At 55.8% G+C, this 114,624-nt stretch carries 107 protein-coding genes and 1 pseudogene (1 of these 108 only partly in view); 54 read left to right on the top strand and 54 right to left on the bottom strand.

Features of this window, described 5'->3' with window-relative positions; translation table 11 throughout:
* The 4 genes from rstB to RT657_RS00525 form a co-directional block, all read left to right on the top strand.
* Window positions 1-645: the 3' end of a two-component system sensor histidine kinase RstB gene (rstB, locus tag RT657_RS00540; RefSeq protein ID WP_313651515.1), read on the top strand. The gene continues 657 nt to the left of window position 1, outside the view; 645 of the gene's 1,302 nt are visible here — the last part of the coding sequence; its start codon lies beyond the left edge, outside the window; the stop codon is at window positions 643-645.
* A 17-nt stretch (window positions 646-662) separates the two neighbouring features.
* Window positions 663-2,150: a carboxypeptidase M32 gene (locus RT657_RS00535; protein WP_313651513.1), complete on the top strand. Its 1,488-nt coding sequence runs from the start codon at window positions 663-665 to the stop codon at window positions 2,148-2,150.
* A 159-nt stretch (window positions 2,151-2,309) separates the two neighbouring features.
* Entirely contained in the window at window positions 2,310-2,822 is a 513-nt protein-coding gene (gene asr / locus RT657_RS00530) for an acid resistance repetitive basic protein Asr (RefSeq protein ID WP_313651510.1), read from the top strand.
* A gap of 275 nt (window positions 2,823-3,097) precedes the next feature.
* Window positions 3,098-3,907 (top strand): serine protease, encoded by an 810-nt coding sequence (locus RT657_RS00525; RefSeq protein WP_313651508.1) that lies wholly within the window; start codon window positions 3,098-3,100, stop codon window positions 3,905-3,907.
* A 54-nt stretch (window positions 3,908-3,961) separates the two neighbouring features.
* Here the strand turns inward: RT657_RS00525 and hrpA are convergent, their stop codons facing one another.
* Window positions 3,962-7,864 (bottom strand): ATP-dependent RNA helicase HrpA, encoded by a 3,903-nt coding sequence (gene hrpA / locus RT657_RS00520; RefSeq protein ID WP_313651506.1) that lies wholly within the window; start codon window positions 7,862-7,864, stop codon window positions 3,962-3,964.
* Between the two features lie 256 nt (window positions 7,865-8,120).
* Between hrpA and RT657_RS00515 the strand changes: the two genes are divergently transcribed.
* On the top strand, window positions 8,121-8,720 hold the full coding sequence (locus tag RT657_RS00515) for an FMN-dependent NADH-azoreductase (RefSeq protein ID WP_313651504.1): 600 nt from the start codon (window positions 8,121-8,123) through the stop codon (window positions 8,718-8,720).
* Window positions 8,721-8,767: 47 nt separating this feature from the next.
* Here the strand turns inward: RT657_RS00515 and RT657_RS00510 are convergent, their stop codons facing one another.
* From RT657_RS00510 to RT657_RS00500, 3 genes are read right to left on the bottom strand one after another with little or no spacing between them, the layout of a single operon-like run.
* The gene (locus RT657_RS00510; RefSeq protein ID WP_313651502.1) at window positions 8,768-9,112 is read right to left on the bottom strand and encodes a YdbL family protein; all 345 of its coding nucleotides are present in this window, start codon (window positions 9,110-9,112) and stop codon (window positions 8,768-8,770) included.
* A gap of 11 nt (window positions 9,113-9,123) precedes the next feature.
* Window positions 9,124-9,312, bottom strand: a complete 189-nt coding sequence (locus RT657_RS00505) for a YnbE family lipoprotein (RefSeq protein WP_128086880.1) — start codon at window positions 9,310-9,312, stop codon at window positions 9,124-9,126.
* Complete coding sequence (locus RT657_RS00500) at window positions 9,309-11,939, bottom strand: YdbH family protein (protein ID WP_313651499.1); 2,631 nt, start codon at window positions 11,937-11,939, stop codon at window positions 9,309-9,311. The genes RT657_RS00505 and RT657_RS00500 overlap by 4 nt, the downstream gene beginning before the upstream one ends.
* 145 nt (window positions 11,940-12,084) lie before the next feature.
* Here RT657_RS00500 and RT657_RS00495 point away from each other — a divergent pair, with 145 nt between their 5' ends.
* Window positions 12,085-13,077, top strand: coding sequence for a 2-hydroxyacid dehydrogenase (locus RT657_RS00495; RefSeq protein ID WP_313651496.1), 993 nt, complete (start codon window positions 12,085-12,087; stop codon window positions 13,075-13,077).
* A gap of 31 nt (window positions 13,078-13,108) precedes the next feature.
* Here the strand turns inward: RT657_RS00495 and RT657_RS00490 are convergent, their stop codons facing one another.
* A complete protein-coding gene (locus tag RT657_RS00490; protein WP_111139493.1) occupies window positions 13,109-13,384 on the bottom strand; it encodes a DUF333 domain-containing protein in 276 nt (91 codons plus the stop codon).
* Between the two features lie 183 nt (window positions 13,385-13,567).
* Between RT657_RS00490 and RT657_RS00485 the strand changes: the two genes are divergently transcribed.
* A complete protein-coding gene (locus RT657_RS00485; RefSeq protein ID WP_313651491.1) occupies window positions 13,568-14,224 on the top strand; it encodes an MgtC/SapB family protein in 657 nt (218 codons plus the stop codon).
* Between the two features lie 212 nt (window positions 14,225-14,436).
* Window positions 14,437-14,682: a hypothetical protein gene (locus RT657_RS00480; protein WP_313651489.1), complete on the top strand. Its 246-nt coding sequence runs from the start codon at window positions 14,437-14,439 to the stop codon at window positions 14,680-14,682.
* Between the two features lie 11 nt (window positions 14,683-14,693).
* Here the strand turns inward: RT657_RS00480 and RT657_RS00475 are convergent, their stop codons facing one another.
* On the bottom strand, window positions 14,694-14,849 hold the full coding sequence (locus tag RT657_RS00475) for a hypothetical protein (protein WP_313651487.1): 156 nt from the start codon (window positions 14,847-14,849) through the stop codon (window positions 14,694-14,696).
* Window positions 14,850-15,759: 910 nt separating this feature from the next.
* Here RT657_RS00475 and ttcA point away from each other — a divergent pair.
* Entirely contained in the window at window positions 15,760-16,695 is a 936-nt protein-coding gene (gene ttcA / locus RT657_RS00470) for a tRNA 2-thiocytidine(32) synthetase TtcA (protein ID WP_313651485.1), read from the top strand.
* A 42-nt stretch (window positions 16,696-16,737) separates the two neighbouring features.
* On the opposite strand, the gene RT657_RS00465 is transcribed toward ttcA, so the two are convergent.
* The 3 genes from RT657_RS00465 to RT657_RS00455 form a co-directional block, all read right to left on the bottom strand.
* A complete protein-coding gene (locus RT657_RS00465) occupies window positions 16,738-16,884 on the bottom strand; it encodes a hypothetical protein (protein WP_313651483.1) in 147 nt (48 codons plus the stop codon).
* Window positions 16,885-17,191: 307 nt separating this feature from the next.
* A complete protein-coding gene (gene zntB / locus RT657_RS00460) occupies window positions 17,192-18,175 on the bottom strand; it encodes a zinc transporter ZntB (protein WP_313651481.1) in 984 nt (327 codons plus the stop codon).
* A 118-nt stretch (window positions 18,176-18,293) separates the two neighbouring features.
* Window positions 18,294-19,913 (bottom strand): peptide ABC transporter substrate-binding protein, encoded by a 1,620-nt coding sequence (locus tag RT657_RS00455; RefSeq protein ID WP_313651479.1) that lies wholly within the window; start codon window positions 19,911-19,913, stop codon window positions 18,294-18,296.
* Between the two features lie 151 nt (window positions 19,914-20,064).
* Between RT657_RS00455 and mpaA the strand changes: the two genes are divergently transcribed.
* Window positions 20,065-20,772, top strand: a complete 708-nt coding sequence (gene mpaA, locus RT657_RS00450; protein ID WP_313651477.1) for a murein tripeptide amidase MpaA — start codon at window positions 20,065-20,067, stop codon at window positions 20,770-20,772.
* Here mpaA and ycjG read toward each other — a convergent pair.
* Window positions 20,747-21,730 carry an L-Ala-D/L-Glu epimerase gene (ycjG, locus tag RT657_RS00445; protein ID WP_313651475.1) on the bottom strand — a complete coding sequence of 328 codons (984 nt, stop codon included), beginning with the start codon at window positions 21,728-21,730 and terminating at the stop codon, window positions 20,747-20,749. The two genes, mpaA and ycjG, sit on opposite strands and share 26 nt — an antisense overlap.
* Window positions 21,731-21,875: 145 nt before the next feature.
* On the opposite strand from ycjG, the gene tpx reads away from it, so the two are divergent.
* Entirely contained in the window at window positions 21,876-22,379 is a 504-nt protein-coding gene (tpx, locus tag RT657_RS00440) for a thiol peroxidase (protein ID WP_313651473.1), read from the top strand.
* Between the two features lie 262 nt (window positions 22,380-22,641).
* Here the strand turns inward: tpx and tyrR are convergent, their stop codons facing one another.
* Complete coding sequence (gene tyrR / locus RT657_RS00435; protein WP_313651471.1) at window positions 22,642-24,207, bottom strand: transcriptional regulator TyrR; 1,566 nt, start codon at window positions 24,205-24,207, stop codon at window positions 22,642-22,644.
* A 228-nt stretch (window positions 24,208-24,435) separates the two neighbouring features.
* On the opposite strand from tyrR, the gene RT657_RS00430 reads away from it, so the two are divergent.
* The 3 genes from RT657_RS00430 to RT657_RS00420 are packed head-to-tail and all read left to right on the top strand — an operon-like array spanning window position 24,436 to window position 27,208.
* Window positions 24,436-24,792, top strand: coding sequence for a GtrA family protein (locus RT657_RS00430; RefSeq protein WP_313651469.1), 357 nt, complete (start codon window positions 24,436-24,438; stop codon window positions 24,790-24,792).
* Window positions 24,792-25,742, top strand: a complete 951-nt coding sequence (locus tag RT657_RS00425; RefSeq protein ID WP_313651467.1) for a glycosyltransferase family 2 protein — start codon at window positions 24,792-24,794, stop codon at window positions 25,740-25,742. The genes RT657_RS00430 and RT657_RS00425 overlap by 1 nt, the downstream gene beginning before the upstream one ends.
* Before the next feature lie 47 nt (window positions 25,743-25,789).
* Complete coding sequence (locus RT657_RS00420; RefSeq protein WP_313651464.1) at window positions 25,790-27,208, top strand: hypothetical protein; 1,419 nt, start codon at window positions 25,790-25,792, stop codon at window positions 27,206-27,208.
* A gap of 43 nt (window positions 27,209-27,251) precedes the next feature.
* Here RT657_RS00420 and RT657_RS00415 read toward each other — a convergent pair whose 3' ends face one another.
* Genes RT657_RS00415 through pspA form a run of 6 tightly spaced genes read right to left on the bottom strand, consistent with a single transcriptional unit; the run spans window position 27,252 to window position 31,267 of the window.
* The gene (locus RT657_RS00415) at window positions 27,252-28,313 is read right to left on the bottom strand and encodes a YcjF family protein (RefSeq protein ID WP_313651461.1); all 1,062 of its coding nucleotides are present in this window, start codon (window positions 28,311-28,313) and stop codon (window positions 27,252-27,254) included.
* Window positions 28,310-29,707: a YcjX family protein gene (locus tag RT657_RS00410; RefSeq protein ID WP_313651458.1), complete on the bottom strand. Its 1,398-nt coding sequence runs from the start codon at window positions 29,705-29,707 to the stop codon at window positions 28,310-28,312. Before RT657_RS00410 ends, RT657_RS00415 begins: the two co-directional genes overlap by 4 nt.
* Complete coding sequence (gene pspD, locus RT657_RS00405) at window positions 29,688-29,936, bottom strand: phage shock protein PspD (RefSeq protein WP_128086855.1); 249 nt, start codon at window positions 29,934-29,936, stop codon at window positions 29,688-29,690. The genes RT657_RS00410 and pspD overlap by 20 nt, the downstream gene beginning before the upstream one ends.
* 53 nt (window positions 29,937-29,989) lie before the next feature.
* Window positions 29,990-30,340, bottom strand: coding sequence for an envelope stress response membrane protein PspC (pspC, locus tag RT657_RS00400; protein WP_288478135.1), 351 nt, complete (start codon window positions 30,338-30,340; stop codon window positions 29,990-29,992).
* Entirely contained in the window at window positions 30,340-30,567 is a 228-nt protein-coding gene (gene pspB / locus RT657_RS00395; RefSeq protein WP_313651454.1) for an envelope stress response membrane protein PspB, read from the bottom strand. The genes pspC and pspB overlap by 1 nt, the downstream gene beginning before the upstream one ends.
* 34 nt (window positions 30,568-30,601) lie before the next feature.
* Entirely contained in the window at window positions 30,602-31,267 is a 666-nt protein-coding gene (gene pspA, locus RT657_RS00390) for a phage shock protein PspA (RefSeq protein ID WP_128086857.1), read from the bottom strand.
* Window positions 31,268-31,432: 165 nt separating this feature from the next.
* On the opposite strand from pspA, the gene pspF reads away from it, so the two are divergent.
* Window positions 31,433-32,434 (top strand): phage shock protein operon transcriptional activator, encoded by a 1,002-nt coding sequence (gene pspF / locus RT657_RS00385; RefSeq protein WP_313651450.1) that lies wholly within the window; start codon window positions 31,433-31,435, stop codon window positions 32,432-32,434.
* Between the two features lie 81 nt (window positions 32,435-32,515).
* On the opposite strand, the gene RT657_RS00380 is transcribed toward pspF, so the two are convergent.
* Window positions 32,516-32,665 carry a hypothetical protein gene (locus tag RT657_RS00380; RefSeq protein ID WP_313651448.1) on the bottom strand — a complete coding sequence of 50 codons (150 nt, stop codon included), beginning with the start codon at window positions 32,663-32,665 and terminating at the stop codon, window positions 32,516-32,518.
* A 171-nt stretch (window positions 32,666-32,836) separates the two neighbouring features.
* Here RT657_RS00380 and sapA point away from each other — a divergent pair, with 171 nt between their 5' ends.
* The 7 genes from sapA (at window position 32,837) to RT657_RS00345 (ending at window position 40,361) form a co-directional block, all read left to right on the top strand.
* A complete protein-coding gene (gene sapA, locus RT657_RS00375; protein WP_313651446.1) occupies window positions 32,837-34,459 on the top strand; it encodes an ABC transporter substrate-binding protein SapA in 1,623 nt (540 codons plus the stop codon).
* Window positions 34,460-35,425 (top strand): putrescine export ABC transporter permease SapB, encoded by a 966-nt coding sequence (gene sapB / locus RT657_RS00370; RefSeq protein ID WP_313651444.1) that lies wholly within the window; start codon window positions 34,460-34,462, stop codon window positions 35,423-35,425.
* Window positions 35,412-36,302 carry a putrescine export ABC transporter permease SapC gene (gene sapC, locus RT657_RS00365; protein WP_313651442.1) on the top strand — a complete coding sequence of 297 codons (891 nt, stop codon included), beginning with the start codon at window positions 35,412-35,414 and terminating at the stop codon, window positions 36,300-36,302. The genes sapB and sapC overlap by 14 nt, the downstream gene beginning before the upstream one ends.
* Complete coding sequence (sapD, locus tag RT657_RS00360) at window positions 36,303-37,298, top strand: putrescine export ABC transporter ATP-binding protein SapD (RefSeq protein ID WP_313651440.1); 996 nt, start codon at window positions 36,303-36,305, stop codon at window positions 37,296-37,298.
* Between the two features lies 1 nt (window position 37,299).
* Window positions 37,300-38,103, top strand: coding sequence for a putrescine export ABC transporter ATP-binding protein SapF (gene sapF, locus RT657_RS00355; RefSeq protein WP_313651438.1), 804 nt, complete (start codon window positions 37,300-37,302; stop codon window positions 38,101-38,103).
* A 141-nt stretch (window positions 38,104-38,244) separates the two neighbouring features.
* Window positions 38,245-39,033, top strand: coding sequence for an enoyl-ACP reductase FabI (gene fabI, locus RT657_RS00350; protein ID WP_313651436.1), 789 nt, complete (start codon window positions 38,245-38,247; stop codon window positions 39,031-39,033).
* Between the two features lie 215 nt (window positions 39,034-39,248).
* The gene (locus tag RT657_RS00345; protein WP_313651434.1) at window positions 39,249-40,361 is read left to right on the top strand and encodes an oxidoreductase; all 1,113 of its coding nucleotides are present in this window, start codon (window positions 39,249-39,251) and stop codon (window positions 40,359-40,361) included.
* A gap of 6 nt (window positions 40,362-40,367) precedes the next feature.
* Here the strand turns inward: RT657_RS00345 and RT657_RS00340 are convergent, their stop codons facing one another.
* Window positions 40,368-41,264: a LysR family transcriptional regulator gene (locus tag RT657_RS00340; RefSeq protein WP_313652671.1), complete on the bottom strand. Its 897-nt coding sequence runs from the start codon at window positions 41,262-41,264 to the stop codon at window positions 40,368-40,370.
* Window positions 41,265-41,953: 689 nt separating this feature from the next.
* On the opposite strand from RT657_RS00340, the gene RT657_RS00335 reads away from it, so the two are divergent.
* Window positions 41,954-42,160: a hypothetical protein gene (locus RT657_RS00335; protein ID WP_313651432.1), complete on the top strand. Its 207-nt coding sequence runs from the start codon at window positions 41,954-41,956 to the stop codon at window positions 42,158-42,160.
* A gap of 331 nt (window positions 42,161-42,491) precedes the next feature.
* Window positions 42,492-42,974: an anti-virulence regulator CigR family protein gene (locus RT657_RS00330; protein WP_313651430.1), complete on the top strand. Its 483-nt coding sequence runs from the start codon at window positions 42,492-42,494 to the stop codon at window positions 42,972-42,974.
* Between the two features lie 180 nt (window positions 42,975-43,154).
* Here RT657_RS00330 and RT657_RS00325 read toward each other — a convergent pair whose 3' ends face one another.
* The 3 genes from RT657_RS00325 to RT657_RS00315 all read right to left on the bottom strand — a co-directional run bounded on the left by RT657_RS00325 (window position 43,155) and on the right by RT657_RS00315 (window position 47,313).
* Window positions 43,155-43,877 (bottom strand): YoaK family protein, encoded by a 723-nt coding sequence (locus tag RT657_RS00325; RefSeq protein WP_313651428.1) that lies wholly within the window; start codon window positions 43,875-43,877, stop codon window positions 43,155-43,157.
* Between the two features lie 141 nt (window positions 43,878-44,018).
* The gene (locus tag RT657_RS00320; RefSeq protein ID WP_313651426.1) at window positions 44,019-45,563 is read right to left on the bottom strand and encodes a methyl-accepting chemotaxis protein; all 1,545 of its coding nucleotides are present in this window, start codon (window positions 45,561-45,563) and stop codon (window positions 44,019-44,021) included.
* A gap of 163 nt (window positions 45,564-45,726) precedes the next feature.
* Window positions 45,727-47,313, bottom strand: coding sequence for a PTS transporter subunit EIIC (locus RT657_RS00315; protein ID WP_313651424.1), 1,587 nt, complete (start codon window positions 47,311-47,313; stop codon window positions 45,727-45,729).
* A gap of 260 nt (window positions 47,314-47,573) precedes the next feature.
* On the opposite strand from RT657_RS00315, the gene RT657_RS00310 reads away from it, so the two are divergent.
* The 5 genes from RT657_RS00310 to pdeR all read left to right on the top strand — a co-directional run bounded on the left by RT657_RS00310 (window position 47,574) and on the right by pdeR (window position 56,621).
* On the top strand, window positions 47,574-49,877 hold the full coding sequence (locus RT657_RS00310) for an FdhF/YdeP family oxidoreductase (protein WP_313651422.1): 2,304 nt from the start codon (window positions 47,574-47,576) through the stop codon (window positions 49,875-49,877).
* 111 nt (window positions 49,878-49,988) lie between these two features.
* On the top strand, window positions 49,989-51,923 hold the full coding sequence (locus tag RT657_RS00305; protein WP_313651420.1) for an exoribonuclease II: 1,935 nt from the start codon (window positions 49,989-49,991) through the stop codon (window positions 51,921-51,923).
* Window positions 51,924-52,123: 200 nt separating this feature from the next.
* Window positions 52,124-54,193 (top strand): carbon starvation CstA family protein, encoded by a 2,070-nt coding sequence (locus RT657_RS00300; RefSeq protein WP_313651418.1) that lies wholly within the window; start codon window positions 52,124-52,126, stop codon window positions 54,191-54,193.
* Complete coding sequence (locus RT657_RS00295) at window positions 54,186-54,476, top strand: CstA-like transporter-associated (seleno)protein (RefSeq protein ID WP_313651416.1); 291 nt, start codon at window positions 54,186-54,188, stop codon at window positions 54,474-54,476. Before RT657_RS00300 ends, RT657_RS00295 begins: the two co-directional genes overlap by 8 nt.
* Before the next feature lie 159 nt (window positions 54,477-54,635).
* The gene (gene pdeR, locus RT657_RS00290) at window positions 54,636-56,621 is read left to right on the top strand and encodes a cyclic di-GMP phosphodiesterase (RefSeq protein WP_313651414.1); all 1,986 of its coding nucleotides are present in this window, start codon (window positions 54,636-54,638) and stop codon (window positions 56,619-56,621) included.
* A 12-nt stretch (window positions 56,622-56,633) separates the two neighbouring features.
* Here the strand turns inward: pdeR and RT657_RS00285 are convergent, their stop codons facing one another.
* Both RT657_RS00285 and araD read right to left on the bottom strand, forming a co-directional pair.
* Window positions 56,634-57,500 carry a crotonase/enoyl-CoA hydratase family protein gene (locus tag RT657_RS00285; protein ID WP_009089985.1) on the bottom strand — a complete coding sequence of 289 codons (867 nt, stop codon included), beginning with the start codon at window positions 57,498-57,500 and terminating at the stop codon, window positions 56,634-56,636.
* Between the two features lie 611 nt (window positions 57,501-58,111).
* Window positions 58,112-58,810, bottom strand: a complete 699-nt coding sequence (gene araD, locus RT657_RS00280) for an L-ribulose-5-phosphate 4-epimerase (RefSeq protein WP_313651412.1) — start codon at window positions 58,808-58,810, stop codon at window positions 58,112-58,114.
* Between the two features lie 347 nt (window positions 58,811-59,157).
* On the opposite strand from araD, the gene osmB reads away from it, so the two are divergent.
* Window positions 59,158-59,373 (top strand): osmotically-inducible lipoprotein OsmB, encoded by a 216-nt coding sequence (gene osmB, locus RT657_RS00275; protein ID WP_003853848.1) that lies wholly within the window; start codon window positions 59,158-59,160, stop codon window positions 59,371-59,373.
* 77 nt (window positions 59,374-59,450) lie between these two features.
* Here osmB and yciH read toward each other — a convergent pair whose 3' ends face one another.
* The 5 genes from yciH to pgpB form a co-directional block, all read right to left on the bottom strand.
* Window positions 59,451-59,774 carry a stress response translation initiation inhibitor YciH gene (gene yciH, locus RT657_RS00270; RefSeq protein WP_313651410.1) on the bottom strand — a complete coding sequence of 108 codons (324 nt, stop codon included), beginning with the start codon at window positions 59,772-59,774 and terminating at the stop codon, window positions 59,451-59,453.
* Entirely contained in the window at window positions 59,774-60,493 is a 720-nt protein-coding gene (gene pyrF, locus RT657_RS00265) for an orotidine-5'-phosphate decarboxylase (protein ID WP_313651408.1), read from the bottom strand. Before pyrF ends, yciH begins: the two co-directional genes overlap by 1 nt.
* A 195-nt stretch (window positions 60,494-60,688) precedes the next feature.
* Window positions 60,689-61,858, bottom strand: coding sequence for a lipopolysaccharide assembly protein LapB (gene lapB, locus RT657_RS00260; RefSeq protein WP_313651406.1), 1,170 nt, complete (start codon window positions 61,856-61,858; stop codon window positions 60,689-60,691).
* Between the two features lie 6 nt (window positions 61,859-61,864).
* Complete coding sequence (locus RT657_RS00255; RefSeq protein ID WP_313651404.1) at window positions 61,865-62,176, bottom strand: LapA family protein; 312 nt, start codon at window positions 62,174-62,176, stop codon at window positions 61,865-61,867.
* A gap of 133 nt (window positions 62,177-62,309) precedes the next feature.
* Entirely contained in the window at window positions 62,310-63,068 is a 759-nt protein-coding gene (pgpB, locus tag RT657_RS00250) for a phosphatidylglycerophosphatase B (RefSeq protein WP_313651402.1), read from the bottom strand.
* A 227-nt stretch (window positions 63,069-63,295) separates the two neighbouring features.
* Between pgpB and ribA the strand changes: the two genes are divergently transcribed.
* Entirely contained in the window at window positions 63,296-63,889 is a 594-nt protein-coding gene (ribA, locus tag RT657_RS00245) for a GTP cyclohydrolase II (protein ID WP_111140077.1), read from the top strand.
* Between the two features lie 32 nt (window positions 63,890-63,921).
* Here ribA and acnA read toward each other — a convergent pair whose 3' ends face one another.
* The 4 genes from acnA to topA form a co-directional block, all read right to left on the bottom strand.
* Window positions 63,922-66,603 (bottom strand): aconitate hydratase AcnA, encoded by a 2,682-nt coding sequence (acnA, locus tag RT657_RS00240; RefSeq protein WP_313651400.1) that lies wholly within the window; start codon window positions 66,601-66,603, stop codon window positions 63,922-63,924.
* 591 nt (window positions 66,604-67,194) lie between these two features.
* A complete protein-coding gene (locus RT657_RS00235; RefSeq protein WP_111140074.1) occupies window positions 67,195-67,353 on the bottom strand; it encodes a YmiA family putative membrane protein in 159 nt (52 codons plus the stop codon).
* Window positions 67,354-67,849: 496 nt separating this feature from the next.
* Window positions 67,850-68,824, bottom strand: a complete 975-nt coding sequence (cysB, locus tag RT657_RS00230; RefSeq protein ID WP_313651397.1) for an HTH-type transcriptional regulator CysB — start codon at window positions 68,822-68,824, stop codon at window positions 67,850-67,852.
* 183 nt (window positions 68,825-69,007) lie between these two features.
* Window positions 69,008-71,632, bottom strand: a complete 2,625-nt coding sequence (topA, locus tag RT657_RS00225; RefSeq protein WP_313651395.1) for a type I DNA topoisomerase — start codon at window positions 71,630-71,632, stop codon at window positions 69,008-69,010.
* Window positions 71,633-72,015: 383 nt separating this feature from the next.
* Here topA and RT657_RS00220 point away from each other — a divergent pair, with 383 nt between their 5' ends.
* Complete coding sequence (locus RT657_RS00220) at window positions 72,016-72,264, top strand: YciN family protein (RefSeq protein ID WP_313651393.1); 249 nt, start codon at window positions 72,016-72,018, stop codon at window positions 72,262-72,264.
* 27 nt (window positions 72,265-72,291) lie between these two features.
* Here RT657_RS00220 and sohB read toward each other — a convergent pair whose 3' ends face one another.
* The gene (sohB, locus tag RT657_RS00215; RefSeq protein ID WP_313651391.1) at window positions 72,292-73,338 is read right to left on the bottom strand and encodes a protease SohB; all 1,047 of its coding nucleotides are present in this window, start codon (window positions 73,336-73,338) and stop codon (window positions 72,292-72,294) included.
* 175 nt (window positions 73,339-73,513) lie between these two features.
* On the opposite strand from sohB, the gene RT657_RS00210 reads away from it, so the two are divergent.
* Window positions 73,514-74,275: a YciK family oxidoreductase gene (locus tag RT657_RS00210; RefSeq protein ID WP_313651389.1), complete on the top strand. Its 762-nt coding sequence runs from the start codon at window positions 73,514-73,516 to the stop codon at window positions 74,273-74,275.
* A complete protein-coding gene (gene cobO / locus RT657_RS00205; RefSeq protein ID WP_313651387.1) occupies window positions 74,275-74,865 on the top strand; it encodes a cob(I)yrinic acid a,c-diamide adenosyltransferase in 591 nt (196 codons plus the stop codon). Before RT657_RS00210 ends, cobO begins: the two co-directional genes overlap by 1 nt.
* Window positions 74,866-74,918: 53 nt before the next feature.
* On the opposite strand, the gene rluB is transcribed toward cobO, so the two are convergent.
* The gene (rluB, locus tag RT657_RS00200; protein ID WP_313651385.1) at window positions 74,919-75,809 is read right to left on the bottom strand and encodes a 23S rRNA pseudouridine(2605) synthase RluB; all 891 of its coding nucleotides are present in this window, start codon (window positions 75,807-75,809) and stop codon (window positions 74,919-74,921) included.
* A 780-nt stretch (window positions 75,810-76,589) separates the two neighbouring features.
* On the opposite strand from rluB, the gene RT657_RS00195 reads away from it, so the two are divergent.
* Window positions 76,590-77,237 carry a serine protease gene (locus RT657_RS00195; RefSeq protein WP_313651383.1) on the top strand — a complete coding sequence of 216 codons (648 nt, stop codon included), beginning with the start codon at window positions 76,590-76,592 and terminating at the stop codon, window positions 77,235-77,237.
* Between the two features lie 12 nt (window positions 77,238-77,249).
* Here RT657_RS00195 and RT657_RS00190 read toward each other — a convergent pair whose 3' ends face one another.
* A complete protein-coding gene (locus RT657_RS00190; RefSeq protein WP_313651381.1) occupies window positions 77,250-77,870 on the bottom strand; it encodes an L-threonylcarbamoyladenylate synthase in 621 nt (206 codons plus the stop codon).
* 12 nt (window positions 77,871-77,882) lie between these two features.
* Complete coding sequence (gene rnm / locus RT657_RS00185) at window positions 77,883-78,767, bottom strand: RNase RNM (protein WP_409520970.1); 885 nt, start codon at window positions 78,765-78,767, stop codon at window positions 77,883-77,885.
* A 278-nt stretch (window positions 78,768-79,045) separates the two neighbouring features.
* Between rnm and RT657_RS00180 the strand changes: the two genes are divergently transcribed.
* The 6 genes and pseudogenes from RT657_RS00180 to RT657_RS00155 all read left to right on the top strand — a co-directional run bounded on the left by RT657_RS00180 (window position 79,046) and on the right by RT657_RS00155 (window position 86,074).
* A complete protein-coding gene (locus RT657_RS00180; protein WP_313651377.1) occupies window positions 79,046-80,611 on the top strand; it encodes an anthranilate synthase component 1 in 1,566 nt (521 codons plus the stop codon).
* Window positions 80,611-82,205, top strand: a pseudogene (gene trpD / locus RT657_RS00175) (bifunctional anthranilate synthase glutamate amidotransferase component TrpG/anthranilate phosphoribosyltransferase TrpD). The gene RT657_RS00180 and the pseudogene trpD overlap by 1 nt, the downstream one beginning before the upstream one ends.
* A 2-nt stretch (window positions 82,206-82,207) precedes the next feature.
* Entirely contained in the window at window positions 82,208-83,572 is a 1,365-nt protein-coding gene (gene trpCF, locus RT657_RS00170; RefSeq protein WP_313651375.1) for a bifunctional indole-3-glycerol-phosphate synthase TrpC/phosphoribosylanthranilate isomerase TrpF, read from the top strand.
* A 45-nt stretch (window positions 83,573-83,617) separates the two neighbouring features.
* Window positions 83,618-84,808, top strand: coding sequence for a tryptophan synthase subunit beta (trpB, locus tag RT657_RS00165; RefSeq protein WP_128084041.1), 1,191 nt, complete (start codon window positions 83,618-83,620; stop codon window positions 84,806-84,808).
* Window positions 84,808-85,611: a tryptophan synthase subunit alpha gene (trpA, locus tag RT657_RS00160; RefSeq protein WP_313651372.1), complete on the top strand. Its 804-nt coding sequence runs from the start codon at window positions 84,808-84,810 to the stop codon at window positions 85,609-85,611. Before trpB ends, trpA begins: the two co-directional genes overlap by 1 nt.
* Before the next feature lie 148 nt (window positions 85,612-85,759).
* Window positions 85,760-86,074 carry a BON domain-containing protein gene (locus RT657_RS00155; RefSeq protein WP_111140057.1) on the top strand — a complete coding sequence of 105 codons (315 nt, stop codon included), beginning with the start codon at window positions 85,760-85,762 and terminating at the stop codon, window positions 86,072-86,074.
* A 46-nt stretch (window positions 86,075-86,120) separates the two neighbouring features.
* Here RT657_RS00155 and ompW read toward each other — a convergent pair whose 3' ends face one another.
* A complete protein-coding gene (gene ompW / locus RT657_RS00150) occupies window positions 86,121-86,753 on the bottom strand; it encodes an outer membrane protein OmpW (protein ID WP_313651369.1) in 633 nt (210 codons plus the stop codon).
* A gap of 253 nt (window positions 86,754-87,006) precedes the next feature.
* Here ompW and RT657_RS00145 point away from each other — a divergent pair, with 253 nt between their 5' ends.
* From RT657_RS00145 to yciA, 4 genes are read left to right on the top strand one after another with little or no spacing between them, the layout of a single operon-like run.
* Complete coding sequence (locus tag RT657_RS00145; protein ID WP_313651367.1) at window positions 87,007-87,423, top strand: YkgJ family cysteine cluster protein; 417 nt, start codon at window positions 87,007-87,009, stop codon at window positions 87,421-87,423.
* A gap of 27 nt (window positions 87,424-87,450) precedes the next feature.
* Window positions 87,451-88,185 carry a YciC family protein gene (locus RT657_RS00140; RefSeq protein WP_313651365.1) on the top strand — a complete coding sequence of 245 codons (735 nt, stop codon included), beginning with the start codon at window positions 87,451-87,453 and terminating at the stop codon, window positions 88,183-88,185.
* 51 nt (window positions 88,186-88,236) lie between these two features.
* The gene (locus RT657_RS00135) at window positions 88,237-88,776 is read left to right on the top strand and encodes a septation protein A (RefSeq protein ID WP_313651363.1); all 540 of its coding nucleotides are present in this window, start codon (window positions 88,237-88,239) and stop codon (window positions 88,774-88,776) included.
* A 59-nt stretch (window positions 88,777-88,835) separates the two neighbouring features.
* Complete coding sequence (gene yciA, locus RT657_RS00130; protein WP_313651362.1) at window positions 88,836-89,258, top strand: acyl-CoA thioester hydrolase YciA; 423 nt, start codon at window positions 88,836-88,838, stop codon at window positions 89,256-89,258.
* A gap of 34 nt (window positions 89,259-89,292) precedes the next feature.
* On the opposite strand, the gene tonB is transcribed toward yciA, so the two are convergent.
* Window positions 89,293-90,048 carry a TonB system transport protein TonB gene (gene tonB / locus RT657_RS00125; RefSeq protein ID WP_313651360.1) on the bottom strand — a complete coding sequence of 252 codons (756 nt, stop codon included), beginning with the start codon at window positions 90,046-90,048 and terminating at the stop codon, window positions 89,293-89,295.
* A gap of 196 nt (window positions 90,049-90,244) precedes the next feature.
* Between tonB and RT657_RS00120 the strand changes: the two genes are divergently transcribed.
* Window positions 90,245-90,541: a YciI family protein gene (locus RT657_RS00120; RefSeq protein ID WP_313651358.1), complete on the top strand. Its 297-nt coding sequence runs from the start codon at window positions 90,245-90,247 to the stop codon at window positions 90,539-90,541.
* Between the two features lie 75 nt (window positions 90,542-90,616).
* Complete coding sequence (locus RT657_RS00115; RefSeq protein ID WP_313651356.1) at window positions 90,617-90,802, top strand: hypothetical protein; 186 nt, start codon at window positions 90,617-90,619, stop codon at window positions 90,800-90,802.
* A 183-nt stretch (window positions 90,803-90,985) separates the two neighbouring features.
* Here RT657_RS00115 and ycgZ read toward each other — a convergent pair whose 3' ends face one another.
* Window positions 90,986-91,228 (bottom strand): regulatory protein YcgZ, encoded by a 243-nt coding sequence (gene ycgZ, locus RT657_RS00110; RefSeq protein ID WP_313651354.1) that lies wholly within the window; start codon window positions 91,226-91,228, stop codon window positions 90,986-90,988.
* A 336-nt stretch (window positions 91,229-91,564) separates the two neighbouring features.
* Here ycgZ and RT657_RS00105 point away from each other — a divergent pair, with 336 nt between their 5' ends.
* Window positions 91,565-91,882: a hypothetical protein gene (locus RT657_RS00105; protein ID WP_313651352.1), complete on the top strand. Its 318-nt coding sequence runs from the start codon at window positions 91,565-91,567 to the stop codon at window positions 91,880-91,882.
* Window positions 91,883-91,921: 39 nt separating this feature from the next.
* On the opposite strand, the gene RT657_RS00100 is transcribed toward RT657_RS00105, so the two are convergent.
* Window positions 91,922-92,095 (bottom strand): YciY family protein, encoded by a 174-nt coding sequence (locus tag RT657_RS00100; RefSeq protein ID WP_313651350.1) that lies wholly within the window; start codon window positions 92,093-92,095, stop codon window positions 91,922-91,924.
* A 157-nt stretch (window positions 92,096-92,252) separates the two neighbouring features.
* Here RT657_RS00100 and cls point away from each other — a divergent pair, with 157 nt between their 5' ends.
* Window positions 92,253-93,713 carry a cardiolipin synthase gene (gene cls, locus RT657_RS00095; protein ID WP_313651348.1) on the top strand — a complete coding sequence of 487 codons (1,461 nt, stop codon included), beginning with the start codon at window positions 92,253-92,255 and terminating at the stop codon, window positions 93,711-93,713.
* A gap of 45 nt (window positions 93,714-93,758) precedes the next feature.
* On the top strand, window positions 93,759-94,082 hold the full coding sequence (locus tag RT657_RS00090) for an HI1450 family dsDNA-mimic protein (protein ID WP_009089915.1): 324 nt from the start codon (window positions 93,759-93,761) through the stop codon (window positions 94,080-94,082).
* A gap of 43 nt (window positions 94,083-94,125) precedes the next feature.
* Here RT657_RS00090 and oppF read toward each other — a convergent pair whose 3' ends face one another.
* The 7 genes from oppF to RT657_RS00055 all read right to left on the bottom strand — a co-directional run bounded on the left by oppF (window position 94,126) and on the right by RT657_RS00055 (window position 102,730).
* Window positions 94,126-95,127 carry a murein tripeptide/oligopeptide ABC transporter ATP binding protein OppF gene (oppF, locus tag RT657_RS00085; RefSeq protein ID WP_313651346.1) on the bottom strand — a complete coding sequence of 334 codons (1,002 nt, stop codon included), beginning with the start codon at window positions 95,125-95,127 and terminating at the stop codon, window positions 94,126-94,128.
* A complete protein-coding gene (locus RT657_RS00080; RefSeq protein ID WP_313651344.1) occupies window positions 95,124-96,137 on the bottom strand; it encodes an ABC transporter ATP-binding protein in 1,014 nt (337 codons plus the stop codon). Before RT657_RS00080 ends, oppF begins: the two co-directional genes overlap by 4 nt.
* Before the next feature lie 11 nt (window positions 96,138-96,148).
* Window positions 96,149-97,057 (bottom strand): oligopeptide ABC transporter permease OppC, encoded by a 909-nt coding sequence (gene oppC, locus RT657_RS00075; RefSeq protein WP_313651342.1) that lies wholly within the window; start codon window positions 97,055-97,057, stop codon window positions 96,149-96,151.
* A gap of 14 nt (window positions 97,058-97,071) precedes the next feature.
* Window positions 97,072-97,992: an oligopeptide ABC transporter permease OppB gene (gene oppB / locus RT657_RS00070; RefSeq protein WP_313651340.1), complete on the bottom strand. Its 921-nt coding sequence runs from the start codon at window positions 97,990-97,992 to the stop codon at window positions 97,072-97,074.
* 89 nt (window positions 97,993-98,081) lie between these two features.
* Window positions 98,082-99,722 (bottom strand): oligopeptide ABC transporter substrate-binding protein OppA, encoded by a 1,641-nt coding sequence (gene oppA, locus RT657_RS00065; protein ID WP_313651338.1) that lies wholly within the window; start codon window positions 99,720-99,722, stop codon window positions 98,082-98,084.
* A 153-nt stretch (window positions 99,723-99,875) separates the two neighbouring features.
* On the bottom strand, window positions 99,876-101,510 hold the full coding sequence (locus RT657_RS00060; protein ID WP_313651336.1) for an ABC transporter substrate-binding protein: 1,635 nt from the start codon (window positions 101,508-101,510) through the stop codon (window positions 99,876-99,878).
* 572 nt (window positions 101,511-102,082) lie between these two features.
* Window positions 102,083-102,730, bottom strand: a complete 648-nt coding sequence (locus RT657_RS00055) for a YchE family NAAT transporter (protein WP_313651334.1) — start codon at window positions 102,728-102,730, stop codon at window positions 102,083-102,085.
* 462 nt (window positions 102,731-103,192) lie between these two features.
* On the opposite strand from RT657_RS00055, the gene adhE reads away from it, so the two are divergent.
* A complete protein-coding gene (adhE, locus tag RT657_RS00050) occupies window positions 103,193-105,880 on the top strand; it encodes a bifunctional acetaldehyde-CoA/alcohol dehydrogenase (protein ID WP_313651332.1) in 2,688 nt (895 codons plus the stop codon).
* A 54-nt stretch (window positions 105,881-105,934) separates the two neighbouring features.
* Here the strand turns inward: adhE and tdk are convergent, their stop codons facing one another.
* Entirely contained in the window at window positions 105,935-106,567 is a 633-nt protein-coding gene (gene tdk / locus RT657_RS00045; protein WP_313651330.1) for a thymidine kinase, read from the bottom strand.
* Window positions 106,568-106,970: 403 nt separating this feature from the next.
* On the opposite strand from tdk, the gene hns reads away from it, so the two are divergent.
* Window positions 106,971-107,381: a histone-like nucleoid-structuring protein H-NS gene (gene hns, locus RT657_RS00040; protein ID WP_313651328.1), complete on the top strand. Its 411-nt coding sequence runs from the start codon at window positions 106,971-106,973 to the stop codon at window positions 107,379-107,381.
* Window positions 107,382-107,460: 79 nt separating this feature from the next.
* Here the strand turns inward: hns and RT657_RS00035 are convergent, their stop codons facing one another.
* The 5 genes from RT657_RS00035 to rssA all read right to left on the bottom strand — a co-directional run bounded on the left by RT657_RS00035 (window position 107,461) and on the right by rssA (window position 112,969).
* On the bottom strand, window positions 107,461-108,468 hold the full coding sequence (locus tag RT657_RS00035) for an NAD-dependent epimerase (protein WP_313651326.1): 1,008 nt from the start codon (window positions 108,466-108,468) through the stop codon (window positions 107,461-107,463).
* Window positions 108,469-108,482: 14 nt separating this feature from the next.
* On the bottom strand, window positions 108,483-109,823 hold the full coding sequence (locus tag RT657_RS00030; RefSeq protein WP_313651324.1) for a UDP-glucose/GDP-mannose dehydrogenase family protein: 1,341 nt from the start codon (window positions 109,821-109,823) through the stop codon (window positions 108,483-108,485).
* Window positions 109,824-109,845: 22 nt separating this feature from the next.
* Window positions 109,846-110,754, bottom strand: coding sequence for a UTP--glucose-1-phosphate uridylyltransferase GalU (gene galU / locus RT657_RS00025; protein WP_313651322.1), 909 nt, complete (start codon window positions 110,752-110,754; stop codon window positions 109,846-109,848).
* A gap of 193 nt (window positions 110,755-110,947) precedes the next feature.
* Entirely contained in the window at window positions 110,948-111,964 is a 1,017-nt protein-coding gene (gene rssB / locus RT657_RS00020) for a two-component system response regulator RssB (RefSeq protein ID WP_313651320.1), read from the bottom strand.
* A 99-nt stretch (window positions 111,965-112,063) separates the two neighbouring features.
* Window positions 112,064-112,969, bottom strand: a complete 906-nt coding sequence (gene rssA / locus RT657_RS00015) for a patatin-like phospholipase RssA (RefSeq protein ID WP_313651318.1) — start codon at window positions 112,967-112,969, stop codon at window positions 112,064-112,066.
* Between the two features lie 96 nt (window positions 112,970-113,065).
* Here rssA and RT657_RS00010 point away from each other — a divergent pair, with 96 nt between their 5' ends.
* Window positions 113,066-113,521 carry a YchJ family protein gene (locus RT657_RS00010; protein ID WP_313651316.1) on the top strand — a complete coding sequence of 152 codons (456 nt, stop codon included), beginning with the start codon at window positions 113,066-113,068 and terminating at the stop codon, window positions 113,519-113,521.
* 55 nt (window positions 113,522-113,576) lie between these two features.
* Window positions 113,577-114,425, top strand: a complete 849-nt coding sequence (gene purU / locus RT657_RS00005; RefSeq protein WP_111140030.1) for a formyltetrahydrofolate deformylase — start codon at window positions 113,577-113,579, stop codon at window positions 114,423-114,425.
* Window positions 114,426-114,624: the final 199 nt, after the last annotated feature.

Genomic DNA, 114,624 nt, shown 5'->3' with positions numbered 1-114,624 from the left:
GCACATGAACTGCGTACCCCGCTGGTGCGCCTGCGTTACCGGCTGGAGATGAGCGACAACCTGACAGAGGGCGAACGGGTGGCACTGAATCGTGATATAGGCCAGCTGGAGAGTCTGATCGAAGAGCTTCTGACCTATGCGCGCCTTGACCGTCCACGCGTCGACCTCAATCTGACATCGCAGGATCTGGCCAGCTGGCTGCGTGAACGGCTGGATGACTTCCGCACCATCAATCCGGAAATGCGACTCGACCTCGACCTGCCGCAGCGCGAAAACATCGGCGTCTCCGATACCCGCCTGATGGAGCGGGTGCTGGATAACCTGGTCAACAACGCCCTGCGCTATGCCCGGCAGCGGCTGCGCGTCAGTTTATGGTTCGACGGCCCGACCGGCTGTCTGCAGGTAGAAGATGATGGGCCGGGCATTCCCCCTGAAGAGCGTGAACGGGTGTTTGAACCTTTTGTCCGGCTCGATCCCAGCCGCGACCGGGCCACTGGCGGCTGCGGCCTCGGTCTGGCGATCGTTCACTCTATCGCTCAGGCACTGGGCGGCAGCGTCATGATTGAAGCCAGCCCGCTGGGCGGCGCCAGCGTTCGCTTTTGCTGGCCGGTTGATTTAACCTTGCGAGACATTCCGCTGCGATAAAACACAAGGAGTCCTGCGTGACCTCAGCGTATCAGCACCTTACCGCAACTTTTCAGCGTCTCTCCCGTTTCAGCCACGTCACCGCCATTGCCGGTTGTGATATGCAGACCACCATGCCGCCGGGCGGCAGTCAGGCGCGGGGTGAAGCGCTGGCCGAAATGAGTGTCCTGCAGCATCAGATCCTGACTGCCCCGCAGGTAGGGGAATGGATTCGGGCTGCTGAACAGCAGTCTCTGAACGACGTCGAGCGCGCCAACCTCCATGAGATGCAGCGTGCTTATCAGCAGGCCACCCTGCTGCCAGATGAATTTGTTGAAGCGAAGTCGATCGCCGGATCGGTCTGCGAACACGCCTGGCGCACGCAGCGCCCGGCCAACGACTGGCAGGGCTTCGCCGCCAACCTTAAAGCGGTCGTGCGCCTGAGCCGTGAAGAGGCGCAGCGGCGCGCTGACGCCAGTGGCTGCTCGCGCTACGATGCGCTGCTGGATCTTTACGAGCCAGGGATGACCCGCGCCCGGCTGGATGAGACCTTTGGTGAACTGAAAACCTGGCTGCCCGCTCTCCTGCAAAAGGTGGTGGACAAACAGGCACAGCAGCCCGTGATCGTTCCGCAGGGGCCGTTCGCAGTGCCTGCCCAGCGCCAGCTCGGCCTGAGCATCATGGAAACACTGGGCTTCGATTTTAATCATGGCCGGCTGGACATCAGTGCGCACCCCTTCTGCGGTGGCGTGCCGGAAGATGTGCGCATCACCACCCGCTACAACGAAGCGGAGTTCCTCAGCGCCATGATGGGCGTGATTCATGAAACCGGCCATGCCCGCTACGAGCAGAATCTGCCGCAGCAGTGGCGCGGTCAGCCGGTGGCGCTGGCGCGATCCACCGCTATCCATGAATCCCAGAGCCTGTTTATGGAGATGCAGCTGGGCCGCAGCCGTGAATTTCTGCAGCGTATTCTGCCGCAGATAACGGCGACCTTCGGCGATCAGCCCGCCCTGCAGGCGGATAATTTCGTGCGTCTGACCCAGCGTGTGGAACCCGGACTGATCCGGGTTGACGCCGATGAGCTGAGCTATCCGGCCCACGTCATTCTGCGCTACGAAATCGAGCAGGCGCTGATTGAGGGCGACATTGAGGTTGAGGATATCCCGGCGCTGTGGGATGAGAAGATGATGCAGTCGCTGGGGCTGGACACCCGTGGTAATTATCGTGATGGCTGTATGCAGGATATTCACTGGACAGACGGCGCCTTTGGCTATTTCCCAACCTATACACTGGGCGCGATGTATGCCGCACAGCTCTTCCGGGCGGTAAAACAGGCCATTCCTCAGCTCAGTGAGCTGATTCAGCACGATGAACTGCAGCCGGTCTTTGACTGGCTGCAACAGAATATCTGGCAGCATGGCAGCCGCTTCTCCACCGATCAACTGCTGGTCAACGCGACCGGCGAAGCGCTGAATCCGGCGTTTTTCCGCCAGCACCTTGAGCAGCGTTACCTGAACAACTGAGTGTCAGGGCGACCTGCGGGTCGCCCCTTCCCCCCTTTGTACAATCGGTTACACGCCGATACCAAACACCCACGGACACCGCGCATTGCTTTCCCTATAGTCTCTTCACCGGCCCCGCAGTGGGCTACACATGAAAAAATAGTCTTCGAGGGATTTGCAATGAAAAAATTATTTGCACTGGTTGTCGCCGCTGCTATGGGTATGTCTTCTGTTGCTTTCGCTGCTGACACCACAGCTGCTCCAGCTGCTGCTGCGCCAGCCGCAACAACAACTACCACTACCGCTGCTGCACCGGCTAAAACTGTTCACAAAACTGCGCACAAGAAACACCATAAAGCCGCGCAAAAAGCGCAGGCGGCTAAGAAACATCATAAAAAAGCAATGAAGAAAGATGCCGCGCAGAAAGCGCAGGCTGCTAAGAAAGTTCACCACAGAAAAGCGGCTGCACAGAAAGCGCAGGCCGCTAAAAAAGTTCACCATAAGAAAGCGACTCAGCCAGCCGCACAGAAAGCTCAGGCTGCTAAAAAAGTTCACCACAAAAAAGTAGCTGCACAGAAAGCGCAGGCTGCTAAAAAAATGCACCACAAAAAAGCAGTAAAACCGGCTCAGAAAGCGCAGGCTGCTAAAAAGATGCACCACAAAAAAGCTGTGAAATCAGCGGCTAAAAACTAAGGTCGTCTTCAGCGCACGGCCACGCGATAATGATTAAAAACACCCGGTTCTGCCGGGTGTTTCTTTACTGAGGTGGAAAAAATGGTGCGTCGCTATCGCTTCGAAATTATTCTGCTGGTTATGATCCTGTGTGGCATTATTGCAGCAAGCTTTTTTATTTGATCGCCGTAGCGTACTGATTAACCAATAAAACTCCCTTTTTCAACGCTCACCGACTATAGTTACCGTATCTGCGGAATAACAATAACGTTACTTTTCTCGCCATTGAGATTTCTATGCGCCTGGCTACCCTGTTAATGGTTGGACTTTTCAGCTTTGCCACTACTGTTCATGCCGATGATAACGATGACTCACCGACGCCTGCTGAGATTAAAATGCTGTTCTTCGGCAAGGACCATCGTCAGGCTATCACCGATATTACCGCAGCACCCTGGGATGCGATTGGTCAGCTTGAAACCGAAAGCGGCAACCTCTGCACCGCGACGCTCATCTCTCCGCATCTGGCGCTGACGGCCGGACACTGCCTGCTCGCCCCGCCGGGTAAATTTGATAAGCCGGTGGCGCTGCGTTTTATGGCCAGTGATAAAGGCTGGCGCTACGAGCTGCATGATATCGACGCACGGGTTGAACCTTCGCTGGCGTCAAAATTAAAGGCGGATGGCGACGGCTGGATCGTGCCGAGCAGCGCAGCACCTTATGATTATGGCATCGTGATCCTGCGTAATCCGCCCTCGGCGATTACGCCGATCCCCCTGTTCGACGGTTCACGCAGCGATCTCACGGCCGCGCTGAAGCAGACGGGCCGCAAAGTGACCCAGGCAGGCTATCCTGCCGATCATCTCGATGCGCTTTACTCCCACAGTAACTGCCTGATCACCGGCTGGGCGCAGCGCGCCGTGCTCTCCCATCAGTGCGACACGCTGCCGGGCGACAGCGGTTCTCCGCTGCTGCTGAACAGCGACAATAGCTGGCAGTTAATTGCGGTTCAGAGTTCGGCACCGGCCGCGAAAGATCGCTATCTGGCGGACAACCGCGCGATTGCGGTCACCTCGTTTAAAGATAAGCTGGAATCGCTCGCGCAGTAATCCGGTCAGATCTTTTTATCCGGGGCGCGCCGTTTACTGTGCGCCCCGTCTCCCTCAGTTCGCGATCTGCTCCATTGTCTGCAGGATCCGTTTATCAGAAATGGGGTATGGCGTGCCCAGCTGCTGAGCAAAATAGCTGATGCGCAGCTCCTCAATCATCCAGCGGATATTCTGCACCTCTTCGTCATCCTGACGCTGCGGCGGCAATTTATTCCGCCACGCCTGATAAGCCTGCTCTACCGCCTGCACTTTTAGCATGCGTGCACGGTCGCTGTGCGGGTCGGCCGGCAGTTTCTCCAGACGGCGCTCGATTCCGTGCAGATAACGCAGCGTATCGGCCAGCCGCTGCCAGCCGTTTCCGGTGACAAAGCCGCGATAGACCAGACCACTCATCTGCGCCTTGATGTCGGAGAGCGCCAGCGCCATCGTCATATCGACCCGTCCTTTAAGACGTTTGTTGATGTTGAAGACGGCCGTCAGAATCTGCTCGACCTGACTGGCGATGGTGACCACGGTCTCGTTGAGTTCGCCGCGCACCCTGTCACGAAGCTGCTCAAAAGTGGCCTGATCCCAGGCCGGGCCCCCCGCATCCGCCATCAGCTTGTCGATGCCACAGGCGATGCAGTCGTCGATCAGCTCCAGAACTTTGCCGTAGGGGTTGAAGTAGAGGCCGAGCTTGGCTTTGTTAGGCAGCTTTTCGTGCAGATATTTCACCGGCGACGGCACATTAAGCAACAGCAGGCGACGCTGACCGCGCCACATCATCTTCTGCTGTTCCTGTTCGCTGTCAAACAGGCGGATCGCCACGCTCTCTTTCTCATCAACCAGTGCAGGCCAGGCTTTCACCTGATAACTGCCGCGCTTCTGCTCATAACTGCGCGGCAGCTCGCCAAAGCTCCAGATATGCAGCCCGCTCTGCTCCAGGCCATCATCGGCCACTTTTGACAGCGTTTCCTGCACTTTGCCTTTCAGCTGCGCCTTAAGCGCGGTGAGATCTTTGCCTTCCAGCAGTTTGCGATTGTGCTCGTCCACCACCCGGAAAGTCATTTTCAGATGATCGGGCACCTGTTCCCACTGCCACGCTTCGCGTTCCAGCGTGACACCGGTCATGCGGCGGAACTCGCGCGCCAGCGCATCGGCCAGCGGCATCTCCATCGCCGTGACCCTGCCCAGAAACGCCTCTGCGTAGTTCGGTGCCGGCACCAGATGACGGCGCAGCGGTTTGGGTAGCGACTTAATCAGCGCGATAATCAGCTCACGGCGGATGCCGGGGATCTGCCACTCAAATCCGGCGTCCTCCACCTGATTCAGCAGCGGCAGCGGAATATGCACCGTCACACCATCCGCATCCGCGCCCGGCTCGAACTGATAGCTCAGCTTCAGTTTCAGGTTGCCCTGATGCCAGAAGTTGGGATAGTCGAGCTGGCTGACGCTGTTCGCGCCCTCTTTCATCAGCATCTGCCTGTCGAAGTTCAGCAGCTCCGCATTTTCGCGGCTGGCCTGTTTCCACCAGCTGTCGAAATGTTTCGCCGACACCACCTCTTTGCCGATGCGCTGATCATAAAACGCAAACAGCGTTTCATCGTCGACCAGAATATCGCGACGGCGGGACTTGTGCTCCAGATCCTCGACTTCACTGCGCAGCTTCTGGTTGGCCCGGAAAAAGGCGTGACGGGTCTGCCAGTCACCCTCCACCAGCGCGTGACGGATAAACAGTTCGCGGCTCAGCACCGGATCGATACGGCCATAGTTCACCTTGCGCGCGGCTACAATCGGCAGCCCGTAGAGGGTGACCTTTTCGGAGGCCATCACCGCGCCCTGCGACTTCTCCCAGTGCGGCTCGCTGTAGCTACGTTTAGTCAGATGCTGCGCCAGCGGCTCGATCCACTCCGGCTCGATCCGTCCCGCGGTGCGGCCCCACAGGCGGCTGGTTTCCACCAGCTCCGCGACCATCGTCCACTTCGGCGGCTTCTTAAACAGCCCGGAGCCGGGGAAGATGGCGAAACGGGTATTGCGCGCGCCGGTATACTCCTGCTTGTCGCTGTCTTTCTGGCCGATGTGCGACAGCAGCCCGCTCAGCAGCGCGCAGTGGACAGGCTGCAGTTCCGCCGGTTCGCTGTTGACCGGGATCCCCAGCTCTCGCACCACCTTTCGCAACTGCGTGTAAATATCCTGCCACTCTCTGACGCGCAGGTAGTTAAGGAAGTCACTTTTGCACTGACGGCGAAAGAGATTGCCGGACAGCGCTTTCTGCTGCTCCGCCAGATAGTTCCAGAGGTTCACATAGGCCAGGAAGTCAGAATCTTTATCGGCAAAGCGGCGATGCTTCTCATCGGAAGCCTGCTTCTTCTCCGCCGGACGTTCGCGCGGATCCTGAATCGACAGGCCAGCAGTGATAATCATCACTTCGCGCACGCAGCCATATTTCTGTGCTTCCAGCACCATCCGTGCCAGTCGGGGATCGACTGGCAGCTGCGACAGCTGACGCCCGGAGCCGGTGAGCTTATAGTGGCCGGTCTCTTCGTTGAGCGTCAGGGCGCCCAGCTCTTCCAGCAGACGGACACCGTCCTGAATGTTGCGCTTATCGGGCGCTTCCACAAACGGGAAGGCCGCAATATCGCCCAGTCCCAGCGAGGTCATCTGCAGGATCACCGACGCCAGGTTGGTGCGCAGAATTTCAGGATCGGTAAACGCCGGACGACTCAGGAAATCATCTTCCGCGTAGAGACGGATACAGATGCCGTCTGAGACACGGCCACAGCGCCCTTTTCGCTGATTAGCTGAAGCCTGCGAGATCGGTTCAATAGGCAGGCGCTGCACCTTGGTACGGAAGCTGTAGCGGCTGATGCGCGCCGTGCCGGGGTCGATCACATATTTGATACCCGGCACCGTCAGCGAGGTTTCGGCGACGTTGGTTGCCAGCACGATACGACGGCCGCTGTGCGACTGGAACACCCGGTTCTGTTCAGCGTTCGACAGGCGTGCATAAAGCGGCAGCACTTCGGTGTGCGGCAGATCGCGCTTGTTCAGCGCGTCGGCGGTGTCGCGGATTTCGCGCTCACCGCTCATGAAGATCAGGATGTCGCCATGGCTTTCGCGTCCCAGTTCGTCCACCGCATCGAAAATCGCCTGCAGCTGGTCACGGTCGCCATCATCCGCCTCGTCGACCACGGGCCGGTAGCGCACCTCAACCGGATAGGTCCGCCCGGAAACTTCGATAACCGGTGCATGGTTAAAGTGACGCGAGAAACGCTGTGGGTCGATGGTCGCGGAGGTGATAATGACTTTCAGATCGGGACGGCGTGGCAGCAGCTCACGCAGATAGCCGAGCAGGAAATCGATGTTCAGGCTGCGCTCATGCGCCTCATCAATGATGATGGTGTCATATTGCATCAGCAGGCGATCCTGCTGGATCTCGGCCAGCAGGATACCGTCGGTCATCAGCTTAACCTGCGTCAGATCGCTGACCTGATCGTTGAAGCGCACCTTATAGCCGACACAGCCGCCCAGCGAGGTGCCCAGCTCATCGGCAATACGATTTGCCACGGTCCGCGCGGCCAGACGACGCGGCTGCGTGTGGCCAATCAGACCGGTGACGCCGCGTCCCAGTGCCAGACAGATTTTTGGCAGCTGGGTGGTTTTACCCGAACCGGTCTCACCGGCCACAATCACCACCTGGTGATCGCGAATCGCCTCGGCGATAGCCTGCTGCTTCTGGCTGACCGGCAGGTTGTCCGGAAACGTGATGGCTGGCGTAGCGGCCCGCCGCTGGGTCACCCGCTGAGCGGCGGTGATAAATTCCTGCTCCAGTTCCTGAGCAATGCTCTGCTGTGTCTCAGCATTTTTAATTTTACGGGCACCCTGCAGACGACGCTGCAGACGCTGACGATCGCGCAGCATCAGGCCGTCGAGTCGTGACCAGAGCGCCGCCAGTGGGGAGATTTCGGAAGATGACATAATAGTGACATACCTTACTCAGACAGAGCCGCGGCGTGAAACCGCGTCCTGCAAGCCGGGTTAACCAGCTGAATCGATAAAATAATTGCGCGAATCATAGCACATTCCGAATTGTTCCGGCGGCTGGGCACCGCTGTGCTTATTCAATAAATTCGAACATAGCTCTCGAAATATTGCGCTTTCACCGCGCCAGCGATAACCGTAGAGTGTAACCCATTGAGCGGAAACTCTTCCGCATAACAGACAGGAAACCACCATGAGCAAAGTTTTAGTTCTGAAATCAAGCATCCTTGCAGGTTATTCACAGTCAAGCCAGCTTGCTGACTTCTACGCTGAACAGGCGAAGGCGCAGGGCAAAGAGGTGACCGTACGCGATCTGGCCGCTAACCCGATTCCGGTGCTGGATGGTGAGTTAGTGGGTGCAATGCGTCCTTCCGAGTCGCCGCTTTCTGCCCGTCAGCAGGAGGCACTGAACCTCTCTGATGAACTGATTACAGAACTGCAGGCGCATGATGAAGTGGTGATTGCTGCGCCAATGTATAATTTCAACATTTCGACCCAGTTGAAAAACTACTTTGATCTGATTGCTCGTGCTGGCGTGACCTTCCGCTACACCGAAGCCGGCCCTGAAGGCCTGGTGACAGGCAAAAAGGCCGTTGTGATCTCCAGCCGTGGCGGCATCCATAAAGATACCCCGTCTGACCTGCTGACCCCTTACGTCAAGCTGTTCCTGGGCTTCATCGGCATTACCGACGTGGAGTTCGTATTCGCTGAAGGTATCGCTTACGGTCCTGAAGTAGCCAGCAAAGCCACCGCAGAAGCGAAAGACACTATCGCACAGATTGTTACTGCTTAACCTCTCAGGATGATGCAGTAAAGAACCGGGCCCCGTGCCCGGTTTTTTTATGGCGATATGTCGCTGTCGATCTCTTTTCTCAGCCACTGTCCATTAATGCCGCGGACATATTCGCCCGCTGCCGCACGGCTCACCAGCTTCTGCCCGGCGATCCCCGCCACATCGGCCACCGAAAGACGATGCTGATCCGCCAGCCGCTGATATTGCTGCTGACGCCCGGCATTGATGCGCTGTACCAGCGCCAGGGTTTCAGGATCCTGCGCCCGGGCGGCTAGATAGCCGGAGAGCGTTTCCCCCACCCGACCTGTTTGCCGTGCCTGATCCAGCGTCAGCGCCCAGGCAGGCTGCGCCATCGCCAGGGCGAGTAAAAGCGCCACGCTCATGCGTTTCATCGTTGCTCTCCTCAAAACAGACCGCTCTGGTTTTTCAGTAGTGCTTCGACATCCTTATCGACTTTGATATGAATCTCGTGCTCGATTCTGACGTTCATGTTGATGGTGATGGGATCTTTGGGTGCCGTGACTTCAATACGCGGCACGCAGCCGATGCTCAGCAGTCCGGCTGCCATAACCAGTAGTGCCTTCAGGCTCATGGTGAAGTGTCCTTGTTCGAGGGCAATGTCGCATGTTGCTCTAACCAGGATTGCAAATTATCGCCGAAGCGCAGGCTGCGCCAGAGCTGAAACAGATTTTCCTGGTGGTGATAATTAAGGTTGACCGTCTGACGACGGTTGCTGAAGCGACTGACGCCCTGCACCTGCGCCTCCATATTGAGTTCGCCCAGATTATCCAGATTAATCGTGGCCCAGCTGCGGGAGATCTCCATATAACGCAGCCAGTCCAGCGCGGCGCCCGTCGCGACATTATTACGGGTAATGGCATCCGCCATATCCTTGTCCAGCCGGAAGGTCAGCGGTCCGCTGTTGGCGATCCACCCTTTCTCCACCAGCCAGCGTGGGTTATTCAGCCACAGTGGCAGTTCGCCGTTGATGTTACCCGACATCGCAAACTGCTTCGGCTTCAGCGCCGTCACCAGCTTGCTCAGACTGATGTTGCGCAGAGACACCCGGGCTGGCTCATGTTGCGGCAGGCGCAGCGCGGGCAGCGTGATCTGGCCGCCCAGCAGATCCAGGCTGACATCCTGCAGCGTCAGCGGGGCATCGTCGGACCACGGCCAGTTACCCTGCAGATCAGCGCGAATATTCTGCATCGCGAACTGGTTTTTCACCTCGGCGATCCGCAGCGATACCGGGCCGTGCTGCCCGAACTGCCATTGTTCCGCCCTGAAGCGGAACGGCAGCGAGAAGTCGATGCCGTTAACCTGGCTGTCGGGCGTCCAGACGCTGCCCTGCCTGACCGTCCAGTGGCCTCCGGCCCGGAATCCCTGATCCGGCGCGGCGGAAAACGCCACCTGCGCCTGCAGCCTGCCGTCCTGTATCTGCATTTTCATGTCGGGGCTGAGCAGCGGCTGAAAGACCGTCAGCGATTGCGTCGGCCACCAGGCCTGACCGCGCAGCCGTTCGCCATCCCAGCGGCCATTGACGCGCAGGGGTCCCACCTGACCGGCCTTCAGCTCACCCCGCCAGAGAAAATAGCCGGGATCGCGACCTCTGGCCTCGAAATCGAGCGTCGATGCGGCCAGGCGGCCGCCATAGCTAAAGCGGGTTTCGCCCGCCTGTAACCGGAAATGCCCTTTAAAGGAGGGGTGCATCACATCGCGCTGCCAGTTGACCGGTTCCGTAAGCGTCAGGCGCGGTGTGGCGACGTTGACACTGCCATAGGCCAGCTGATTAAAACCGGTGGAGAGCGTGTCCAGATGGATCAGGGTATCGTGCCAGCCGCCGGTGCCTTTCACATCCCAGCGTGCCTGCAGCGGCAACATCTCGCCGCCGCCCCAGTAGCGCCAGTTCCATTCACCTTTGTCAGGCCAGAAGTCGGTGGCGCGGCCATCAAGATGAAGCCGGAAACGGCCAAAACTGGCATTGTGCGCGGTGAGGATCGCCTGCAGACGGCCATCAATACCCTGCGACGAGAGCCGCACGCCCGCCAGCGGCCAGCGTGCTTCATCCACCTCCAGCGTTGACAGGATCCGGCCTTTCAGGCGCAGCAATGATTTGGGCTGCAGCACCAGCTGAGGATCAAGCAGGGAGCCGCTGAGCCTGCCCGGCACAGAGCCGTAGAGTTGCAGATCGGCCAGTTTGCTTTCGCCAGTGATCTGAAACGGCAGACTGCTCTGCGTCAGGCTGAGGGTGCCGGGCCCGACACCGAGTACCACGTTGCCCTTGCCACCGCGTCCCTGAGTCAGCAAATTGATCCGGCCTGTGATCTGGCTGCCTTCCAGACCCGCCTGCCAGTTATCCAGCGTCAGGTTAACGAACCCGGACAGCGGCTGGGTTGCCAGCGGCCAGAAGTATTCGCCCTGCTGAATCTGTATCTGGTCGCGGCTTATCTGCCAGGGTAAGCGGAGCAGTGGTTTCTCCTGTTCCGCCATCGCCACACGCAGTTCTCCCTGCTGCTGCTGCCAGTTAAGCGTAACCTGCAGGGGATGCGGCAGCGCTGCCAGCGCGAACTGCCCTGCCACTTCGCCCTGTACCGGCAAGTCTGTCGCGAAGGCTGGCAGTTTCAGATCGCCCCTGAGGGTGATCGGTTCGGGCAATGCGGGATGTGTAAACATCAGGTGTGTGACGGCCAGCTGCTGGCCGGTCAGGGTCGCCGCCAGCTGCAGATTCTCGCCCTGATACATCAGCTGCTGGCGATCTTTTTCCAGCGTCAGATCCAGTGCGCCTGCATAGGTCTGCCACGGCGCAACAATCACTTTGCCCAGATGCACGTCGGCGCCGGGCAGCATCGCCTGCCATTCGGCCAGAGTTTTCGGGGCGGCTGCACCCGGATCACTGGCGGGCAGTTTTTGCAGACAGGCGCTGTCCAGCACCAGTTCCGCCGCATTCAGTTTCCAGCGCGACTGATGCCAGCCCAGCGACACCGCCCTGACGGTGGCCAGTGAGCAATCCTTTGCGAGATAGCGAACCTGCGGCAGCCACAGGCCACCGTCGCGCCAGCGCGGCGCACCGGAAAGCTCAATACGGGTATCCGCGGGCAGCCAGATACCGGCCAGCCGCGGCAGCCATTGGGTCACAGTCAGTATCAGGCCGAGCAGCAGCAGAATCAGCGCCAGAATCGCCGCCAGCCGTCGCCGGAAAATCCGTGGCATAAAAGCCATAATCCTTTTCCTTACAGTATCCTGACAGGGATGATGGCACGTAATCTGCCGGAGGTGAAGGTCTGCGCCAGAGGCGGAGCAGCTCTTTCAGCAAAGTCAGCCAGAAACCGTTATCCTTGGTCTATCACTCTGCAGGAGCATAACCATGAAGATTGCGGTTTACAGCACTAAGCATTACGACCAGAAATACCTTGAGCAGGTCAATCAGCAGTTCGGTTTTGAACTGCTCTTTTTTGACTTTTTACTCACTGAAAACACGGCCAAAACCGCAGTGGGTTGCGATGCCGTCTGCATTTTCGTGAATGACGATGGCAGTCGGCCGGTGCTGGAGGAGCTGGCCGGGCTGGGAGTGAAAGCTATCGCGCTGCGCTGTGCCGGTTTCAACAATGTCGATCTGGCTGCGGCTGAAGAGCTGGGACTGGAAGTGGTGCGGGTACCTGCTTACTCACCGGAAGCGGTGGCCGAACACACCATCGGCCTGATGATGACGCTGAATCGTCGCATTCACCGTGCCTATCAGCGTACCCGTGATGCGAACTTCTCCCTCGACGGTCTGACCGGATTCAACATGTATCAGAAAACGGCGGGCGTGATCGGCACCGGGAAGATCGGGCTGGCGACAATGCGAATTCTGAAAGGGTTTGGTATGCGACTGCTGGCCTTTGACCCCTACCCCAGCGAGGAGGCGCGGGCACTGGGTGCAGAGTATGTGGATCTGAAGACGCTGTTTGCAGAATCACACGTTATCACGCTGCACTGCCCGATGACGCCAGAAAATCATCATCTGCTCAACGCCGAGGCGTTTAAGCAGATGCGTGATGGCGTCATGATTATCAACACCAGCCGGGGCGGTCTGATTGATTCACAGGCGGCAATCGACGCGCTGAAACAGCAGAAAATTGGTGCGCTCGGCATGGATGTTTATGAGAATGAGCGGGATCTGTTCTTTGAAGATAAGTCGAATGATGTGATTCAGGACGATGTCTTCCGCCGTCTGTCGGCGTGCCATAACGTGTTATTTACCGGCCATCAGGCCTTTTTAACCGCAGAGGCGCTGACCGCCATTTCAGAAACCACACTGAATAATCTCAGCCAGCTCGACCGCGGCGAAGCGTGCCCGAACCGGCTCTCTGCCTGAGTGTGCAGGCCGGCGCAATCCGGCCTGCTTATCAGCGCGCGCAGTTTCCGCCAATCAGCGCCTGCTCATCACAGCGGCGACCATTCACTAACTGGCACATCCCTACCCGTGAACCATCCAGCTGATGCGAAAACGCCAGGGTTCCGCCTGCATTTGCACAGTTGCTTTCTGCCAGGGAAGACATCACAACCCGAGGCTGGATATGGGCGGCGGTGGCTTGCTGCGGTGGCTCGTTATCATCACTGTGGCTGCTGCAGGCAGAGAGTAATAATGCGGCACCGGCCAGCAAAAAGGTGGCTGCTTTCATCAGACGGACTCCGGGAATAGGGGTTAAAGGCTGGCTCAGGATATGCCAGGCAGCACAAGGGGTCGAGAGGAGAAACAGCTTTTTACAAAATTCTGCCGCGTCATTTGCAAGCAGAATTATCTTGTTTACCTGTTATGACTGAACTGTCACCTTTTTCAGCCCTGATTAATTCGGAGAAAAGCCATGTTAATGGATATGTTAATTCGCATTGCCCTGGCCGGGATTCTCGGCGGCCTGATTGGCCTTGAGCGACAGATGCGCGCCAAAGAGGCGGGCCTGCGTACTCACATTCTGGTCGGTATTGGCAGTGCGATGTTTATGCTGGTGTCAAAATATGGCTTCGCCGACATGCTGAACAGCGACCATGTTTCACTGGATCCCAGCCGTATTGCCGCTCAGGTCGTCAGCGGCATGGGTTTTTTGGGTGCAGGCACCATCATGATTCAGAAGCAGGTGGTAAAGGGGTTAACCACCGCGGCGGGCTTATGGGTCACTGCAGCCATCGGGCTGGTGATCGGGAGCGGCATGTATGAAATCGGGATTTATGGCACGGTGCTGGCGCTGCTGGTGCTGGAGGTCTTCCGCCGTCTGAGCCATCTGCTGATTGGCAAACACCATACCCTGCTGGTGTTCCTGAAACCCAAAAGTGTGCCGCTGGTGCTGCTGGTCATGCAGCGGGAAGGCATCCGTTACGGTAATGTCACGGTGATTAACCGCGATGCAGAGAGCGGTCTGTGCGAACTCAGCGTTCAGGTAACGCTTTCCCGCCGAGCCAATGATATACATCTGTATGATAAGGTCATGGAGATCAAAGGCGTTCAGTCGCTGGAGATGATGTGATCCCGGTTTTTTCCCCGCGCGTTACGACGTGATCGCTGAAGTTAACAGCGGGCGGTATCCCTCACCGCCTGCTGTTTCTCTGTGATTGCTGTTTTGCCATCCGAACGCCTATCGGCCTGATCTGAGACATAGAGACCGCTGGCAATGCATGCCATAATCCGTGATAATTTATGACCGTTATCATTTATCGGGGATTAATGGATTACCGCCCTATGCAATCTGACAAAACCCTGCCCGTTGCCACACGTAAACGCAGTCTGCCGCGGTTAAGCATGCTGTTCTTTGTTGTGATTACAGGTGTGGCAGCCATCATAATAGCGTCCGATTCTCACACTATTCTGGATCAGGTGATGGAAACCGGACAGTGTCTGACCGGTAAAGGTGCGAGAGGTTTTCTGGAAACGCTCAGGCATTTTTTGCATCAGGCCTGTCGCTGGATGGTTAACGTCTGCGGCTGAGTGCCTCGCGTTCAGTGCAGCAGAAAATGAAACAGGCCGTGTCGGTTGACCAGCAACACCACGGCACAATAGATCAGCGCAACATAGCAAAGTGCAAAGAGAGTCAGCAGCGCCATAAAGCGGATGCCGTACTTTCTCATTTTTTGAATATCAGAAAGATATTTCATAGCGCCTGACGTTTCGTTTGCCTCAATAGCCATTTATTTAACGGCTATAGCGCCCGGCTGTATTATTGAAATGTGCGATGTCCAAAGCGTGGGGCCGCCTACCGTCTGCATGGCTGCTTTCACATAATGCCAGCCTTGCCGTTTTTGCATGACACCGGTTAATCTGATGGGATCGGAATCCTGCTTTACACAATTGAAATACAATCAAAAATTTAATGGGCTGGTCTCATTGCAGAATGAGAGAAAATGCAAACACGTGCCTCCGGCAAAGCGAGTCTTATTCTATCCCTTGAGGTTTAACCTCTATTCAACAGCAGCCTGTTTTCAGATAAACCCCGGCGAAATAATCAGCGCTGTTTTTATTTCCGGTTTTGCTCTGGTTAATGACTCCAGCGAAAGTCAGGTTTTTAAACAGAAACCGGATGCCGTTTAAGCCGGATTGATTTACCCGGGCGCAGGCTTTTTTAATTTGTCGGGGCGCTGTAATGAAACGTCTGTTAATAGCTGCTGTTATTTTACTGTCACGGGCTGTGCCGCAAAGAACGATAGCGTGCGGGACTCTACCCCGCAGGCCTCGCCTCCCGCCTGTTCAACTCAGAATGAAGAAATTGATTGCCAGTGGCGGAGTGTGTCTGCCAGCTGATGCGTCGCGCAACGGTGCTCGTGCGCCCACTGCGCTGTCAACGCTGCCTGAAACGGCGAGGCTGGGCGTTCAGTCCGGCTGCTCTCGCAGCCTGACCTGCCGGCAGGCACAGGCCTTTTCCGCTGAATATTCACTCCGGTACTGGCATTCGCGGCAACAATCCGTACCATACGCTGCATATTCGTGACACCGCAGTGAAGTGTCTGGCTGGAGGCGCGCCATCATCTGCCCTTCAGCCGTGCTTTCTGGATTCAGAGATAGGTAAAAATGCAAGATAATCAGATGGTTGACAAGAAAGAACAGTACAACCTTAATAAACTGCAGAAACGACTGCGTCGTCATGTCGGCGAAGCGATCGCCGATTTTAACATGATTGAAGAAGGCGACCGTATCATGGTCTGCCTGTCAGGCGGCAAAGACAGCTATACCATGCTGGAAATTCTGCGCAGTCTGCAAAAGAGTGCGCCAGTCAGCTTCAGTCTGATTGCGGTTAACCTCGACCAGAAGCAGCCGGGTTTCCCGGAGCATATCCTGCCGCAGTATCTTGAGGCGCAGGGCGTTGAGTACCGGATTATCGAAGAAGATACCTACTCCATCGTCAAAGAGAAGATTCCGGAAGGCAAAACCACCTGTTCACTCTGCTCACGCCTGCGCCGTGGCATTCTCTACCGTGTGGCGACCGAGCTGGGCTGCACCAAGATCGCACTCGGCCATCATCGCGATGACATCCTGCAGACTCTGTTCCTGAACATGTTCTATGGCGGGAAGATGAAAGGCATGCCGCCAAAACTAATGAGCGATGACGGCAAGCAGATTGTGATCCGTCCGCTGGCCTACTGCCGCGAGAAAGATATTATCCGCTTCTCTGAAGCGCGTCAGTTCCCGATCATTCCCTGCAATCTCTGCGGTTCGCAGCCGAACCTGCAGCGTCAGGTCGTGGCCGATATGCTGCGCGACTGGGATAAACGTTATCCAGGCCGTATCGAAACCATGTTCAGCGCGATGCAGAACGTGGTGCCGTCGCATCTGGCGGATATCAGCCTGTTCGACTTTAAAGGCATTAAACACGGTGATGCAGTCGTGGATGGCGGTGATCTGGCGTTCGACCGCGAAACGCTGCCCTCTCAGCCCGCAGGCTGGCGCGAGGATGAAGAGGATGCGCCTGATATCAGTGCGCGTCTGGATGTGCTTCAGATAAAATAAGCACCTGACAGGTTAAGGGCGTGCTCAGAGCACGCCCTTTTTTTATATGTTGCGGTGTGGTGGCGGATCCATGATCGGTGGAAATTCCGGATCGGCTGGCGGATCGGGCTGCGGCTGCGGATGTGGAATCGGTTCTGGAATCGGGGTGGGATCCGTCGGGATCGGCTCGCTGTTAAAAATCGCGCTCATGCCGTACTCCTTTTCTTACGAATGGAGTTTAAGCTTAGGAAAGAAACAGCCTCACAGCCAGGCGGATAAAAAAAAAGCCGACGCACTGGTCGGCATGGTTCGAATTAATTGTGCTATGCAATAATTCTGAAAATAAAAAGTCAGACAATATGGAGCGCAACGCCCATCGCTTGACGTTGCATTCACCTGCGAAAGAGAGTGTGCGTCAGATGCGGTATCGGATTCTTGATATCGATCAGCTTTTACTTTTTTAAATCCGGTTTTCCGGCTGAATCGTGCAATTTTCAGCCGTCCTCTTTTTGTCAGATTAGAGCCAGCGGCGTTTACGCAGGTAACCTGCCACGCCCAGTGCTAACGCCACCAGCAGCAGACAGAAGAGTGGAAAACCATAGTGCCAGTCGCCGCCGGGGATCCCGCCCAGGTTAACGCCGAACAGCCCCGTCAGGAAGGTTGCAGGGAGAAAAATCATCGCCATCAGGGACATCGTATAGGTGCGGCGATTCATCGATTCCGCCATCGCGGAAGCGACCTCATCGGCCAGGATAGCAGTGCGCGCTACGCCCGCATCCAGGTCATCCAGGCCGCGACCCAGACGATCGGCGATCTCCTGCATGCGGCGGCGTTCGCTGTCATCCATCCAGCCAAGCTTTTCACTTGCCAGCCGGGCATAAACATCCCGCTGCGGCGCCATGTAGCGTCGCATCACGATCAGCTGTTTGCGCAGCAGGCCGAGTTCACCCCTGGCAGGCATCCGCTGATCCAGCAGCGCATCTTCCAGCTCAATGATTTTGTCATGCAGCTCTTCGATAAACTCGCTGGTGTGATCGGTCAGCGCATCGCAGACATCCACCAGCCAGCTGCCACAGTCAATCGGGCCGTTGCCGTTCTGCAGGTCCGTTAATACTTCATCGACCGCAGTGACTTTCCGCCGCCGTGTGGAAACGATGAGCTTGTCATTGATAAAGACCCGCATGACCACCAGCTGATCGCGACGCGCATCGCTGTTGTGATTGACGCTGCGCAGCACGATCATAAAACCGTCGCCCAGCCGGCTGACACGGGGACGCATGCTGTCGCCCGCCAGGGCATCGCGCACCGTATCCGGGATTTGCGGCGTGGACTGCAGCCACTCTGCGCTTTGGCGGTGAGTGTAGTTCAGATGCAGCCAGCAGGGCTGCTCACACTGAATCACCTCATCTTCCGCGATCGGGATCATCCCGCCCTTTCCATCCAGCTGGCAGGCAATTATGGCATCCGACACCTGCAACGCTTTTCCTTTAATTACGTCCACACCCTCGCCTCACTACTAAAATCAATACGATACAGTCTAGCGTGACGGCGTTGAGTTGCAATCGCCGGGCTGTATAGAAAGATGTCAGGCGGTGACCGGTCAGCCGGCCACCCGCCGCTTAGTGCTTCTCAATCCACAACTCGCGGCTGTAGGCGACATCTTCAGGGTTGGTGATGGGATAGCCTTTGACCCAGAGTTTGATCAGGCGGCCATTAGTGTACTGATAGATAGGGGCGATCGGTGCCTGGTCCGCCAGGATCTGTTCGGCTCGGTTGTAATCGCTGTTGCGTGCCTCATCGCTGGTCTCACGGCTGGCTTTAGCCAGCACGGCATCGTAATCCGCATTGCTGAAGCGCGAGATGTTACTGCTGTTACCCGCGGTCAGGAGGTTCAGGAAGGTCGAGGGTTCGTTGTAATCGCCGACCCAGGAGGCGCGGATAACATCGAAATTCCCGCTGTTGCGGCTGTCGATGTAGGTTTTCCACTCCTGATTCTCCAGCGTCACGTCCACGCCGAGGTTCTTTTTCCACATTGAGGCGACGGCAATCGCAATCTTCTGATGACTTTCAGAGGTGTTATACAGCAGCTTCAGCTTCAGCGGTTTGCCGGGGCCATAGCCTGCGGCAGCCAGCAATGCTCTGGCCTGCGCGTTCAGGCTGTTCTGGTCATGCTGTTGCAGGAAGGATGGCAGTGGCTTAAAGCCTGCCGTCACATCGGGAGTGAAGTGCCAGGCCGGTTTTTCACCGGTGCCCAGCACCTTCTCAGCGATAATCTTCCGATCGATAGACCAGGAGAGCGCCTTACGCACCCGCACATCTGCCGTCGGCCCCTTCTGCGTATTAAACGCATAGTAGTAGGTGCCGAGCTGGTCGGGTGTGTAGACCTCGCCAGGCAGGGTTTTCTTCAGCAACCCATACATCCCTTTGGGAAAGGATTCGGTGATATCAATATCATTGGATCGGTAGCGTTTGGTGGCGCTCGACTCCTCGTTGATCGGAACGAACGTGACCCTGGTCAGCACCGAGTGCGCATCGTCCCAGTAGTGAGGATTGCGCGTGAGGACAATCTTCTCGTTCACGACGCGCTCGCTAAGCTGATAAGCGCCGTTGCCGACCAGTTTGCCGGGCGCTGTCCAGCTGTCGCCCTGCTGCGCAATAACCTTCTCAGGAACGGGAAAGAGCGCGACGTTGGCCACCAGCGCCGGGAACCAGGGCACCGGCCGATCCAGCGTCACCTTCAGGCGGCTCTTATCCAGCGCCACCACGCCCAGCTTATCGGGCGTCATGGTGCCTTTGTTGATTGCCGCGGCGTTCTCAATCCCGCTTAATGCGGCAAACGAGGCAAAGGCCGAACTGTTTTCAGGATCGACCAGGCGCTGCCAGCTGTAAACGAAATCCCGGGCGGTCACCGGCTCGCCGTTTGACCAGCGTGCGTTATTCCTCAGCGTAAAGATCCAGGTCTTGTTATCGCTGCTGCTCCAGCTCTGCGCCACGCCCGGCACGATTTTGCCCTGCGCGTCCTGGTTAGTCAGTCCCTCAAACAGGTCGCGGATCACCTGGATTTCGGGCAGCCCTACGGCTTTGAGCGGATCGAGCGACGCCGGTTCATCTTTAATATGGCGGACAATCTGCTGCTGCTCAGCGAGAGGCGCGCCAGCGGGGGGATTCGCCGCCATGGCGGATGTGATGAGGCTGCTCAGGCTGATGGCTGCCAGCGTCATGCGGAAGGTCTTAACCATGATCACTCCTTTACCCAGAGAGGCGCTGCAGCAGTCTGATGCCGATGCAGCTTGTGCAGGGCACTGTAACGCATCTGGCTGATCGATAAATAGCTATTTTCCGCCCCCGGCTTTTCCGCTACTTTTAATAAAACCCTTTGAGGAAATCATTATGTCGCCACTTCATCCGCGCCCGCTGCGCGGCAAACTGGACGTTTCATATCAGCAGTATGGCCGTTCGGTTCTGGGCGCTCCGCTGCTGTGGTTTCCGGCCCCGCTGGCCGATGCCGACAGTGGTCTGATTCTGGCGGGTACCCACGGTGATGAGAATGCGGCAATTGCGACCCTCTCCGCCGCGTTGCGGACGCTGCCCGAGGGCATGCGACGGCACCATGTAGTGCTGGCAGTCAATCCGGATGGCTGTCAGCTCGGGCTACGCGCTAATGCCAACGGCGTCGATCTCAACCGCAACTTTCCGGCGGCGAACTGGCAGTCAGGCGACACGGTCTATCGCTGGAACAGTGCTGCCGATGCGCGCGACGTGGCGCTCTCCACCGGCACGCATCCGGCTTCCGAGCCGGAAACCCAGGCGCTCTGCGCCCTGATTCACCAGCTGAAACCGCGCTGGATTGTCTCCTGGCACGAACCGCTGGGCTGCATTGACGATCCGCATCAGGTGGAGATTGGTGGCTGGCTGGCCAGCCACACTGGCCTTCCCCGCGTCAGCAGCGTCGGCTATGACACCCCCGGCTCATTCGGTAGCTGGTGCAGCGATCTCAGCCTGCCCTGCGTGACCGCTGAAATGCCGGTGGTGTCGGTCGATGAAGCGACTGAAGTCTATCTGGAAGTGATGGTTAACCTGCTGCGCTGGCAGCAATAATCAGCTGCCCGTTGCGCACGTTTATCGCCGGTTCTGCATCCACTGCCAGCCAGGTCGGACCGTCGAGATCGGCGAAGCGCGTCTGCGGCACCAGCGGCAAAGCGGCGCGGATGGCCCGCGAGGTGCAGAGCATACAGCCAAGCATGATCGCAAATCCCTCCTGCTGCGCAACTTCAGCCAGCGCCAGCGCCTCAGTCAGGCCACCCGCTTTATCCAGCTTGATATTGATCATCTCATAGCGTCCCCGCAGCGCCGCCAGGCTGCTGCGGGTATGGCAGCTTTCATCAGCACAGATGGGCAGCGGATGGATGAAGTTCTCCAGCGCCGCCTCTTCACCCGCTGGCAGAGGTTGTTCCAGCATCGCCACATCGAGGTCCGCCAGTAGCTGACAGCGCGCGGCCAGCCCTTCCGCGTGCCAGGATTCATTGGCATCGACAATCAGCGTTGCGTCCGGCACGGCAGCGCGGATCGCCATCAGCCGCTCGGTGATAAAATGGTCGTCCAGCTTAATTTTCAGCAGCGTTGCGCCATGCTGCCACAGAGCCAGGGCGCTGCTGGCCATTGCTTCGGGCGTATCAATGCTGACGGTCTGCGCGGTCACCACATCCGCTGGTGGATTCATCCCGCTCAGCTGCCACAGGCTGCTGTTCTGCTGATGTACGGCAAGATCCCAGAGCGCGCTGTCAATCGCGTTTCGCGCCGCGCCAGCGGGCAGCGCCTGCTGCAGGGCCTCCCGGGTCATCCCCTGTTGCAGCGCAGGCAGGATTTCGGCAATCTGCGCCAGCACTGAAGTCTCACTTTCGCCATAGCGGGCGTAGGGTGTCGCTTCACCGACGCCTTTGACGCCATTTTCCTCAATTTCCACCACCACCACTTTCACTTCAGTCCGGGTTCCGCGGGCGATGACAAACGGCGTGTGTAACGGCCAGGCTTCGGGATAACTTTTTACCGTTCTCATTTCCACTCCACAATGTGTGACGCAGTGACAGCCCGTCACCTTAAATTCCACAATTGAACTCGTAAACCCTTAACATTTATGTCATAAACAACGGCTATCTTTCACCGTTTTGTGTCAGATCTTTTTTTCATCAAAAGGAATCACTATGTCTCAGACTGTTCATTTTCAGGGTAACGCGGTGCCGGTTGCAGGTCAGTTTCCTCAGGCAGGCGATAAAGCCAAAGCCTTCACGCTGGTCGCGAAGAATCTTGTAAACGTCGCGCTCTCTGAGTATGCAGGAAAACGCAAAATTCTGAACATTTTCCCAAGCGTGGATACCGGCGTCTGTGCTTCATCTGTCCGCAAATTCAACCAGGCCGCCAGCGAGCTGAATAACACTGTTGTGCTGTGCATCTCTGCGGATCTGCCGTTTGCTCAGTCACGTTTCTGTGGTGCAGAAAACCTGAGCAATGTGGTGACGCTGTCGACGCTGCGTGGTTCAGAGTTCAAATATGATTATGGCGTAGAAATTGCCGATGGTGCGCTGGAAGGTCTGACCGCACGTGCGGTGCTCGTGCTGGATGAGAACGATAAGGTGCTCTACAGCCAGCTGGTCGACGAAATTACTACCGAGCCGGATTACGACGCTGCGCTGGCCGCACTGAAGTAATGGGTGAATCCGGTTGTACGTTCCGGACGGCGGGTGGTTTCCTGATTGGGATTCTATCAGCCAGAAAACGTAACGTGCACGATGCCGGGCCTGAAGAGAAACCGTCACCCGGAGATCACGCCGGGGACGCTTTAACCCTGCCAGCCCGATAACACCCTCAGCAGGAGGGCGTTATCGGGATTTTTTTACTGCCGCCGGTTATCCGGGCGGGCCTGCCCTTAAAGTCAGGTAAGCCTGACGCGGCTGGAAACGCCTCTCCTTTTTATTCGCTGTCTGTGCGCTTCTGCCCCAGGCCATACTCGCGCAGCTTATTCGCAATGGCGGTGTGTGACACGCCAAGCCGTTTGGCCAGTTTTCGCGTGCTGGGATAGGAGAGATAGAGCCGCGTCAGAATCGAGCGCTCAAACCGGCTGGTGATTTGATCCAGCGTGCCTTCCAGCGCGTCATCGCCCAGCGCCACATCCAGCGCCTGTTCAGGCAGGACGATATCCTGCGGGCGCAGCTCATAACCTTCGAGCTGGGTCAGCGCACGATAAAGGGCGTTCTTTAACTGACGCACGTTGCCCGGCCAGGCGTACCGGGTCAGAAATGCATTGAGCTGCGGAGAGAGACGCGGGCGCGCCATGCCCTGCTCATCGGCGAAACGGGCAACGAACATTTCGGTCAGCGGCAGGATGTCCTGGGGACGATCGCGCAGAGGCGGCAGGTGCAGCGTCAGCACGTTGAGCCGGTAGAAGAGATCTTCGCGAAACTCTCCGCGCTGCACCAGCTCAATCAGGTTTTTCTGCGTAGCGCAGATGACACGCACGTTGACATGCACTTCATGCTCTTCGCCGACGCGCCGGAAGGTGCCATCATTCAGAAAGCGCAGCAGCTTAGTCTGCATTCTCGGCGACATCTCTCCAATCTCATCCAGCAGAACTGAGCCGCCATTGGCCTGCTCGAAGAAGCCCTTCTTCCCTTCCAGCGCGTTAGGATAGGCACCCGCAGCATGACCAAACAGTTCGCTTTCTGCAACGTCGTCGGGCAGCGAGGCGCAGTTCAGGGCCAGGAAGGGTTTTTTCCCTCGGGCGCTGCGCAGATGGCAGGCGCGCGCCAGCATATCTTTGCCGGTACCGGTATCGCCAACGATCAGCAAAGGCGCATCCAGCATCGCTAGTTTCCGCGCCTGGTCGACCACCTGACGCATCTTAGGCGTGACCGCAATAATATGGTCAAACTCCGAATCGTCCGTCACCACCAGATTCTGTAGCTGGCGCCCCATGCGGGCTGTTGACTTGAGCATCACCATTGCGCCGACCGGCCTGTCACTCTGGCCCTCTTCGCCGGGCAGATAGATCGGCCGGGCTTCCATCAGGAAATCGCGACCTTCGATGACGACATGCTGCGCCTGGGCTTCAACCCGGTCGCTCTCCAGCCAGCGCATAAAGTTAAACCCGTTGATCAGATGGCCTGCGCTGAAGTTGCGCATCTTCTCTTCATCGAGATTAAACAGGCTCTGTGCGGCCGGATTGGCCAGCTCAACCTTACTTTTCAGGTCAACCGAGAAGACCGGGTCAGGCATTGCCACCAGCAGCGCCGTAAGCGCCCGATGTTCGCGTTCAGAAGGCATGTACGTGACGGTGCGCACATCTGTTACGCCAGGTGTACGCCTGATTTCCGCCATCAGATTGCTGAAGGCGTCAAATTCCAGTGCGGCAAAATTGAGGTAGATGCGCCCCAGCGCCGTGATTTCAATTCCACGTAAATCGATGTTACGTGCCACCAGCAGATCGAGCAGTTCGCGCGTCAGACCGATACGGTCCTGACAGAACACTTCCAGACGCATTGCGTTCGCCTTATTCAGGTTCAGATAAGAGGATAATACGCTAACTCCCGCACCTGCAGAAAGGAATCTGTCAGGAAAAGTTGACAGTATGGGTGCGACTGACGCTCTTTTATACCGAACCGGAAAAAGGGCCGGCCGCAAGGGAGTGTCACTCTTTGTCAGCCTCAGCCTTTTGATTGCGCCCCGATTGCGGTATATTTTGTCCGACTCATTAAAACTGATTATAAAATGCTGACTTTCTTCGCAAAATATCTCACCGTGGGAGTAGCAAATACGCTGCTGCACTGGGTGACCTTTTTTATCTGCCTTGCATTTGGCCTGTTTCAGTCCACCGCCAACCTGATTGCTTTTTGCCTGGCCGTCACATTCTCATTCTTTGTGAATGCGCGCTGGACCTTTAATCAACAGGCGACCGCCTGGCGCTATATCTTCTATGTGCTGTTTATGGGCGCAATGGCATTCAGCGTGGGCTATCTGGCCGATCGGCTTGACCTCTATCCGCTTATTACGCTTATCGCTTCTTCCGGACTCAGCCTGGCCTGTGGCTTTCTTTTTTCCCGCTTTGTCATATTTAAAGGAGAATAATGAAAATCTCTTTAGTGGTGCCGGTTTTTAATGAAGAGGAGGCTATTCCCCTTTTTTATAAAGCGGTCAGACAATATGAGGCGCTGGCAGCGTGGCAGGTAGAGATTGTTTTTATTGATGACGGCAGCACGGACGCCACTTATGCGCTGATTAACCAGCTGAGCAGGCGCGATCCGTTGGTTCAGAGCCTGTCGTTTATTCGCAATTTTGGCAAAGAACCGGCGCTGTTTGCCGGACTCGAAGCGGCGACCGGCGACGCCATTATTCCGATAGATGTCGATCTGCAGGATCCGATTACCCTTATTCCCGACATGATGCGTAAATGGGAGGCCGGTGCCGACATTGTGCTGGCTAAGCGAATCGATCGACGTGCCGATGGTCATCTCAAACGCAAAACGGCCAGCTGGTTCTACAAACTGCACAACAGCATCAGTCATCCAAAGATTGAAGAGAACGTGGGTGATTTTCGCCTGATGTCGCGCGAGGTGGTAGAGAACATCCGGCTGCTTCCTGAAAAAAATCTCTTTATGAAGGGGATCCTGAGCTGGGTTGGCGGACAGACGGAGATTGTGGAGTATGTCCGGCATGAGCGGGTCGCCGGACGCAGTAAATTTGGCGGCTGGAAGTTATGGAATCTGGCGCTGGAGGGACTGACCTCGTTTTCCACCGTTCCACTGCGCATCTGGTCCTATCTCGGTTTCCTGGTCGCCTCGCTGGCCTTTCTGTATGGGCTCTGGATGATTATGGACAAGCTGCTGTTCGGAAACCCGGTGCCGGGGTATCCCTCAATCCTGGTGTCTGTACTGTTTCTGGGTGGTGTTCAGCTTATCGGTATTGGTGTGCTGGGCGAATATATCGGCCGTATCTATATGGAAACCAAAAACCGGCCTCGCTATATTCTGCGAAAAACGCGCGCTGAGAAAATTAACCGTCCCGGAAGCCACGAATAATTCGCCCGTTTCGCGGCAAAACATTACCCGGATTAAAAGGATAAAGGATGACCTCCAATGAACACGGCCTGACCCGCCGCCGCATTTTTTTGCTGTTTGCCGTCGTTATGCTGATTGCCTACAGCCCCGCTTATTTAACGCATTACGCCTATACCGATGACTGGACCAATCTCTACTGGGCGAACTTCGACAGGCTGAGTATTTTAAACTGGGATACGCTATCCGGCAGACCGGTCTATGGCCTTATTCAGTATGGTGCCTCTTTTCTGGTAGAGAGCATAGCCCGACTGGCGCTGTTGCGTTCAATTGCCATTCTTCTGCTGATCGCCACCGGGTATTATATTTATACGCTGTGCGAGAAATATGCTTTGTTTGAGAGTCAGGCCCAGCGAATTACCTTTTCGCTGCTGCTCTGCCTGCTGCCCTCATTTCAGGTGTATGTGGCCTGGGCCTCCTGCTTTCCCTATATTGCTGCCATTCTGCTGGCCGGTGCCAGCTACCGCCTCTCAACCCGGCCGGGCATCACCGGTCCGGCTGTCGCGATCGTTCTGCTGACGCTGGCTTTTTGTCTTTATCAGCCTGCGGCGATGAGCTTCACCTTCTTTGCGGCGCTCGACCTCTGTTTCTCTGCGCGCAGAATTGAGAAACGACGGGCGGCCATCGCGCTGCTGGTGCTGGGTGCCGGCATGTTGGCTGCGTTGATCGCCTCTAAAGTGCTTCCGGTTCAGCTTTATGGCCACACGCTGCCGCGCGCGGCTTTCAGCTACGATATCCCGGTTAAGCTGAAATGGTTTTTCACCGAGTACCTGAAAAACGTTATCTGCAATTTCGACCTTGGCGCGAAAACCGTATCGGTGATTATTTCATCACTCATTATTGGCGTGGGACTCAGAAAGATTAAGGCGGCGGGTAACGACAAATTTTACCTGATGTTTGTGCTGCTGCTGATCGCTGCACTGCCTAATCTGATTGTCAGTGAAAGCATGGCGGCATACCGCACCCTGATTGCCGGCGCGTTAATTACCACCAGCGCCTTTATTCTCGGCCTGTTTGAGATCGGCAAAAAGATGAAATGGCAGCGTCTGTTTTATGCGCTGCTGGTGATCGTCACCACCTCACTGTCCGTTAATCATCTGATTAACGGCTACTCTGTGCCGGCGCGTAAAGAGTTTGCCCTTCTGGAGCGGGCCATCACTCAGCAGGTTCCAAAAACGTTCAGCGGCGCGCTCTATTATCGTCTGACCGGTGAGTATCTGCCGAAAGTGGCAACCTTACGAAAATATGATGATTTTGGCGGGCTTGGCCTGAGCATGTCATGGACATTTGCCGGGATGGCACATTTTATCCGGGAGAAAAATGGCATGGCCTTTACGCTGCCAGCGGATCCGGTGATCACCGATGAAGCAGCCTGTCCCGGAGCATGTATTACTATTGATTCGCGGCAGGTGCTTCGTCAGCCACAATAATAAACAGAGGCGGCCAGGCCGCCTCTGTTCGTTCTGCCGGATATCAGGCTGACTTATTGCCGCCCTTCTGTAACGCCTCTTTCATCTGGCCCAGCAGCTCGCGGCGGAAATCGCCGAGCCGTGGTTTATCCTGCTCCAGCCAGGGCAGAGGACGGCAGAGTTCCATCGCTTTAATGCCCAGCCGCGCCGTCAGCAGTCCCGCGCCAATGCCCTGCGCGGCACGGGTTGAGAGCCGGGCGGCGATATCCTGCGACATCCAGTCCATCCCCACCTCTCTGACCAGCTCGGATGCACCGGCAAACGCCATATTGATCAGCACCAGCCGGAACAACCGGATGCGGCTGAAGTAGCCCAGCTCAATGCCATATATCGCCGCAATACGGTTTACCAGCCGCAGGTTACGCCAGGCGATAAACGCCATATCCACCAGCGCCAGCGGACTGACCGCAATCATCAGCGTGGCTTCCGCTGCATGACGGCTGATCTCGCGCCGCGCCTGGCGATCCAGCACCGGCTGGACCAGCTGCGCATACAACCGGACAATCTCACTGTCATTGTGCGTTTCATGTAAAGAGGCGTGCCAGCGCTGCAAGGCCGGATGCGCCTGATCCAGTTCCGCCTGCTGTGCCAGCTTTTCACAGAATGCGCGGCCTTTACCGATGCCGTGACTCTGCAGCAGTTCGCGCCCCACGTCCCGCTCTTCCGCGCGCTGACGCAGCTGATAGAGGCGACGCCACTCGGCGGTCAGTGCGCCGACGCCCGCCAGCACGATCAGGCCGCCCGCAACACCGCTGCCCAGTGAAAACCAGTCACGGGCGAGCCAGGCGTCATGCGTCCACTGAATACCCTGCGCGACAACGCTGACACCAAACAGCAGCGCGCCTGCGGTGACCATTTTGCGCCACACACTCCGGCGGGGTTTCAGCGCTGCTTCCACTGCCCGCTCACCCGCGCCCTCTTCTTCAACGGGCACCTCGTCATCCGGCACTGCCAGAAACGCCGCCTGCGCTTCCGGGTCAAAACTCTGTGCCGGACGCAGCGGTGTGTGCGTGCTCTCATCCAGCGGGCGGGCAAAGTCGATACGCGGCTTCAGCGGTTCACTCATCGTAATTTGTCTCCCAACAAAAATTCCAGCGCGGCATCCATGCGGATATGCGGCAGCGGACGATCGACATCGAGCTGCTGCGGCCGGAACTGTTCAAACTGAAAACCCTGCTGCTGCCAGAAAGCGTGCCCCGGCAGACGGGGCGGTACTTCGCCGGGATAGACGGTCAGCGGTTCTCCATCCGCCAGCCGGTGGCCGCGCAGGGCCGGGATCTTCTCGCCCCGGTGATCGACCAGCCCGCTTTGCGTCGCCTGCACCGACGCCAGGCCGATGCAATCCATGCTGATCCCTTCGAATGCGGCGTTCTGCCAGGCATCCTGCACCAGCTGCTGCAGCAGAGAAACCATGTTGCCGTGCTGGTCGCTGGTGATGTGGTCCGCCTTGGTGGCCGCAAACAGCAGTTTATCAATCACCGGGGAAAACAGACGGCGGAACAGCGTACGCTGCCCGTAATGAAAGCTCTGCATCAGCTGGGTCAGCGCCAGCCGCATATCATTGAATGCCTGGGGACCGCTGTTCAGCGGCTGCAGGCAGTCGACCAGCACGATCTGGCGATCGAACCGCAGGAAATGATTTTTATAAAAGCCTTTTACGACATGCTGGCAGTAGTAGCTAAATCGCTGCTGCAGCATGTAGAAGTTGCTGCCTTTATCAGCCTGTGACAGCTTCGCGAGCTGGGCCTCATCCAGTGCAGGCAGCGGGAAGAACTGCAGCGCAGGCGCACCCGCCATATCGCCAGGCAGCACAAAGCGGCCCGGCTGGATAAAGTGCAGACCTTCCGATTTACAGCGGTGCAGGTAGTCGGTCCAGGCCGCAGCGATCTCCGCCAGCAGCGTCTCGTCGGCGGGTGCCAGCGGGTCAAACTTTTCGCACAGTTCGCGCCAGGGCTTTGCCCACTCCGCGCGATCGCCCTGCAGCAGTCCATTCATCTGCCGCGACCAGGCAGTGTAATCCTGCGCCAGCATCGGCAGATCCAGTAGCCATTCGCCGGGATAATCGACGATCTCCAGATAGAGCGTCGCGGTCTCTTTCAGGTGGCGCAGCAGCGAATCACCCGGACGATAGCGCAGCGCCAGACGCATTTCACTGACGCCGCGGGTCGGTACAGGCCAGGCGGGCGGCTGGCCGTAAAGCTGCGCCAGCCCTTCGTCGTAGGTAAAGCGCGCGGTGCCCATATCCCGCTGTGGCACCCGTTTTACTCCTAACAGACGCTCATCCCGCACCACAGAAAACAGCGGCAAACGAGCGCCGCTGTGAACCGTTAAAAGCTGATTAACCAGTGAGGTGATAAACGCCGTTTTTCCGCTGCGGCTTAACCCGGTTACGGCTAAGCGCAGATGGCGGTCGACGCCACGGTTCATCAACGCCATCAATTCAGTTTGCAGTCTTTTCATCTTTCTCCCTGATGAAACGCGACGCCATGCGGTTCATGACGCGCTTCAGCAGTGGCTCCAGCGCCACCGCCAGCAGCAGCCGTAACGGGCGTCGCGCTACCGATTTTACTGCCCAGCCGGTCACGCCAGCCGGACCATAGGTCACCGCATTGATAATGATAAATTTCGCCGCCGACTTCAATGCAGGTGCCGCGCGGTGACGAAAAGCAGTGGATCGCGAATAAGACATCAACACCTCCATCGGATTAGCATGCGGGCCGGAAACGGCCCGGAAACAACGTATCAGATCTGGCGGAAACGGCTGCGCACGCTGAAGGTTTCAGAGGTGACATAGCGTTCCATATCACGCACGCTGCCTTCGTCGCGCTGCAGGGCGCGTTCCAGCTGATCCAGCAGTTCGCTGGCGCTGGGCTGGCGCGCCTCCTCTGTCACAGAGGCGGGTTTCTCATCCAGCACAAAACCCAGTACAAAATAGGCAATGACGGTAAAAAGAAACAGGCCAAAGAACAGGGATAGCACCACGATGACCCGCAGCAGACGCACCGGTATGTCCAGATACTCCGCCAGGCCTGCGCAGACCCCCATCAGTTTTCCTTCAGCGGGCTTGCGCCACAGCTTACGGCCTTTCATCATCATGGCTGCCTCCAGTTCGGATGTTCGGCGTCCAGAATGGCCTCCAGCGCATCGATCCGATCCCGCATCCGCTGCGCGTCCTGGGTGACGCGCTGCAGACGCTGGATTTCGCTTTGCGACAGCTCCGAACCGCCGTTACGCTTGTTGCTGTAATGCAGCCATAACCAGATCGGTGCGACAAACAGCACAAAGATCGTTAAGGGTATGGCGAGAAAAAGTGCGCTCATTGACTCTCCTTAATCACTTTCGCAATGTCGGCAATTACTCACTGCGGTTCATTCTGGCTTTCAGCGCGTTAAGCTGCTGGCTGATCTCGTCATCTGCTTTCAGGTCAGTGAACTGCTGGTCCAGCGTTTTGGGTTTACCAAAACCGTGGCTCTCTGCTTCCGCTTCCATGTGATCAATGCGACGCTCGAAAGACTCAAAGCGTGCCATCGCTTCATCAATTTTGCCGCTGTCCAGCTGACGGCGGACATCGCGGGATGAAGAGGCGGCCTGATGACGCAGGGTCAGCGCCTGCTGGCGGGCACGGGTTTCGCTGAGTTTTTTCTCCAGCTCGCCAATCTCGCCTTTCATCCGCTCCAGCGTCTCTTCAACCTGACTCACTTCCTGCTTCAGCGACGCGATCAGGTCGGTGAGTTTCTGTTTTTCAATGAGCGCAGACCGGGCCAGATCTTCTTTATCTTTGCGCAGCGCCAGCTCCGCTTTTTCCTGCCATTCAGCCTGCTGAATCTCGGCCTGCTCAATACGGCGTGACAGCTGTTTCTTTTCTGCCAGCGCCCGTGCTGAGGTGGAGCGCACTTCAACTAACGTGTCTTCCATCTCCTGAATCATCAGCCGGACCAGCTTCTGCGGATCTTCCGCGCGCTCCAGCAGGGAATTGATGTTGGCGTTCACGATATCGGCGAAACGAGAAAAAATACCCATAATGCTGTTCCTCTTTTGATGTTTTAAATATGTGTTGCCCGGTTTAGTTAATACAAGATGCGTGCCAGTTTTATAAGCCACTGATATTAAATGAATTTAATATTTTACAGCGCCCTCAGCTTGCCCTAAGATAGTCAAAATGATTAATGGGTGGCGAATTTCATCATGACAGGATCAAATGATAATCTGCTGGGCGAGTCGAACAATTTTCTGGAAGTGCTGGAACAGGTTTCTAAGCTGGCCCCGCTGGAGAAACCGGTGCTGGTGATTGGCGAGCGCGGAACGGGTAAAGAGCTTATCGCCAGCCGGCTACATTATCTCTCTGACCGCTGGCAGGGCCCGTTTATCTCACTGAACTGCGCGGCGCTGAATGAGAATCTGCTGGACTCCGAACTCTTCGGACATGAGGCAGGGGCCTTTACCGGCGCACAGAAGCGCCACCTGGGACGTTTTGAGCGTGCGGACGGCGGCACGCTGTTTCTGGATGAACTGGCCACTGCGCCGATGCTGGTGCAGGAAAAGCTGCTGAGGGTGATTGAGTATGGCCAGCTGGAGCGCGTTGGCGGCAATCACTCCCTGCAGGTGAACGTCCGGCTGGTCTGTGCCACGAATGAAGATCTGCCCGCGCTGGCGGCGGCGGGAAAATTCCGCGCCGACCTGCTGGATCGTCTGGCGTTTGATGTGGTGCAGTTACCGCCCCTGCGCGAACGTCGCAGCGATATTCTGGTGATGGCTGAACATTTTGCTATTCAGATGTGCCGCGAGCTTGGCCTGCTGCTTTTTCCTGGCTTTACGCCGCGGGCGCAGCAGGCGCTGCTCGACTATCACTGGCCGGGCAACGTTCGCGAGCTGAAAAACGTGGTGGAGCGTTCGGTTTATCGTCATAACAGCAGCGAGCAGCCGCTGGACAAGGTGATTATCAACCCATTTGCGACGCGCCAGGAGCCGGTCGCGCTTCTGCCTGCCAGTCAGGACGCTGAGAGCCGCGCCCTGCCCGCGCTGCCGCTGGATTTGCGGCAGTGGCAGAATCAGCAGGAGCGCGATCTGGTTGAGTCCAGTCTGCATCAGGCGCGTTATAACCAGCGCCGCGCGGCGGGATTACTCGGCGTCACCTATCATCAGCTGCGCGCGATGATGAAAAAGCACGACATTAAAGCGGAAAACTAATCGGCTGAATGACGGGCTGTTATCTGACGCAGCCGGCAGGTGCGGCGACGCGTGGCCCCGGATAGAAAGTGCGTAGTGTGGTTAACGCTCCGTTCGCGGGACATCAAGACCTGCTGAAGCGGGCAAAAAAAAGCCCGCCATCAGGCGGGCAACAATACTGGAAGCAATGTGAGCAATGTCGTGCTTTTCTCCGGCAGAGCCACCGTCGAATCGCAAAAGAATAATAATCATTCTCATTATCATCTGTAAAGCGTTTATTGAGAATATTTCTCATTACCATATCTTTTGTGTGTGCTATTTCGCGCAGCCATGATGAAAAAGAGGCTGGCAGTCGTCGCAGGTTTTGGGACTCCGCCCGCTTTGCGATACACTCTCACTAATGCCTCAAAACTGTTGAGTTCTATGTCAAAACTACTCTATTCGCTGTTGCTGAGCCTCAGTGCCTTAAGTGTACCTGCATGGTCGGCACCGGCAGGTGATATTCGCCAGACCGGCTTTGTCTATTGTGTCAGCGGCACCCTCAACACCTTTAACCCACAGATGGCCAGCAGCGGGCTGACGGTTGATACGCTGGCGGCGCAGCTGTACGATCGCCTGCTGGACGTTGATCCTTACACCTATCGCCTCAAGCCCGACCTGGCGTCGGGGTGGGAAGTGCGCGATAACGGCGCGACCTATCGCTTTCATCTGCGCAGCGGCGTGCAGTTTCAGCAGACCAATCAGTTCCATCCGACCCGCACGCTGAACGCCGATGATGTGGTTTTCAGCTTTGCCCGGATGTTCGACAGGCATCATCCCTGGCATAACGTCAATGGCGGTTACTATCCCTACTTTGACAGTCTGCAGTTCGCTGATTCCGTACAAAGCGTCAGAAAAATCGATAACAGAACGGTGGAGTTCAGGCTGAACAGCCCGGATGCCTCATTCCTCTGGCACATGGCGACCCACTACGCGCCCGTTCTGTCGAAAGAGTACGCCGATCAGCTCACCGCTCAGGGGCGCCAGGAAGAGCTGGACCGGCAACCGGTCGGCACCGGGCCCTATCAGCTCAGCGAATATCGCACCGGTCAGTACATCCGGCTGGCGCGCAATCCTCACTACTGGAAAGGTGTTCCGCGCCTGCAACAGGCGGTGATCGACCTCGGAACGGGCGGTACCGGACGGCTCTCTAAACTCTTAACCGGTGAATGCGATGTGCTGGCCTATCCCGCAGCCAGCCAGCTGACCATTCTGCGTGACGATCCCCGTCTGCGGATGACGCTGCGTCCCGGTATGAACGTCGCCTATCTGGCCTTTAATACCCGTAAACCGCCACTCGATCGACCCGAGGTGCGTCACGCCCTGTCGCTGGCCATCAACAACGAACGCCTGATGGAGTCCATCTATTACGGCACCGCTGAAACGGCGGCCTCTATCTTACCGCGTGCCTCCTGGGCCTATGATAATGATGCCCGTATCACCAGCTATGATCCCGCGAAGTCCCGCGCGGCGCTGGCGGCGCTGGGGATCAGCGATCTGCATCTGCGACTGGTCGTGCCGGTTGCCTCTCAGTCCTGGAATCCCAGCCCGCTAAAAACCGCAGAACTGCTGCAGGCGGATCTGGCGCAGGTAGGCGTCCAGCTGACAATAGTGCCGGTAGAAGGCCGTTTTCAGGAGGCGCAGCTGATGGCGATGAATCATGATCTGACGCTGGCGGGCTGGGCGACGGACAGTAATGACCCCGACAGCTTCTTCCGGCCTCTGCTCAGCTGTGCGGCAATTCGCTCCCAGACCAATTACGCTCACTGGTGCTCACCCGCTTTCGATGAAACGCTGCAGAATGCCCTGTTATCTCAGCAGCTTGCTGGCCGCATCGACAGTTATGACAAGGCACAGCAGATTCTGGCGCAGGAGCTGCCGGTGCTGCCGCTGGCCTCCTCACTGCGGTTGCAGGCGTTCCGTCATGATATTAAAGGGCTGGTGCTGAGTCCGTTCGGCAACGCGTCGTTTGCCGGGGTTTATCGTGAAAGCGATAAGGAAAAGTAAGTGATTATCTATATTCTTCGGCGTCTGCTGCTGCTGATTATTACCCTGTTTCTGCTGTCGCTGGTCAGCTTCAGCCTGAGCTACTTCACTCCCAACGCGCCGCTGGAAGGCGCCGCGCTCTCTGATGCCTGGTGGTTCTGGTTTAAAGGGATGCTGCAGTTCGATTTCGGCGTCTCCAGTACCAACGGGCAGGAGGTTGGCCTGCAGCTACGTGAAGTTTTCCCGGCGACCATGGAGTTGTGCATCCTGGCCTTCCTGTTTGCCCTGCTGGTGGGGATCTCGCTCGGGATCAGTGCTGGCGTCATGCGCAATAAATGGCAGGACAAAACCATCAGCGCGCTGGCGCTGGTCGGCTTCTCTGCGCCCATTTTCTGGCTCGCGCTGCTGCTGACGCTCTTCTTTTCCCTGACCCTGGGCTGGCTGCCGGTGTCGGGTCGTCACGATCTGCTCTATCCGGTGAAAAATATCTCGGGCTTTGCGCTGATTGACGCCTGGCTGAGCCCCTCACCGTGGCGACACGAGATGATCGTCAGTGCCCTCTCTCACCTGGTGCTGCCGGTGCTGGTACTGGCAATGGCCCCGACGACGGAAGTGATCCGCTTGCTGCGCAACAGCACCAGCGACGTGATGGATAAGAACTATGTCAAAGCAGCCGCCACGCGCGGGCTGTCGCGCTTTACGGTAATCCGCCGCCATGTGCTGCACAATGCGCTGCCGCCGGTGATCCCGCGTCTGGGCCTGCAATTTTCCAGCATGCTGACACTGGCGATGATCACCGAGATGGTTTTTAACTGGCCTGGCCTTGGCCGCTGGCTGATCAATGCCATTCGTCAGCAGGATTATGCGGCGATCTCCGCGGGTGTGATGGTGATCGGCGGGCTGGTGATACTGGTTAACGTGATTTCTGACGTCATTGGTGCGGCGCTGAATCCGCTGAAGCATAAGGAATGGTATGCCCGTCGATAATATCTACGCCGAAAAACGCCTGCCGAGCGCTTTTCGTCAGAGCTGGCAGCATTTCTATAGCAAGCCAATTTCCATGGTCGGATTGTATGGCTTCAGCGCACTGCTGCTGCTCTGTCTGTTCGGCGGCCTGCTCGCGCCCTATGGCATCGATCAGCAGTTTCTTGGCTATCAGTTACTGCCGCCCTCCTGGTCACGCTACGGTGACGTCTCCTTCTTTCTGGGAACGGATGATCTGGGCCGGGATGTTCTGAGCCGCCTGCTGAGCGGTGCGGGCCCGACGGTCGGCTCTGCGATTCTGGTCACGATTTTCGCGACCCTGGGTGCACTGGTGCTGGGCGTACTGGCCGGAATGACGCACGGTATCCGCTCGGCGGTGATGAACCATGTGCTGGATACCCTGCTCTCTATCCCGTCGCTGCTGCTGGCCATTATCGTGGTGGCGTTTCTCGGGCCACGACTGGAACACGCGTTGCTGGCAGTCTGGCTGGCACTGATGCCACGTCTGGTGCGTGAAATTTACAGCGCCGTGCATGATGAACTGGAAAAAGAGTATGTGGTGGCGGCGCGCCTTGACGGGGCCAGCGGGCGTAATATCCTGCGCTACGCCATTATGCCTAACATTTTACCGATGCTGATTACCGAGATCACCCGCGCGCTGTCGATGGCGATTCTCGACATCGCAGCGCTGGGATTTCTCGACCTGGGCGCACAGCTGCCCTCGCCGGAATGGGGTGCGATGCTGGGAGATTCGCTGGAGCTGATCTATGTCGCCCCCTGGACCGTGATGCTGCCCGGCGTGGCGCTGATGGTCAGCGTATTAATTATTAACCTGCTGGGTGACGGCATCCGTCGCGCCGTCGAAGCGGGAGTAGAATAAATGCCGTTACTCGATATCCGTAATCTGACCATTGAATTTATGACCGCTGACGGACCGGTCAAGGCGGTTGATCGCGTGAATCTGACGCTGGGCGAAGGCGAGACCCGCGGGCTGGTGGGCGAGTCCGGTTCCGGTAAAAGTCTGGTGGCCAAAGCTATCTGTGGCGTGACTAATGACAACTGGCGCGTTACCGCCGACCGTATGGTCTTTGATGATGTCGATCTGCTGCGCCTGACGCCGCGTGAACGCCGCCGCATCATCGGACAGAATGTGTCGATGATTTTTCAGGAACCGCAATCCTGTCTTGATCCCTCAGAGCGCATCGGTCGTCAGCTGATGCAGGCGATTCCGCGCTGGACCTACAAAGGCCCCTGGCTGAAACGCTTCTGGTTCTGGCGTAAAACCCGCGCCATCGAACTGCTTCATCGCGTCGGCATCAAAGATCACAAAGATATTATGCGCAGCTTTCCCTATGAGCTGACTGAAGGCGAGTGTCAGAAGGTGATGATTGCCATCGCGCTGGCAAACCAGCCGCGTCTGCTGATTGCCGATGAACCTACCAACGCCATGGAACCCACGACACAGGCGCAGATTTTCCGTCTGCTGAGCCGCCTGAATCAGAACAACAGCACCACGATTCTGCTGATCAGTCACGACCTGCGCACCATGAGCCAGTGGGCTGACCGCATTGACGTAATGTACTGCGGTCAGACGGTGGAAACGGCCCAGAGCGAAGATTTAATGAGTACGCCGCACCATCCCTATACCCAGGCGCTGATTCGGGCAATGCCCGACTTTGGTCGCGCCCTGCCGCACAAAAGCCGTCTCAATACTCTGTCAGGGGCGATTCCATCCCTGGAGAGTCTGCCGATTGGCTGTCGTCTGGGACCCCGTTGCCCTTATGCGCAGCGCAAATGTATTGAGACCCCCCGGCTGACCGGCAGTAAAACGCACCGCTATGCCTGTCATTTCCCGCTGAACATGGAGGGCCAATAACATGGAAACCCTGCTGGAAGTGCGCAATCTGAGTAAAACATTTCGCTACCGCACGGGCCTGTTTCACCGTCAGCACGTAGAGGCGGTGAAATCGGTCAGTTTTACCCTGCGTGAACGGCAGACGCTGGCGATCATCGGTGAAAACGGCTCCGGCAAATCCACGCTGGCGAAGATGCTCAGTGGCATGGTCGCGCCTACCGAAGGGGAGATTCTGATTGACGATCACCCGCTGAGCTTCGGCGATTATGGCTATCGCAGCCAGCGCATCCGCATGATTTTTCAGGACCCGTCCACGTCGCTTAACCCGCGCCAGCGTATCAGTCAGATTCTGGAGTTTCCGCTGCGGCTGAATACCGACCTCGATGCAGAGGCACGCGAGAAGCGCATCATTGCTACCCTGCGCCAGGTGGGATTGCTGCGCGATCACGCCGGATACTATCCGCACATGCTGGCGCCCGGTCAGAAGCAGCGTCTGGGCCTGGCGCGCGCGCTGATCCTGCAACCGAAAGTGATTGTGGCCGACGAAGCCCTGGCGTCGCTGGATATGACGATGCGTTCCCAGTTGGTGAATCTGATGCTGGAGCTGCAGGAAAAGCATGGCATCGCTTACATCTATGTGACCCAGCATCTGGGGATGATGAAGCACATCAGCGACAAAGTGCTGGTGATGCATCAGGGCGAAGTGGTAGAACGCGGCGGCACTGCAGATGTGCTGGCCTCTCCACTGCACGATCTGACCCGACGACTGATCAGCAGCCACTTTGGCGAGGCGTTAAGTGCCGAAGCCTGGCGGCGCGAGCGCTGATTTTTACCGCCTGTCGCGGAAATTGCGGGTCGATTTACCTGATTTATGAGAGACGTGCTAGAATCCGCACGTCGATTAACGTCGGTCGCTTACTTTTTAACCATGCGGCCGCCAACTACAATGACCATAAGGATTACAGCTATGGGTTTTCTTTCCGGTAAGCGCATTCTGATTACTGGCGTTGCCAGTAAACTTTCCATCGCCTACGGTATTGCACAGGCGATGCACAAACAGGGCGCAGAGCTGGCTTTCACCTACCAGAACGACAAGTTAAAAGGTCGTGTGGAAGAGTTTGCCAAAGAGTTGGGTTCAGACATCGTACTGCCATGTGACGTGGCCGAAGATGAGAGCATCAAATCTCTGTTCACTGAACTGGCAAAAACCTGGCCGAAATTTGACGGTTTCGTTCACTCTATCGGTTTCGCCCCAAGCGAGCAGCTGGTTGGCGACTATGTGAACGCCGTTACCCGCGAAGGCTTCAAAATCGCGCATGACATCAGTGCCTACAGTTTCGTGGCGATGGCAAAAGAGTGCCGCGAGATGCTGAACCCGCACTCTGCGCTGCTGACGCTCTCTTACCTGGGTGCTGAGCGCGCCATCCCGAACTACAACGTAATGGGTCTGGCGAAAGCCTCTCTGGAAGCCAACGTGCGTTACATGGCAAACGCTATGGGTCCGGAAGGCGTACGTGTTAACGCCGTATCTGCCGGTCCTATCCGTACCCTGGCCGCCTCAGGCATCAAAGATTTCCGTAAGATGCTGGCACACTGCGAAGCGGTCACCCCGATTCGCCGCACTGTGACCATTGAAGATGTCGGCAACTCAGCTGCGTTCCTCTGCTCTGATCTGGCTGGCGGCATCACCGGTGAAGTGGTCCACGTTGATGGCGGCTTCAGCATTGCCGCGATGAACGAACTGGAACTGAAATAAGTGCCGGAGGGCGAGCCTGGCTCGCCCTTTTCCTTCCCTCTGCCCCCCTAACCTGCCTGATTTTTCTGCCGTTATACCGTAACGCTATTATTTATCACCGATCATTCTTTTGCCCCGGACTGGCCATCAGCGACGATAAGCCTGCTCTTCGGTTTATGCACATTTTCAGATTCTGCCGCCTGCATACCGAACCCGAATCTGCAAAAGGATTGATCATGGAACAACGCCGCTATCCGGGCCATAACCACTGGTTTTACGAGAGCCAGACCCGTCCACGGACTTCTCAGGCCGCGCCGCTGGTACCCGAGGCCGCTCATATTGACGATCGTTTCCTGCTGGGCTGCCACGCTGATAATGCTGAAATGCAGGCGCTGCTGAAGGGACATCAGCCCGCCCTGCTGGCAGGCCGCGATCTGGCGCAGCGTCTTTTCCCCGATCGCGTGGTGACATCGCTCACTCACACGTTAACACTTTATGATCGCCTCAGCATCGCGCTGACGGTGGCACAGGTCGCGGGTGTGCAGCGGTTGTGTAATCACTACTCTGCGCGCCTGAATCCGCTGCCCGGACCGGACTCTTCACGCGAGAGCAATAATCGTCTGACCCAGATTACGCAGTATGCGCGCCAGCTGGCGATGCAGCCCGGGCTGATTAGCGCCAGCGCAATCGCAGCACTGGATACCGTTGGCCTGACGGAACCCGATATTGTGACACTGAACCAGGTGATCGGTTTTGTCAGTTATCAGGCCCGGGTAGTCGCGGGTCTGCAGGCGCTGCAGGCTCAGCCGGTTCGCTGGCTGCCCGGCAGTACCGCACCACCCGATGCAGACACCACCGGATTCGACCAGCCTGGCCGCTGGCAGCCCGCGCTGAAGCCGCTGGCGTTGCGCTATGCCAGTGCGGAGCAGCTTGCGGCCATTACACGCTGCCAGTCTCTTCCGGGAATGCAGGAGGCTGTATGGCTGCTGGCCCACGACCCCTCTGCTCTCTGCGGCTGGGCGCAACTCTGCCAGCATCTGCCGCAGCACCCTGCCCTGGCGGAGGCAACTGCGGCCCGCATTCTGGGCAGCCGCTGGGCATTCCGGCTGCTGCCGGGGAGTGAAATATTGATTGATGGGGTCGATGAGGCTGGCGCCACAGGCGAGCAGCAGCAGATTGTTGCGCTGGCAGCGCAGCTGACCCGCTCTCCCGAACGCGTCAGCGCAGCCCATCTGCAACCGCTGATTGCGGCAGGCTGGGAGGCGGATGCCGTGTTCGCACTAATCCAGCGTGTCGCCATTGGCAACTGGAACAGTCGGCTGTTCTATGCGCTTGGCGAAACACAGTAGCCGCGGTTAGCACGGCAGCCGCGCACGCGCTTCGTCGAAGAAGTGCTGCGCAAGCGGTGTGGCCCGGCCCGGTTCAGCGATGACCAGCGCCGCCTGACGTGCCATGGGCGGCAGCGTAATCGCGCGCTGCTGCAGTCCCTGGAGTGAAGCCGGCAGCAGATGTCCGACCGGCGACACCAGTAACCCAAGACCGACCTGCGCGCACTGCATCAGCTGCATCACTGAGGCGCTCTCCACAATAACTCTCGGCACCAGCGCCGCTTCGCGAAACGCCATATCGAGATAGCGACGGAAGTAGCGTGTTGGCTCTGCCAGGCAGAGAGGCTGTTGCGCCAGTTCAGCCAGCGTCAGCGGCGTTTCCCCTGCCAGCATGGGAAAATGGTCAGGATGAAACACGGCCTCCACCCCCTGATCTGCCAGCATCTCCGTCTGGAAATGCAGTTCCCTCAGCGTCGCCATCTCAAAAAAGCCGATACCGACGTCTACAGTGTGGCTGTTCAGCGCTTCCAGCAACTGGTCGGCGCTCAGTACGGCAATGCGGTAGTCGAGCTGAGGATAATGTGACTGCACCGCTTTCAGTAGCAGCGGTAAAGCCATACTGCACTGCGGCACCACGCCCACCCGCAGCGTGCCGTTCACCCCATGTTTCAGTGATTCAACTTCAAGCTTGAGCCCCTGATAGACTGAGACGATCTCCCGTGCCCAGGCCAGCACGCGATCCCCCTCCGGGGTAAAACCGGCGAAGTTATTGCTGCGGTTGATCAGTGGCAGGCCCAGCTCACGCTCCAGGTTTTTCAGGCGCATTGAGAGTGTAGGCTGTGTTACAAAACTGGCTTCAGCGGCCCGCCCGAAATGGCGTTCACGCTCCAGATTACACAAGTAAATCAATTGTTTGATGTCGATATTTTTTTACCATCAGTGACGTAAGGATTCATCTTTCAGCCAGCCATCTATTAGGGCCAACCGGGGTACTGAATACGTTAATACGTTTAACGACTATGATGACGTTCATAGTATGCCGAATATCACCCTGCTTCAAACCACCCCACTGCTGACCTGCCATTTCGCCAGCGTATAAAGCGCCTCCGCGACAGTCGCTGACGCTGCGGAACCCCCGTTGTGTTACCCGATCTTAAAGTGTCGGTTGCTCAGATGCGAAGCCGATAACGCATTTATGCGTCCTGGCCCGGTTTTCTGACACAGGGAATAGGCGGCGCTGGCTGCGTTGTGGGTAGCATCAGGCGGGTCAGGCCATGCAGAGAAGTGCAGGATCAAAAAAAGTCGTGCGCTTATCACCAGACCAGACGCAAGCATAAGGCTTAGTCATGAAGATGCAGGGCGACCCGTTAGCGGCTGCTCGTCACCGATAAACTGGCTGTTCAGGGACAGACCTCAGGTAGCGTCGGCGTCTTAAGCATCCTCTGTTCGCCAGATTGCGCTATCCTGTTACGCCGTACCTCACGATTTCCATTGCAGAGAGGCCCCCTCTGCTGATTCTTCTGCAGCTATCAGGCTATTCTGTCCTCTGACGGTTTTTTGCAGATAACAATTTATGTTTTAATAATTAAAATTTGAAGAGGTTATAGTTATTTATGGATGAGATAGATTTAGCTCAGGAGCGTGAAGAGGCGCATCTTGCGGCCTCCCTGGCAGCACGTAAGCCAAAAGTCGTGAGCCCCGACGGCATGTGCATCTGGTGCAAAGATGAATCTGTGGTGGCGGATACGGCTTTCTGTTCTGTTGAGTGCGATGAGGATTATCACAAGTATCGTCGGGAGCAGCGTCAGCGTATCAGCTGACGCACGGATCAATCGGCCCTGATGCCTCCAGCGTTGCGTTCTGTATGTTGCTCAGCGCCCGGCGCCCCCGCCGGATCCTTATCCGGCGCATAACCGGCTCTGACACGCCACCGGCAGCGAAAACCCCACCAGCGGGCTATTCCTGACCCTTCCGGCTGAGATAGGCTTTTGCCGGTCTCACCGCAGCACAACAGGCTATGCGTAACGCTGCCGATGCCTGTTATCCCACACAGCGCCGTTTTTATGCATCGCGCCTGGTCACATTTACCTTCGGCGTCATTCCAGTCCATACTCAATAAAAAAGATACGTTGATTCTGAGGAGTCAGACTTATGCAAAAGCATCGCCCTCTTGTTTCACTTCTGGCACTGGTTCTGGGGCTCGCCGTTTTTGCGTCGCCAGGCTCTGCAAATCCCGGCAATGGCAATGGCAATGGCAATGGCCATCATGGAAATAAGGGTGCTCACGGCAATCAGGGGCGTCATGACGATAAGCCGAAAAAGAGACATCAGGGACCTGAAAACAGGGGGCAGCCTGACCGCGTGGGATCGGATATCAATTTCTCACGGGCACGTACGCTGGCGGTTAATTATGGTCTGGTTAATTACCCCTCTTTGCCACCGGGCATCGCTAAACAGGTCGCGCGTGGCAAGCCTTTACCGCCGGGTATCGCTAAAAAAAGTCTGCCTGCTTCAATGATCAATGAACTGCCCTACTATCCCGGCTACGAGTGGCGGGCAGTAGGTAACGATTTAGTGCTTATTGCCCTGAGCACGGCTGTGGTGACGGCTGTCATCAATGGTGTATTTGACTGATATCCACTCTCCCGGATGAAATGAACTGCGGCGCTTTTGCAGGCACGTCTCTCCTGACAGCCGGCGTGCCTGCCACGTGGAATATGACTTTGTGCGGCGGTGGTTAACCTGGCTATTGTTCTCACCGGGCGGCGAACCGCATCGGGCGCAGCCTCCGCCAACAGTGCAAGAACCGGCACTTCACCCTTTCTGTTTCCTCTGTCTGGTACAGATCGTTTTCAGCGCCAGGCAAATTAACCCGCCCCCCACCGGCAGCAGAAAGTTGTCGCCGAGCAGTCTGTAAAGTCCTATTCCGGCCACCCCGCCTGCGAGAAACGCCAGCAGTGTGAGCGAGTGCAGGCGCAGGCGGCTGAAATAGAGCGGCGTCTCTTTAGGTGACGCCTTGCGTCGAAGCACTTCAAACAACATCGCCAGCTCGATGCCGATATCCGTCGCCGTGCCGGAAACATGGGTCGTACGTACCCGGGCATTGGAGATTCGGGTGACTACCGCATTTTGCAGACCCATTAAAAAGCTCAGACTGGTAATTAGTACCACACCGGTAGCGTGAGGGGAAAAGAGCTGTTCCACGCCCCCCAGTATCATCAGTGCGGCGCCCTCAGTGAGAATGACAAAGGCATAAATGGTGCGGATATTCCGGCGCTGCCCGGCATTAATGATCAGCGTCGAGCAGGCGGATCCCGCAATAAAAAGCAGCACGACAGAAAGGAAAAAAAGGCCCGGTCCCGCATTCGCTTTGGCCAGCTGATCGGACAACAGCGAGACATTACCGGTCATATTGGCAGAAAAAAAACCGACGATCTCAAAGGCGGCAGTGTTCAGCGCGCCTGCGGCAGCGGCCAGCGTGCAGGCCAGTCGGGTATCTGCGCTGCTGCTGCGGGCATTTTCGGTGCTGATTAGCATGACGCCCCCTTACGATGAAAGCCCTATTTTCCGCCGATCCTTTCCCGGCCACAAGTCACTGAATCGATGCTCGCGTTTATTGCGATATTGCCGCGCGGAACCGCAGTCCGGTTCCGCGCGGCTGAGGCTCAGACGTGAGGGTTACTGGCCTGCCAGACGGAACGTTGCGACCGACTGAGTCAGGTACTGCACCTGCTCCTCCAGCGAGGCGGACGCGGCAGCCGACTCCTGCACCAGCGCCGAGTTCTGCTGGGTAACACTGTCCATCTCGGTCACCGCCTGCTCGATCTGACCGATGCCGCGACTCTGCTCATCCGACGCGGTCGAGATATGCTCCATCAGCTCATTCACGCGGCTGACCGAGGAGATAATTGCATTCATCGCCTCACCGGTGCGGCTGACCTGATCAGAGCCGGTGCGGATGATTGAAACCGATTCGGCAATCAGACTCTCAATCTCTTTAGCGGCCGTGGCGCTGCGCTGGGCCAGATTACGCACCTCGCCTGCGACTACCGCAAACCCGCGTCCCTGCTCGCCCGCGCGGGCTGCTTCGACGGCGGCGTTCAGCGCCAGAATGTTAGTCTGGAAAGCGATGCTGTCGATGACCGTAGTGATCTCCTCAATCTTCTTCGAGCTGGTGTTGATGAGCCCCATTGAGACCACGACTTCCTGCGACACTTTTTCGCCACTCTCTGCGTTCTTCACCGCTTCACTGGTCAGACGGCAGGCTTCGAAAACGTTTTCCGTATTCTGTTTCACCGTTGCGCCCAGTTGCTCCATGCTGGCCGCGGTTTCGGTCAGCGCCGCAGCCTGCTGCTCGGTTCGCGAGGCGAGATCGATGTTGCCTGCTGCAATTTCCTGCGAAGCGGTAGAGACTGAGCGGGTGGAATCGCGCACCTGATGAATGATGGCGGTCAGCGCGCTGCGCATCTGCTCCAGCGACCCCATCAGCAACTGAATTTCACTGCGCGAGCCAGGCTTAACCGGCACCGTGGAATCCAGTACGCCTGCCGCGATCAGCTTACAGTGCGCCTGCGCATCGTTAAGTGGCGCCAGCACATAACGTTTCATGAAGAGATAGATGGCGATGATGATGGCAAAGAACAGCACACCCGACAGTGCCTGCAGCATCACGCCGGTAGAGAAGTGGCTCTGCGCATCGCTGTTCAGTTTTCTGGCATAAGCCTCATGCTGCGCCAGCACCCGGTCCAGGATGATCTCATACTGGCGATCGAGGTGAACCACGGTGGCGATCTGGTTTTTAAAACGCAGCTGGTCGTGCGCCTCTGCCGCCTCGATTAATGGCTGCAGTCCCTGCTGGCGATACGCCTGATAAGCCTGACGATAGGCCTCTGCGTCCGCCTCTTCGCCCGGCAGACGTGGGGCATTCATGTAGGCCTGGAAGGCCGCATCCGCTTTACCGGCGACAGTGCGTACGCTGTCCAGGGTGGCGGGATTGCTGGCATCGCTGCCTTCCGTCGCTTTCATATATTCCATCAGGCGGACACGCAGCGTACGGCTGTGGTTGATCGGGTCGATCACCGAAAGCACCACGCGAATTTCTTTATTGACCGCATTCAGGGAGTGATTGCTCTGAAACAGCAACGAAGTACTGATTGCCACGCTGGCCAGAAACAGCACCAGCAGGAAAGAGAAAATAATCAGGGAGGATTTTTTTAACGACATCACAACGTTCCGAAAATGAGGAGGACAGTGTCGCTATATCGGCAGAAAAACGCGTCCCATTAGGGGCGCGCTTTTTTTAGTTACATTAAGCGTAACGGCATCGGCCGGTCAGGTCCAACAGCATGGCGCGCACAGTGTCCCCTGACGAGGCATTAAGGCCGGTTCAGGCGACCCCCAACGCACTTTTCACCTCACTGGCAATCTTCTCGACCTGCGGGCCATAGATCACCTGAACATCGTGGTCACTGACGCGGTTGATACCGTTGGCACCGGTACTCATCAGCGTCTGATCAACCACCTGATTCATCGCTTTTACCCTTACCCGCAACCGGGTAAAGCAGCAATCGACATCCTCAATGTTGGCCTGCCCGCCCAGCCCACTGATAATCACCTGGGTGCGCTCATCGGCGGCTACCTGCTGCGGTTTTTCATCCTCCGATTCGCGGCCTGGCGTCTCCACATTCATCCGCGTAATCACCAGCCGGAAGGCGTAGTAGTAAACAGGCGCATAGATTGCCCCCAGCGCCAGCGTCCACCACCAGTGCGTCTTTGCGCCGCCCAGCATGCCAAATACCACCAGATCGATGATGCCGCCCTGCACATTGCCAATCATCAGGTGCAGCATCGACATCAGCATAAATGACAGGCCGGTGAGAAACGCATGCAGCAGGTAGAGCACGGGGGAAACAAAGATAAAGCAGAACTCCAGCGGTTCCGTAATGCCGGTCGTAAACGACGTCAGCGCCCCGGCCATCACCAGCGCCCTGACCCGCGCTTTATGCTCAGGTCGCGCAGTGTGGTAGATCGCCAGCGCCGCGGCGGGCAATCCAAACATCATGACGGGGATTTTGCCCTGAGCCAGAAACTGCGTGGCGGAACGCAGCGTCTCATCAGGAATTGACCCCGGATGCGTCAACGACGCATTGAAGATGTTCAGCGCGCCGACCACCGTCTGACCATCCACGACCGCCATGCCGCCGATGGGGGTAAATCGCACAGTTTCATTCAGGATGTGATGGAGGCCAGTGGGAATCAGGATGCGCTCGAATGTGCCCAGCAGAAACGCACCATACTGGCCGCTTTTACCGATCATCTGACCGATCCAGGCGATACCGCTGCCAATAGTCGGCCAGATCAGCGCCAGCAGCACCCCGACCAGTGGCAGGCAGACCACAGTGACAATCGGCACAAACCGCCGTCCGCTAAAGAAGCTAATCGCCGTGGGCAGTTGCTGTGTGTAAAAGCGATTGTGCAGCACCACCGTCACCAGCCCGGCGATCACCCCGCCCAGCACGCTCATGTTGTAGGTAAAGATGCCCAGCATGCTGATATATTCCGCCGACATCATCATCGCTGCAGTCTGGTCCAGCCCCGCCTGCTGCAGCGCAGCCGGTGTCGTGGTAGCGGCGGTGATCCCGCTGGCCGCCAGGGTGGCGCTGATGCCGACGTTCATCACGATATAGCCAATCACGGCGGCAAAGGCGGCGGTGGGTTTTTCCGCTTTCGCCAGCCCGATAGCGGTCGCCACGGCAAAGAAGAGCGGCAGATTAGCAAACAGAGCACCGGCCACTTTACGGATAAAGCCAATAATTATCTGCGGCACCTGCATCTGGGCAAACGCCTCGCCGGTGACGGCCGGGTTCTGCATCGCCGCTGCCAGCCCCAGGAAAATCCCTGCGGCTGCGATAACGGAGATCGGCATCATTAATGCTTTGCCAAACGCATGAATCTGGCTGGTCAGCTGTTTCATTGGGTTACGCCTCGCTGGATGCAAACAGCAAGTATGCGTCCGATGTGGCGATAACTCCTGTTATCAGCAGGTTTAAAACGGGCAAATTCTGACCAGCATCACACTTTGGACGCCTGCACGATAAACGCCAGCTATCGCACCATTATGTCAATCAATTAGACAAGATTTGAGGATAGCTGCAGACTTCTTTTCACCATCAGGATATAACCTGATAACAAACATCAAACAATAATGCCAATTATAAAAAAGCCTGCACTTATATGAAATTTAAACGCCAAATTAAACCTTACCGTGCCGCTGCGGGCGGTTGGGGATCACTGGAAGCCACCACGCGTTTCGTTCTTGACAGCAAAGCGGCCCTGAAAAATATGCGCAACCTGATGCGCATGAACAAAGCGCGCGGTTTTGACTGTCCGGGCTGCGCCTGGGGCGATGACAACAAAAGTACCTTCAGCTTCTGCGAAAACGGGGCCAAAGCGGTCACCTGGGAAGCGACACGCCGCGTTGTCGACACCGACTTCTTTGCCAGACACAGCGTCACTACGCTCTATACCCAGAGTGACTACTTCCTGGAGTATCAGGGCCGTCTGACCCATCCGCTACGCTACAACGCCGAAACCGATCACTACGAGCCGATTAGCTGGGATGCGGCCTTTGCGCTGATCGCGCAGCATATCCGGGCAATGGATCATCCGGACCAGATGGAGCTTTACACCTCCGGCCGCGCCAGCAACGAAGCCTCCTGGCTCTATCAGCTGTTCGGTCGCCTGATGGGCACCAACAACTTCCCTGACTGCTCTAACATGTGCCACGAAGCCAGCGGAACCGGCCTGAAGCGCAGTATCGGCGTTGGTAAAGGCACCATTCGTCTGGATGATTTCGATCACGCCGATGCCATTTTTGTCTTCGGTCAGAACCCCGGCACCAACCATCCGCGTATGCTGCACAGCCTGCGTCATGCTGCCGACCACGGCGCGAAGATCGTCACTTTTAACACCCTGCGCGAACGCGGTCTGGAACGCTTTGCCGATCCGCAGAAGCCGCTGGAAGTCGTCACCTCCAAAGCGGGCACTATCAGCTCCGCCTACTACCAGCCTAATCTGGGCGGCGATATGGCCGCGGTGCGTGGCATGGTGAAATCGCTGCTGGAAACCCACCGTGCCCGCCTGGCGGCAGGTGAAAGCGGCCTGTTCGATCAGACCTTTATCAATGCCAAAACCAACGGCATTGAGGCCTACCTCGACGCCGTGGACAACACCAGCTGGATGCAGATTGTGGCGCAGTCCGGCCTGACCCAGGCGCAGATCCGCGAAGCTGCAGCTATCTATCAGAGCGCAGACCGGGTGATCTGCACCTGGGCGATGGGGATTACCCAGCACAAGCATTCGGTCGATACCGTGCGGGAGATTACCAACCTGCAGCTGCTGTTCGGTCAGCTGGGCAAAAAAGGCGCGGGCCTCTGCCCGGTACGCGGTCACAGTAACGTGCAGGGCAACCGCACGATGGGCATTGATGAGAAACCGGCCAAAGCCTTCCTGGATGCGCTGGGTAACCATTTCAGTTTCGAACCGCCGCGTGCGCCTGGACATAACACCGTTGAGGCGCTGAACGCCATGTTGCGTGATGAAGTCAAAGTGCTGATTGCGCTGGGCGGTAACCTGGCTGCGGCCGCGCCCGATTCACCGCGCACCGAAGAGGCGCTGTCACGCTGTGGCCTGACCGTGCATATCAGCACCAAACTGAACCGCAGCCACCTGGTGCCGGGTCACGAAGGGCTGATTCTGCCGACGCTGGGCCGTACCGAGCGCGATCGGCAGGCGACCGGCAACCAGTTCATTACGGTCGAAGATTCCTTCAGCATGGTGCACGCCTCTGAAGGGATCGGCATCCCGCTGGCGGATACCCAGCGTTCAGAGACGGCGATCGTGGCCGGTATCGCTGAAGCGGTGCTGGGCAGTGACAAGGTGAAATGGCGCGAACTGGCAGGTGATTACAACCTGATCCGCGAACATATCGCTGCCACTATTCCGGGCTTTGCTGACTTTAACGCCAAATGCGATATTCCGGGTGGCTTCTATCTGGGTAACGCGGCCGCAGAGTTACGCTTTAATACGCCAAGCCAGAAAGCGGAGTTCTGTGCCGCCTCCCTGCCGGATTCGCTCTTCCCGAATCTCGATCAGGCGGTGCCTTTCACGCTGCAGACGCTGCGCTCACACGACCAGTACAACACCACCATTTACGGCCTCGATGACCGTTATCGTGGCGTATTTGGTCAGCGTGAAGTGGTGTTTATCAACCCGGATGACATGGCCGACCTGGGCTTCACCGAAGGCCAGAATGTGGACATCGAAACGCTGTGGAACGATGGCATCACCCGTCGCGTCAGCGGCTTTAAGCTGGTTTCCTATAATATTCCGCGCGGTAACCTGGCGGCTTATTACCCGGAAACCAACCCGCTGGTGCCGCTGAACAGCTTCGGCGACGGCAGTGGCACCCCGACCTCTAAATCCGTACCGGTGAAGCTGGAACTGTCGTCGGCGCTGGCCGATCAGCGCATTGCCTGACAGCGACTTCACCCCATCCTGAAAAGCCGGCTTGTCCGGCTTTTTGCCTTGCCGCGCGGCGTCGAATCGCGTAAAACTGTCAGCCGCAATCAGGCCACGAAACGAAAAATTATGTTCCAGGATAACCCGCTGCTCGCGCAGCTGAAAGAGAAGCTCCATTCGCAAACGCCTCGTGCTGAAGGCGTTGTTAAAGGCACCGAAAAAGGTTTCGGCTTTCTGGAAGTCGACGCACAGAAGAGTTACTTCATCCCGCCACCGCAGATGAAGAAAGTGATGCATGGCGATCGCATTGTTGCGGTGATCCACAGCGATAAAGATCGCGAAAGCGCTGAGCCGGAAACCCTGGTTGAGCCGTTCCTGAGCCGCTTTGTCGGCCGGGTTCAGAAGAAAGACGATCGCCTGTCGATTGTGCCGGACCATCCCCTGCTGAAAGATGCGATCCCGTGTCGCCCGGCGCGCGATGTCAGCCATCCTTTTGAGAATGGTGACTGGGCCGTGGCGGAGATGCGTCGTCACCCGCTGAAAGGCGATCGCGGCTTTTACGCCGAAATTACCGATTTTATTGTCAAAGCCGATGACCACCTGGCGCCGTGGTGGGTGACGCTGTCGCGTCACAACCTGGAGCGTGAAGCGCCCGATGTCAGCTTTGGTGAGATGCTGGATGAAAATCTGACGCGTGAAGATCTCACGGCGCTCAGCTTCGTGACTATCGACAGCGCCAGCACGCAGGATATGGACGATGCGCTGTTTGCAGAGGCGCAGGCGGATGGCTCCCTGCGTCTGACCATCGCTATCGCCGATCCTACCGCCTGGGTGGCCGAAGGCAGCCAGCTCGATAAGGTCGCTGCTCAGCGTGCGTTCACCAACTATTTGCCAGGCTTCAATATCCCGATGCTGCCGCGCGAGCTCTCTGATGATGTCTGCTCGCTGCGTCCTGACGTCCGCCGTCCGGCCCTGGCCTGCCGTGTGACCGTGGCAGCGGATGGTTCACTGGGCGATGACGTAACGTTTTTTGCCGCCTGGATTGAATCCAAAGCGAAGCTGGCTTACGACGATGTCTCTGACTGGTTGGAAAACAGCGGCAGCTGGCAGCCGGAAAGCGAGGCGATTGCAGAGCAGATTCGTCTGCTGCATCGTCTCTGTCTGGCGCGCAGCGAATGGCGTCAGACGCATGCGCTGGTGTTTAAAGATCGTCCTGATTATCGCTTCCTGCTGGGTGAACAAGGTGAAGTGCTGGAGATTGTGGCTGAACCGCGCCGCATCGCGAACCGCATCGTTGAAGAGTCGATGATTCTGGCGAACATCTGCGCGGCGCAGGTCCTGCGCGATCGCCTCGGCTTCGGAATTTACAACGTCCATGCCGGTTTCGACATCACCAATGCTGAACAGGCGGCTGCCGTTCTGGCCAGCCACGGCGTGACGGCAGATGCGCAGGCGATCACCACGCTGGAAGGGTTCCGCGTGCTGCGTCGTGAACTTGACGCCCTGCCAACCCCGTTCCTGGACAGCCGCATTCGCCGTTTTCAGACTTTTGCAGAGATCAGCACCGAGCCAGGCCCGCACTTCGGGCTGGGCCTGGAGGCGTACGCCACCTGGACCTCCCCGATTCGTAAATTTGGTGACATGGTCAACCATCGTCTGCTGAAAGCGATTATCCGTGGCGAGCAGGCCACCCGCCCGGATCAGGCCGTCACAGTCACGATGAGTGAGCGCCGCCGCCTGAACCGGATGGCAGAACGCGATGTAGGTGACTGGCTCTATGCCCGTTATCTGGCGCCTTTCGCGGCCACCGATCGTCGCTTCAGCGCCGAGATTATCGATGTGTCGCGCGGCGGTATGCGCGTTCGCCTGCTGGAAAATGGTGCGGTCGCCTTTATTCCGGCCCCGTTCATTCACGCGGTACGTGATGAGCTGGTCTGCAGCCAGGAAAACGGCAGCGTCCAGATCAAGGGTGAAGTGGTTTACCGTGTGACTGACGTGATTGATGTCACCATCGCTGAAGTCCGCATGGAAACCCGCAGCGTCGTGGCGCGTCCTGCCGTCTGACCGTCAGTCACTGCCCCAGCTTCGGGCGGGATAGCGCTGGTTATCCCGCCCTTCTCCCCGCCTGCCGGCCTGGCAAAAAAGTTAAATTTGTACCCCGCTTCACACTTCTCCACTGATTAACTTTCACTTACATTCCATTACATTAAGTTTAGCTCGTTGTTTTCGATCGCTTCCCTCTCGGTCCTCACAAGGAGTTAGTCATGAAAAACGTCAAAACCAGTGTGATCTGGTTAGTGGTGGCGTTAATCGGCGCGGGCGCTTTCGCCATGCTGGCCCTCAGCCGCGGCGAACACGTCAACGCAGTCTGGCTGGTGATAGCCGCTGTCGCCTGTTACAGCATCGCTTATCGCTTCTACAGCCTGTTTATCGCCCGCAATATCTTCGAACTTGACGATCGCCGGATGACACCCGCCGAGCGACTGAGCGATGGACTTGATTATGTCCCGACGAATAAGTGGGTGCTGTTTGGCCACCACTTTGCCGCGATAGCCGGAGCCGGGCCGCTGGTCGGTCCGATCCTGGCGGCGCAGATGGGCTTCCTGCCCGGCACTATCTGGATTCTGGTCGGCGTTATGCTGGCGGGTGCGGTGCAGGATTTCCTGATCCTGTTTATCTCTACCCGTCGCGATGGCCGATCGCTGGGCGAAATGGCCCGGCAGGAGCTGGGTCCGTTTGCCGGTGTGGTGACCATGCTGGGTGCGCTGGGCGTGATGATCATTATTCTGTCGGCGCTGGCGCTGGTGGTGGTGAAAGCACTGGCGAACAGCCCGTGGGGGCTCTTTACCATTGCGGCCACTATTCCTATCGCGCTGTTTATGGGCGTCTACATGCGCTTTATCCGCCCGGGTAAGATCGCAGAAGTCTCGCTGATTGGTTTTGTGCTGATGATGGCGGCGATTATCTATGGCGGCGACGTCGCACAGCATCCTTACTGGGGCCCCTTCTTTACCCTGAAAGGGACCTCGCTGACCTGGGTACTGGTCATCTATGGTTTTGTCGCCTCAGTACTGCCGGTCTGGTTGTTACTGGCTCCGCGTGATTATCTGTCGACTTTTCTGAAAATTGGCGTGATCGCCGGTCTGGCCATGGGAATCGTCTTTGCCCTGCCAGAGCTGAAGATGCCAGCCGTTACCCGCTTTATCGACGGCACCGGCCCGGTCTTTGCTGGCGCGATGTTCCCGTTCCTGTTTATCACTATTGCCTGCGGCGCGATTTCCGGCTTCCATGCGCTGGTTTCCAGCGGCACGACGCCAAAACTGGTCGAGCGTGAGAGCCATATCCGCTTTATTGGCTATGGTGCCATGCTGATGGAGTCCTTTGTGGCGATCATGGCGCTGATTTGTGCCTCAGTGCTCGATCCGGGCATCTACTTTGCCATGAACTCCCCGGCCGCGCTGATTGGTACCACCGTGGAAAGCGCCTCTCAGGTGATCAACGGCTGGGGTTTTGTTGTGACACCGGAGATGCTGAGTGGCATTGCACGCGATGTGGGCGAAGGTTCGATTCTGTCCCGTGCTGGCGGCGCCCCGACCTTTGCGGTCGGTATGGCCCATATCATCACCGAAATCTTTAACAGCCGCGCGATGATGGCGTTCTGGTATCACTTCGCTATTCTGTTCGAAGCGCTGTTTATCCTGACCGCAGTGGATGCCGGCACCCGCGCCTGCCGCTTTATGGTGCAGGACCTGGTGGGAACGGTTGTGCCCTCTCTGGCAAACAACCGCTCCTGGCTGGGCAATATGGCGGGCACCACGGTTGCTGTTGCAGGCTGGGGATTCTTTGTCTATCAGGGCGTCGTCGATCCGCTGGGCGGCATTAACACCCTGTGGCCACTGTTTGGTATCGGCAATCAGATGCTCGCCTCGATGGCACTGATTCTGGGTACGGTGGTGCTGTTCAAAATGAAGAAGCAGCGTTACGCCTGGGTCACTATTCTGCCGACGGTCTGGCTGTTTATCACCTCGATGACGGCGGGCTGGCAGAAAATTTTCCATGAAAAACCAGCTATCGGTTTCCTGGCGCAGGCCGCAAAGTTCCGCAAAGGGCTGGATGAAGGCGTTATTATTGCGCCTGCAAAAAGCGTGGCGGATATGCAGACCATCGTGTTCAGCAATCAGATCAACGCCGCACTGTGCGCCTTCTTTATGCTGGTCGCGGTTACGATGCTGATTTCTGCCTTTTTTGTCATCCGTCGCGCACTGCGCAGCGACAGGCCAACCGTTCAGGAGTCCTCAGTGACGCTGCGTAACAAGGAGGTGCGTCATGTCTGATGCAATTTATCAGGTCCGCCGGCCGAAAGGAGAATGGCAGATTGTCCGCTGCCATCCTGCTGCGACGCCAGCATCCCGCGCCTTTAGCTGGCGGGGGCTGTGGCGCGGCCTGCAACAGTGCTTTCGCTTAATGGTCGGGGTGCAGGATTATCAAAAATATCTGCAGTATATGCGCCTGCACCATCCCGATCAGCCCCCGATGAGCGAGCGCGAGTTTCACCGATATTGTCTGGATGCACGCTTCCCCAGCCAGGCGGGTAAACTGGGTAAATGTCCCTGCTGAATGTGCGTAAACGCCCCGCTTCGGCGGGGCTTTTTTGTGCCATTTTTATCTGGACAGGAAAATATATTTCGTTTGCATCTTGTGCTGGCGTGAGATGATGAATACTGTTGCTAAAATAATGAGATAACGTATGCAGAGCACTTCCCGGAGGAAGTTTCCATGACCGATGAACAAGGGCAAACGTTGTTGTACACCCTGTTTGGTACAACCAGCCCTCATTGGCGTCTGACCGCGGACAGCGATGCGTTGCATTTTGCCGAAGATGAGTCATCACAAACTAATATCGCTCTGCCGCTGACACCCGGCCAGGCGGCTATGATCCGGGCCATGCCGGTCATTACCTCAAGCATCAATCTGACCATGACGCTGCAGGGCATTGATGTGCCTATGCATTTTGTCGGACGTAAAGTGAATCAGTCCTCCTGGGCAGGCACTGCCTCCGCCTGGGGCGACACCTCTGCAGTGGCCCGCGACCTGACCCTGGGACTCTCTTTCGCTGAACAGGTGGTTTCTGAAGCCAACTCGGTGATTGTTATCCTGGACCAGCGCGGCAATATTCAGCGATTCAACCGGCTGAGTGAAGAATACACCGGCCTGAATGAGCATGAGGTGATCGGTCGTAACGTTTTTCAGCTCTTTATGACGAAACAGGAAGCCTCGCAGTCGCGGCGAAATATCGCGGGTTTCTTCCGCGACGGCAACTCTTATGAAGTTGAACGCTGGGTCAAAACCAAAAAGGGGCAGCGACTGTTTCTGTTTCGTAATAAGTTCGTTCACAGCGGCAGCGGCAAAAATGAAATTTTCCTCATCTGTTCGGGGACAGACATCACTGAAGAGCGACGTGCTCAGGAGCGGTTACGGGTGCTGGCCAACACCGATACGGTGACCGGCCTGCCGAATCGCAACGCCATTCATCAGCAGATTAGCCTGGCGCTGGAGCGGTCAGAGAGCGATGAAACCGGTGTGGTCTACCTCGATCTCGACAATTTTAAAAAAGTGAATGACGCCTACGGCCACATGTTTGGCGATCAGCTACTGCAGGCGGTCTCCCTGGCTATTCTGAGTTGCCTGGGCAAAGACCAGACGCTGGGACGACTAGGTGGCGATGAGTTTGTGGTGCTGGCGGAACACACCAGCCAGGCGGCGCTGGAGGCGATGTCCTCCCGCATCCTTGAGCGGTTGCGCCAGCCTTTCCGTATTGGTCTCATCGAAGTCTATAGCGGCTGCTCCATTGGCATCGCCTACGCGCCGCTGCATGGTGAAGATCGGGAGAGCCTGATTCGCAATGCGGATACCGCCATGTACCACGCCAAAGAGAACGGGCGCGGCAAATTCTGCGTTTTTGCCGCGGAGATGAATCAGCGGGTTTTTGAGTACCTGTGGCTGGATACCAACCTGCGTAAGGCGCTGGAGCTCGATCACCTGCTGGTGCATTATCAGCCTAAAGTAGACAACGATGGCGAGGTGCGCAGCGCCGAGGCACTGGTACGCTGGAACTCACCTGAGCGCGGCATGGTGTCGCCAGCTGATTTTATCCCCTATGCTGAAGAGTCAGGGCTGATTGTGCCACTGGGACGCTGGGTTATGCTCAATGTGCTGAAGCAGATTATCGCCTGGCGTCAGCAGGGTATTTCTCTGCGCGTCGCCGTCAACGTTTCGGCTCGCCAGCTGATCGACCAGAGCATTTACACCGACCTGAAGCAGGCGCTGCAGGAGGCCAGCCTGACTGAATGCCCTATTGATATCGAGCTGACCGAGAGCTGCCTGATTGAAAATGAGACCGAAGCACTGAAGCTGATGAAGCAGTTTCAGGAGCTGGGCGCTCAGGTTCATCTGGATGACTTCGGCACCGGCTACTCTTCGCTGTCTCAGCTGGCGCGAGTGCCGATCAATGCCATCAAGCTCGATCAAAGTTTCATTCGCGATATCAATAAGCAGCCGGTTTCGCAATCGCTGGTCCGTGCCATCGTCGCCGTCGCCAAGGCGCTCGATTTGCAGGTCATTGCGGAAGGCATTGAAACGCCGGATGAAGAAGCCTTTGTCCTTAAAAGTGGAGTGGATGGGCGTCAGGGTTACTACTACGCAAAACCAATGCCCGCGGAACAGTTTGGGCATTGGCTGGCTAAGCATCCTGCCCGCGTTTAACGCTACTCCTGATTAGCCCGCTTTACGCAGTGATGCGCTGTGGCGGTTCTGCAGCTGGACCAGGCGTTCCATATAGGCAATATCTTTGGGTTCGAGGGTAAACGCATAATCGACCCAGTCTTCCGTGATATCCATCAGCTCGGCGCGTGAGAGTTGCAGCACGCGCTGACGCGCTTTCAGCATCGCCCGGACGCCATTGAGTTTAGGCCGTAAGGTATCGATAAAGGTGCGCGTGGCACGGTAGCTGTCACCCGGCTGGAAGACTTTATCCACCAGACCGCGCGTCTCATACCACTCTGCACTGTGCGACTCCCCTTCACAGATCAACTCTTCTGCCAGCTTCATGCCGGAACGGCGCGCCACCAAAGAGTAACCGCCCATGCCCGGAAAGAGGTTGAACGCGATTTCCGGGAACCCCATACGGGCGTTGTTCTGCGCCAGAATGAAGTGGTGCGCCAGCGCCGCCTCAAATCCACCGCCTAACGCACTGCCTTCGATCATCGCCAGCGTCACGGCACCGGTATCAAAACCCCGGGCTGCTGAGTGAATGCAGTCCACACAGGCACGTGCATAAGCCCGCAGTGCTTCTCGCCGGTTGTTGCGGATGCACTCCACGAAGAAACGCAGATCGCCGCCCGCATTGAACATCTGCGGCACCAGCGAACCGGTCACCCAGAAGTCGATCGGCAGACCGGAACGCTGTGCGGCATAGCTCAGGTTCATGATCTCCTCAATCAGCTCATGGTTGAAGCTCGGACGAGGCTGCGCACGTAACATCATCCACATGGTACGCCGCCCCTCTTCGTAATAGGCAACTAACTGCGTGGTGTTGCCGGCTTCAGTAAATAATCTGCAGGTTGGTTGGTTAATCACTGTCATTGTCTCATCCTCTGTTTATATTTGATGCGTTAAATACGCGACATCAGCGTAATGCAGAGTGAGGCCAGACCAAATGAGAGATTGATTTACAACACAAAATCCAGAGTGATCCCTGACTCTCCTTTTCCGGATTGATTAGACAGATTACTGAGTGAGAATATTTGTCAGGAGGACAACATGCAGAGGCTTAACACCTTTTAATTTTTGCCAGACAGGTATCTGATCGGCGAAATCGGGTTCCCTTCGCGCTCCCTGACCCGCCTTCCAGGACAGATGAGATACAGGCGCAGCGCAGCGGCTCAAGATTCCCTAATACAATACCGGCGCTAGCAGACAGAAATACCCGGCAAAACAGGAGCGGCCCGAATACGCCATGCCGTTACCCTTCCGGGATAACCGTGATTGTAGATGGCACGAAAATCAGCGAAATTCGTCGATTAATTGACCGCTGGCTATTCTCTCATCAGCACTCAGTGGTCGTAAGCGGCAGGTTTCTGATGATGCCGCCCGGTGAAATGGACGGAAGAAGGAATAGGGCTCAACGGCGATAACCCTGGATCGGACAGACGGGAGCGTGCTCAAAAAAACGGGACGCCGTGGCGTCCCGCTGACTACTTCTGCCCATACCAGGCGTTCTCGCCATGTTTTCGCAGGTAGTGCAGGTCAAGCAGGGGTTGCTGAATCGGCGGCAGATTCGCGGTCAGCTGCTGGCTGAACAGCCCCATATAGGCGACCTCCTCCAGCACCACAGCACTATGTACCGCGGCGTGAGCATCTTTGCCCCAGGCAAAGGGACCGTGCGAATTGACCAGCACCGCCGGGATCGCCGAGGGGGATAGCCCACGCTGCGCGAACGTTTCGATAATCACTTCACCGGTGTTCCACTCATATTCCTGCTGAATTTCCTCACTGCGCATTGACCGGGTGCAGGGGATCTCACCATAAAAGTCATCGGCATGCGTGGTGCCCCAGGCCGGAATCGGTCTTCCCGCCTGCGCCCAGATGGTGGCATGCCGCGAATGGGTGTGCACAATGCCACCCACTTCTGGCCAGGCAAGGTAAAGGGCGCGATGCGTCGCGGTGTCCGAAGAAGGACGTTTTTCCCCTTCCACGATTTCTCCCGTCGCCAGATCGACCACAACCATGTCGTCGCGCTTCATCACTTCATAGTGCACCCCGGAAGGTTTAATTACCAGCAGTCCCTGTTCACGGTCCACGGCGCTGACGTTGCCCCAGGTGAACGTCACCAGGTTATATTTAGGTAGGTCCAGATTCGCTTCCAGAACCTGTTGTTTGAGCTGCTCCAGCATGTCTTTTCTCCTGCTGACAATCGTTACTGAATTTTGCGGAGTCAGCACGGAAAAGGTTATGGAGCAAATGGCTATAAAAGCAGAAAGATTGGCTGTGAATGCAAAAATGCGCTCTGCTTTCAGACTTTTCTATCTTCGGAATTTCCGCAGAATGCTTAGAATCCTCTCAGACAATACGTGGACCTGTCGGGCCACGATTGTGACTCACCCGCTACAAACGGTTTGTCCATGGTAACGCCATTTCGATGCCATCACGGATGCGGCAATGATGGGTTACGGGCGGGCTGAGGAAATATCGGAGCTATACTATGAGTGTTGCCTCTGTGAGCACATCAAAGGAGAAGTGTATGACAACAACAATGAAACGAATCACTGCCGTTGTACTGGCGACCACGTTAGCTGTTGCCCTGAGCGGCTGTTCTAACTGGTCCAAGCGTGACCGTAATACCGCGATTGGCGCGGGCGCGGGCGCGATTGGGGGTTCAGTCCTGACCAATGGTAGTGCACTTGGGACCGTCGGTGGTGCCGCTGTAGGTGGTATTATCGGTCATCAGGTCCACTAAGGACCTTATTAAAACAATAATTGGCTACGCTGGCATCTGCATCACAATCGGGCTACTTCGGTAGCCCGATTTCTTATTCAGCCTCCCGCCAGTTTCACCTTCATGCCTTTGGCTTCCAGCAGGCTTTTAAGCAGATCGCGCTTGTCGCCCTGAATCTCAATTACGCCCTCTTTCACCGACCCGCCGCAGCCACACTTTTTCTTAAGTTCGGCCGCCAGTAACGTCAGTGCAGCATCATCCAGGTCGATACCCGTAATCAGGCAGACCCCTTTGCCCTTGCGTCCGCTGGTCTGACGCTGGATACGAACAATACCGTCCCCTTTTGGCCGCGCCGCTTTGGACTCAGGCTGGGTGATGCGCCCGCTGTCGGTGGAGTAAACCAGTGGATTATCATTCGCCATTACGCTGTCTCCAGACTGTGAAGGATAGCCTGCAGGGCGGCGGCAGGATCGGCGGATTGGGTGATCGGACGCCCGATCACCATATAGTCCACGCCCGCCTGCTTCGCCTGCTGCGGTGTCATGATACGACGTTGATCGCCGGCATCGCTGCCCGTCGGACGAATACCCGGCGTGACCAGCGCAAAGTCCTGGCCCATCACCTGTTTAAAACGGACCGCCTCGTGCGCCGAACAGACCACGCCATCCAGCCCGCACGAGTGCGTCAGCTTCGCCAGTCGTTCTGCCTGTTCAGCTGGTGAGAGCGTGATGCCCAGTCCCCTGAGATCCTCGGCATCCATACTGGTCAGTACGGTGACGGCAATCAGCAGCGGTGCATCTTTGCCAAAAGGCTGAAGCGCCTCACGCGCCGCACTCATCATGCGCGCGCCGCCGCTGGCATGGACGTTGACCATCCAGACGCCGAGGTCAGCTGCCGCCGCAACAGCCTTTGCGGTGGTGTTGGGAATATCGTGGAATTTAAGATCAAGGAACAATTCAAAACCGCGCTGCTGCAGGGTCCTGACCAGCGTCGGACCAAACAGCGTAAACATCTCTTTACCTACTTTAAGGCGGCAACTGCGGGGATCGATCTGATCGACGAAACGCAACGCGCTGTCGAGATCATGATAATCCAGCGCGACCAGAATCGGCGAAGCGGTCACATGATGGGGTGAAGGCATGGCATTTCCTCTTCAGCAGGCACCCGCAGGCGCAATAGACAAACGGCAAGCATTCTACCTGCGGTGTCTGACCATCACAATCGCCATTGGCCCCTGCCTGACAAAACGCGCACTGCTGCTGGTGTTGGCAGGCTTTATTAATTGATAGTATGTTGTAACTAAATACCAGCAAAAAAACAGTCCGCTGCGGCCAGCTCACTGACCGTCGAGACCGCGGATAGGTTTGACCGAAGACCAGGTTCGGCAGGAGGGACAGTGCCAGTAAAGCGCATGAGCGGTAAAGCCACATTTCTGGCAGCGATAGCGGGGTTTGGTGCGAATCTGTTCGCCCACCATGTCGCGTAACACCATCAGACTCTCTTTCGCCCGGCCATCTTCCGCGTCATGCAGGTTAAGATCCATCAGCCGATGGAAGACCCGCATGGTCGGATGCCGCTCAAGCTGACGGCTGATGTAATTCTGCGCAGCTTCAGATCCCTGCTGCTGCTCCATGATGTCAGAGAGATAAAGCTCGGCGGCAGCCCCCGTATTCTCTTCCACGCAGCGCTGAAGAAAATCGGCCCAGGCATCAGGCTGATTCAGCCGCTGAAAGCAGGTTTCAAGCATCGCCAGCGTCTCACTGACCAGCTCTTTATCCTGATCCAGCACCCGTTGCAGGTGCCCTACTGCTCTGGCGTAATCCTCTTTTTCCATCAGGATACGGCCCATCATAATGGAGATACGGGCACTGTTGCGATCGGCCGTCTCCCCTTTCTTCAGCAGGCTCATTGCCCGATCCAGATCGTCACTGCTCATCGCCTGTAACGCCAGTTCGCAATAGAAATGGGCGATTTCGCCCTTCTGTTTCTCTTTGCCCAGCTTAACCAGCCGCTCGGCGACCTCGATCGCCTGCTGCCAGTCACTGGTTGCCTGATGGATTAACAGCAGCTGCTGCAGGGCGCTCACCCGGAAGTCTGTTTCATCTGTGAGCTGCTTGAACATGTCCTCTGCGCGGTCGTAGAGTCCGGCGGCCATATAGTCGCGCCCCAGCTGCTGCACTGCGAGCAGACGCTGTTCATAGCTTAGCGATGCACTTTCCATTAACGCCTGATGGATGCGAATGGCGCGGTCCACTTCTCCGCGCGAACGGAACAGATTTCCCAGCGTCAGGTGTGCTTCTACCGTGCCGCTGTCCTCTTTAAGCATATCGAGGAAGAGATCGACCGCTTTGTCCTGCTGATTAGAGAGCAGAAAGTTAACACCCGCGACATATTCCCGTGACAGTCGGTTGGCTTCCTGCTGCTTATCCTGATGGGCGCTGCGGCGGCCCATGTACCAGCCATACGCAGCCGCAACCGGCAGTAACAGAAACAGCAATTCATGCATCAGAGATTATTCCCGGCCAGCCGGAACCGCTGGCGGAGCGGCCAGGGCAGTGTTGCTCTGCTCAATTTGGGTTTGCATACGCTTGATTTTGCGATTGGCATTGGCCAGCGAAACGCGGGTGCGTAACCAGAACAGCCCGCAGATAATCCAGCCCAGCACGAAACCTGCGCCAAACAGCGATGCCAGTAAGGTCGATACGCTGAACTCACCCTGCGCCAGCAGATAGTTAAAAGTAATGACCTGATCGTTATGCGCGCCTAATGTGACGGAAATGATAAAAATGACCAGTACCACTAAAAAAATCAGCAAATATTTCACAGTGCATCCTGTTGTGAGGTTGTCGAATAAATTATGCCAAAACGCCGGCAAAAATGCTGCTCCCAGCAGCATCGGGTGCGTCGCTTTTACGCAGACCCGGTTAATAATATGGGGTCTTTGGCGGGAAATACAATCAGGGCTCCCGCTGAGCAACCTCTTTTTGTTCCTCAGGCGGCAGCGTCAGCGGGCCGCAGAAACGCTGTGCCAGCCAGGTGGCCAGCGTCACCAGAAGCCATGAAAGCAGGGTTGCCATCGCCAGATCCCGGGGCCAGTGCATACCGAGCAGCAGACGGCTGGCCATCACGCCCGTAGCCCAGATAAAGATTATGATTACACTCTTATAGTGACGGCGCGGCCAGAGCAGTCCCAGCGCCAGCAGCGCCCAGCTGGCGGCAAACATGGTATGGCCCGACGGAAAGGCAAAGCCGGTTTCAAACGCCCAGTGCCGTTTCAGCCATCCCGGGATCTGTGTCTCATCGGCGATCAGCGAGGTAACCATTTCACCACGCTGTTTGCGTTTCAGCTCATAGAATGTCTTCTCATCCAGACCATGATGCTGTTCAAGCCAGATGACGTAGGGACGGGGCTCCTGGATCTGCTCTTTAATAAAGGATTTGGTGTACTGCCCGGCCAGAATGGTCGCATTCATGATAATCAGCAGCAGAATAGCGGGCTTGAGACGAAAACGCAGGCACCAGAGCATCCAGGCGCTGAGCAGCACGCTGGTAATAATCCCCCAGGGACTGGTGACGGTTTCCGTCATCCAGAACAGGCTTTTAAGCAGCAGATTGCTTTCGCCCGGCTGCCAGCGCCAGCCGGTGAGCCAGACAGAAACCGGCATGATAAGCAACAGCAGCATACCCAGTGTCGTACGACGCGAAATCTTAAACATCCTTTTCCCTTATACTGGTGTAATAGGAGAATAACTGCATAACTTTAGCTTAAAAAAGAATAACATACCCGTTACCGATTAGATAATCGTGCTTTATCGCTGCAATTGATGTCAGAGAGTACCAGCCCGCTTACGGGTTGTGGCACAATATTGCACGTTTGTCAGGCCACACTGGCCTGTGCGCTATCATGATGATAGTGCATCCTCTGAAGGTTCTGGAGAGTCACATGCAGCTTAAACGGGTGGCAGAAGCCAAACTGCCCACGCCATGGGGAGATTTCCTGATGGTAGGTTTTGAAGAATTGGCAACCGGACATGACCACGTTGCACTGGTCTTTGGCGATATTAATGACAATGAGCCGGTCCTGGCGCGCGTTCACTCCGAATGCCTGACCGGCGATGCGCTCTTCAGCCTGCGTTGCGACTGTGGTTTTCAGCTTGAAGCCGCCCTCAATGCCATCGCTGAAGAGGGTCGCGGCGTGCTGCTCTATCACCGTCAGGAAGGCCGCAACATTGGCCTGCTGAATAAGATCCGCGCCTATGCGCTGCAGGATAAAGGGTATGACACGGTCGAAGCGAACCACCAGCTCGGCTTTGCCGCCGATGAACGCGACTTCACCCTGTGCGCAGATATGTTCAAACTGCTGGGCGTCAACGAAGTGCGCCTGCTGACCAACAACCCACGCAAGGTGGAGATCCTGAGCGAAGCCGGGATTAACATCGTAGAGCGGGTACCCCTGGTAGTGGGACGTAACCCCAAGAATGCGCACTACCTGGATACCAAGGCGAGCAAGATGGGGCATCTGCTGCCGAAGTCATAAAGAAGAAAAGCCGGGTTACCCCGGCTTTTTTATCAGTTCAGCATATTGCGGATGACGTAGTGCAGGATGCCATCGTTGCGGTAGTAGGTCAGCTCATTACCGGTGTCGATGCGACAGCGGGTGTTCAGCTCCTCTTTGCTGCCATCTGCCCGGGTCAGGGTAACCTTCACCGTGCAGCCCGGCGTCAGCGCCTGAAGATTTTCTACGTCGATGCGCTCTTCTCCCGTCAGCCCCAGCGTTTTCCGGGTAACGCCCTGCGGGAACTCCAGCGGCAGAATCCCCATGCCAATCAGGTTAGAGCGGTGGATACGCTCAAACGACTCGGCAATCACAACCCTGACGCCCTGCAGGCGCGGACCTTTAGCCGCCCAGTCACGGCTCGAACCGGAACCATACTCCAGCCCGGCAATAACGGCCAGCGGCACCCCTTCTGCCTGATACTTCATTGCCGCATCATAGATGGCCAGCTGCTCGCCGCTCGGGTAGTGACGGGTATAACCGCCCTCGACACCGGGTACCATTTCATTCCGGATACGGATATTGGCGAAGGTGCCGCGCATCATGACCTCATGATTGCCGCGACGCGAACCGTAGGAGTTGAAGTCTGTGCGTTCTACCCCATGGGCCAGCAGATAGCGCCCTGCCGGACTTTCGGCTTTGATACTGCCCGCTGGCGAAATATGGTCGGTTGTCACTGAATCACCCAGCAGGGCCAGCACCCGGGCGCCGCGAATATCCTGCACCGGCTCTGGCTCTTTCTGCATGGTGTCGAAGAATGGCGAGAGACGGATATAAGTCGATCCCTCGTCCCAGTCGTAGGTCGCCGCCTCACTGACCTTAATCTCCTGCCAGTCAGGCGTACCGTCAAAGACTTCCGCGTACTCTTTGTGGAACATATCGCTGGTCACCTGCTGTACTGCGGTGGCGATCTCTTCCGGTGACGGCCAGATATCTTTGAGATAAACCGGCTGGCCCTGCGGATCGTGACCCAGCGGTTCAGTCTGCAGGTTGATTTTCATGTTACCTGCCAGGGCATAGGCCACCACCAGCGGCGGCGAAGCCAGCCAGTTAGTTTTGATCAGCGGATGAATGCGGCCTTCAAAATTGCGGTTACCCGAGAGCACCGCCCCCACCGTGAGGTCACCCGCTTTGATAGCGGATTCAATCTCATCCTTCAGCGGACCGGAGTTACCAATACAGGTGGTGCAGCCATAGCCGACCAGATTGAAGCCCAGCTTATCCAGGTAAGCGGTCAGCTGCGCCACGGCCAGATAGTCTGAAACCACTTTGGAGCCGGGAGCGAGCGACGCCTTCACCCACGGCTTGCGTTTCAGCCCGCGCTCGACCGCCTTTTTCGCCAGAAGCCCGGCAGCCATCAGCACGCTGGGGTTAGAGGTATTCGTACAGGATGTAATCGCGCTAATGACGACGGCACCGTCGGTCAGCGTGTGGATCAGACCGGTATCGCTGTCGGTGTAACTGACGTTTTTATGCGGTTTAACCGCCTGATTGACTTCCAGCTCATTGCTGGCGTCAAAGGCAGCAGGCACATCACCGAGAGAAACCCGATCCTGAGGACGTTTGGGTCCGGCCAGGCTCGACTCGACATCATTCATATCCAGCGCCAGTGTACTGGTAAAGCGCGGCTCATCACCGGCATGACGCCACAGCCCCTGCGCTTTGGCATAGGCTTCAACCAGCGCCACCTGCTCAGCATCGCGTCCGGTCAGCGTCATATAGCTTAGCGTGACGTCGTCAACCGGGAAAAATCCGCAGGTGGCACCATACTCCGGCGCCATATTGGCAATGGTTGCGCGATCCGCCAGGGGCAAATCGGCCAGGCCATCGCCATAGAACTCTACGAATTTCCCAACCACGCCATGCTTACGCAGCATCTGGGTCACGGTCAGCACGAGGTCAGTAGCAGTAATTCCCGGCCGCAGTTTGCCGATAAGTTTAAAACCTACCACATCCGGGATCAGCATTGAGACAGGCTGACCCAGCATAGCGGCTTCCGCCTCGATGCCCCCGACACCCCAGCCCAGTACGCCAAGGGCGTTGATCATTGTGGTATGTGAATCCGTCCCGACCAGCGTATCCGGCCAGGCAAACTCTTCACCGTCAAGGGTTTCATGCCAGATGGCTTTACCAAGGTACTCCAGATTCACCTGATGGCAGATGCCGGTGCCCGGCGGGACCACGCGGAATTTATCAAACGCTTTCTGACCCCAGCGAAGAAAAACGTAGCGTTCATGATTGCGCTCCATCTCCAGCCGGACGTTCTCTTCGAAAGCGTCATCATCGCCAAAATGATCGACGGTGACCGAATGGTCGATAACCAGATCAACCGGAGAAAGAGGATTCACTTTTGCCACATCGCCACCTAAGCGATTGACCGCTTCGCGCATAGCCGCAAGGTCAACCACGGCAGGGACGCCGGTAAAATCCTGCATCAGAACACGGGCTGGCCGGTAGGCAATCTCGCGATCGGCGTGGGCATCGGTTTGCCAGTCAACCAGTGCCTGGATGTCCTCTGCAGTGACAGAGTCGCCATCCTGCCAGCGCAACAGGTTTTCCAGCAGAACTTTGAGAGATTTAGGCAGATTATCGATATTGCCAAGATGCTGAGCTGCACGGGGAAGACTGAAGATGTGATATTTTTTGGTGTCGACCTGCAGTATTTCCTGACTCTGCTCGCGTAGGGTAGACGACATAGCTCCTCCTTTTCGTTCATGGTCTTAACCTCAGAGAGATAAAGGTTTATGTTAAAGATAGACCACAAATTCGTTAACGTTTTGATTACAACACAAATTGCTACAATCGCCCGTAAACGAAAATGCCCCGTGTATCACGAGGCATCATAAAAAGGGGGAGTCAGATTAAAGCGCTATCCACACCGCTGCAGACCAGAACGCAAACGAGAATGTATATGCGCTAAGCCAGGACATTTTAATAATATTCATTGTTTCTACTCCTTCGCCAGAATCGGGCGTAAAAGTTTAGCGGTCACCCTCATGGGGGCAACACCCATTGGTCATACAGGTGTGGAAAGCGGCGGCATCAACGTGCGCCAGGAACATCAGTAATAAAAGAGCAGCAACAAATAAACGGTCTTAAAACCTTATTTGGTTTTCGGGTCCAGGAAAGACTCAATAAAAAGTCTCTGGTTATCACTCAAATCCCACGATTCGGGGATAGTCACTTTTTCGTCCTTTGCAAGCGGCTCTTTACCTTTGCAGGCAACCGGCTTGTGCTGGCGCGATGTCAGTGAAGGTTTATGGCTGAGTGTATGTGCCCACATGGCTTTAGCCCCAGATACGCCAGATCATTAACGCAACCACTACCCAGAACAGCGCAGAAGCAGCGAATACGGTTAACCAGGCATTGCGACGGGTGTTACCAGTACGCTCAACCTTAGTGCTTTTTACCGGAAAACCCGGTTCTACTGTCAGTCGTGTATTCATAGTTTTTGATAATCACTCTCAACAAAATGATTGATAACAACGATTAAGATTTAGGAGGAATCCTAAACGCGTTAAGGCCAAAAATCCAGTTATTTTTATTGAGTAAAACGATTAACGGTATTAATCAATATACGCCAGTAACGTAAGAAATCATTAACTCCCGAACGAACTTTTAATAAAACCAGCCACTAAAAAATTTGAGTTAAATTAAAAACAGATCCATTTATAACTACAGCCGCAACCTGAGAACCGCATGTTTGCTGGCTAAACGAATCGGCTGTTAACTGGAGTATGGGAATAATCCTGGCGTGCCGCAAAGTGACATAGTTAAAAGTGTGTTGTAATTCGCATTTAAGAAAGCTGAACCGGGAAACCTGTGATCGATGTTTCATTTACAAAAAAATCATAAAAACTTTTGATTCTCATTTGGCGCTAAAGCGGTGAAACAAAAAAGGCTGCACCCGGCAGCCTAATGTTTCAACGCAAGCGGTAAACGCTATTTAAACGGCAGCCGGATATCCTTAAACATCGCCTCAATGTCTTCGTTAGAACGCAGCGCGACCGCCGTGTCTACCACGTCCCGGGTCAGATGCGGTGCAAAACGCTGGATAAAATCATACATATAGCTGCGCAGGAAGGTGCTGCGGCGGAAGCCGATTTTGGTGGTGCTGTTGGTAAAGATGTCGGCCGCTTCGATGCGTATCAGGTCAGGGTCAGCGATCGGGTCCACCGCCATACTGGCGATAACCCCTACCCCCAGACCTAAACGAACATAGGTTTTAATGACATCCGCATCGGTAGCGGTGAAGACGATGCGTGGGGTTAATCCTGCACGATTAAAGGCCGTGTCCAGCTCCGAGCGGCCGGTAAAGCCGAAGGTATAAGTTACCAGCGGATATTCAGCGAGCTCTTCAATTGAGACCTGCCCTTTTCCGGCCAGTGGATGATCGGCGGTAACCACAATCGCCCGGTTCCAGTGGTAGCATGGCAGCATAATCAAATCGTCATAGAGATGCAGGGCTTCCGTGGCAATGGCAAAGTCCGCATTGCCCTTGGAGACGGCTTCCGCGATCTGAGTCGGTGAACCCTGATGCATGTGCAGCGAGACGCGCGGATAGCGTTCAATAAAACCTTTAATCACGCCTGGTAGCGCATAGCGCGCCTGGGTATGCGTTGTGGCCACATAGAGTGAGCCTTTATCCGGCCAGGTGTGCTCACCGGCCACCGACTTGATGGCATCTACTTTGGAGAGCACTTCACGCGCAATGCGGATGATCTCTTCTCCTGCGGGGGTAACCTGCGTGAGATGTTTGCCGCTGCGGGCAAAGATCTGCACGCCCAGTTCATCTTCCAGCATGCGCACCTGTTTACTGATGCCGGGTTGAGAGGTGTAGAGACCTTCCGCCGTCGAAGAAACATTGAGGTTATGGTTTACCACTTCGACGATATAGCGCAACTGCTGTAATTTCATATCTGTTTTATCCCGGTAAGTTACAGAGTCGCATCCCCGGCTGACGGATAGTCGCGAGGCTGAAGAGAGGCTATGCATCAGGAAAGGCGGAAATGCTATAACGACTATATCAGTTTAAGCAGGAGAGTAGAACGGATTGATATAAGGCTCAGAAAAAGGCCAGCGAATGCTGGCCTGAATGGATTACTTTTTCGCTTCCTGCCATTTGCCATCTATATAGAAGGCTGACCAGCCGGTTGCTTTGCCCTCTTTCTCAGAAGAGACATACTGCTGCTTCGTCTTGCGGCTGAACCGTACCAGCGTTTTGTTGCCTTCCGGATCGGCGGCGGGGGCTTCGGCCAGATATTTCAGCTTTTCTGGCAGACGGTCGCTGAAGCGCTGAAGCTCTTCGACCAGTGGAGCACGGGTTTCACGCGATTTCGGGAAGGTGTTCGCCGCCAAGAAAACACCCGCCGCGCCGTCACGCAACACGAAGTAAGCATCCGATTTTTCACACGCCAGCTCGGGCAGCGGAACCGGATCCTCTTTCGGCGGCGCAACTTCACCACTACGCAGAATCTTACGGGTGTTTTTGCACGCTTCGTTGGTACACGCCATGTATTTCCCAAAGCGTCCCAGTTTCAGGTGCATTTCCGAACCACATTTGTCGCACTCCACTACCGGGCCGTCATAACCCTTGATGCGGAATTCGCCCTTCTCAATCTCATAGCCATCGCACTCCGGGTTATTACCGCAGACGTGCAGTTTACGTTCGCTGTCGATCAGATAGCTGTCCATCGCGGTGCCGCATTTCTGGCAACGACGACGGGCGCGCAGCGCATTGGTTTCTGCATCATCCCCTTCCAGAATATTCAGCACTTCGTTTTCCGGAATCAGATTGATGGTCTGCTTGCAGCGCTCTTTCGGCGGCAGTGCATAGCCTGAGCAGCCCAGGAAGACGCCGGTGCTGGCGGTCCGGATCCCCATCGGACGACTACAGGTCGGGCAGTCAATTGAGGTCAGCACCATCTGATTCGGCTGCATACCGCCCTCTTCAGGATCTTTCTCAGCCCGCTCAAGCTGCTGTGTAAAGTCACTGAAGAAGTGATCGAGAACCGCTTTCCATTCCGCCTGGTTGTTGGCAACCTGGTCGAGGCTGCTCTCCATGTGGGCGGTAAAGTCATAGTTCATCAGTTCGCGGAAGTTCTCTTCCAGACGATCGGTAACGATTTCGCCCATTTTTTCTGCATAAAAACGGCGATTTTCCACTCTGACGTAGCCACGATCCTGAATGGTCGATGTAATGGCCGCGTAGGTCGAAGGACGTCCGATGCCACGCTTCTCCAGCTCCCGCACCAGCGAGGCCTCGCTGAAGCGCGCCGGTGGTTTGGTGAAATGCTGACCCGGCACCAGTGTATTAAGATCCAGTACATCGCCAACGCTGACCGCTGGCAGTGTACGATCTTCGTCGTTCTTACGCAGTGCGGGCATCACTTTGGTCCAGCCGTCGAACCGCAGGATCCGGCCTTTCGCTTTAAGGCGGAAGTCTCCGGCGGCGGCAGTAATGGTACTGGAGTCATATTTCGCCGGGGTCATCTGACAGGCAACAAACTGACGCCAGATCAGCTGATAGAGTTTCTGCGCATCCGCTTCCATATCCTTCAGCTTTTCCGCCACCACTTCCACGTCAGAAGGACGAATCGCTTCGTGCGCTTCCTGGGAGTTCTCTTTGCTGGCGTAAGTAATGGCGTTGTCAGGCAGATATTTACTGCCGAAATGGCTTTCAATGTAGCCGCGCGCCATAGCAACCGCATCCTGACTCAGGTTAGTCGAATCGGTACGCATATAGGTAATGTGACCCGCTTCGTAGAGCCGCTGTGCCATCATCATGGTTTTCTTGACGCCAAAGCCCAGACGGGTGCTGGCCGCCTGCTGCAGGGTCGAGGTGATATAAGGCGCGCCCGGCTTACTGCTGGTTGGCTTATCTTCACGATCCACAATTTCAAAGCGCGCTTTTTCCAGCAGCGCCACGGCGGCGTAGGTTTCATCGCGGTTGACCGGACGGAACGCTTTATCACCGTGGTGAGTCACCTCCATCGACAGCTCATCGCCCTTCGGCGTGGTCAGCGCGGCGTTAACTTCCCAGTACTCTTCCGGCACGAAAGCTTTGATCTCGCGTTCACGTTCCACCACCAGGCGAACCGCAACGGATTGTACCCGTCCGGCCGACAGGCCACGGGCAATCTTCTTCCACAACAGCGGCGAAACCATGTAGCCCACCACGCGATCCATAAAGCGACGCGCCTGCTGAGCATTGACACGATCGATATTCAGTTCACCCGGCTTTTCAAATGCCTGGCGGATCGCATTTTTGGTGATTTCATTGAACACGACGCGGCTGAAGCGTGCGTCATCGCCACCGATCACTTCCCGCAGGTGCCAGGCGATGGCTTCCCCTTCGCGGTCAAGGTCGGTTGCGAGGTAGATGTGGTCAGCACTGGCGGCTAACGCTTTGAGCTCGGCAACCACTTTCTCTTTGCCGGGCAGGATCTGATAATCCGCTTCCCAGCCGTGATAAGGGTCAACACCCATACGGCTGACGAGCGCAGCTTTCTCATCTTTCTTTACTTTTTTGACTTTCTTGTCTGTCGAAGCGTCTTTGGCTTTCTTATCTGTCGAGGCGTCAGCACTCTTCTTTGCGGTTGATCCACTGGTCGGCAGATCCCGGATATGACCCACGCTGGATTTCACCACGTAGTCATTGCCCAGATATTTATTGATTGTTTTAGCCTTTGCCGGGGACTCAACAATAACGAGTGCTTTACCCATATTTACCTTTACCTAATGAAAACATCCTGCTTAGCGGGAGAGGATTGGATGCCCAAAAACCCATTGGGTTCAATATTGCTGCGCCTGTTTAACATTTCAAGGCGGAGGGGTCAATCTCAGATCAGATGATGTGGCTTTATGCAACTACATGATAAAGAGTACTTTTTCCATCTGAACGTATCGCACATCCCGGTGCAAAATCCCTGAAGTCGGAATCGCCCACACTCTACCTGATAAAATCTGTTACGCAACTTAATTAGCACTCAGTCCGGACTTACGCCAGGTTTACGCACAAAATCCGACGCCTTGCCACGGGTTGTCATGCCGTGAAGCTCGCCAGTAATATAGAAAGGATTCGGAGAGTGTCAAAAAGGAGTGAATAAATGCAGAAAACAACTCAGGCTATTTCCCGCCAGGCATTGCTGGAAAAAGCCAACAGGCTTCTCAGGGAACATGATGATTATCTGGCGGGAATGCAGGCGGATGAGGTCATTCAGCAGGGTGATGTGCTGGTTTTTCGCGGCCCGTTTTTTCTGGACGCCAACGGCCTGCCGACGCCCAAAACCACAGCGGTGTTCAACGTCTTCAAATACCTTGCCGTGACGTTATCGCCGCGCTACCACCTGGAATAATAAACCCGGCACAGGCCGGGTTTCGCGTCAGAGCAGCGGTTTCTCACCACGCTGCCAGAATTTCAGCAGCAGTCGCTCTGCCACCGAACCGGCGCTCTGGGTAAAGCGGTCCATCATTTTACGCCGGCGGGCATAATGCACGCCCAGAACAGTAAACCGGTCCATCTGACGGATGATCAGATCATCGCTGGTGCCGATGTCGTCAATCAGGCCAAGCTCAAGGGCCTGACGGCCATACCAGTGTTCACCGGTTGCCACCCGCTCGATATCCAGTGACGGCCGCATCTGATGAACAAACTGTTTAAACAGCAGGTGGGTTTCATCCAGATCTTCCTGGAATTTCTCCCGTCCTTCTGGCGTATTCTCGCCGAACAGCGTCAGTGTGCGCTTGTACTGGCCGGCGGTGTGCAGCTCAACGTCGATATCATTGCGTTTCAGCAGGCGGTTGAAGTTCGGGATCTGTGCCACGACGCCGATGGAGCCGATAATCGAGAACGGCGCCGCGACAATGCGGTCGGCCACGCAAGCCATCATGTATCCGCCGCTGGCCGCCACTTTATCCACGGCGGCGGTGATGCGTACGCCCTCATCGCGCAGACGCTGCAATTGCGAGGCCGCCAGGCCATAACCGTGCACGACTCCGCCCGGGCTCTCAAGACGCAGCAGTACCTCATCGCCCGGCTGCTTCACCGCCAGTACGGCAGAGATCTCTTCGCGCAGTGAACTCACCTCACCCGCGTCCATGCTGCCTTTGAAATCGAGCACGTAGAGCGTGGGCTTAGCACTGTCGGTCTGCCCCTGTTTCGCCGCCTGCTTTTCCGCTTTGGCTTTCTGCTTTTCGCTCTTTTTATGATTTTTGAGCCAGACCTTTTGCGCCTGCGGTTTCATTTTTGCCAGCTGCAGATCCTCTTTCATCTGCTGATAGTCATCTCCCAGATGCGTCAGGCGGAGCTGCCCGCTTTGAGCCCGTTTGCGCAGCGCGGCATTCATAATGATCATGACAATCGCAGCAACGGCAACCACCAGCGTTACCGCTTTCGCTAAAAACAATCCATACGTCGAGATAAAATCCATGAGGTCGCCTCAGTAAACAGAAAATCGAAAACAGTCTGCCAGTTTAGCCGCTTTGCTTCACCTCGTCGCCTGAAATGCCAGCAGCTGGCACAGAATGCGCACCCTGGCGATTGCGCCGATTCGTTATTTCAGGCATAAAGCGGAATCATGCTGTTTTCGCCGGAGGAACCCCGCTGTGCATTATCAACCGAAAAGCGACCTGCTTAATCACCGCATTATCCTGGTCACTGGCGCTTCAGATGGCATCGGCCGGGAAGCGGCGCTGACTTATGCGCGCTATGGCGCTGACGTGATCCTGATGGGTCGCAATCCTGAGAAACTTCAGCAGGTCGAACAGGCCATTAATCAGCTGAATAAACGCCCCGCTCATACCCTGGTGTTCGATCTGGCTGAAGCAACCCCGGCGCGCTGCCAGCAGGTTGCTGAACAGCTTCAGCAGCAGTTTCCGCGGCTGGATGGTGTGCTGCACAACGCCGGCATCCTGGGAGAAATCGTTCCGCTGGCTGAGCTGGACCCACAGATCTGGCAGCAGGTGATGAACATCAACCTGGATGCAACCTTCTTCCTGACCCAGGCACTGCTGCCACTGCTGCTGAAATCAGACGCGGGTTCACTGGTCTTTACCACCTCCAGCGTGGGCCGCACGGGTCGCGCTGGCTGGGGGGCCTATGCGGTCTCCAAATTTGCGACCGAAGGTATGATGCAGGTGCTGGCGGACGAATATAAAAATCAGTCGCTGCGGGTTAACTGCATTAATCCGGGGGGCACCCGGACCAAGATGCGCGCCAGCGCGTTTCCGCAGGAAGATGCGAATAAGCTGAAAACCCCTGCCGACCTGATGCCGCTCTACCTTTATCTGATGGGCGATGACAGCCGCCGCAAAACCGGCATCAGCTTTGATGCGCAGCCCGGCAGAAAACCGGGGGCGGCGGAATAATGGCGGACGATCGTCATCAGCAGCGTCAGCAGCGGCTCAAAGAGCAGGTTGATGCGCGGATTGCCGCAGCTACCGAGGTGCGCGGCATTCTGATGGTCTTTACCGGTAATGGTAAAGGCAAAACCACCGCCGCCTTTGGCACCGCACTGCGCGCTGCCGGCCACGGCAAACGTGCCGCGGCTATCCAGTTTATTAAAGGTGAGTGGCCAAACGGCGAGCGAAACCTGCTGGCGCAGCACGGCGTTGAATTTCAGGTGATGGCCACCGGCTTCACCTGGGATACCCAGAACCGCGAAACGGATACCGCCGCGTGTCTGGCCGTCTGGCAGCATGCAAAACGGATGCTGGCCGATAAACAGCTCGATTTAGTGATCCTTGACGAAATCACCTACATGGTCAGCATGGATTATCTGTCGCTGGATGAGGTCGTCGCTGCCCTGCAACAGCGACCAGCGCATCAGAGCGTCATTCTTACCGGCCGTGGTTGTCATCGCAGCCTGCTTGAGATGGCGGATACGGTGACGGAGATGCGACCCGTCAAGCACGCATTTGATGCCGGTATTCAGGCCCAGCAGGGCATTGACTGGTAGCAGAAAAAGAAAACGCAGCCCAGGGCTGCGTTTTTTATTGCGGGGTCACATCGTTATCCGGCGTTGCGTTTACTGCCCGGATTACGACGTGGCGTGCGCGGGGTGCTACTTACCTTGCTGTGGCGTTTCACGGCGCGACGGATCTGGTTCGCCTTGGTGCGACGACGATCCTTCTCTACCACCAGCTTCGTGACGGTTTCATCATCCATCCCGACCAGATTACGCAGGTAGTTGACCGCAGGCAGATCCAGTTCGGTCCAGCCACCACGCGGCAGGCCTTTCGGTAACGTGATATCGCCATAGCGAACACGCATCAGACGGCTGACCTGGACCCCTACCGCTTCCCATAAACGACGGACTTCACGATTACGTCCTTCGGTCAGGGTTACGTTGTACCACTGGTTAATCCCCTCTCCGCCACCAAACTTCAGGGTCTTAAAAGCAGCCGGACCATCTTCCAGTTGCACACCCTTGCTCAGCTGACGGATTTTGTCGTCGTCAACCTGACCGAAGACACGCACCGCATATTCACGTTCCACTTCACGGCTCGGATGCATCAGGCGGTTGGCCAGTTCCCCATCGGTGGTGAACAGCATCAGGCCGCAGGTGTTCACATCCAAACGGCCAACGGCAATCCAGCGTGAGCCGCGCAGACGTGGCAGGCGGTCAAAGACCGTCGGGCGACCTTCAGGATCGCTACGGGTGCAAAGTTCACCTTCCGGTTTGTAGTATGCCAGGACGCGGCAGACTTCGGTTGCTGACTCAGCAACCGACACCAGATGACCATCAATGCGGATTTTCAGAGATTTACTGCTTTCGACACGATCGCCCAGGGTGGCGACTTTACCGTCAACGCTGACGCGGCCAGCTGCAATCATGGATTCGATTTCACGACGTGAGCCATGTCCGGCACGTGCTAAAACTTTCTGTAACTTTTCGCTCATGGCGCTTCCTCTTTGTCGCCTTCCCAGGCGTCATGGCAGGGTGATAATTCTTTATGAATCAATAGTTTAAACCATTAATTTGGGCCCATTATACAGACATTTATCCCCGAAGTAACGCCCTTTGTGAGCAGACTTTTTACAAATCATGAAGAGTCGGACCCTGAAGATTTTATTCCGGATAATTCAACGGCTGATTAATATAATAGCGAAGGATTTGATTAGGAAATATGTTTAATAAAACGGCTTTTCCAAAACTTTATAGCTGATAGCAATTAAATTTTCTCCCCACTCTGACGTTAACGCCCCCGCTGTTCTTATAATCTAACTATTAACACTATCTTACACTTCACCTGTTTGCATCCTGCTTTCAATTATCTAAAAAAAAGATTAAAGCCAGACGAAAAAACTACCTGATTGCGTTTGGACAACCTGAACCTGCTATGAAAATCAAAAGACCAGATTATTCTTAATGAAGATTCTGTTAAAACCTTATTTTCAGGGATATTTGATTCTGATTAGATTTAATAAATTGTATGACACTATTAAGCTGGTACACTTTATCTCAGCAGCACAATAAAAAAGCAGAACCTGCCGTTAAGAGGGGTTCGCGAAAAGAACGTTTTACGTTAATGATTCGTTAATAAAATTCGTGTTTTGATTAATCCAATAAACCGGCGCATACGGACTTATTGCGTTAATACGGTTCAGTGATGAACCTTGTTTGCATGTCAAAAGTCTTCACCAGGGATTTCCTGACATGCCTGAATAAAGAAACCCATCATGAGAAACCTGACCCTGTTGCCGGTGCTTGCTGCACTGGTGCTGAGCGGGTGTTCCGTGGGCCATACTGAGTACAGCCGCACGGCAATGCAGCACGTAGATATGAGCGTGACTGGCATTCCGACGATCCTCGGGCTTGGCACACTGGGCACCAGTATTCCCCTTACGCCTGAATATAGCCTGACGGCGGCGCACGTCGCTAAAACGGCTGTACAGCGTGTGAAATCCTATCACCCCTATTGCGATGTTGCGATTATTTATCACAAGAACGATGCCGGAACGCTGGCTAAATTCCGCAGTGGTGATATTGGCGACTCCATTAAAATGTATGGCTACAGTTTTATTTCTGCGATGCCGGTAGAGTCGAAAGGCGTTAATTTAGCCCGTACCGCTATCCGGAATAAATGGAATAAAAGTCCGTGTCTGGCCATGGCGTCAAATGCCGGGGTTGTTCAGGGAATGTCGGGCGGCGGGGTTTATAACAGTGATGACACGCTGAGCGGCGTCATTGTGGGTTATACCGATTCCATTAAAAATGGCCGTAGCGGAAAAGTGATCCTGAAAGACGTTTCACTTTATATTCCCTACGGCCAGTTTAAAAACTGGTTACAGTCAAACCTGGCGCAGGCACCTGTGCGTGGTGCCTGAAATCTGGCTTAATTACTGAAACGGGCGGGTATCGCCCACCCCTTCACGCACAATTTCCGGCGCATCGGTGGTCAGATCGACCACCGTCGTCGGTTGCTGACCCAGCGTGCCGCCGTCAATAATCAGGTCGACCAGTTTACCGATGCTGTGCTGGATCTCTTCCGGATCGGATTCGGTGAAATCGTTGCCGGGCAGAATCAGAGAGGTCGACATCATCGGCTCATTCAGCGCGTCAAGCAGCGCCAGCGCCACCGGATTGGACGGCACGCGCAGACCGATAGTCTTACGTTTCTCATTCATCAGGCGGCGCGGCACTTCTTTGGTGGCCTTAAGAATGAAGGTGTAGTTACCTGGCGTATTGTTTTTCAGCAGGCGAAACGCGGAGTTCCCCACCTGCGAATAGACGGACAGTTCAGAGAGATCACGGCACATCAGCGTGAAATTGTGGTGTCCATCGAGCTGACGGATGCGACAGATCCGCTCCATTGCGCCTTTCTCCTCCAGCCGGCAGCCCAGCGCGTAGCCGGAATCGGTAGGATAAACGATGACGCCGCCTTTGTTCAGGTAGTCGACCGCCTGTTTAATCAGGCGCGGCTGCGGGTTGTCCGGATGGATATGAAACAGTTGACTCATAGAAACCTCGTGTCACCTTTCCGTGTCGGCCGGGCATGGCGCGAGTGCCGGGAAACGTTCCCAGACCGGCTCCACCCCTGCGGGTAGCCAGAGTTTGCGGCCCAGCTCAATCCACGGGCAGGGTTGATGAAAATCAGAACCTTGTGATGCGGCCAGATCGTTATCTCTGGCATATTGCGCCAGTTGTGTTCGCTCATTCGGCGGCTGCTGGCACTGTGCAACCTCAATAGCATCGCCACCCGCTTCGCGGAAATGGGCGATCAGCCGTTTAAGCCACTTCGCCGATAAACCGTAACGACCCGGATGGGCCAGCACGGCACAGCCACCAGAATGATGAATCGCATCAATAGCTTGTTTAATTGTACACCATTGTGGCGGAACGTAGCCGGTTTTGCCGCGCGCCAGATACTGTTTAAAGACCTGAGCCATATTGTCGGCTTTGCCCTGCTCAATCAGGAAGCGGGCGAAATGGCCGCGGGTAATAATGCCGCCATCTGCCAGTCGCGTGGCACCCGCCAGTGCATCGGGAATGCGCGCTTTCGCCAGACGCTCGCCAATTTCTGCCGCTCGTGTCTGACGACAGGTCAGCTGACCGGCCAGAAAAGTCACCATCGCCGGATGATCGATATCGATGTTCAGCCCGACAATGTGAATCTCATGATTCTCCCACAGCGTCGAGAGCTCGGCTCCTGCCAGCACGCTGATCGGCAGATTCTGGTCAATGACCGTCTGCTGCGCCTCTGCCACTCCGGCTACGCTGTCGTGATCGGTAATCGCCAGTACGCCGACGCGCATCTCAACAGCCCGCTGCACAAGGGCGGCCGGCGACAGCAGACCATCAGAGGCGCGCGTGTGGCTGTGTAAATCATAAACCGGAAAACGGGCGATATCGCTCAAGAGAACTCCTGCTGAAACTAAACCGGCCAGCATGATAACGATTTTCACGGTCAGTGAAAAAGTGTATTGACATTTTCGCCATGAACCCGTTAACTAGTACACAAGTTCACACACAACGGGTATTCAGTCATGGCGAATTTTATGATGCATTCAGAGGGTTGGCGCGCTGTTCCCGATTATGGGCGACAGGATCGTGCACACTTTGCGTAAACGCCGTGTGAAAACCTGAGCCCGCCCACCCGCGGGCTTTTTTTTGAGCGAAATTCAGAGAAATCATCATGCCAAATGCGAAACCTACAGTGAAGTTGATTACCGGCACCGCACCTTACCGCGAAGATCCGGCCGCAGTGTTTCACCAGCTTTGCGGCGCACGTCCGGCAACCCTGCTGCTTGAGTCTGCGGACATCGACAGCAAGCGCAATTTAAAAAGCCTGCTGATTGTCGACAGCGCACTGCGCATCAGCGCCCTGGGCGCTACTGTTACCGTGCAGGCGTTATCAGAAAATGGCCGCGCCCTGCTGCCGCTGCTGGATGAGGCGCTGCCCGCCGCCGTCGGCAATCAGGTGCGCCCCGATGGACGCGAACTGACCTTCCCGCCGAGCCACGATCATCAGCAGGATGAAGATTCCCGGCTGAAAGCGCTGTCAGTCTTTGATGCGCTGCGTCTGATCCCGCAACTGGTCAATGCCCCAGCCGACGAACGCGAAGCCGTGCTGCTGGGTGGCCTGTTCGCCTATGACCTGGTGGCCGGTTTCGAGACGCTGCCTGCACTGGATAATCAGCAGCGCTGCCCTGACTACTGTTTCTACCTGGCAGAAACCTTACTGGTGATCGACCATCAGACCCGCAGTGCGCGTCTGCAGGCCAGCCTGTTCTGTCCTTCCACCAGTGAGTTCCAGCGCCTGCAGCGCCGCATTGAGCAGCTGCATGGCCAGATTCTGCAACCCGCTCCGGCACTGCCCGTGCAGCCGGTTGCGCAGATGACGCTGACCACCAGCCAGAGTGACGAAGCCTATTGTGAGGTGGTGCGTCAGATGCAGCAGGCGATTCGCATCGGCGAGATTTTCCAGGTCGTGCCGTCGCGCCGCTTCTCGCTGCCCTGCCCGTCGCCGCTGGCCGCCTATGACACGCTGAAAAACAGCAACCCGAGCCCCTACATGTTCTTTATGCAGGATCAGGATTTCTCGCTGTTCGGGGCCTCGCCAGAGAGTTCGCTGAAGTATGACGCCACCTCGCGTCAGATCGAGATCTACCCGATTGCCGGTACGCGCCCGCGTGGCCGCCATGCCGACGGCTCGCTGGACCGCGATCTCGACAGCCGGATTGAGCTTGAGATGCGCACTGACCATAAAGAGCTGGCTGAACATCTGATGCTGGTGGATCTGGCGCGAAACGATCTGGCTCGCATCTGTGTGCCGGGCAGCCGTTACGTCGCTGATTTGACCAAAGTGGACCGCTACTCATTTGTGATGCACCTGGTTTCCCGCGTGGTGGGGACGCTGCGTGCCGACCTGGACGTGCTTCACGCCTACCGCGCCTGCATGAACATGGGCACACTCAGCGGTGCGCCAAAAGTGCGCGCCATGCAGCTGATTGCCGGCGCCGAAGGTACACGCCGCGGCAGCTACGGCGGCGCGGTGGGCTACTTCACGGCCCAGGGCGATCTGGATACCTGTATCGTTATTCGTTCGGCCTATGTCGAAGATGGCGTTGCTACCGTGCAGGCGGGCGCGGGTGTGGTACTGGATTCTCATCCGCAGGCTGAAGCGGATGAAAGCCGCAACAAAGCCCGCGCCGTTCTGCGCGCCATCGCGACTGCCCATCACTGCAAGGAGATCTTCTGATGGCCGATATTCTGCTGCTCGATAACATCGACTCATTCACTTACAACCTGGTTGATCAGCTGCGGACCTTTGGTCACAACGTGGTGATTTACCGTAATAACCTGCCTGCTGAGCTGCTGATTGAACAACTGCAGCGGATGGAAAACCCGGTGCTGATGCTCTCTCCCGGTCCTGGCGCGCCAAAAGATGCGGGCTGTATGCCAGAGCTGCTGCGGGTGTTGCGCGGTCGTCTGCCAATTATCGGCATCTGCCTGGGACATCAGGCGATTGTGGAAGCTTACGGCGGCCATGTCGGTCAGGCGGGCGAGATCCTGCACGGTAAGGCCTCAGCCATCGATCATGATGGCGAGGCGATGTTTGCCGGTCTGAGCAATCCATTGCCGGTCGCGCGCTACCACTCACTGGTGGGCAGTAATACCCCGGAAGAGCTGACGGTCAATGCCAGTTACAACGGGATGGTGATGGCGGTGCGTCATGAAGCCGATCGGGTATGCGGCTTTCAGTTCCATCCGGAATCGATTCTGACGTCTCAGGGCGCGCGTCTGCTTGAACAGACGCTGGCCTGGGCGCTGGCGAAGTCACAGGGAGAATAATCATGCAACAGACACTGGAAAAACTTTACCAGGCGCAAACGCTGAGTCAGGCAGAAAGCCATGCCCTTTTCAGCGCCATTATCACCGGACAGCTGGAGCCTGAGCAGCTCGCTGCGGCGCTGATCGCCATGAAAGTGCGCGGCGAGACGCCGGAAGAGATCGCCGGGGCCGCCACGGCGCTGCTGGAAGATGCCAGACCTTTTCCGCGCCCGGGCTATGCGTTTGCGGACATTGTGGGCACCGGCGGCGACGGCAGCAACAGCATCAATATTTCCACCGCCAGCGCGTTTGTAGCCGCCACCTGCGGCCTGAAAGTGGCGAAGCATGGCAACCGCAGCGTTTCCAGCAAGTCGGGCTCCTCCGATCTGCTGGCCGCCTTTGGTATCGATCTCGACATGCCCGCAGCGCGGGCGCGCCAGGCGCTGGATGACCTGAACGTCTGCTTCCTGTTTGCGCCGCAGTACCACAGCGGTTTCCGTCACGCGATGCCGGTCCGTCAGCGGCTTAAAACCCGCACGCTATTTAACGTGCTCGGCCCGCTGATTAATCCGGCGCGTCCGCCGCTGGCCGTGATTGGCGTCTATAGCCCGGATTTGGTGATGCCGATTGCCCAGACCCTGAAGATGCTGGGCTATCAGCGCGCGGCGGTGGTGCACGGCGGCGGCATGGATGAGGTGGCGCTGCACGACGTGACGCATGTAGCTGAGCTGCGCGACGGCGAAATTACCCGCTATCAGCTCTCGCCGGAGGACTTTGGTTTTGGCTTCCATCCCAAAGAGGCGCTGGCCGGCGGAACGCCGGAAGAAAATCGTGACATTCTTACAGCTTTACTCCAGGGTAATGGCCAGCAGGCGCATGAAGAAGCGGTCGCCGTCAACGTGGCGATGTTGCTTAAGGTATTCGGTCAGGAAGATCTGCGTGAAAACGCCCAGCAGGCGCTTAACGCCATCCGTAGCGGACAGGCTTATGAGCGCGTTGTCGCACTGGCAGCAAGAGGATAATCATGAAAGGCACCGTGTTAGAAAAAATTGTTCAGGATAAAGCGATGTGGGTTGAAGCCCGTCAGCAGCAGCAGCCGCTCTCTACCTTTCAGAACAGCATTGAACCTGCCAGCCGTCATTTCTATGACGCGCTGCAGCAGGGTGCACGCACCGCGTTTATCCTCGAGTGTAAAAAAGCGTCGCCCTCTAAAGGGGTGATCCGCGAGGATTTCGACCCGGCCGCCATTGCCGGGGTCTATCGCCACTACGCCTCCGCGGTCTCCGTGCTGACTGATGAGAAATATTTTCAGGGCGACTTTGCCTTTCTGCCGATTGTCAGCGCGGCCATCACCCAGCCGGTACTGTGCAAAGATTTTATTATCGATCCCTATCAGATCTATCTGGCGCGTTATTACCAGGCGGATGCCATCCTGCTGATGCTCTCCGTGCTGGATGATGAGCAGTATCGCCAGCTGGCCGCCGTGGCGCACAGCCTGAAGATGGGTATCCTGACCGAAGTCAGTAACGAAGAGGAGCTGGAGCGCGCCATCGCCCTGCAGGCAAAAGTTGTCGGCATCAACAATCGCGATCTGCGCGATCTCTCTATCGATCTTAACCGCACACGCCAGCTGGCCCCACGCCTGTCGCACGGCGTCACGGTGATCAGCGAGTCGGGCATTAACAGCTATGCCGATATTCGTGAGCTGAGCCATTTTGCCAACGGCTTCCTGATTGGCTCTGCGCTGATGGAAGAGCCGGATCTGACCGGTGCCGTGCGTCGGGTTACCCTGGGCAGCAACAAAGTGTGCGGCCTGACCCGCCCTGAAGATGCGCGTGTCGCCTATGAAGCGGGTGCCATCTATGGCGGCCTGATTTTTGCCGAAGGCTCGCCGCGCCTGATCGACACGGCCAGGGCACAGTCGGTGATCGCCGCCGCGCCGCTGCGCTATGTGGGCGTGTTCCGTAATAACGCAATAAGTGACATTGTCACACAGACTGCCGCACTTTCTTTGTCCGCTGTGCAGCTGCATGGCGATGAGACCCCGGCCTTTGTGGCTGACCTGCGTGCCGCGCTGCCTGCGTCGGTTCAGATCTGGAAGGCGCTGCGCATTGAGGGCAGCGTGCCGGCCCGCGACTGGCCGCACGTGGACCGCTACGTGTTCGACAACGGCCACGGTGGCACCGGGGAGCGTTTCGACTGGTCACTGCTGCAGGGGCAGACTCTGGACAATGTGCTGCTGGCCGGTGGCCTCAGCGCGGATAACTGTGTTGAAGCCGCGCAGCTGGGCTGTGCCGGGCTGGACTTCAACTCTGGCGTAGAAAGCGCGCCCGGCATCAAAGATGCCCGCAAAATCGCTGCTGTGTTTCAGACACTGCGTGCCTACTGATTTGCCTGGCCCGCTTCAATGCGGGCCCGAAAAAGGAAGATAAAAATGACGTTACTCAACCCCTATTTTGGCGAATTTGGCGGAATGTATGTTCCGCAGATCCTAATGCCCGCGCTGCGCCAGCTTGAACAGGCGTTTGTTGACGCGCAAAAAGATCCGGCGTTTCAGGCCGAATTTACCGACCTGCTGAAGAACTATGCGGGCCGTCCGACTGCCCTGACGCTGTGCAAAAACCTGACCAAAGGCACAAAAACCCGCCTCTATCTCAAGCGTGAAGATCTGCTGCACGGGGGGGCGCACAAGACAAACCAGGTGCTGGGTCAGGCGCTGTTAGCCAAACGCATGGGCAAAAACGAAATCATCGCTGAAACCGGTGCGGGTCAGCACGGTGTGGCCTCCGCCCTGGCCTGTGCGCTGCTGGGCATGAAGTGCCGCATCTACATGGGCGCAAAAGATGTCGAGCGTCAGTCACCGAACGTGTTCCGTATGCGTCTGATGGGCGCGGAAGTGATCCCGGTTCATAGCGGCTCCGCCACGCTGAAAGATGCCTGTAATGAGGCGCTGCGTGACTGGTCCGGTAGCTATGAAACCGCGCACTATATGCTCGGCACGGCGGCGGGCCCTCATCCCTTCCCGACGATTGTACGTGAGTTTCAGCGCATGATTGGCGAAGAGACTAAAAAGCAGATTCTGGAAAAAGAGGGACGCCTGCCGGATGCCATCCTCGCCTGTGTGGGCGGCGGCTCCAATGCCATTGGGATGTTTGCTGACTTCATCGATGAGACCAGCGTGAAGCTGATCGGGGTCGAACCGGCGGGTCACGGCATTGAGACGGGCGAACATGGCGCGCCGCTGAAGCATGGTCGCGTGGGGATCTACTTCGGCATGAAAGCGCCGATGATGCAGACGCACGACGGGCAGATCGAAGAGTCCTACTCTATCTCTGCCGGCCTCGACTTCCCGTCGGTCGGTCCGCAGCATGCGCATCTTAACAGCATCGGTCGCGCAGACTACGTCTCGATTACCGATAACGAAGCGATGGACGCCTTTAAGCAGCTCTGCCGCGCGGAAGGCATTATTCCGGCGCTGGAGTCCTCCCATGCGCTGGCCCATGCACTGAAGATGATCCATGCGGAGCCGGAAAAAGAGCAGCTGATTGTGGTTAACCTCTCTGGCCGTGGCGACAAAGATATTTTCACTGTTCATGACATTCTGACCGCACAGGGAGAAATCTGATGGAACGTTATAACCAACTGTTTACCCGCCTGGCAGCGAACAACGAAGGTGCCTTCGTTCCCTTTGTGACGCTGGGCGACCCGTCACCCGCGCTGTCACTACGCGTAATCGACGCGCTGGTTGAAGGGGGCGCTGATGCCCTGGAGCTGGGCATCCCCTTCTCTGATCCCCTGGCAGACGGCCCGACTATCCAGAATGCGACGCTCCGCGCCTTTGCGGCAGGCACCAACACCAGCCAGTGCTTTGAGATGCTGGCGACCATTCGCCGTAAATACCCGGACCTGCCGATTGGCCTGCTGATGTACGCCAACCTGGTCTTCACCAACGGTGTGGATGCGTTCTATGCCCGCTGTGCCGAAGCCGGTGTGGATTCAGTGCTGGTGGCTGACGTGCCGGTTGAAGAGTCGGCGTCCTTCCGTCAGGCGGCGCTGCGCCATGGCGTAGCACCGATCTTTATCTGTCCGCCGAATGCCAGCGATGAGCTGCTGCGTGAGATCGCATCACACGGCCGCGGTTACACCTATCTGTTGTCGCGCGCTGGCGTGACCGGTGCGGAGAACCGCGCCAGCCTGCCGCTGCAGCATTTGATCGACAAGCTGCGCGAATATCACGCCGCGCCGCCGCTGCAGGGCTTTGGTATTTCAGAACCGGAACAGGTGAAAGAGGCGATCGCGGCCGGTGCCGCAGGCGCTATCTCCGGCTCAGCGATTGTCAGAATTATCGAAAAGCATCATGCCGAACCGGAAATAATGCTGAGCGAACTGAAGCATTTTGTCAGCCGCCTCAAAGCTGCCAGCCGCTAATCCTGCCATCATGCCTTATCACCCGATAAGGCATGATTTGTTTCCTTTTTTATCGCCCTCGGTTTGGCCTTTTCCTGAAATCTGCACCACAATGACAGTGCGCCGTTACGGTAACGTCGCATCCAATTTGTGACAGGGAGAGAAAGCAATGAAATTCGTTAAGATGCTGGCAGGTGCTGTACTGGCGGGCGTGGTTGCGCTGACACTGAGCGCCTGTGCGCCAACCGCAACCAAAGAGGGAACCGGCGGCTATATCGATGACACCGTGGTCACCACCAAAGTCAAAGGTGCGCTGCTGAAAGATGAGTCGCTGAAGTCGACAGAAATCAACGTAGAAACCTTTAAAGGCAAAGTTCAGCTGAGCGGCTTTGTTTCATCACCGCAGATGGCCAACCGTGCCGTTCAGGTGACACGCAGCGTGGCAGGCGTAAGATCGGTGGTTAACAACATGCAGATCAAGTAACGTCTGGCACACAAAAAAGGCCGCTGATTCAGCGGCCTTTTTATCATCAGAAACGGTAACCCGCCCCGAAGAAGAACACCCAGGGATCGACGCGCATATTGATGTTCTGCTGTTCGCCGCCCGCTTTAAACTTCACTTCCGTATCGATATCCATGTACCACAGCGACGCATTCAGCATCCAGTCCCGGTTGATCTGATAGTCAAGGCCGACCTGACCCGCCACGCCCCAGGAGTTCTTAACGCTGAGGTCGGTCAGGCCCGCATCGCGACCGGTCTGGTTGAACTTAGCATCGTAGAAGGTGGTGTAGTTCACGCCCACGCCCACGTAAGGACGCACCGGACTTTTGCTGTCAAAGAAGTAGTACTGTGCCATCAGCGTAGGCGGTAACTGGCGTACCGTCGCCAGCGTGCCGGTCGGGCCAAGTCCCACTTTATGACGGAATGGCGTGGCGGCCAGCAACTCAATACCAATGTTATCGGTTGCCATCCAGGTCAGTGTCAGGCCCAGCTGTGTGTCATTCGAGGCACTGAATTCACCCATGCCTAACACATTATCGGAACCCTCAACAGGCCGGACGGTGGCACTGCCAGCCCGCATAAAGAAGTCGCCCGCCTCGTGAGCTATTGCCAGATGAGGCAACGCCATTGCCAGTAACATCGCGCATTTTGCCAGTTTCATTGTCACTCCTTTGCTTAATCTTGAAATCGCTAACGTCATCGCTTTTTTGCTGGCAATTATTTAACGTGATTTACAGAAAATTGCACTCTGAACGTTTCAGATAAACTGCTTAAAAAACAATGAATTGATTTAGATCAATTTCAGCCCAGGCTGGCGGCAAAAAATAGCACTTGCTGAATAATCCCAGTCAGCCTATTTTGCTTCTCTTCCTTGTTGATTTTGGTTCGATGCCCTGGGAGGGGCGGGTGATCAAATGCATGAAATGACGAATCCCTGTGTCAGCTGTGGCGCCTGCTGCGCCCATTTCCGCGTCTCTTTTTACTGGGCCGAAGCCGATGACGCTGGCGGTCTGGTGCCGACCCACTTAACCGAACCGCTCAGCCTGCTGATGCGCAATATGCGGGGAACTAACGATCGCTCGCCCCGCTGCGTCGCCCTGGAGGGAGAGATCGGCGGCTGCGTCTCCTGCGGGATTTATGCGCAACGTCCGTCACCCTGCCGCGAGTTTGCCATGTCGGGTGAAGCGGGCATTCACAACGAAGCCTGCGATCGCGCCCGCGCCCGTTATGGTCTTCCTGCGCTTTTTTCTCCTTCTTTACCTGATATGACAGAAAGTTATGCCGCGGCGGGTGCCCGCGAGCTGCCAGAACATGTACAATCGCCGGGTTAATTAACCCGGTTCCTCCAAGGAGTGTACATGTCTATCACGGCCAGCTCGTTATACCGTGACACAGGAAATTTTGCGCGTCATCAACTGGCTACGTTGCTGTTGCTGTCGCTGCTGACCGCTTTTATTACCGTTATGCTGGTGCATGTGCTGACGCCCGGTGCCGATCAGATGGCGATACTCCAGCAGAGTGACGACAGCGCCGGTTCGCTGTTTGAGATGGTGCAGAATATGTCTCCGGAGCAGCAGCAGGTCCTGCTGCACGCCTCGGCGGCCAGCACCTTTGCGGCGCTGATGGGCAATACGCTGCTGTTGGGTGGCATGCTCTGCCTGATCCCACTGGTCTCTGCCGGTCAGCGTGTCAGTGCGCTGCGGGCAATTGGCGCATCGGTGCCGATGCTGCCTAAGCTGCTGCTGCTCACTTTTCTGATGACGCTGGTGGCGCAACTGGGCTTTATGGTGCTGGTGGTGCCGGGCATTCTGCTGACGATTCTGCTGTCGCTGGCACCGGTTATGGTGGCCAGTGAGAAGATGGGCGTCTTTGCCGCCATGCGCGCCAGCATGCGGATGGCCTGGAAGAATGTGAAGCTGATAGCGCCTGCAATCCTGCTCTGGCTGCTGGCTAAAGTGGTGGTGATGCTGTTCTTCTCGTCGCTGACCGTGTTACCGCTTAATGTCTCATCGGTGATCTTCACCGCAGCGGGTAACCTGGTTTCGGCGATGTTGATTATTTATCTTTATCGGCTCTATATGCTGTTACGTTGATTTGCGATCGGCCTCCGGGCTGATCCGCAGCCAACTCTGAATGGAAAAACTATGAAGCAGCTACTCGACTTTCTTCCCCTGGTGGTTTTTTTCATCTTTTATAAGCTGTATGACATCTTTGTGGCCTCTGGCGCACTGATCGTCGCCACTGGCCTGGCGCTGGTTGTCAGCTGGGTGCTCTATCGCAAGCTGGAAAAGATGACGATTTTCACTTTTGTGCTGGTGGCCGTATTTGGCACCCTGACGCTGGTGTTCCATAACGATGAGTTCATCAAGTGGAAAGTGACCGTGATCTATAGCCTGTTCGCCGCTGCCCTGCTCTACAGCCAGTGGTTCATGCAGCAGACGCTGATTCAGCGCATGCTGGGTAAAGAGCTGCACTTGCCTGAAACTGTCTGGCGTCGGCTCAACGTGGCCTGGGCACTGTTCTTCCTGATCTGTGGGCTGGTGAACATCTATGTCGCTTTTTGGTTATCTCAGGCGTTCTGGGTTAACTTTAAGGTATTCGGTCTTTCCGGCCTGACGCTACTGTTTACCCTGCTCAGCGGTCTTTACATCTGGCGACAGATGCCGCAGCAGGAGCAAAAATAATGACGCAGCCCGGTTCGCCGGGCATTTTTTTGGCACTTACCTGCAAATAAGTGGACGTAATGGACGAAAAACATAAACTGCCGCAAGGCGAAATGGTGCTGCGTACGCTCGCCATGCCGGCAGACACCAACGCCAACGGCGATATTTTTGGTGGCTGGCTGATGTCGCAGATGGATATGGGCGGCGCGATTCTGGCCAAAGAGATTGCGGAAGGCCGTGTGGTGACCGTGCGTGTCGATGGCATGTCCTTTATGAAACCGGTCGCCGTAGGCGATGTGGTGAGCTGCCATGCAAGTTGCATCCGGACCGGCAACAGCTCGATGACGATTAACGTCAAAGTGTGGATCAAAAAGGTGTCATCTGAGCCGATTGGCCAGACCTACTGTGCCACGGAAGCCGTATTCATCTACGTGGCCGTCGATAGTGAGGGCAAATCGCGTCCTCTGCCCGCCGGTCGCGCTAATCAGTCTTCCGGCGAATAAGTGACGGGTCAGGCCTGGCGGTCTGACCCGCTGTTTATTCGATACTGGCGCCACCGTTAATTTTAAACACGATATTCATCGTCATCCCCTTGCCTGGCCGTCCGCTCTGATAGCGCCAGTTTTTCATCGTCTGCTTCACCGTCCGCTCAAACATGTTCGCCGGCTGGGCGGAGAGGATTTCAATATTATCGACACGCCCCTCGCTGTCTACGTCAAACTTCACCCTGACCCGTCCCTCTATCCGCAGGGCAAACGCACGGGGTGGATAGCCCGGTTTGCTGATGCTCAAGGCTTTTGGCCCTGCCGGCGCAGCATTACTGGATGACGGCGCGGCTTTTGGCGCTGCGGCCGGTTTGTTCTCAGGCGCGGGCGTCTTTTGCTGGAAAGGGTTAGCCTGCGGTTTGCTCTCCTGACGCGGCTTCACCTCACGCGCTGGCTGCGGTTGCCTGTGCTCAGGTTTTGGCTTTGGTTTAGGTACAGGTTTTGGCTTAGGTTCGGGGGCAGGTATGGGCACCGGCTCTGCCTTTGGCGGCTCGGGTGCTGGTTCAGGCTCCGGTGCTGGTTCCGGCTCGGGTTGCGGTGCGGGTAGCACCACTGCCGCAGGTGCAGGCGCGGGCTGAACCTCCGGCGCCACCATGGTGACGCTGATAGGCTGAGATGCCTCCGGTACCTTAATCTCCTGCCCGAATGACGCGTAGAGAATTCCGGCAATCACGCCCCCATGCAGGATAATGGACAGCAGCATGGAGACAGACGTGCGTTTAGGTAGTGGCATAGTCAGCGTGGTCATAACGATCGCAGTGATTGAGTGAGACTGCAATTTTAAATGCAAATAGCAATCAGTTTCAATAACTCCCACTCTTCGTGCTGCATAAAAGCCTCTTTAGCCCTTTATGCTGAGCCCTGCATGGCCTGCAGGTTTCGTTTGCACTCTGCCTGGCGATCCCTTAACGTGTTGCGAAATTCTGAATACTGGGAGTTACTGAGTGCTTTACGTCATTTATGCAGAAGATACTGCAGATTCACTGGAAAAGCGTAATGCCGTGCGCCCTGCCCATCTGGCCCGGCTCAAACTGCTGCAGGAAGAGGGGCGCCTGATTATCGCTGGCCCGATGCCTGCGGTTGACAGTAACGATCCCGGTGTCGCGGGCTTTACCGGGTCAACCGTCGTTGCTGAGTTCCCGTCACTGGAAGCGGCACAATCCTGGGCGCAGGATGATCCTTACTTCGCGGCGGGTGTTTACGCGCAGGTTACGGTTAAGCCGTTCAAGCGCGTCTTCTGATAGCTGGCGGGCTGTGAAGATGGCTTCTGTGGCTGACACAGGAGCCATTTTTCTTTGCGTCATGGTAAGAGAAAAATGCAGATTGTGATTACTGGACTACTGGCAATCGTCATCGTCATGACGGGGTATGCCGTTTATCTCTGGCGGAAACGCGGCTGGCGGAAAGCAAGGCAGTGGATTGTGATGCTGATTGTGCTGGCGGCAGCACTGCAAATGGTTAACGTGGTGCTGATGATGAACGCGCAACGTCTTTTGGGATAATGTTCACTGAAATAATCCCTGAAGAAAAGGTTTTGCCGCAAAGTCTGCTGCTGATACGCTCTTCATATTGCGGCTCAGAGGCCAATACGGTGAAGCGTCTTGCGCTGAAAGGCGAAGAGATTCTTTGTGTGTTTAGCGAGCCAGATCGCAATGAAGTCTGCGCTGGCTCCCCCCGCTACCCAATTAACCACGATCCAGAATCAGGCCAATTAGTGCGTGATAGTGCTGCTCTTCTTCCGGGTTGGTCACATGCTGCAGACGCTTGATCAGTTTTGAGCAGATAGCCTTACGATTAAGGGTACGGCCTGAACTGATGATTTCAGTAACAACCGATCCCAGGATTGCCTGCTGCGAAGGTTGCGCAGCGCTATATAAGTACGCGGAGATGTCAGATACTGAAGCGGGAATACGAGTATTAGTCTGCATGATTGACCTCATTGCGTTTTTAGTAAAAGTCTTAACCGATGCAGTAAAGTTATACAATAACGCTCCCCGTGTACAGATATTTAGTTATCTTATTTTCTATTAATTCATTACCTGAATTAAAAAAACCATTAAATCAATTAGTTATTAAAACGTAAAGTTGTACAAATTTCTCCTGACATCTTGTACAACCTACCCGTATCCACACCTCCCACGGCAAAAAACGATCTGTTCATCATTTTTTCAGTCGCGAAGATGCATTTTCTGGCAGAGCTGACTACATTTGGATCTTACAGATTAAACCTCTGAATGGATGCACAGCGCAGTCACGACCTTATTATGCATAAAACTTATCCCGGTCAGACCCTTACCCTGTTAGCGCCGCTGCTGTCACGTCTGGCAGCGATTGCTGATCCTAAAATTGAAGTGATGAGCGGTTATCCCGCACATTGCTCGGCGTGGCTGACGATCTATTATCAGCGAAAGTCGGGGAAGTGGTCCTATGAATGGTACGATCGGGCGGGTTGTCGCCGGCCAGTCGCGCTGGGCGACCCGATGACATGTCTGATGCATGAGGTCAGCGACCGCGGGGCGACGCAGCAGGAGCACCTGCTGGCGCGCCGCCTGCTGGCCGAAACGGGATTTATGGAAGCCTGACGAAGCGGTTATCCGCCAGGCTCTCAGCGTTGGTTAACGCTAGACCATCTGCGTAATGAACAGAATAGAACGACGCTGCTGCTGTGCCAGCTGGTGGCGAATGCAGTGAATTCGCTTATAACGCCGTGACTGCCCTTCCAGCCAGCGTGCACGGCGACGATGAACCTGTCTCAGCATTCTCCAGCGCGCCACTTCATTTCTGCTTCTTTTCATTACTTCCTCTCTGACATCAAATCCGCGTGGGCATTATAGAGATCTCTGCGCGAATGCCAAATCCGATCGTCTGCTCAGAGTCCGGGATTAAAGGTTCCGTTAGCGCGTTTCTGCACGTAAACTTGCCGGACGGAAGCGCGAACGGGATGTCCACTTTATGACCACTTTTTATACGCTCATCAGCTGGTTGCTGCTGTTTGGATACTGGCTGCTGATTGCCGGTGTCACCCTGCGCATTCTGATGAAGCGTCGGGCCGTGACTTCAGCGATGGCCTGGCTGCTGGTGATCTATATTCTGCCGCTGGTGGGCATTATCGCTTATCTCTCTTTTGGCGAACTCCATCTGGGTAAGCGCCGCGCGGAGCGCGCACGCACCATGTGGCCCTCCACCGCCCGCTGGCTTAACGATCTCAGACAGTGCCGCGAAATCTTCGCCACCGGGCACAGCGATGTGGCGCGTTCCCTGTTTGAGCTTTGCTACCATCGCCAGGGGATCGCCGGGGTTAAGGGCAATCAGCTCCAGCTGCTGACCAGCTCTGATGATGTGATGCAGGCGCTGATCCGCGATATCCAGCTGGCCCGCCATAACATCGAAATGGTCTTCTATATCTGGCATCCCGGTGGCCTGGCGGATGAAGTGGCGGAATCCCTGATGGCGGCCTCACGTCGGGGCGTGCATTGTCGTCTGCTGCTCGACTCCGCAGGCAGCGTGACCTTTTTCCGCAGCCCCTGGGCGGGCATGATGCGTAATGCCGGTATCGACGTGGTGGAGGCGCTGCAGGTGAGCCTGCTGCGCGTGTTCCTGCGACGCATGGACCTGCGTCAGCACCGTAAAATCGTTCTGATCGACAACTATATTGCCTACACCGGCAGCATGAACCTGGTCGATCCACGCTTCTTCAAGCAGAGTGCAGGCGTCGGCCAGTGGATCGATTTGATGGCGCGAATGGAGGGCCCGGTTGCCACCGCGATGGGGATTGTTTTCAGCTGTGACTGGGAGATCGAAACCGGCAAACGAATCCTTCCGCCGCCGCCCGACCGCAATATCATGCCGTTCGAACAGGAAAGCGGCCACACCGTTCAGGTCATCGCTTCCGGTCCAGGTTTCCCGGAGGATATGATCCATCAGGCGCTGCTGACGGCGGTTTATTCGGCGCGTGAGCAGCTGATCATGACCACACCTTATTTTGTGCCCAGCGACGATCTGCTGCATGCCATCTGTACGGCGGCGCAGCGTGGCGTCAGTGTCAGCATTATCATTCCGCGCAACAACGACTCATTGCTGGTGGGCTGGGCCAGCCGCGCTTTCTTCAGCGAACTGCTGGAAGCCGGTGTCAAAATTTATCAGTTTGAAGATGGCCTGCTGCACACCAAGAGCGTGCTGGTCGACGGACAGCTGAGCCTGGTCGGCACCGTAAACCTCGATATGCGCAGTCTGTGGCTGAACTTTGAAGTGACCCTGGTGGTGGACGATGCGGGCTTTGGCAGCGATCTGGCCTGTGTACAGGACGATTATATCGCCCGTTCCCGCCTGCTGGATGGCAAACGCTGGGCAAAACGTGCCTGGTGGCAGCGCATCGTCGAACGACTGTTTTACTTCTTCAGCCCTTTACTGTAAAACGAGCCAGATTGTGTAAATGACCGCAGGCCGACAGGACAGACTATGGATTTAAATAATCGCCTTACCGAAGATGAAACGCTGGAACAAGCCTACGATATTTTTCTCGAACTGGCAGGCGACAACCTGGATCCGGCCGATATCATTCTCTTTAATCTGCAGTTTGAAGAGCGCGGCGGCGCGGAGCTGTTCGATCCTTCCGAAGACTGGAAAGATCATGTTGATTTCGATCTGAACCCGGACTTCTTCGCTGAGGTCGTGATTGGGCTGGGTGAAGCGGACGGCGAGCCGATTACCGACGTCTTTGCGCGCGTGCTGCTCTGCCGCGAGAAAGATCACAAGCTCTGTCACATCCTGTGGCGGGAGTAATCGTCAGATAAAAAAACGCCGGGCCGCTGCCCGGCGTTTTGCTTTACAGCGGGTCGACTTTCAGGCAGGAGACCGCATGGTGGAAACTGCCTTCCAGCAGTGGCCGGGTTTTAGCACACTCCGGCCCGGCAATCGGGCAACGGGTCCGGAACACGCAGCCTGACGGCGGATTGATCGGCGACGGCAGCTCCCCTTCCAGCAGTTGAATCTGTTTATTCTTCTCCAGATCCGGATCGGGAATCGGCACGGCGGACATCAGCGCACGGGTGTAAGGGTGCTGCGGATTGCTGTAGACCTCATTGTAGGTGCCCAGCTCCACCGCATGGCCCAGATACATCACCAGCACGCGGTCAGAGATGTGCTTCACCACCGCCAAGTCATGAGCGATAAAGATCAGCGACAGCCCCATCTCGCGCTGGAGCTGCTGCAGCAGGTTAACCACCTGAGCCTGAATCGAGACATCCAGCGCAGAGACCGGCTCGTCACAGATAATCAGCTTCGGCTCCAGAATCAGGGCGCGGGCGATACCGATACGCTGGCACTGGCCGCCCGAGAACTCGTGCGGATAGCGGTTGATCAGGTTAGGCAGCAGCCCCACCTTCATCATCATGTTTTTAACGCGCTCTTTGACCTCCTGACGCGCCATTTTCGGATGATAGGTCCTGAGCGGCTCCGCGATGATATCGCCGATGGTCATACGCGGGTTGAGCGACGCCAGCGGGTCCTGGAAGATCATCTGGATGTCGCTGCGTGCCTTGCGCCACTCCTCTTCGCTCTGGCCCAGCAGATCACGGCCCAGCCAGGCGACGCGCCCGTCCGTTGCCTTGACCAGACCGATAATGGCGCGCGCCAGGGTCGACTTTCCGCAGCCCGACTCGCCCACCACACCCAGCGTTTCGCCCTCATAGAGCCGCAGGCTGACGCCATCCACTGCTTTCAGGGTTTTCGACGGCTGCCAGAACCACTGCTTGCCCTCTTTAATGTCGAAATGCACTTTGAGATCGGCGATTTCGAGTAAGACTTTTTTCTCCGCTACGGTGCTCATACTAACTCCTCCACCGGCTTAAAGCAGGCGCGCAGGCGGCCATCGCCGAAAGGTTCCAGCGGCGGTGCCTGGGTGCAGATATCCATCGCGTGTGGACAACGCGGCTGGAACGGACAACCCTGCGGCAGGCGCAGCAGATTGGGCGGATTACCCGGAATGGTGGTCAGGCTCTCGCCTTCCGCATCCAGACGCGGTACGGCGTTAAGCAGGCCGATTGAGTAAGGATGGGCGGGCTGATAGAAGACGTCGCGGGCCCGGCCATACTCCATGGTCCGGCCTGCGTACATCACCAGCACTTTATCGCAGATCCCTGCCACCACACCAAGATCGTGGGTGATCATAATGATGGCCGTGTTGAACTCGCGCTTCAGCTCATTGAGCAGCGTCATGATCTGCGCCTGCACCGTCACATCCAGCGCGGTCGTCGGCTCATCCGCGATCAGCAGCTTAGGGCGACAGAGCAGCGCCATGGCGATCATCACGCGCTGGCGCATCCCACCTGAGAACTCATGGGGATACATCTTCATCCGCTTGCGCGCTTCCGGCATTTTTACCGCATCCAGCATCCGCACTGACTCCTCAAACGCCTGCGCATTGTTCATACCTTTATGCAGTTTCAGCACCTCCATGAGCTGCTCACCCACCCGCATATAGGGGTTCAGTGAAGTCATGGGGTCCTGGAAGATCATCGCAATCTGCTCGGCGCGTAGTTTGTTCAGCTGACTTTCCGGCAGATTAAGGATCTCTTTGCCGTTAAACATCGCCGAGCCGCCGATACGGCCATTTTTGGCCAGCAGCCCCATCAGGGCAAACGCGGTCTGCGACTTGCCGGAGCCGGATTCACCAACAATGCCCAGCGTCTCACCAGCGCGCAGTGAGAAGTTCAGATCGTTGACGGCGGTGACATCCCCGTCATGTGTGCTAAAGGTCACGCGCAGATCTTTGACCGTAAGTAGCTGTTCGCTTCCCGCGCGGGCCGCCATCGCTGGCTGAAATTCATGAATGGTCATCGGGAAACTCCTTAACGATCTTTCGGGTCGAGGGCATCACGCAGGCCATCGCCGATAAAGTTGAAACAGAACAGCGTGACCACCAGGAACGCCGCCGGAAAGAGCAGCAGCCATGGCGAAACTTCCATAGAGTTGGCCCCGTCGCTGAGCAGTGCGCCCCAGCTACTCAGCGGCTCCTGCGTGCCCAGGCCAAGGAAGCTCAGGAAGGATTCGAACAGGATCATGCTTGGCACCAGCAGCGAAGCGTAAACCACCACCACGCCCAGTACGTTCGGTACAATATGGCGCACGACGATCTTCCAGGTCGATACGCCACCCACATGGGCTGCTTCGATAAACTCTTTGCGCTTCAGGCTGAGCGTCTGGCCGCGCACGATACGCGCCATATCCAGCCAGGAGACCATGCCGATCGCGGCAAAAATCAGCAGGATGTTGCGGCCAAAGAAGGTCACCAGCAGGATGACGAAGAACATAAACGGGAAGGAGTTCAGGATTTCCAGAATACGCATCATCACCGAGTCGGTTTTGCCGCCCAGGTATCCGGCAATCGAGCCATAAAGCGTGCCGACGATCACCGCGATCAACGCAGAGGCGACGCCCACCATCAGGGAAATGCGGCCGCCGATCGCCACGCGCACCAGCAGGTCACGTCCCGACGAATCGGTGCCGAACCAGTGGCCGGAAGTGGTATCCGGCGGTGAGGACATCATCGCCCAGTCGGTGTCGTCATAGGTGAACTGCGCCAGCATTGGGGCGAAGATCACGAACAGCGTAATCAGCAGCAGCACCAGCAGGCTGATCAGGGCTGCCCGGTTATGAATAAAGCGACGACGCGCATCCTGCCAGAGGCTCCGCCCTTCGACTTCCAGCTTCTCACTGAACGCATCAAGAGCTTCGCTGTTTTTCTTACTTAACATCATGGCGAACTCCGCAATCAGTAACGAATTTTCGGATCGATAACGGCATAGAGCACGTCAACAATCGCATTAAAAACAATGGTCAGCAGACCGACCAGAATGGTCAGGCTCATCACCAGTGAGTAGTCACGGTTCAGCGCGCCGTTGACAAACAGCTGGCCGATACCCGGCAGACCATAGATCGACTCAATCACCATTGAACCGGTGATGATGCCGACAAAGGCCGGGCCCATATAGGAGATCACAGGCAGCAGAGCCGGTTTCAGCGCATGGCGCAGTACGATGCGGCGCAGCGGTAAGCCTTTTGCCCGTGCGGTGCGGATAAAGTTCGAGTGCATCACTTCAATCATCGATCCACGGGTAATACGGGCAATGCTGGCGATATAGGCCAGCGACAGGGCCACCATCGGCAGCAGCATGTAGTTCCACTGCCCGCCATTCCAGCCGCCACCCGGCAGCCACTTCAGGCTGATAGCGAACAGCAGGACCAGCAGCGGCGCGACCACAAAACTGGGTATCACCACGCCGGTCATGGCCACCCCCATCACCGCGAAGTCCCACAATGTGTTCTGTTTAAGCGCGGCGATCACGCCAGCCGTTACCCCCAGTATTACCGCGAGCAGAAACGCGGCCAGCCCGAGTTTGGCCGAGACCGGGAAGGCATGCGCCACCAGATAGTTGACCGAATAGTCTTTGTATTTAAACGACGGGCCGAAATCACCGTGTGCCAGCTGCACCAGGTAATCGACATACTGTTTACCGATCGGATCGTTGAGGTGATATTTCGCCTCGATATTCGCCATCACTTCCGGGGCCAGCGTACGCTCGCCGGTAAAGGGGCTGCCAGGAGCCAGGCGCATCATAAAGAAGGAGATGGTAATCAGGACGAACAGCGTCGGTAGCGCTTCAAGCAAGCGACGCAGGATGAATTTTAACATTGCCGTACCTACCAGGCTGTTGCTTCACAACATAAAAATAGTAAAAGGCGGCGCCAGACGCGCCGCCACTGCTGATAGCCTGAATGCTATTAGTGTTTAATGATGTAAAAGTCTTTAGACAAGGTTTTATCCAGTGGATCTTTACCGGTATAACCCCCCACGTACGGTTTCACCAGACGCGTGTTCACGTAGTAGTAAACCGGGACGATGGTGCTGTCTTTATCCAGGATCTGCTCCGCTTTCTGATAGTCCACTGCGCGGCCTTTCTCATCCGAAGCCTTGATCGCGTCACGCACCACTTTATCGAACTCATCGCTCTTATAATGCGCGGTGTTACTGCTGCTGTTGGACAGCATGGTGTTCAGGAATGAAGTCGGTTCGTTGTAGTCCGCGCACCAGGCCGCACGTGACACATCGAAGTTACCCTGATGACGGGTATCCAGGAAGGTTTTCCACTCCTGGTTTTCCAGCTTGATATTCACGCCGATGTTTTTCTTCCAGATCGACGAGGCGGCAATCGCCAGCTTCTTGTGCAGATCGGAGGTGTTATACAGCAGGTTAAAGGTCAGTGGTTTGTCAGCGGTGTAACCCGCTTCGGCCAGCAGCTTTTTCGCTTCGGCGTTGCGTTTGTCCTGTGACCATTTGAACCAGTCCGGCGGCAGAATATCCATGCCATCAGTCGCTGGCGGCGTGTAGCTGTAGGCCGGTTTCTGGCCCTGCGCCAGCACTTTGTTCACCATAATGTCACGATCCAGACCCAGCTTCAGGGCAGCGCGGACGCGTGGATCGGTAAATGGCGCTTTCTGGTTGTTAATTTCATAGTAGTAGGTGCAGAGGTAAGGATCGACATGCAGCTCTTTACCATTGTCACGCTGCAGTTTTTTAAACAGCTCAATTGGCAGATTGTTATAGGTCATGTCGCTGCCGTTCTCAGAGAAATAACGGTTAACGTCACTGACTTCAGAACTGATTGGCAGGTAGGTCACTTTGTTCAGCACGGTGTGTTCGTTGTCCCAGTAGTTCGGGTTACGCACCAGGGTAATGCGCTCGTTGATCACGTGCGCGTCCAGCTTAAAGGCACCGTTGCCGACCCAGTTCTGCGGCTGGGTCCACTGATCACCAAACTTCTCGATCGCCGGTTTATAAACCGGAGACATCACAGAGTTGATCAGCAGCTTATCGAAGTATGGCACCGGCTCGCTCAGGGTGACTTCCAGCGTGTGATCATCAATGGCTTTTACGCCCAGATCGGTAATTGGTTTTTTACCGGCGATGATGTCATCAACGTTCAGAATATGACCATATTGCGGGTAGCTGGCGTACGGTGAAGCCGTTTTAGGATCGACAAGACGCTCCCAACTGTAGACGAAGTCCTGCGCGGTAACCGGCTCGCCATTAGACCATTTGGCATTTTTACGCAGGTGGAACGTCCATACTTTGAAATCTTTGTTTTCGTAACTTTCCGCAACACCCGGGATCGGTTTACCGTTGCTGTCATTGACCAGCAGACCTTCGTAAAGGTCGCGCGCCACGTTGTCTTCCGGCACACCTTCAATTTTGTGCGGATCAAGCGACTGCACTTCATCGCCATTGCCGCGTACCAGCTCCTGTTTTGCGGCCAGCTCAACGCCTGCGGGCACGGTTGCCGCCAGCGCCGCATTCCCTGCCAGTGCACTTACTGCGGCAAAAACGCCCGCTGCGATCAGGCTTTTTTTCGTGATGTTGTTCATTATTACACTCCAGTTTTATTATCGTCACCGCGGCGATGCACTGCCACGGCGTCCCCCGTCTCCGGGCTCCCCGGCCTGTACCAGGGAGATCGACCCCAAAAAATGGTCTTTATGCGAATGCGTTTCTGACTGTCTCGCCGGATGGCGATCAGATCAGTGTTGTTTGATGAAGTAGTACTTCAGGTCTGTCATGTCCTGCGGGTCTTTGCCCGTAAAACCGCCCACCCAGGGCTTTACCAGGCGCACACTGACGCGGTAGTAAACTGGCACAATGGGTGAGTCTTTGTCGAGTTGTGTTTCAGCCTGCTGATAGAGCTCAGCGCGCGCGGCTTCACTGCCCGCCGTCAGCGTCTCCGACATCAGGCGATCGAAGGTCGCGCTACTGTAGAACGCCGTGTTAATCGAGGCGTTGCTGATCAGCATATTCAGGAAGGTTGACGGCTCGTTGTAGTCAGCGCACCAGGTTGCACGCACCACGTCAAACTGTGCCTGATGCCGGGTCTCCAGCATCGTCTTCCACTCCTGGTTCTGCAGCGTCACTTTGGCGCCCAGATTTTTCTGCCACATTGACGCGGCCGCAATCGCCTGGCGTTTATTCTGATCGGAGGTGTTATAGAGCAGCGTAAAGCTGAGCGGATGGGCGGCATCGAATCCCGCCTCGGCCAGCAGCTTTTTCGCCGCCTCGTTACGCTGCGCCTGCGTCCAGTTGAACCAGGCGGGCGGCGTCAGCCGTATACCGGCGGTAAACGGCGGCGTCAGGCTGTAAGCCGGGATCTGTCCCTGAGCCATGATCTTATTAGCGATGATGTCGCGATCCAGCGTCATCTTCAGCGCGTTGCGCACCCGCGCATCGGTGAAAGGCGGCTTTTTATTATTAATTTCGTAGTAGAAGGTGCAGAGCAGCGGACTGACTTTCACTTCATCACCCAGCTCTTTACGCAGTTTGCCAAACATCTCAGGCGGCACCGCGCTGTTGGTGATATCCGTGCCGCCGCTGCGATAGCGGTTGATGTCGCTGTTTTCCGAGGCGATAGGCAGGAATGTCCCCTGCTCGATTACCGTATGGGCGTTATCCCAGTAATGCGGATTACGCTTCACGACGATTTTTTCATTCACCACCCAGTCGCTCAGCACGTAGGCGCCGTTGCCGACATAGTGCTCCGGACGCGTCCAGGCCTCTCCCCACTGTTTAATGGCGGGTGCATAGACCGGCTTCATGGCCGTATGCGCTAACATGGCCACCAGATAAGGCACCGGCTCGCTCAGGGTAATCTGCAGCCGATGGGCATCCAGCGCCTTAACGCCCAGCTTTTCGGGTGACGCTTTGCCTGCCAGAATGGCATCGATATTGGCAAAATGAGCGGCCTGCAGGTAGCTGGCATAAGGTGATGCCGTTTTCGGATCGACCAGACGCCGCCAGCTGAAAACAAAATCGTCGGCGGTGACAGGCTGACCATTGCTCCATTTCGCATCATCGCGCAGATGGAAAATCCAGATGTCAGGCTGCGGATTCTCCCAGCTTTTCGCCACGCCAGGCACCACCTCGCCGCGGTTATCGGTGTTCACCAGCCCATCCAGCAGGTTGTGAATGATATTTGATTCCGGCACGCCTTCAGTTTTGTGCGGGTCCAGCGAGGAAACCTCACTGCCGTTATTAATCACAATCTCCTGGCGAGCGGCCAGGGCGGTGCCCGGCGGAACCGTCGCGGCATAGGCTGGCGAAATGGCCGTGAACAGAATACCTGCGATGAGTGACCGCCGTTGCTGCAATTTCTCTATCCCAATCATGCGAAACGCCAACCCTTTATTAAGTATCCCGACAGGCTTAAGCAAAAAGCGTTCTCACTTTGGGCTTTCGGAGAAAAAATTTGTGCTGGACCAAAAATTATCAGAAGCCGTAACAGGGTGCCAAAGTAAAATAGCTAAAATGTTAACTAATTCTCTTTTATCATGAGAAATGCAGCAGCGGAAGTGTTAATTTTTGCTCTAAAAATAAGGTATCCCACTGATTTAAAAGAGATTCAATCAAAAAAAGCATAAAACATGGAGAGGAAATAAAAAAAAGCATCCGATGTGGTACTTATCGGGGAATTTGTCGTTTTGTTACGATGAAATCGAGCGGATTAAGGAAATGGTGGCGATTTATGAGGTGTCATTAAACAGCAGTAGCAGAAAATGATGTGAAAATGTTGACATGTTTTTGTAGAAAAAAGTCTGTGACCTGATGCGCAGTAATGAAATTTATAATTACCGGTCTGCGTTAAGCTGAATGAATAAATGCATTGTAATGGTGCAATAAACTGCGCTATTGCACCATAACGGTTCAAAAAATCATTTCATGGTCTGAAATAAGTGCTCTGTCAGTTGAGCAGACCGGGAAAAATAGCCTTCATACCGGTGACAACAAACTCGATGCCCAGTGCCATCAGCAGCAGGCCCATAATACGGGTAATGACGTTAATCCCGGTCTGACCCAGGATACGGACCATTAATGGCGCGGCCCGGAACAGCAGCCAGCAGCAGAAGGCGAAGATGGCTATCGCCAGCGTGAAGCCCAGCAGGTTAATCCAGCTGTGGTAGCGAGTGCTCCAGACGATAGTCGAGCTAATCGCCCCTGGTCCCGCCATCAGCGGGAGCGCCAGTGGCACAACACCCACACTTTCGCGGATTGCCGTCTCTGACTTCTCCTGCTTATTCTGCTTATCTTCACCCAGTTTGCCGCTGATCATCGACATCGCAATGGTAACAACCAGGATCCCGCCTGCAATACGGAAGGAATCAATTGAGATGCCGAACACCCGCAGTATGGCATCGCCTAAAAAGAGTGACGTCCAGAGGATAATCGCCACCGCCAGGTTGGCGGTGAGATTGGTTTTATTACGCTCAGCCACGCCCTGATAACGGGTCATACTGATAAATACAGGAATAATGCCCACCGGATTCACCAGCGCAAAGAGCCCGACAAAAAATTTTATATAACCTGAAAGATCTAACAGCGCAGGATTCACGACTTTACTCCGTACCACAGGGGGGAAAACGCGCCTAATGTATGTGAAAACGGACACAGACACCAGATGCAGGCTCGGCAATTTATGCTATTGAACTTTGGCACATTTAGCGCTTTACGCCAGTGATCGTCTAAGGGCTGGAGATAGCCGCTGCCACACCCTGCTGCTTCAGATACACATAATGTAAGAAAACAGATGAAGCAATCCGCAGCTGAATGGTGTCAGCTTGCGCTTAAATTGATCTGCATCAAAATTGCTCTACCCCAAACCAGGTAATCTTTTTGCAACGGAAGCAGTCGCGGCAGTGCAGTCTATCCTCTTCGCCGCAACTGAAGACTTATTCAGTAAGCCTCTGAAAATCCTGAATTTACATACCTGAGTAGTGGTGTTGATGCCGTGTGGCGCTACTCAGTTACAAAGGAGAGTTTACTAAAAAAGTTTAACTTCCTTCAGGAGAACACCATGGCCGTAACCAATATCGCGGAACTGAATGCACTGGTTGAACGTGTGAAAAAAGCCCAGCGTGAATATGCCAGCTTTTCTCAACAGCAGGTCGACGCCATCTTCCGTGCCGCCGCCCTCGCCGCCGCCGATGCCCGCATCCCACTCGCTAAAATGGCTGTTGCCGAATCGGGTATGGGCATCGTCGAAGATAAAGTCATTAAAAACCATTTTGCCTCTGAATATATTTATAACGCCTATAAAGATGAGAAGACATGCGGTGTGTTAGCCACTGATGACACCTTTGGCACCATTACCATCGCCGAACCGATTGGCCTGATTTGCGGCATCGTCCCGACCACCAACCCAACCTCTACCGCCATTTTTAAAGCCCTGATTAGCCTTAAAACCCGCAACGGAATTATCTTCTCGCCACACCCACGCGCGAAAGATGCCACCAACAAAGCCGCAGATATCGTTCTGCAGGCGGCGATTGCGGCCGGTGCGCCGAAAGATATTATCGGCTGGATTGACGCTCCTTCCGTAGAACTCTCCAATCAGCTGATGCATCACCCTGATATCAACCTGATTCTCGCTACCGGCGGACCGGGCATGGTGAAGGCGGCTTACAGCTCCGGGAAACCTGCGATTGGTGTCGGTGCCGGTAATACGCCGGTCGTGATTGATGAAACCGCTGACCTGAAACGTGCCGTGGCGTCCATATTGATGTCCAAAACCTTCGACAACGGCGTGATCTGTGCCTCTGAACAGTCAGTGATTGTTGTGGATTCCGTCTATGATGCAGTACGTGAACGCTTTGCCAGCCACGGCGGATACCTGCTGCAGGGTGCCGAACTGCAGGCAGTACAGGATATCATCCTGAAAAACGGCGGCCTGAACGCAGCCATCGTTGGTCAGCCCGCAGTGAAAATTGCCGAAATGGCCGGCCTTCGTGTGCCCGCCAGCACTAAAATCCTGATTGGTGAAGTGAAACGGGTGGATGAGTCTGAGCCGTTCGCCCATGAAAAACTCTCGCCGACGCTGGCGATGTACCGGGCGAAAGATTTCCAGGACGCTGTAGAGAAAGCCGAGAAGCTGGTCGCCATGGGCGGTATCGGCCACACCTCCTGTCTCTACACCGATCAGGACAATCAGACCGAACGCGTGCACTACTTTGGCGACAAAATGAAAACGGCGCGTATTCTGATCAACACACCTGCCTCGCAGGGCGGTATTGGCGACCTCTACAACTTCAAACTGGCGCCGTCTCTGACGCTGGGATGTGGTTCATGGGGCGGCAACTCGATTTCTGAGAACGTCGGGCCGAAACATCTGATCAATACCAAAACTGTCGCCAAGCGAGCTGAAAATATGTTGTGGCATAAACTTCCTCAATCCATCTATTTCCGCCGAGGTTCCCTGCCGATTGCGCTGGAAGAGGTGGCAACAGACGGCGCGAAACGTGCCTTTATCGTCACTGACCGCTTCCTGTTCAATAATGGCTATGCCGACCAGGTGACCCGCGTACTGAAAAATCACGGTATCGAAACGGAGGTCTTCTTTGAAGTTGAAGCAGACCCAACGCTGAGCATCGTTCGCAAAGGCGCGGAACAGATGAATAGCTTCAAGCCGGATGTCATCATCGCGCTGGGTGGCGGCTCTCCGATGGATGCGGCCAAAATTATGTGGGTGATGTACGAACATCCGGAAACCCACTTCGAAGAGCTGGCGTTACGTTTCATGGATATCCGTAAACGTATCTACAGGTTCCCGAAAATGGGCGTGAAAGCGCGACTGGTCGCCATCACGACGACCTCTGGTACAGGGTCAGAAGTAACGCCGTTTGCCGTGGTGACCGATGATGCCACCGGGCAGAAATATCCTCTGGCAGACTATGCACTGACCCCGAATGTGGCGATTGTGGATGCCAATCTGGTCATGGATATGCCGCGTTCACTCTGCGCATTCGGCGGTCTGGATGCCGTAACACATGCGCTGGAAGCCTACGTTTCCGTGCTGGCGAATGAGTATTCCGATGGCCAGGCGCTGCAGGCGCTGAAGCTGCTAAAAGAGAACCTGCCTGCCAGCTATGCCGAAGGCGCGAAAAACCCGATTGCGCGGGAGCGCGTGCATAACGCCGCGACCATTGCCGGTATCGCCTTTGCCAACGCCTTCCTCGGGGTCTGTCACTCCATGGCCCATAAACTGGGTTCAGAGTTCCATATCCCACACGGTCTGGCTAACGCGCTGTTAATCTCCAACGTTATCCGTTACAACGCGAACGACAACCCGACCAAACAGACGGCCTTTAGCCAGTATGACCGTCCCCAGGCTCGCCGGCGCTACGCCGAAGTGGCCGACCATTTAGGTCTGAGCGCCCCTGGCGACCGTACCGCGCAGAAAATTGAGAAGCTGCTGGCCTGGCTGGACGAGATCAAAACTGAACTGGGTATCCCCGCTTCTATCCGCGAAGCGGGTGTGCAGGAAGCGGACTTCCTGGCGAAAGTCGATAAACTGGCCGACGATGCGTTTGATGACCAGTGTACAGGCGCAAACCCACGCTATCCGCTGATTGCTGAGCTGAAACAGATCATGCTTGATACCTTCTACGGCCGTGAATTTGTCGAACCCTTCTCAGGTGTCGCTGAGGCGGTGGCTGCACAGCCGGTGAAAGAGATAAAAAGCGAGAAAAAAGCGAAGCAAGTCTGATAGCACCGCGTTAACACGCTAATAAAAAACCCGCCACGGCGGGTTTTTTGCTTTTCAGCACTGAGGATTGTGCAGCGGGGTCTGTGCGCCATAAATTGCCTGCAACGACCCCTGCTCTATCGCCTGCTTATAATGCTTACGGCAGACAGAGATATAACGCTCGTTGCCACCAATCACCACCTGCTCACCCTCACTGAAGGGTTTTCCTTCGCTGTCGAGCCGCAGCACCATGCTGGCCTTGCGGCCACAGTGACAGATAGTTTTCAGCTCAACCAGCTTGTCCGCCCATGCCAGCAGATACTGACTGCCAACAAAAAGTTCGCCACGAAAATCGGTTCTCAGGCCATAACAGAGCACGGGAATATCCAGATCGTCGACCACATCAGAAAGTGCTTTAACCTGCTCGCGGGTCAGGAACTGACTTTCATCGACCAGCACGCAGTGAACCGGGCTGATGGCGTGCTCGGCGGCGATCTCGCTAAAGAGCGACGTCCCGGCATTATAGAGACAGGCAGGTGACGAAAGGCCGATGCGGGAACTCACCTGCCCGGCACCAAAGCGGTTATCAATCTCAGCGGTGTAAACCAGGGAACGCATACCGCGCTCCTGATAGTTGTAGGAGGATTGCAGCAGTGCGGTCGATTTCCCTGCATTCATGGCAGAGTAATAAAAATAGAGCTGAGCCATAGAAACTTGTCTTCATCAGAACTGAACAGAATGGCGCGCATATTAACATAAAGTGCCGGCAATACGACGTGGTTGATGTGTCCTTAAAGCGTAACGGTGAAGCCGTCTGAACGCGGTCAGCCATCTTCCGGCTGATATCTGGCATACTCCACAGGGCTGAATTTTCGTGAGATTAACCGTAGCACCAGAGATGATATTTATGCAGCAGATCAAAATACATTAGCTTTTTTTCATAACTGTCCACATGAAACTATTTTTAAATTTATCCTGAAATTATTTTACCGCACGATTATTTTCACTCCAGTCAGACTGGTGCTTTTATTTTTTTAATATTGAGTTTATTTAACGTCGCCACTACTATTAGCGGGCAACACAACTTTTTTCTTATTCAGAGACCAGGACAATGAGCGAAGCACTAAAAATTCTTAATAATATCCGTACGCTGCGCGCCCAGGCCAGAGAGTATTCCGTGGAAATGCTGGAAGAAATGCTGGAAAAACTGGATGTGGTGGTGAAAGAACGCCGTGAAGAAGAGTCAAATTTTCAGGCTGAAAATGAAGAACGTACACGTAAACTTAATCAGTATCGTGAAATGCTGCTGGCCGACGGTATCGACCCGAACGAACTAATTGGCACGCAAACCCCATCTGCACGCACTGCGACTAAAGCTAAACGTTCAGCACGTCCGGCTAAATATGGCTACACTGACGAGAAAGGTGAATCCAGAACCTGGACCGGTCAGGGACGTACGCCAGCAGCGATTAAGCAGGCGCTGGAAAAACAGGGTAAACAGCTGGACGATTTTTTACTGTAATCGCAACGGATTTAGAGTCCAGGACGATCCTAAGCCGAAGGTTATAAAAAAAGGAAGCCGAAGCTTCCTTTTCTTTTTATCAGACGCGGTAAAAATCCCGGTACCACGCCACAAAATTTTTAACCCCCTCTTCGACACCGGTTTGCGGTTTAAAACCAATAGCCTTAAACAGCGCCTCAGTATCCGCGCTGGTTTCCAGCACATCGCCGGGTTGCATTGGCATCAGATTTTTCTTCGCCGTAATACCCAGAGCTTTTTCAAGCGCCTCGATATAGTTCATCAGTGTGACAGGCTGACTGTTACCAATATTATAAACGCGATAAGGTGCAGAACTGATGGCAGGGGAACCGGTTTCAACGGTCCAGTTATCATCCCGCTGAGGAATAACATCCTGTAGACGGACAATAGCTTCTGCAATGTCATCGATATAGGTAAAGTCGCGTTTCATCTGCCCCTGGTTATACACATCAATTGCCTCACCTGCGATCATGGCACGGGTGAATTTGAACAGCGCCATATCCGGACGACCCCACGGGCCATAGACGGTAAAGAAGCGCAAACCCGTCGTCGGCAACTGATAAAGATGGGAATAAGTATGCGACATCAGCTCATTTGCTTTTTTGGTCGCCGCATATAAAGAAACCGGATGATCCACGCTGTCTTCGGTCGAAAACGGCATTTTACGGTTCAGCCCATAGACGGAACTGGATGAGGCATAGAGCAGATGTTCAATTTTATGATGACGGCATCCCTCAAGAATATTGAGGTGCCCGATAAGGTTGGCATCGGCATAGGCATGCGGATTGTCGATGGAATAACGGACGCCGGCCTGCGCACCCAGGTGGATCACGCGCTGGAACTGATACTGGTCGAACAGTGACGCTATTGCGTCACGGTCCGCCAGGTCCATCTCAATAAAAGTAAAACCAGGATCGGCCTTAATTAAATTGAGACGGGCGTGTTTGAGATTTACGTCGTAATAATCATTCAGGTTGTCGATACCGACAACCTGGTGACCGGCAGCCAGCAGACGTTGACTGACATGAAAACCAATAAAACCTGCGGCGCCGGTGACCAGAAAGTTCATAAATCCCTCGTTAATTATGCAGGTTGAATAGACGCTCCGCGGCCGATTGCATAATAAACGAAACCGCGTTTGCTGATACGCTCTGGATCATACAGGTTACGACCATCAAAAATCACGGCTTCTTTCAGCGCATTTTTAATGATGTCGAAGTCAGGTGCACGGAAGTTCTGCCACTCCGTACAGATGACCAGCGCGTCGGCGCCCTGCAGCGCCGCTTCTTTGGTACCCATCAGCTTAAGATCGCTGCGGTGACCGTAGATGCGCTGCGCTTCATCCATCGCTTCAGGGTCAAACGCCTGTACAGAGGCGCCTGCTTCCCACAGCGTTTCCATCAGCACGCGGCTGGAGGCTTCACGCATATCGTCCGTGTTTGGCTTAAATGAGAGACCCCAGAGTGCAAACGTCTTACCCTTCAGGTCGTTACCAAAGTGACGCTTGATAAAGGTCGGCAGCTTGGTTTTCTGGCTGTCATTCACATCTTCCACTGCCTGCAGCAGGCGCGGCTGATAGCCAATGGACTCAGCAGTACGAATCAGCGCCTGCACATCTTTGGGGAAGCAGGAGCCGCCGTAACCACAGCCTGGATAGATAAAGTGATAGCCGATGCGAGGATCTGAACCGATACCCTGACGAACTTTCTCAATATCTGCGCCTAAACGTTCGGCCAGGTTAGACATCTCGTTCATGAAGCTGATTTTGGTGGCCAGCATACAGTTGGCCGCATACTTGGTCAGCTCTGCACTGCGGATGTCCATCATAATCATGCGGTCGTGGTTGCGGTTAAACGGCTCATAGAGCTCGCGTAACAGTTCAACCACTTCGTCGTTGTCGGTGCCGACAACGATACGTTCAGGACGCATACAGTCGTTGACTGCCGCACCCTCTTTCAGAAATTCCGGGTTAGAAACCACATCGAAGGTGATGTTGGCGTCACGCGCTTTCAGCGCTTCCGTCATTACTGCACGAACTTTATCTGCTGTGCCAACCGGTACGGTTGATTTGTCGATAACCACTTTGTGATCGTTCATGTGCTGCGCAATCGTGCGCGCTACGGCGGTCACATATTTCAGATCGGCAGAGCCGTCTTCATCAGGTGGAGTACCGACTGCAATAAACTGCATAACACCATGGTTTACGCCCTGCTCAGCATCAGTGCTGAACTTCAGACGACCCGCTTCGTAATTTGACATGACCAGCGGTGTTAAACCTGGTTCGAAAATAGGAATGATGCCTTTTTTCAGATTTTCGACTTTATTAGCGTCAACATCAATGCAGAGAACGTCATGTCCGACTTCGGCTAACACCGCAGCCTGAACCAGACCGACATAGCCGATACCAAATACAGTGACTTTCATCGAGTTATCCTGTGTTTATAAATTACTTTTTGTTGCCAACTGCGCCATCGAGCCATTCAGAAAAATCTTTGCCCAATACCGGATGACGAACACCGTACTCAACGAAAGCCTGCATATAGCCCAGTTTGTTACCACAGTCATGGCTAACGCCTTTCAGGTGATAAGCTTCAACGGTCTCTTTTTCCATCAGCATGGCGATAGAGTCGGTCAGCTGAACTTCGCCGCCTGCACCTGGAGGGGTCTTCGCCAGCAGTGGCCAGATATCAGAAGAAAGTACGTAACGACCTACAACCGCCAGGTTGGATGGCGCTTCAGTCGCTTTAGGCTTCTCAACGACGCCTACCATTGGCGCGCTGTCACCTGGATTCAGTTCTGCACCCTGGCAGTCAACTACGCCGTAAGCGGTTACATCTTCAACCGGTTCAACCATGATCTGGCTGCGGCCCGACTCTTCATAACGGCTCAGCATTTCTGCCAGGTTATCTTTGGTTGGATTTGATTCGTATTCGTCGATGATAACGTCTGGCAGGATAACAGCGAATGGCTCGTTACCAATCAGCGGATGCGCGCACATAACCGCATGGCCCAGGCCTTTCGCGATGCCCTGACGAACCTGCATGATGGTAACGTGTGGCGGGCAGATTGACTGGATTTCATCCAGCAGCTGACGCTTAACGCGTTTTTCCAGCATTGATTCCAGTTCGAAGCTGGTATCAAAGTGGTTTTCGATAGCATTTTTTGATGAATGCGTTACCAGCACAATTTCATTGATGCCAGCGGCAATACACTCGTTAACGACATACTGAATTAACGGCTTATCAACCAGCGGTAACATCTCTTTTGGAATCGCTTTGGTCGCAGGAAGCATACGCGTACCCAAACCCGCTACCGGGATTACCGCTTTTTTTACTTTGGTATTATTGGCAGACATTAAGATACCTCTCTCATAGGCCGTTCAAGTTAATACTTGATATGTCGGTTTAAAATCGAAAATGAGTATATCAGTTAGTATCGAACGGATTTATCCTGGAAGGCATGAAACCGTCGAAATTAAGACTATTACCCAACTGTAAAGTTAAACTCTGGCCCTGTCTCCAGCGCCAGAATCTCACTGTTACTAACGCTTATTCTTCCGTGGAAAGCATCAGCCGGATACGCCCTCCAGCGCCCCAGACATGGCATTGCCAGTTCTCTGCGCGCTGACTGATCTGATTGAGATGCGTGCTCCCCATAGTGCCAAGCGGGACACCATTACTGAGCTGGATCTGATGAGCATGAACATGAAGTGTGGCGTTTAATCCGGCAGACACCAGAATCAGGTTTTTCAGACCGCGATGATAATAGCCCACCAGTAACGGGAACTGACCGCTCAGATTCGCCTGGCGCAGCAGCAGATTGACTTGTTTCAGCAACCCATTCAGCTCTGGCAGCCGCTGTTTTTGTCCGCTGAGCTGCTCCTGAAGCAGGCCATTAAATAGCGCACGTAGCAGCAGGGCCGCCAGCACGCCATTGTCGCCGGCGCGCGTTACGTCCAGACAGTAAAATGCCAGATCTTTGTCGGAGAGCGCCGCAATATCGAGCACCAGACCTGGCTGCTCCGCCATCGTTAGCTGGCGATAGTTAATCCGGCAGTTGGCAACAGTCTGTTGCACCGGCGGCTGCAGTTGCTTGAGCAGTTTAGCGGCAGCCAGCGGGTCGCGAACCAGCGCATCCCAGTCCTGGAATAACTGCTCATCCTCTTCGACTTTTGAGGTGAACATCGAAGGATAAAGGCACTCATAAACCGCTTCACGGAAGCGTTCAAAATTCTTTAATGGCTTAAGCAGCACATCCTGCACCCCCAGACGCAACACATGGGCAATGTCAGACATATTTTCGGTGGCCGAGACGATCAATATCGGCACCACATTGCCACGGGTACGAATGTGCTCAACGAACTGGATCCCACTCATGCGGGGCATCTCCAGATCGCAGATAATCAGGTCGACGGTATGCTGTTGTAGTTGTGCAATTGCTTCCAGACCATCTTCCGCTTGTAACGTTACAGCACCCATCGATAACAAAAATTGGTCCAGCAACGAACGGAAAACAGCCTCATCTTCGACAATGAGTATCTTTTTGCCGAGTAGTGGTTTTTCCATTCTTTCCCCCTGCGTACCAGATATTTCAATAGTGGTTCATAAAACGCAGTTGCGCCTTTCAGAATTGCCCAAAGTCACCGCTTTGAATGAACAACCTGATTATCTGCCACGGACCAGTGGTAATAGTTCATCCATTTTCTTCTCTACGGCGGCCCTGCCTGCCTCAATGGCTTCTTCAGCCCGGTGAAAGTCCAGCGTTGAAATCTGCGGACAAACCGGTTGTATCAACACATCGGGTGGATCGCCTGCCATGCGATTTCTTTTCAGTCGATTTTCCAGCACCTGGATAGAGGTCGACATAATCTCCATCGCGCCAGGTGACTGTGAAGCCCGACGATGCGTGAAATTCACCAGCCGCTGGCGGAGCTTTCCTCCCCAGCTTAATGCTGCGGCGGCAGCTTCTTCTTCACTGTTCTGAGGTGTAACCGAGAACAGATCCTGCTGCATTAAATGCGCGTCATGCTGTAAGTCAACGGCAATCACGATGTCTGCCCCCAGGGCCCGGGTCAGTGAAATGGGCACCGGATTGACAACGGCACCATCCACCAGCCAATACCCATTGTAGCCCACGGGCGGTAATAAACCTGGCATACTGCAGGAAGCACGAACAGCCTGATGCAGGGCGCCCTCCGTCAGCCAGAGTTCACGACCCGTACTGAGATTGGTTGCCACCACACCAAAGGGTTTGTGGCACGCTTCAATGGCATCATTCGGGATAAGCTGACGGACATGATTAAACACCCGCTCTCCGCGTAACAGCCCGCCACGTTGCCAGGAGACATCCATCAGGCGAATCACATCCCAGTAGCGAAATGCACTGACCCATTTTTCCATTAGCGGCAGGCGATTATTCACATAGGCCGATCCCACCAGCGCGCCTACCGAGCAACCGGCAACGACGTCGATCTCGATACCTGCACGCTCAAGCGCATTAATCACGCCAATATGTGCCCATCCTTTGGCTGCGCCTGACCCCAGAGCCAATCCAATTTTTATCTTTCGCATTTGTACCTGGTCCTGCCGTCAATACGTAGCGTCACAACGTGGGGTTCGCTAACATAGCGCGCTTCTGAAATCGACTCATCATTCTCTGGAGATAATGTGTCAAAAATCTGCCCATGCTGCAGCGGGGAGCAGTATAGCGTATGTTGCGAGCCCTTTCTGCAGGGTACACAAATTCCTGTTACCGCTGAACAGCTTATGCGATCACGCTATTGCGCCTATGTTGAGCATAATGCGGAATATCTGGTTGCAACCTGGCACCCTGACAAGCGTCATCCGGGCCTGTCCGGGCTTTTATCTGAAAGTTTTCCGGGCACCGAATGGCTTAGCCTGAATGTAACCTGTTGTAATCATGGACGCCACGAGAACGAAGCCTCCGTAACCTTTTTTGCGCGATATCGCGAGAAAGCGAACATTCATGCCATTCATGAGTGTTCACGCTTTCTTCGCGAGGATCAACGCTGGTACTATGTGGACGGTACAGCGCCATCGACAGGCCGTAACGATCCCTGCCCCTGCGGCAGTGGCAAAAAATACAAAAAATGTTGTGGCTGAGCGAACTGCTGCCCAACGGTTTTACCCCTAATGCTTTGACAGGACTCTGATTGAGATGCAAGCGCAAACCATGCAAAGAAAAGTTTTACGAACCATTTGTCCCGATGCAAAAGGTCTGATCGCCAAAATCACCAATATCTGTTACAAGCACGAACTTAATATCGTGCAGAACAATGAGTTTGTTGATCATCGCACCGGGCGCTTTTTCATGCGCACCGAGCTGGAAGGGATTTTCAACGACAACACACTGCTCGCCGATCTTGATAGCGCCCTGCCTCAGGGTTCAGTACGTGAACTGCACAGTGCCGGCCGTCGTCGCGTTGTCATTCTGGTGACGAAAGAGGCGCACTGTCTGGGCGACCTGCTTATGAAGAGCGCGTTTGGCGGTCTGGATATGGAAATTGCTGCGGTCGTAGGTAACCACGATACCCTGCGTTCGCTGGTTGAGCGTTTTGATATTCCCTTTGTGCTGGTGAGCCATGAAGGTCTGACCCGGGAAGAGCATGACAATCGCATGGCGGAGGAGATTGACCGTTATCAGCCCGATTATGTCGTGCTGGCGAAATATATGCGCGTCCTGACGCCCGCCTTCGTGCAGCGTTATCCGAATCAGATCATTAACATTCACCACTCGTTCCTGCCCGCCTTTATCGGTGCCCGTCCTTACCACCAGGCTTATGAACGTGGCGTGAAGATCATTGGCGCGACCGCGCACTATGTGAATGATAATCTCGATGAAGGCCCGATTATCATGCAGGATGTGATCAACGTCGATCACAGCTATACCGCTGATGAAATGATGCGTGCCGGTCGCGATGTTGAGAAAAATGTCCTGAGCAATGCGCTGTACAAAGTGCTGGGGCAGCGCGTATTTGTTTACGGTAACCGCACGATCATTCTTTAATCAGCCAGCGTGCTGAATTGCCTGCAGTTTCAGCACGACGCGTAAAAAGTGGGCAAACAGTTACTGTTTTGCCAGTGGGCGCTTTACACCCTTATCGCATTTGGTATGATGCGCCCCGCTTTAAGCGATAAAGATTCAGGCCATGGTGGGATTCCCGAGCGGCCAAAGGGAGCAGACTGTAAATCTGCCGTCACAGACT

The sequence above is a fragment of the Pantoea sp. genome, assembly GCF_032114055.1.
In the GTDB taxonomy this organism is placed as follows: domain Bacteria; phylum Pseudomonadota; class Gammaproteobacteria; order Enterobacterales; family Enterobacteriaceae; genus Pantoea.
This window is presented reverse-complemented; position numbering and strand designations above follow the sequence as displayed.

Excerpts from the sequence above, each read along its gene's own strand:
- asr (WP_313651510.1), top strand. The coding sequence starts at position 2,310 with ATGAAAAAATTATTTGCACTGGTTGTCGCCGCTGCTATGGGTATGTCT.
- RT657_RS00525 (WP_313651508.1), top strand. The coding sequence starts at position 3,098 with ATGCGCCTGGCTACCCTGTTAATGGTTGGACTTTTCAGCTTTGCCACT.
- hrpA (WP_313651506.1), bottom strand. The coding sequence starts at position 7,864 with ATGTCATCTTCCGAAATCTCCCCACTGGCGGCGCTCTGGTCACGACTC.
- RT657_RS00515 (WP_313651504.1), top strand. The coding sequence starts at position 8,121 with ATGAGCAAAGTTTTAGTTCTGAAATCAAGCATCCTTGCAGGTTATTCA.
- RT657_RS00510 (WP_313651502.1), bottom strand. The coding sequence starts at position 9,112 with ATGAAACGCATGAGCGTGGCGCTTTTACTCGCCCTGGCGATGGCGCAG.
- RT657_RS00505 (WP_128086880.1), bottom strand. The coding sequence starts at position 9,312 with ATGAGCCTGAAGGCACTACTGGTTATGGCAGCCGGACTGCTGAGCATC.
- RT657_RS00500 (WP_313651499.1), bottom strand. The coding sequence starts at position 11,939 with ATGGCTTTTATGCCACGGATTTTCCGGCGACGGCTGGCGGCGATTCTG.
- RT657_RS00495 (WP_313651496.1), top strand. The coding sequence starts at position 12,085 with ATGAAGATTGCGGTTTACAGCACTAAGCATTACGACCAGAAATACCTT.
- RT657_RS00490 (WP_111139493.1), bottom strand. The coding sequence starts at position 13,384 with ATGAAAGCAGCCACCTTTTTGCTGGCCGGTGCCGCATTATTACTCTCT.
- RT657_RS00485 (WP_313651491.1), top strand. The coding sequence starts at position 13,568 with ATGTTAATGGATATGTTAATTCGCATTGCCCTGGCCGGGATTCTCGGC.
- RT657_RS00480 (WP_313651489.1), top strand. The coding sequence starts at position 14,437 with ATGCAATCTGACAAAACCCTGCCCGTTGCCACACGTAAACGCAGTCTG.
- RT657_RS00475 (WP_313651487.1), bottom strand. The coding sequence starts at position 14,849 with ATGAAATATCTTTCTGATATTCAAAAAATGAGAAAGTACGGCATCCGC.
- ttcA (WP_313651485.1), top strand. The coding sequence starts at position 15,760 with ATGCAAGATAATCAGATGGTTGACAAGAAAGAACAGTACAACCTTAAT.
- RT657_RS00465 (WP_313651483.1), bottom strand. The coding sequence starts at position 16,884 with ATGAGCGCGATTTTTAACAGCGAGCCGATCCCGACGGATCCCACCCCG.
- RT657_RS00455 (WP_313651479.1), bottom strand. The coding sequence starts at position 19,913 with ATGGTTAAGACCTTCCGCATGACGCTGGCAGCCATCAGCCTGAGCAGC.
- mpaA (WP_313651477.1), top strand. The coding sequence starts at position 20,065 with ATGTCGCCACTTCATCCGCGCCCGCTGCGCGGCAAACTGGACGTTTCA.
- ycjG (WP_313651475.1), bottom strand. The coding sequence starts at position 21,730 with ATGAGAACGGTAAAAAGTTATCCCGAAGCCTGGCCGTTACACACGCCG.
- tpx (WP_313651473.1), top strand. The coding sequence starts at position 21,876 with ATGTCTCAGACTGTTCATTTTCAGGGTAACGCGGTGCCGGTTGCAGGT.
- tyrR (WP_313651471.1), bottom strand. The coding sequence starts at position 24,207 with ATGCGTCTGGAAGTGTTCTGTCAGGACCGTATCGGTCTGACGCGCGAA.
- RT657_RS00430 (WP_313651469.1), top strand. The coding sequence starts at position 24,436 with ATGCTGACTTTCTTCGCAAAATATCTCACCGTGGGAGTAGCAAATACG.
- RT657_RS00425 (WP_313651467.1), top strand. The coding sequence starts at position 24,792 with ATGAAAATCTCTTTAGTGGTGCCGGTTTTTAATGAAGAGGAGGCTATT.
- RT657_RS00420 (WP_313651464.1), top strand. The coding sequence starts at position 25,790 with ATGACCTCCAATGAACACGGCCTGACCCGCCGCCGCATTTTTTTGCTG.
- RT657_RS00415 (WP_313651461.1), bottom strand. The coding sequence starts at position 28,313 with ATGAGTGAACCGCTGAAGCCGCGTATCGACTTTGCCCGCCCGCTGGAT.
- RT657_RS00410 (WP_313651458.1), bottom strand. The coding sequence starts at position 29,707 with ATGAAAAGACTGCAAACTGAATTGATGGCGTTGATGAACCGTGGCGTC.
- pspD (WP_128086855.1), bottom strand. The coding sequence starts at position 29,936 with ATGTCTTATTCGCGATCCACTGCTTTTCGTCACCGCGCGGCACCTGCA.
- pspC (WP_288478135.1), bottom strand. The coding sequence starts at position 30,340 with ATGATGAAAGGCCGTAAGCTGTGGCGCAAGCCCGCTGAAGGAAAACTG.
- pspB (WP_313651454.1), bottom strand. The coding sequence starts at position 30,567 with ATGAGCGCACTTTTTCTCGCCATACCCTTAACGATCTTTGTGCTGTTT.
- pspA (WP_128086857.1), bottom strand. The coding sequence starts at position 31,267 with ATGGGTATTTTTTCTCGTTTCGCCGATATCGTGAACGCCAACATCAAT.
- pspF (WP_313651450.1), top strand. The coding sequence starts at position 31,433 with ATGACAGGATCAAATGATAATCTGCTGGGCGAGTCGAACAATTTTCTG.
- RT657_RS00380 (WP_313651448.1), bottom strand. The coding sequence starts at position 32,665 with ATGATTATTATTCTTTTGCGATTCGACGGTGGCTCTGCCGGAGAAAAG.
- sapA (WP_313651446.1), top strand. The coding sequence starts at position 32,837 with ATGTCAAAACTACTCTATTCGCTGTTGCTGAGCCTCAGTGCCTTAAGT.
- sapC (WP_313651442.1), top strand. The coding sequence starts at position 35,412 with ATGCCCGTCGATAATATCTACGCCGAAAAACGCCTGCCGAGCGCTTTT.
- sapD (WP_313651440.1), top strand. The coding sequence starts at position 36,303 with ATGCCGTTACTCGATATCCGTAATCTGACCATTGAATTTATGACCGCT.
- sapF (WP_313651438.1), top strand. The coding sequence starts at position 37,300 with ATGGAAACCCTGCTGGAAGTGCGCAATCTGAGTAAAACATTTCGCTAC.
- fabI (WP_313651436.1), top strand. The coding sequence starts at position 38,245 with ATGGGTTTTCTTTCCGGTAAGCGCATTCTGATTACTGGCGTTGCCAGT.
- RT657_RS00345 (WP_313651434.1), top strand. The coding sequence starts at position 39,249 with ATGGAACAACGCCGCTATCCGGGCCATAACCACTGGTTTTACGAGAGC.
- RT657_RS00335 (WP_313651432.1), top strand. The coding sequence starts at position 41,954 with ATGGATGAGATAGATTTAGCTCAGGAGCGTGAAGAGGCGCATCTTGCG.
- RT657_RS00330 (WP_313651430.1), top strand. The coding sequence starts at position 42,492 with ATGCAAAAGCATCGCCCTCTTGTTTCACTTCTGGCACTGGTTCTGGGG.
- RT657_RS00325 (WP_313651428.1), bottom strand. The coding sequence starts at position 43,877 with ATGCTAATCAGCACCGAAAATGCCCGCAGCAGCAGCGCAGATACCCGA.
- RT657_RS00320 (WP_313651426.1), bottom strand. The coding sequence starts at position 45,563 with ATGTCGTTAAAAAAATCCTCCCTGATTATTTTCTCTTTCCTGCTGGTG.
- RT657_RS00315 (WP_313651424.1), bottom strand. The coding sequence starts at position 47,313 with ATGAAACAGCTGACCAGCCAGATTCATGCGTTTGGCAAAGCATTAATG.
- RT657_RS00310 (WP_313651422.1), top strand. The coding sequence starts at position 47,574 with ATGAAATTTAAACGCCAAATTAAACCTTACCGTGCCGCTGCGGGCGGT.
- RT657_RS00305 (WP_313651420.1), top strand. The coding sequence starts at position 49,989 with ATGTTCCAGGATAACCCGCTGCTCGCGCAGCTGAAAGAGAAGCTCCAT.
- RT657_RS00300 (WP_313651418.1), top strand. The coding sequence starts at position 52,124 with ATGAAAAACGTCAAAACCAGTGTGATCTGGTTAGTGGTGGCGTTAATC.
- RT657_RS00295 (WP_313651416.1), top strand. The coding sequence starts at position 54,186 with ATGTCTGATGCAATTTATCAGGTCCGCCGGCCGAAAGGAGAATGGCAG.
- pdeR (WP_313651414.1), top strand. The coding sequence starts at position 54,636 with ATGACCGATGAACAAGGGCAAACGTTGTTGTACACCCTGTTTGGTACA.
- RT657_RS00285 (WP_009089985.1), bottom strand. The coding sequence starts at position 57,500 with ATGACAGTGATTAACCAACCAACCTGCAGATTATTTACTGAAGCCGGC.
- araD (WP_313651412.1), bottom strand. The coding sequence starts at position 58,810 with ATGCTGGAGCAGCTCAAACAACAGGTTCTGGAAGCGAATCTGGACCTA.
- osmB (WP_003853848.1), top strand. The coding sequence starts at position 59,158 with ATGACAACAACAATGAAACGAATCACTGCCGTTGTACTGGCGACCACG.
- yciH (WP_313651410.1), bottom strand. The coding sequence starts at position 59,774 with ATGGCGAATGATAATCCACTGGTTTACTCCACCGACAGCGGGCGCATC.
- pyrF (WP_313651408.1), bottom strand. The coding sequence starts at position 60,493 with ATGCCTTCACCCCATCATGTGACCGCTTCGCCGATTCTGGTCGCGCTG.
- lapB (WP_313651406.1), bottom strand. The coding sequence starts at position 61,858 with ATGCATGAATTGCTGTTTCTGTTACTGCCGGTTGCGGCTGCGTATGGC.
- pgpB (WP_313651402.1), bottom strand. The coding sequence starts at position 63,068 with ATGTTTAAGATTTCGCGTCGTACGACACTGGGTATGCTGCTGTTGCTT.
- ribA (WP_111140077.1), top strand. The coding sequence starts at position 63,296 with ATGCAGCTTAAACGGGTGGCAGAAGCCAAACTGCCCACGCCATGGGGA.
- acnA (WP_313651400.1), bottom strand. The coding sequence starts at position 66,603 with ATGTCGTCTACCCTACGCGAGCAGAGTCAGGAAATACTGCAGGTCGAC.
- RT657_RS00235 (WP_111140074.1), bottom strand. The coding sequence starts at position 67,353 with ATGAATACACGACTGACAGTAGAACCGGGTTTTCCGGTAAAAAGCACT.
- cysB (WP_313651397.1), bottom strand. The coding sequence starts at position 68,824 with ATGAAATTACAGCAGTTGCGCTATATCGTCGAAGTGGTAAACCATAAC.
- topA (WP_313651395.1), bottom strand. The coding sequence starts at position 71,632 with ATGGGTAAAGCACTCGTTATTGTTGAGTCCCCGGCAAAGGCTAAAACA.
- RT657_RS00220 (WP_313651393.1), top strand. The coding sequence starts at position 72,016 with ATGCAGAAAACAACTCAGGCTATTTCCCGCCAGGCATTGCTGGAAAAA.
- sohB (WP_313651391.1), bottom strand. The coding sequence starts at position 73,338 with ATGGATTTTATCTCGACGTATGGATTGTTTTTAGCGAAAGCGGTAACG.
- cobO (WP_313651387.1), top strand. The coding sequence starts at position 74,275 with ATGGCGGACGATCGTCATCAGCAGCGTCAGCAGCGGCTCAAAGAGCAG.
- rluB (WP_313651385.1), bottom strand. The coding sequence starts at position 75,809 with ATGAGCGAAAAGTTACAGAAAGTTTTAGCACGTGCCGGACATGGCTCA.
- RT657_RS00195 (WP_313651383.1), top strand. The coding sequence starts at position 76,590 with ATGAGAAACCTGACCCTGTTGCCGGTGCTTGCTGCACTGGTGCTGAGC.
- RT657_RS00190 (WP_313651381.1), bottom strand. The coding sequence starts at position 77,870 with ATGAGTCAACTGTTTCATATCCATCCGGACAACCCGCAGCCGCGCCTG.
- RT657_RS00180 (WP_313651377.1), top strand. The coding sequence starts at position 79,046 with ATGCCAAATGCGAAACCTACAGTGAAGTTGATTACCGGCACCGCACCT.
- trpCF (WP_313651375.1), top strand. The coding sequence starts at position 82,208 with ATGAAAGGCACCGTGTTAGAAAAAATTGTTCAGGATAAAGCGATGTGG.
- trpB (WP_128084041.1), top strand. The coding sequence starts at position 83,618 with ATGACGTTACTCAACCCCTATTTTGGCGAATTTGGCGGAATGTATGTT.
- trpA (WP_313651372.1), top strand. The coding sequence starts at position 84,808 with ATGGAACGTTATAACCAACTGTTTACCCGCCTGGCAGCGAACAACGAA.
- RT657_RS00155 (WP_111140057.1), top strand. The coding sequence starts at position 85,760 with ATGAAATTCGTTAAGATGCTGGCAGGTGCTGTACTGGCGGGCGTGGTT.
- ompW (WP_313651369.1), bottom strand. The coding sequence starts at position 86,753 with ATGAAACTGGCAAAATGCGCGATGTTACTGGCAATGGCGTTGCCTCAT.
- RT657_RS00145 (WP_313651367.1), top strand. The coding sequence starts at position 87,007 with ATGCATGAAATGACGAATCCCTGTGTCAGCTGTGGCGCCTGCTGCGCC.
- RT657_RS00140 (WP_313651365.1), top strand. The coding sequence starts at position 87,451 with ATGTCTATCACGGCCAGCTCGTTATACCGTGACACAGGAAATTTTGCG.
- RT657_RS00135 (WP_313651363.1), top strand. The coding sequence starts at position 88,237 with ATGAAGCAGCTACTCGACTTTCTTCCCCTGGTGGTTTTTTTCATCTTT.
- yciA (WP_313651362.1), top strand. The coding sequence starts at position 88,836 with ATGGACGAAAAACATAAACTGCCGCAAGGCGAAATGGTGCTGCGTACG.
- tonB (WP_313651360.1), bottom strand. The coding sequence starts at position 90,048 with ATGACCACGCTGACTATGCCACTACCTAAACGCACGTCTGTCTCCATG.
- RT657_RS00115 (WP_313651356.1), top strand. The coding sequence starts at position 90,617 with ATGCAGATTGTGATTACTGGACTACTGGCAATCGTCATCGTCATGACG.
- ycgZ (WP_313651354.1), bottom strand. The coding sequence starts at position 91,228 with ATGCAGACTAATACTCGTATTCCCGCTTCAGTATCTGACATCTCCGCG.
- RT657_RS00105 (WP_313651352.1), top strand. The coding sequence starts at position 91,565 with ATGCATAAAACTTATCCCGGTCAGACCCTTACCCTGTTAGCGCCGCTG.
- RT657_RS00100 (WP_313651350.1), bottom strand. The coding sequence starts at position 92,095 with ATGAAAAGAAGCAGAAATGAAGTGGCGCGCTGGAGAATGCTGAGACAG.
- cls (WP_313651348.1), top strand. The coding sequence starts at position 92,253 with ATGACCACTTTTTATACGCTCATCAGCTGGTTGCTGCTGTTTGGATAC.
- RT657_RS00090 (WP_009089915.1), top strand. The coding sequence starts at position 93,759 with ATGGATTTAAATAATCGCCTTACCGAAGATGAAACGCTGGAACAAGCC.
- oppF (WP_313651346.1), bottom strand. The coding sequence starts at position 95,127 with ATGAGCACCGTAGCGGAGAAAAAAGTCTTACTCGAAATCGCCGATCTC.
- RT657_RS00080 (WP_313651344.1), bottom strand. The coding sequence starts at position 96,137 with ATGACCATTCATGAATTTCAGCCAGCGATGGCGGCCCGCGCGGGAAGC.
- oppC (WP_313651342.1), bottom strand. The coding sequence starts at position 97,057 with ATGATGTTAAGTAAGAAAAACAGCGAAGCTCTTGATGCGTTCAGTGAG.
- oppB (WP_313651340.1), bottom strand. The coding sequence starts at position 97,992 with ATGTTAAAATTCATCCTGCGTCGCTTGCTTGAAGCGCTACCGACGCTG.
- oppA (WP_313651338.1), bottom strand. The coding sequence starts at position 99,722 with ATGAACAACATCACGAAAAAAAGCCTGATCGCAGCGGGCGTTTTTGCC.
- RT657_RS00060 (WP_313651336.1), bottom strand. The coding sequence starts at position 101,510 with ATGATTGGGATAGAGAAATTGCAGCAACGGCGGTCACTCATCGCAGGT.
- adhE (WP_313651332.1), top strand. The coding sequence starts at position 103,193 with ATGGCCGTAACCAATATCGCGGAACTGAATGCACTGGTTGAACGTGTG.
- tdk (WP_313651330.1), bottom strand. The coding sequence starts at position 106,567 with ATGGCTCAGCTCTATTTTTATTACTCTGCCATGAATGCAGGGAAATCG.
- hns (WP_313651328.1), top strand. The coding sequence starts at position 106,971 with ATGAGCGAAGCACTAAAAATTCTTAATAATATCCGTACGCTGCGCGCC.
- RT657_RS00035 (WP_313651326.1), bottom strand. The coding sequence starts at position 108,468 with ATGAACTTTCTGGTCACCGGCGCCGCAGGTTTTATTGGTTTTCATGTC.
- RT657_RS00030 (WP_313651324.1), bottom strand. The coding sequence starts at position 109,823 with ATGAAAGTCACTGTATTTGGTATCGGCTATGTCGGTCTGGTTCAGGCT.
- galU (WP_313651322.1), bottom strand. The coding sequence starts at position 110,754 with ATGTCTGCCAATAATACCAAAGTAAAAAAAGCGGTAATCCCGGTAGCG.
- rssB (WP_313651320.1), bottom strand. The coding sequence starts at position 111,964 with ATGGAAAAACCACTACTCGGCAAAAAGATACTCATTGTCGAAGATGAG.
- rssA (WP_313651318.1), bottom strand. The coding sequence starts at position 112,969 with ATGCGAAAGATAAAAATTGGATTGGCTCTGGGGTCAGGCGCAGCCAAA.
- purU (WP_111140030.1), top strand. The coding sequence starts at position 113,577 with ATGCAAGCGCAAACCATGCAAAGAAAAGTTTTACGAACCATTTGTCCC.